This is a genomic window from Micromonospora sp. NPDC047134 (assembly GCF_040643455.1).
In the GTDB taxonomy this organism is placed as follows: Bacteria; Actinomycetota; Actinomycetes; order Mycobacteriales; family Micromonosporaceae; genus Micromonospora.
This window is the reverse complement of sequence record NZ_JBEYUI010000008.1, coordinates 1-111,851: the sequence shown is the minus strand read 5'-3', so window position 1 is coordinate 111,851 and position 111,851 is coordinate 1. Positions and strand designations below refer to the sequence as shown.

At 71.3% G+C, this 111,851-nt stretch carries 108 protein-coding genes, 1 tRNA gene, 3 pseudogenes and 1 riboswitch (1 of these 113 running past the window's edge); of the genes and pseudogenes, 54 read left to right on the top strand and 58 right to left on the bottom strand.

Going from position 1 to position 111,851, the window contains the following annotated elements; genetic code table 11:
* A protein-coding gene (locus ABZ795_RS12920; protein WP_357530423.1) for a RidA family protein crosses the window boundary here: on the top strand, positions 1-102 show its 3' portion. Its footprint begins 309 nt before the window's first position; the window shows 102 of its 411 coding nt (coding positions 310-411); its start codon lies beyond the left edge, outside the window; it ends in the stop codon at positions 100-102.
* A 72-nt stretch (positions 103-174) separates the two neighbouring features.
* Positions 175-1,122, top strand: a complete 948-nt coding sequence (locus ABZ795_RS12915) for a hypothetical protein (protein WP_357530481.1) — start codon at positions 175-177, stop codon at positions 1,120-1,122.
* 205 nt (positions 1,123-1,327) lie between these two features.
* On the opposite strand, the gene ABZ795_RS12910 is transcribed toward ABZ795_RS12915, so the two are convergent.
* Positions 1,328-2,104: an EI24 domain-containing protein gene (locus ABZ795_RS12910; RefSeq protein WP_357530480.1), complete on the bottom strand. Its 777-nt coding sequence runs from the start codon at positions 2,102-2,104 to the stop codon at positions 1,328-1,330.
* A 162-nt stretch (positions 2,105-2,266) separates the two neighbouring features.
* On the opposite strand from ABZ795_RS12910, the gene ABZ795_RS12905 reads away from it, so the two are divergent.
* From ABZ795_RS12905 to ABZ795_RS12885, 5 genes are read left to right on the top strand one after another with little or no spacing between them, the layout of a single operon-like run.
* A complete protein-coding gene (locus tag ABZ795_RS12905) occupies positions 2,267-3,175 on the top strand; it encodes an ABC transporter ATP-binding protein (RefSeq protein WP_357530422.1) in 909 nt (302 codons plus the stop codon).
* Between the two features lie 9 nt (positions 3,176-3,184).
* On the top strand, positions 3,185-3,919 hold the full coding sequence (locus tag ABZ795_RS12900) for an ABC transporter permease (protein ID WP_357530421.1): 735 nt from the start codon (positions 3,185-3,187) through the stop codon (positions 3,917-3,919).
* Between the two features lie 11 nt (positions 3,920-3,930).
* Positions 3,931-5,196 (top strand): sensor histidine kinase, encoded by a 1,266-nt coding sequence (locus tag ABZ795_RS12895; RefSeq protein ID WP_357530420.1) that lies wholly within the window; start codon positions 3,931-3,933, stop codon positions 5,194-5,196.
* Positions 5,193-5,834, top strand: a complete 642-nt coding sequence (locus tag ABZ795_RS12890; RefSeq protein WP_357530419.1) for a response regulator transcription factor — start codon at positions 5,193-5,195, stop codon at positions 5,832-5,834. Before ABZ795_RS12895 ends, ABZ795_RS12890 begins: the two co-directional genes overlap by 4 nt.
* A gap of 2 nt (positions 5,835-5,836) precedes the next feature.
* Entirely contained in the window at positions 5,837-6,817 is a 981-nt protein-coding gene (locus ABZ795_RS12885; protein WP_357530418.1) for a WYL domain-containing protein, read from the top strand.
* Positions 6,818-6,833: 16 nt separating this feature from the next.
* Here ABZ795_RS12885 and ABZ795_RS12880 read toward each other — a convergent pair whose 3' ends face one another.
* On the bottom strand, positions 6,834-7,751 hold the full coding sequence (locus tag ABZ795_RS12880; RefSeq protein ID WP_357530417.1) for an SDR family oxidoreductase: 918 nt from the start codon (positions 7,749-7,751) through the stop codon (positions 6,834-6,836).
* A gap of 78 nt (positions 7,752-7,829) precedes the next feature.
* Between ABZ795_RS12880 and ABZ795_RS12875 the strand changes: the two genes are divergently transcribed.
* Positions 7,830-8,510 carry a nucleotidyltransferase domain-containing protein gene (locus ABZ795_RS12875; protein WP_357530479.1) on the top strand — a complete coding sequence of 227 codons (681 nt, stop codon included), beginning with the start codon at positions 7,830-7,832 and terminating at the stop codon, positions 8,508-8,510.
* Positions 8,511-8,544: 34 nt separating this feature from the next.
* Here ABZ795_RS12875 and ABZ795_RS12870 read toward each other — a convergent pair whose 3' ends face one another.
* From ABZ795_RS12870 to ABZ795_RS12835, 8 genes are all read right to left on the bottom strand, one after another.
* Positions 8,545-9,432: an alpha/beta hydrolase gene (locus tag ABZ795_RS12870; RefSeq protein WP_327023904.1), complete on the bottom strand. Its 888-nt coding sequence runs from the start codon at positions 9,430-9,432 to the stop codon at positions 8,545-8,547.
* Positions 9,429-9,743, bottom strand: coding sequence for a DUF2516 family protein (locus tag ABZ795_RS12865; RefSeq protein WP_327023903.1), 315 nt, complete (start codon positions 9,741-9,743; stop codon positions 9,429-9,431). Before ABZ795_RS12865 ends, ABZ795_RS12870 begins: the two co-directional genes overlap by 4 nt.
* 69 nt (positions 9,744-9,812) lie before the next feature.
* Complete coding sequence (locus tag ABZ795_RS12860) at positions 9,813-10,670, bottom strand: hypothetical protein (RefSeq protein ID WP_357530416.1); 858 nt, start codon at positions 10,668-10,670, stop codon at positions 9,813-9,815.
* Positions 10,667-11,428, bottom strand: a complete 762-nt coding sequence (locus ABZ795_RS12855; protein ID WP_357530415.1) for a helix-turn-helix domain-containing protein — start codon at positions 11,426-11,428, stop codon at positions 10,667-10,669. The genes ABZ795_RS12860 and ABZ795_RS12855 overlap by 4 nt, the downstream gene beginning before the upstream one ends.
* 290 nt (positions 11,429-11,718) lie before the next feature.
* Positions 11,719-12,699, bottom strand: coding sequence for an asparaginase (locus ABZ795_RS12850; RefSeq protein ID WP_357530478.1), 981 nt, complete (start codon positions 12,697-12,699; stop codon positions 11,719-11,721).
* Positions 12,700-12,773: 74 nt separating this feature from the next.
* A complete protein-coding gene (locus ABZ795_RS12845; RefSeq protein WP_357530414.1) occupies positions 12,774-13,601 on the bottom strand; it encodes a 3-keto-5-aminohexanoate cleavage protein in 828 nt (275 codons plus the stop codon).
* An 86-nt stretch (positions 13,602-13,687) separates the two neighbouring features.
* The gene (locus ABZ795_RS12840; protein ID WP_327023899.1) at positions 13,688-14,800 is read right to left on the bottom strand and encodes a folate-binding protein; all 1,113 of its coding nucleotides are present in this window, start codon (positions 14,798-14,800) and stop codon (positions 13,688-13,690) included.
* Positions 14,797-15,225: a Fur family transcriptional regulator gene (locus tag ABZ795_RS12835; protein ID WP_327023898.1), complete on the bottom strand. Its 429-nt coding sequence runs from the start codon at positions 15,223-15,225 to the stop codon at positions 14,797-14,799. The genes ABZ795_RS12840 and ABZ795_RS12835 overlap by 4 nt, the downstream gene beginning before the upstream one ends.
* Positions 15,226-15,294: 69 nt before the next feature.
* On the opposite strand from ABZ795_RS12835, the gene ABZ795_RS12830 reads away from it, so the two are divergent.
* Positions 15,295-16,143, top strand: a complete 849-nt coding sequence (locus ABZ795_RS12830) for an aminotransferase class IV (RefSeq protein ID WP_357530413.1) — start codon at positions 15,295-15,297, stop codon at positions 16,141-16,143.
* A 4-nt stretch (positions 16,144-16,147) separates the two neighbouring features.
* Here the strand turns inward: ABZ795_RS12830 and ABZ795_RS12825 are convergent, their stop codons facing one another.
* Together ABZ795_RS12825 and mtfM are read right to left on the bottom strand one after the other, a co-directional pair.
* The gene (locus ABZ795_RS12825) at positions 16,148-16,741 is read right to left on the bottom strand and encodes an FABP family protein (protein WP_357530412.1); all 594 of its coding nucleotides are present in this window, start codon (positions 16,739-16,741) and stop codon (positions 16,148-16,150) included.
* Positions 16,741-16,842 carry a small membrane protein MtfM gene (gene mtfM / locus ABZ795_RS12820; protein ID WP_013736135.1) on the bottom strand — a complete coding sequence of 34 codons (102 nt, stop codon included), beginning with the start codon at positions 16,840-16,842 and terminating at the stop codon, positions 16,741-16,743. The genes ABZ795_RS12825 and mtfM overlap by 1 nt, the downstream gene beginning before the upstream one ends.
* 23 nt (positions 16,843-16,865) lie before the next feature.
* On the opposite strand from mtfM, the gene ABZ795_RS12815 reads away from it, so the two are divergent.
* The 3 genes from ABZ795_RS12815 to ABZ795_RS12805 all read left to right on the top strand — a co-directional run bounded on the left by ABZ795_RS12815 (position 16,866) and on the right by ABZ795_RS12805 (position 19,748).
* On the top strand, positions 16,866-17,228 hold the full coding sequence (locus ABZ795_RS12815) for a DsrE family protein (protein ID WP_357530411.1): 363 nt from the start codon (positions 16,866-16,868) through the stop codon (positions 17,226-17,228).
* A gap of 100 nt (positions 17,229-17,328) precedes the next feature.
* Entirely contained in the window at positions 17,329-17,709 is a 381-nt protein-coding gene (locus ABZ795_RS12810; protein ID WP_327023894.1) for an SCP2 sterol-binding domain-containing protein, read from the top strand.
* On the top strand, positions 17,706-19,748 hold the full coding sequence (locus tag ABZ795_RS12805) for a glycogen debranching N-terminal domain-containing protein (RefSeq protein WP_357530410.1): 2,043 nt from the start codon (positions 17,706-17,708) through the stop codon (positions 19,746-19,748). Before ABZ795_RS12810 ends, ABZ795_RS12805 begins: the two co-directional genes overlap by 4 nt.
* 13 nt (positions 19,749-19,761) lie before the next feature.
* Here the strand turns inward: ABZ795_RS12805 and ABZ795_RS12800 are convergent, their stop codons facing one another.
* Both ABZ795_RS12800 and ABZ795_RS12795 read right to left on the bottom strand, forming a co-directional pair.
* On the bottom strand, positions 19,762-20,625 hold the full coding sequence (locus ABZ795_RS12800) for a hypothetical protein (protein ID WP_327023892.1): 864 nt from the start codon (positions 20,623-20,625) through the stop codon (positions 19,762-19,764).
* On the bottom strand, positions 20,622-21,137 hold the full coding sequence (locus tag ABZ795_RS12795) for a winged helix-turn-helix domain-containing protein (RefSeq protein ID WP_327027401.1): 516 nt from the start codon (positions 21,135-21,137) through the stop codon (positions 20,622-20,624). The genes ABZ795_RS12800 and ABZ795_RS12795 overlap by 4 nt, the downstream gene beginning before the upstream one ends.
* A gap of 331 nt (positions 21,138-21,468) precedes the next feature.
* On the opposite strand from ABZ795_RS12795, the gene ABZ795_RS12790 reads away from it, so the two are divergent.
* From ABZ795_RS12790 to ABZ795_RS12780, 3 genes are all read left to right on the top strand, one after another.
* Positions 21,469-25,800 (top strand): S8 family serine peptidase, encoded by a 4,332-nt coding sequence (locus ABZ795_RS12790; RefSeq protein WP_357530409.1) that lies wholly within the window; start codon positions 21,469-21,471, stop codon positions 25,798-25,800.
* A 447-nt stretch (positions 25,801-26,247) separates the two neighbouring features.
* Positions 26,248-27,414 carry a glycosyltransferase family 2 protein gene (locus tag ABZ795_RS12785; RefSeq protein WP_357530408.1) on the top strand — a complete coding sequence of 389 codons (1,167 nt, stop codon included), beginning with the start codon at positions 26,248-26,250 and terminating at the stop codon, positions 27,412-27,414.
* Between the two features lie 13 nt (positions 27,415-27,427).
* The gene (locus ABZ795_RS12780) at positions 27,428-27,568 is read left to right on the top strand and encodes a hypothetical protein (protein WP_327023889.1); all 141 of its coding nucleotides are present in this window, start codon (positions 27,428-27,430) and stop codon (positions 27,566-27,568) included.
* A 95-nt stretch (positions 27,569-27,663) separates the two neighbouring features.
* On the opposite strand, the gene ABZ795_RS12775 is transcribed toward ABZ795_RS12780, so the two are convergent.
* A complete protein-coding gene (locus ABZ795_RS12775) occupies positions 27,664-27,903 on the bottom strand; it encodes a winged helix-turn-helix domain-containing protein (protein ID WP_327027400.1) in 240 nt (79 codons plus the stop codon).
* 319 nt (positions 27,904-28,222) lie between these two features.
* On the opposite strand from ABZ795_RS12775, the gene ABZ795_RS12770 reads away from it, so the two are divergent.
* A complete protein-coding gene (locus ABZ795_RS12770; RefSeq protein WP_327023888.1) occupies positions 28,223-28,507 on the top strand; it encodes a hypothetical protein in 285 nt (94 codons plus the stop codon).
* Positions 28,508-28,647: 140 nt separating this feature from the next.
* Here the strand turns inward: ABZ795_RS12770 and ABZ795_RS12765 are convergent, their stop codons facing one another.
* The 5 genes from ABZ795_RS12765 to ABZ795_RS12745 form a co-directional block, all read right to left on the bottom strand.
* Entirely contained in the window at positions 28,648-28,971 is a 324-nt protein-coding gene (locus tag ABZ795_RS12765) for a DUF1416 domain-containing protein (RefSeq protein WP_327023887.1), read from the bottom strand.
* Between the two features lies 1 nt (position 28,972).
* The gene (locus ABZ795_RS12760; protein ID WP_327023886.1) at positions 28,973-29,821 is read right to left on the bottom strand and encodes a sulfurtransferase; all 849 of its coding nucleotides are present in this window, start codon (positions 29,819-29,821) and stop codon (positions 28,973-28,975) included.
* A gap of 215 nt (positions 29,822-30,036) precedes the next feature.
* A complete protein-coding gene (locus ABZ795_RS12755) occupies positions 30,037-30,114 on the bottom strand; it encodes an Ms5788A family Cys-rich leader peptide (RefSeq protein WP_311202345.1) in 78 nt (25 codons plus the stop codon).
* Positions 30,115-30,186: 72 nt separating this feature from the next.
* A complete protein-coding gene (locus tag ABZ795_RS12750; protein WP_327023885.1) occupies positions 30,187-30,972 on the bottom strand; it encodes a DUF2993 domain-containing protein in 786 nt (261 codons plus the stop codon).
* A 108-nt stretch (positions 30,973-31,080) separates the two neighbouring features.
* The gene (locus ABZ795_RS12745; RefSeq protein WP_327023884.1) at positions 31,081-32,115 is read right to left on the bottom strand and encodes a hypothetical protein; all 1,035 of its coding nucleotides are present in this window, start codon (positions 32,113-32,115) and stop codon (positions 31,081-31,083) included.
* Positions 32,116-32,368: 253 nt separating this feature from the next.
* Here ABZ795_RS12745 and ABZ795_RS12740 point away from each other — a divergent pair, with 253 nt between their 5' ends.
* The 3 genes from ABZ795_RS12740 (at position 32,369) to mshD (ending at position 35,034) form a co-directional block, all read left to right on the top strand.
* Entirely contained in the window at positions 32,369-33,109 is a 741-nt protein-coding gene (locus ABZ795_RS12740) for a response regulator transcription factor (protein WP_327023883.1), read from the top strand.
* A 105-nt stretch (positions 33,110-33,214) separates the two neighbouring features.
* Positions 33,215-34,057 carry a polysaccharide deacetylase family protein gene (locus tag ABZ795_RS12735; RefSeq protein WP_327027399.1) on the top strand — a complete coding sequence of 281 codons (843 nt, stop codon included), beginning with the start codon at positions 33,215-33,217 and terminating at the stop codon, positions 34,055-34,057.
* A gap of 44 nt (positions 34,058-34,101) precedes the next feature.
* Positions 34,102-35,034, top strand: coding sequence for a mycothiol synthase (mshD, locus tag ABZ795_RS12730; RefSeq protein WP_327023882.1), 933 nt, complete (start codon positions 34,102-34,104; stop codon positions 35,032-35,034).
* A gap of 7 nt (positions 35,035-35,041) precedes the next feature.
* Here mshD and ABZ795_RS12725 read toward each other — a convergent pair whose 3' ends face one another.
* The gene (locus tag ABZ795_RS12725) at positions 35,042-35,872 is read right to left on the bottom strand and encodes an NUDIX hydrolase (protein ID WP_357530407.1); all 831 of its coding nucleotides are present in this window, start codon (positions 35,870-35,872) and stop codon (positions 35,042-35,044) included.
* An 80-nt stretch (positions 35,873-35,952) separates the two neighbouring features.
* Here ABZ795_RS12725 and ABZ795_RS12720 point away from each other — a divergent pair, with 80 nt between their 5' ends.
* A complete protein-coding gene (locus ABZ795_RS12720; RefSeq protein WP_357530406.1) occupies positions 35,953-36,921 on the top strand; it encodes a Gfo/Idh/MocA family oxidoreductase in 969 nt (322 codons plus the stop codon).
* Between the two features lie 63 nt (positions 36,922-36,984).
* Here the strand turns inward: ABZ795_RS12720 and ABZ795_RS12715 are convergent, their stop codons facing one another.
* From ABZ795_RS12715 to ABZ795_RS12705, 3 genes are all read right to left on the bottom strand, one after another.
* On the bottom strand, positions 36,985-37,995 hold the full coding sequence (locus tag ABZ795_RS12715) for an anion permease (protein WP_327023879.1): 1,011 nt from the start codon (positions 37,993-37,995) through the stop codon (positions 36,985-36,987).
* A gap of 4 nt (positions 37,996-37,999) precedes the next feature.
* Positions 38,000-38,626, bottom strand: coding sequence for a DUF47 family protein (locus tag ABZ795_RS12710; protein ID WP_327023877.1), 627 nt, complete (start codon positions 38,624-38,626; stop codon positions 38,000-38,002).
* 350 nt (positions 38,627-38,976) lie between these two features.
* On the bottom strand, positions 38,977-39,483 hold the full coding sequence (locus tag ABZ795_RS12705) for a DUF402 domain-containing protein (RefSeq protein WP_327023876.1): 507 nt from the start codon (positions 39,481-39,483) through the stop codon (positions 38,977-38,979).
* Between the two features lie 137 nt (positions 39,484-39,620).
* On the opposite strand from ABZ795_RS12705, the gene ABZ795_RS12700 reads away from it, so the two are divergent.
* Entirely contained in the window at positions 39,621-41,765 is a 2,145-nt protein-coding gene (locus ABZ795_RS12700) for an ATP-dependent DNA helicase (RefSeq protein ID WP_357530405.1), read from the top strand.
* Between the two features lie 4 nt (positions 41,766-41,769).
* On the opposite strand, the gene ABZ795_RS12695 is transcribed toward ABZ795_RS12700, so the two are convergent.
* Positions 41,770-43,119 (bottom strand): AI-2E family transporter, encoded by a 1,350-nt coding sequence (locus ABZ795_RS12695; RefSeq protein WP_357530477.1) that lies wholly within the window; start codon positions 43,117-43,119, stop codon positions 41,770-41,772.
* A gap of 114 nt (positions 43,120-43,233) precedes the next feature.
* Here ABZ795_RS12695 and ABZ795_RS12690 point away from each other — a divergent pair, with 114 nt between their 5' ends.
* Both ABZ795_RS12690 and ABZ795_RS12685 read left to right on the top strand, forming a co-directional pair.
* The gene (locus ABZ795_RS12690; RefSeq protein WP_357530404.1) at positions 43,234-43,572 is read left to right on the top strand and encodes a co-chaperone GroES; all 339 of its coding nucleotides are present in this window, start codon (positions 43,234-43,236) and stop codon (positions 43,570-43,572) included.
* Positions 43,573-43,688: 116 nt separating this feature from the next.
* Positions 43,689-43,856, top strand: coding sequence for a hypothetical protein (locus ABZ795_RS12685; protein ID WP_013736159.1), 168 nt, complete (start codon positions 43,689-43,691; stop codon positions 43,854-43,856).
* 26 nt (positions 43,857-43,882) lie between these two features.
* Here the strand turns inward: ABZ795_RS12685 and ABZ795_RS12680 are convergent, their stop codons facing one another.
* Positions 43,883-45,373, bottom strand: a complete 1,491-nt coding sequence (locus ABZ795_RS12680; protein WP_357530403.1) for a PrsW family intramembrane metalloprotease — start codon at positions 45,371-45,373, stop codon at positions 43,883-43,885.
* A 27-nt stretch (positions 45,374-45,400) separates the two neighbouring features.
* The gene (locus ABZ795_RS12675) at positions 45,401-46,615 is read right to left on the bottom strand and encodes an FUSC family protein (protein ID WP_357530476.1); all 1,215 of its coding nucleotides are present in this window, start codon (positions 46,613-46,615) and stop codon (positions 45,401-45,403) included.
* A gap of 133 nt (positions 46,616-46,748) precedes the next feature.
* On the opposite strand from ABZ795_RS12675, the gene ABZ795_RS12670 reads away from it, so the two are divergent.
* Positions 46,749-47,402, top strand: coding sequence for a metal-dependent phosphohydrolase (locus ABZ795_RS12670; protein ID WP_357530402.1), 654 nt, complete (start codon positions 46,749-46,751; stop codon positions 47,400-47,402).
* Here the strand turns inward: ABZ795_RS12670 and ABZ795_RS12665 are convergent.
* Positions 47,296-47,679 carry a DUF4031 domain-containing protein gene (locus tag ABZ795_RS12665; protein WP_357530401.1) on the bottom strand — a complete coding sequence of 128 codons (384 nt, stop codon included), beginning with the start codon at positions 47,677-47,679 and terminating at the stop codon, positions 47,296-47,298. The genes ABZ795_RS12670 and ABZ795_RS12665 overlap by 107 nt on opposite strands.
* Positions 47,680-47,748: 69 nt before the next feature.
* Here ABZ795_RS12665 and ABZ795_RS12660 point away from each other — a divergent pair, with 69 nt between their 5' ends.
* Positions 47,749-49,149: an FAD-linked oxidase C-terminal domain-containing protein gene (locus tag ABZ795_RS12660; RefSeq protein WP_357530400.1), complete on the top strand. Its 1,401-nt coding sequence runs from the start codon at positions 47,749-47,751 to the stop codon at positions 49,147-49,149.
* Positions 49,150-49,152: 3 nt separating this feature from the next.
* On the opposite strand, the gene ABZ795_RS12655 is transcribed toward ABZ795_RS12660, so the two are convergent.
* Both ABZ795_RS12655 and ABZ795_RS12650 read right to left on the bottom strand, forming a co-directional pair.
* Entirely contained in the window at positions 49,153-49,653 is a 501-nt protein-coding gene (locus ABZ795_RS12655; protein ID WP_327027394.1) for a hypothetical protein, read from the bottom strand.
* Between the two features lie 85 nt (positions 49,654-49,738).
* Positions 49,739-51,556 carry a glycerol-3-phosphate dehydrogenase/oxidase gene (locus ABZ795_RS12650; RefSeq protein WP_357530399.1) on the bottom strand — a complete coding sequence of 606 codons (1,818 nt, stop codon included), beginning with the start codon at positions 51,554-51,556 and terminating at the stop codon, positions 49,739-49,741.
* A 120-nt stretch (positions 51,557-51,676) separates the two neighbouring features.
* Here ABZ795_RS12650 and ABZ795_RS12645 point away from each other — a divergent pair, with 120 nt between their 5' ends.
* From ABZ795_RS12645 to ABZ795_RS12635, 3 genes are all read left to right on the top strand, one after another.
* Positions 51,677-54,085 carry a S8 family serine peptidase gene (locus tag ABZ795_RS12645; protein ID WP_357530398.1) on the top strand — a complete coding sequence of 803 codons (2,409 nt, stop codon included), beginning with the start codon at positions 51,677-51,679 and terminating at the stop codon, positions 54,083-54,085.
* Positions 54,086-54,214: 129 nt separating this feature from the next.
* Positions 54,215-54,346 (top strand): hypothetical protein, encoded by a 132-nt coding sequence (locus ABZ795_RS12640; protein WP_327023869.1) that lies wholly within the window; start codon positions 54,215-54,217, stop codon positions 54,344-54,346.
* A 125-nt stretch (positions 54,347-54,471) separates the two neighbouring features.
* A complete protein-coding gene (locus ABZ795_RS12635; RefSeq protein ID WP_357530397.1) occupies positions 54,472-54,711 on the top strand; it encodes a hypothetical protein in 240 nt (79 codons plus the stop codon).
* Between the two features lie 53 nt (positions 54,712-54,764).
* Here ABZ795_RS12635 and groL read toward each other — a convergent pair whose 3' ends face one another.
* Both groL and ABZ795_RS12625 read right to left on the bottom strand, forming a co-directional pair.
* On the bottom strand, positions 54,765-56,387 hold the full coding sequence (gene groL, locus ABZ795_RS12630) for a chaperonin GroEL (protein ID WP_327023867.1): 1,623 nt from the start codon (positions 56,385-56,387) through the stop codon (positions 54,765-54,767).
* A 275-nt stretch (positions 56,388-56,662) separates the two neighbouring features.
* Entirely contained in the window at positions 56,663-57,472 is an 810-nt protein-coding gene (locus tag ABZ795_RS12625) for a hypothetical protein (protein ID WP_357530396.1), read from the bottom strand.
* A 63-nt stretch (positions 57,473-57,535) separates the two neighbouring features.
* Between ABZ795_RS12625 and ABZ795_RS12620 the strand changes: the two genes are divergently transcribed.
* Positions 57,536-57,925 carry a hypothetical protein gene (locus tag ABZ795_RS12620; RefSeq protein ID WP_357530395.1) on the top strand — a complete coding sequence of 130 codons (390 nt, stop codon included), beginning with the start codon at positions 57,536-57,538 and terminating at the stop codon, positions 57,923-57,925.
* Between the two features lie 304 nt (positions 57,926-58,229).
* On the opposite strand, the gene ABZ795_RS12615 is transcribed toward ABZ795_RS12620, so the two are convergent.
* Entirely contained in the window at positions 58,230-58,433 is a 204-nt protein-coding gene (locus tag ABZ795_RS12615) for a cold-shock protein (protein ID WP_013288855.1), read from the bottom strand.
* A gap of 213 nt (positions 58,434-58,646) precedes the next feature.
* On the opposite strand from ABZ795_RS12615, the gene ABZ795_RS12610 reads away from it, so the two are divergent.
* Positions 58,647-59,177 carry a GNAT family N-acetyltransferase gene (locus ABZ795_RS12610; RefSeq protein WP_327023865.1) on the top strand — a complete coding sequence of 177 codons (531 nt, stop codon included), beginning with the start codon at positions 58,647-58,649 and terminating at the stop codon, positions 59,175-59,177.
* A gap of 188 nt (positions 59,178-59,365) precedes the next feature.
* Here ABZ795_RS12610 and paaN read toward each other — a convergent pair whose 3' ends face one another.
* From paaN to ABZ795_RS12585, 5 genes are all read right to left on the bottom strand, one after another.
* Positions 59,366-61,039: a phenylacetic acid degradation protein PaaN gene (gene paaN, locus ABZ795_RS12605; RefSeq protein ID WP_357530394.1), complete on the bottom strand. Its 1,674-nt coding sequence runs from the start codon at positions 61,037-61,039 to the stop codon at positions 59,366-59,368.
* 53 nt (positions 61,040-61,092) lie between these two features.
* A complete protein-coding gene (locus tag ABZ795_RS12600; protein ID WP_357530393.1) occupies positions 61,093-61,650 on the bottom strand; it encodes a hypothetical protein in 558 nt (185 codons plus the stop codon).
* Positions 61,651-61,697: 47 nt separating this feature from the next.
* Positions 61,698-62,711 carry a GNAT family N-acetyltransferase gene (locus tag ABZ795_RS12595; RefSeq protein WP_357530392.1) on the bottom strand — a complete coding sequence of 338 codons (1,014 nt, stop codon included), beginning with the start codon at positions 62,709-62,711 and terminating at the stop codon, positions 61,698-61,700.
* Between the two features lie 304 nt (positions 62,712-63,015).
* Positions 63,016-64,302, bottom strand: coding sequence for a threonine synthase (thrC, locus tag ABZ795_RS12590; RefSeq protein ID WP_357530391.1), 1,287 nt, complete (start codon positions 64,300-64,302; stop codon positions 63,016-63,018).
* Positions 64,303-64,311: 9 nt separating this feature from the next.
* Positions 64,312-64,447, bottom strand: a riboswitch (SAM riboswitch).
* A gap of 180 nt (positions 64,448-64,627) precedes the next feature.
* A complete protein-coding gene (locus ABZ795_RS12585; RefSeq protein ID WP_357530390.1) occupies positions 64,628-65,077 on the bottom strand; it encodes a DoxX family protein in 450 nt (149 codons plus the stop codon).
* A gap of 264 nt (positions 65,078-65,341) precedes the next feature.
* Between ABZ795_RS12585 and ABZ795_RS12580 the strand changes: the two genes are divergently transcribed.
* Complete coding sequence (locus ABZ795_RS12580; protein ID WP_357530389.1) at positions 65,342-66,097, top strand: DUF4232 domain-containing protein; 756 nt, start codon at positions 65,342-65,344, stop codon at positions 66,095-66,097.
* Between the two features lie 32 nt (positions 66,098-66,129).
* On the opposite strand, the gene ABZ795_RS12575 is transcribed toward ABZ795_RS12580, so the two are convergent.
* Positions 66,130-67,053, bottom strand: coding sequence for an ABC transporter permease subunit (locus ABZ795_RS12575; protein ID WP_357530388.1), 924 nt, complete (start codon positions 67,051-67,053; stop codon positions 66,130-66,132).
* Positions 67,053-69,917 carry an alpha/beta fold hydrolase gene (locus tag ABZ795_RS12570; protein WP_357530387.1) on the bottom strand — a complete coding sequence of 955 codons (2,865 nt, stop codon included), beginning with the start codon at positions 69,915-69,917 and terminating at the stop codon, positions 67,053-67,055. Before ABZ795_RS12570 ends, ABZ795_RS12575 begins: the two co-directional genes overlap by 1 nt.
* 370 nt (positions 69,918-70,287) lie before the next feature.
* Here ABZ795_RS12570 and ABZ795_RS12565 point away from each other — a divergent pair, with 370 nt between their 5' ends.
* Genes ABZ795_RS12565 through ABZ795_RS12535 form a run of 7 tightly spaced genes read left to right on the top strand, consistent with a single transcriptional unit; the run spans position 70,288 to position 78,500 of the window.
* Positions 70,288-71,460 carry a hypothetical protein gene (locus tag ABZ795_RS12565; RefSeq protein WP_357530386.1) on the top strand — a complete coding sequence of 391 codons (1,173 nt, stop codon included), beginning with the start codon at positions 70,288-70,290 and terminating at the stop codon, positions 71,458-71,460.
* Positions 71,447-73,966, top strand: a complete 2,520-nt coding sequence (locus tag ABZ795_RS12560; RefSeq protein ID WP_357530385.1) for an ATP-binding protein — start codon at positions 71,447-71,449, stop codon at positions 73,964-73,966. Before ABZ795_RS12565 ends, ABZ795_RS12560 begins: the two co-directional genes overlap by 14 nt.
* On the top strand, positions 73,963-74,433 hold the full coding sequence (locus tag ABZ795_RS12555; protein ID WP_327023854.1) for a roadblock/LC7 domain-containing protein: 471 nt from the start codon (positions 73,963-73,965) through the stop codon (positions 74,431-74,433). The genes ABZ795_RS12560 and ABZ795_RS12555 overlap by 4 nt, the downstream gene beginning before the upstream one ends.
* A complete protein-coding gene (locus tag ABZ795_RS12550) occupies positions 74,430-74,900 on the top strand; it encodes a DUF742 domain-containing protein (protein WP_357530384.1) in 471 nt (156 codons plus the stop codon). The genes ABZ795_RS12555 and ABZ795_RS12550 overlap by 4 nt, the downstream gene beginning before the upstream one ends.
* A complete protein-coding gene (locus ABZ795_RS12545) occupies positions 74,878-75,642 on the top strand; it encodes an ATP/GTP-binding protein (protein ID WP_327023852.1) in 765 nt (254 codons plus the stop codon). Before ABZ795_RS12550 ends, ABZ795_RS12545 begins: the two co-directional genes overlap by 23 nt.
* A 40-nt stretch (positions 75,643-75,682) precedes the next feature.
* A complete protein-coding gene (locus tag ABZ795_RS12540) occupies positions 75,683-76,177 on the top strand; it encodes a hypothetical protein (RefSeq protein WP_327023851.1) in 495 nt (164 codons plus the stop codon).
* A gap of 37 nt (positions 76,178-76,214) precedes the next feature.
* Entirely contained in the window at positions 76,215-78,500 is a 2,286-nt protein-coding gene (locus ABZ795_RS12535; RefSeq protein WP_357530383.1) for an AAA family ATPase, read from the top strand.
* A 3-nt stretch (positions 78,501-78,503) separates the two neighbouring features.
* Here ABZ795_RS12535 and ABZ795_RS12530 read toward each other — a convergent pair whose 3' ends face one another.
* From ABZ795_RS12530 to ABZ795_RS12510, 5 genes are all read right to left on the bottom strand, one after another.
* On the bottom strand, positions 78,504-79,013 hold the full coding sequence (locus tag ABZ795_RS12530; protein ID WP_357530382.1) for a GNAT family N-acetyltransferase: 510 nt from the start codon (positions 79,011-79,013) through the stop codon (positions 78,504-78,506).
* 92 nt (positions 79,014-79,105) lie between these two features.
* Entirely contained in the window at positions 79,106-79,474 is a 369-nt protein-coding gene (locus tag ABZ795_RS12525; protein WP_327027392.1) for a DUF3263 domain-containing protein, read from the bottom strand.
* 238 nt (positions 79,475-79,712) lie between these two features.
* Positions 79,713-80,726 carry an ABC transporter permease subunit gene (locus ABZ795_RS12520; protein ID WP_357530381.1) on the bottom strand — a complete coding sequence of 338 codons (1,014 nt, stop codon included), beginning with the start codon at positions 80,724-80,726 and terminating at the stop codon, positions 79,713-79,715.
* Entirely contained in the window at positions 80,723-81,733 is a 1,011-nt protein-coding gene (locus ABZ795_RS12515) for an ATP-binding cassette domain-containing protein (protein ID WP_357530380.1), read from the bottom strand. Before ABZ795_RS12515 ends, ABZ795_RS12520 begins: the two co-directional genes overlap by 4 nt.
* Positions 81,734-81,915: 182 nt before the next feature.
* Complete coding sequence (locus ABZ795_RS12510; protein ID WP_357530379.1) at positions 81,916-82,701, bottom strand: DeoR/GlpR family DNA-binding transcription regulator; 786 nt, start codon at positions 82,699-82,701, stop codon at positions 81,916-81,918.
* Between the two features lie 189 nt (positions 82,702-82,890).
* Here ABZ795_RS12510 and ABZ795_RS12505 point away from each other — a divergent pair, with 189 nt between their 5' ends.
* Genes ABZ795_RS12505 through nagA form a run of 3 tightly spaced genes read left to right on the top strand, consistent with a single transcriptional unit; the run spans position 82,891 to position 85,861 of the window.
* Positions 82,891-83,820 carry a sugar isomerase gene (locus ABZ795_RS12505; protein ID WP_327023845.1) on the top strand — a complete coding sequence of 310 codons (930 nt, stop codon included), beginning with the start codon at positions 82,891-82,893 and terminating at the stop codon, positions 83,818-83,820.
* Complete coding sequence (locus ABZ795_RS12500) at positions 83,817-84,755, top strand: ROK family protein (protein WP_357530378.1); 939 nt, start codon at positions 83,817-83,819, stop codon at positions 84,753-84,755. The genes ABZ795_RS12505 and ABZ795_RS12500 overlap by 4 nt, the downstream gene beginning before the upstream one ends.
* Positions 84,752-85,861, top strand: a complete 1,110-nt coding sequence (gene nagA / locus ABZ795_RS12495; RefSeq protein WP_357530377.1) for an N-acetylglucosamine-6-phosphate deacetylase — start codon at positions 84,752-84,754, stop codon at positions 85,859-85,861. The genes ABZ795_RS12500 and nagA overlap by 4 nt, the downstream gene beginning before the upstream one ends.
* Before the next feature lie 6 nt (positions 85,862-85,867).
* Here nagA and ABZ795_RS12490 read toward each other — a convergent pair whose 3' ends face one another.
* On the bottom strand, positions 85,868-87,079 hold the full coding sequence (locus tag ABZ795_RS12490) for a DUF4032 domain-containing protein (RefSeq protein ID WP_357530376.1): 1,212 nt from the start codon (positions 87,077-87,079) through the stop codon (positions 85,868-85,870).
* Between the two features lie 152 nt (positions 87,080-87,231).
* On the opposite strand from ABZ795_RS12490, the gene ABZ795_RS12485 reads away from it, so the two are divergent.
* Positions 87,232-87,960 (top strand): phosphatase PAP2 family protein, encoded by a 729-nt coding sequence (locus ABZ795_RS12485; RefSeq protein WP_357530475.1) that lies wholly within the window; start codon positions 87,232-87,234, stop codon positions 87,958-87,960.
* Between the two features lie 10 nt (positions 87,961-87,970).
* A complete protein-coding gene (locus ABZ795_RS12480) occupies positions 87,971-89,203 on the top strand; it encodes an APC family permease (protein WP_357530375.1) in 1,233 nt (410 codons plus the stop codon).
* Positions 89,204-89,350: 147 nt separating this feature from the next.
* Here ABZ795_RS12480 and ABZ795_RS12475 read toward each other — a convergent pair whose 3' ends face one another.
* Positions 89,351-89,611: a hypothetical protein gene (locus ABZ795_RS12475; protein WP_327023840.1), complete on the bottom strand. Its 261-nt coding sequence runs from the start codon at positions 89,609-89,611 to the stop codon at positions 89,351-89,353.
* A gap of 120 nt (positions 89,612-89,731) precedes the next feature.
* Positions 89,732-90,280, bottom strand: coding sequence for a transposase (locus ABZ795_RS12470; RefSeq protein WP_357530374.1), 549 nt, complete (start codon positions 90,278-90,280; stop codon positions 89,732-89,734).
* Positions 90,281-90,431: 151 nt separating this feature from the next.
* Between ABZ795_RS12470 and ABZ795_RS12465 the strand changes: the two genes are divergently transcribed.
* The 4 genes and pseudogenes from ABZ795_RS12465 to ABZ795_RS12450 all read left to right on the top strand — a co-directional run.
* Complete coding sequence (locus ABZ795_RS12465; protein WP_327023838.1) at positions 90,432-90,731, top strand: type II toxin-antitoxin system Phd/YefM family antitoxin; 300 nt, start codon at positions 90,432-90,434, stop codon at positions 90,729-90,731.
* Entirely contained in the window at positions 90,728-90,970 is a 243-nt protein-coding gene (locus tag ABZ795_RS12460) for a type II toxin-antitoxin system RelE/ParE family toxin (RefSeq protein WP_357530373.1), read from the top strand. Before ABZ795_RS12465 ends, ABZ795_RS12460 begins: the two co-directional genes overlap by 4 nt.
* 30 nt (positions 90,971-91,000) lie before the next feature.
* Positions 91,001-91,142 (top strand): annotated as a pseudogene (locus ABZ795_RS12455) (type II toxin-antitoxin system RelE/ParE family toxin); the annotation flags it as partial.
* A 13-nt stretch (positions 91,143-91,155) separates the two neighbouring features.
* Positions 91,156-91,245 (top strand): annotated as a pseudogene (locus tag ABZ795_RS12450) (XRE family transcriptional regulator); the annotation flags it as partial.
* A 1,102-nt stretch (positions 91,246-92,347) separates the two neighbouring features.
* Here the strand turns inward: ABZ795_RS12450 and ABZ795_RS12445 are convergent.
* Positions 92,348-95,500 (bottom strand): annotated as a pseudogene (locus ABZ795_RS12445) (LamG-like jellyroll fold domain-containing protein); the annotation flags it as partial.
* A complete protein-coding gene (locus tag ABZ795_RS12440) occupies positions 95,445-97,244 on the bottom strand; it encodes a TrkA family potassium uptake protein (protein ID WP_357530372.1) in 1,800 nt (599 codons plus the stop codon). The pseudogene ABZ795_RS12445 and the gene ABZ795_RS12440, both read right to left, overlap by 56 nt.
* Positions 97,245-97,347: 103 nt before the next feature.
* Here ABZ795_RS12440 and ABZ795_RS12435 point away from each other — a divergent pair, with 103 nt between their 5' ends.
* The 3 genes from ABZ795_RS12435 (at position 97,348) to ABZ795_RS12425 (ending at position 100,175) form a co-directional block, all read left to right on the top strand.
* A complete protein-coding gene (locus ABZ795_RS12435; RefSeq protein ID WP_357530474.1) occupies positions 97,348-97,827 on the top strand; it encodes an MSMEG_6728 family protein in 480 nt (159 codons plus the stop codon).
* Between the two features lie 108 nt (positions 97,828-97,935).
* Positions 97,936-99,462: an FAD-dependent oxidoreductase gene (locus tag ABZ795_RS12430; protein ID WP_357530371.1), complete on the top strand. Its 1,527-nt coding sequence runs from the start codon at positions 97,936-97,938 to the stop codon at positions 99,460-99,462.
* Between the two features lie 269 nt (positions 99,463-99,731).
* A complete protein-coding gene (locus ABZ795_RS12425) occupies positions 99,732-100,175 on the top strand; it encodes an HNH endonuclease (protein WP_327023830.1) in 444 nt (147 codons plus the stop codon).
* A 71-nt stretch (positions 100,176-100,246) separates the two neighbouring features.
* On the opposite strand, the gene ABZ795_RS12420 is transcribed toward ABZ795_RS12425, so the two are convergent.
* Positions 100,247-101,014, bottom strand: coding sequence for an enoyl-CoA hydratase/isomerase family protein (locus ABZ795_RS12420; RefSeq protein WP_327023829.1), 768 nt, complete (start codon positions 101,012-101,014; stop codon positions 100,247-100,249).
* 165 nt (positions 101,015-101,179) lie between these two features.
* Positions 101,180-101,256, bottom strand: a tRNA-Thr gene (locus ABZ795_RS12415).
* A gap of 317 nt (positions 101,257-101,573) precedes the next feature.
* Between ABZ795_RS12415 and ugpC the strand changes: the two genes are divergently transcribed.
* Entirely contained in the window at positions 101,574-102,665 is a 1,092-nt protein-coding gene (gene ugpC / locus ABZ795_RS12410; protein ID WP_327023828.1) for a sn-glycerol-3-phosphate ABC transporter ATP-binding protein UgpC, read from the top strand.
* Positions 102,666-102,725: 60 nt separating this feature from the next.
* On the opposite strand, the gene rlmB is transcribed toward ugpC, so the two are convergent.
* Positions 102,726-103,847, bottom strand: coding sequence for a 23S rRNA (guanosine(2251)-2'-O)-methyltransferase RlmB (rlmB, locus tag ABZ795_RS12405; RefSeq protein WP_357530370.1), 1,122 nt, complete (start codon positions 103,845-103,847; stop codon positions 102,726-102,728).
* Positions 103,847-105,262, bottom strand: a complete 1,416-nt coding sequence (gene cysS, locus ABZ795_RS12400) for a cysteine--tRNA ligase (RefSeq protein ID WP_357530369.1) — start codon at positions 105,260-105,262, stop codon at positions 103,847-103,849. Before cysS ends, rlmB begins: the two co-directional genes overlap by 1 nt.
* 135 nt (positions 105,263-105,397) lie before the next feature.
* Here cysS and ABZ795_RS12395 point away from each other — a divergent pair, with 135 nt between their 5' ends.
* Both ABZ795_RS12395 and ABZ795_RS12390 read left to right on the top strand, forming a co-directional pair.
* Complete coding sequence (locus tag ABZ795_RS12395) at positions 105,398-106,033, top strand: helix-turn-helix domain-containing protein (protein WP_357530473.1); 636 nt, start codon at positions 105,398-105,400, stop codon at positions 106,031-106,033.
* 776 nt (positions 106,034-106,809) lie between these two features.
* A complete protein-coding gene (locus ABZ795_RS12390; protein ID WP_357530368.1) occupies positions 106,810-107,292 on the top strand; it encodes a DUF559 domain-containing protein in 483 nt (160 codons plus the stop codon).
* 148 nt (positions 107,293-107,440) lie between these two features.
* On the opposite strand, the gene ABZ795_RS12385 is transcribed toward ABZ795_RS12390, so the two are convergent.
* The 3 genes from ABZ795_RS12385 to ABZ795_RS12375 are packed head-to-tail and all read right to left on the bottom strand — an operon-like array spanning position 107,441 to position 110,866.
* Positions 107,441-109,117, bottom strand: a complete 1,677-nt coding sequence (locus ABZ795_RS12385; RefSeq protein ID WP_357530367.1) for a S8 family serine peptidase — start codon at positions 109,115-109,117, stop codon at positions 107,441-107,443.
* 35 nt (positions 109,118-109,152) lie between these two features.
* Positions 109,153-109,893 (bottom strand): HAD family hydrolase, encoded by a 741-nt coding sequence (locus ABZ795_RS12380; protein ID WP_357530366.1) that lies wholly within the window; start codon positions 109,891-109,893, stop codon positions 109,153-109,155.
* Positions 109,894-109,906: 13 nt separating this feature from the next.
* Positions 109,907-110,866 (bottom strand): EamA family transporter, encoded by a 960-nt coding sequence (locus ABZ795_RS12375; RefSeq protein ID WP_357530365.1) that lies wholly within the window; start codon positions 110,864-110,866, stop codon positions 109,907-109,909.
* An 83-nt stretch (positions 110,867-110,949) separates the two neighbouring features.
* Here ABZ795_RS12375 and ABZ795_RS12370 point away from each other — a divergent pair, with 83 nt between their 5' ends.
* Positions 110,950-111,495: a CGNR zinc finger domain-containing protein gene (locus ABZ795_RS12370; protein WP_357530364.1), complete on the top strand. Its 546-nt coding sequence runs from the start codon at positions 110,950-110,952 to the stop codon at positions 111,493-111,495.
* Positions 111,496-111,568: 73 nt separating this feature from the next.
* On the opposite strand, the gene ABZ795_RS12365 is transcribed toward ABZ795_RS12370, so the two are convergent.
* Positions 111,569-111,769, bottom strand: coding sequence for a hypothetical protein (locus ABZ795_RS12365; RefSeq protein ID WP_357530363.1), 201 nt, complete (start codon positions 111,767-111,769; stop codon positions 111,569-111,571).
* Positions 111,770-111,851 lie beyond the last annotated feature (82 nt).

The following is a 111,851-nucleotide window of genomic DNA, read 5'->3' as shown; positions in this document are numbered from 1 at the left end:
GGCGACCACGACGCCCCCAGCACCCTGCTGGGGGTGACCGTGCTCGGCTACTCCGGCCAACTCGTCGAGGTCGAGGCGATCGCCGCCCTCCCCGCCTCCTGACTTCTGGGTGCGTTTGTTGTCGCCCTGACGACAACAAACGCACCCAGACCGCGCTGCAATCGATCGGTGCGGATGCCGAGCGATGACGCGGATGCGGTGCAGTGGTTGCTGTTCGAGCAGTCCGGGATGGTGAGCTGGGCGCAGGCCACCGCCGAACTGACCCCGGCGAAGGTACGCCATCTGTTGGCGACCGGCCGCTGGGGCCGGGTGTGTCGCGGCATCCTGCGCGCGGCGCCGCCCAGTGAGCCGTACCGCCAGGAGCAGCAGTGGTGGGCGGCGGTGCTGGCCGCCGGGCCGGGGGCGGTGGTCGCCGGGCTGGCGGCGGCGACGGCCGGTGGGCTCCGAGGTAAATGGCGCTACCAGACCCTCGACGTGCTGGTCCCCCATCACCGCCGGCAGGCCGACCTGTTGCGCCGCCTCCCGCTAGGCCTACCTGCGGTACGGGTACGACGGGTTCGGCACCTCCCGGACGAGGATCGGCAGCGGGGCCGACCCGACCGCACCGGGATGGCGCGGGCCCTGGTGGACGCGGCGCAATGGGTGCGTACCGACGAGGAGGCGCAGCAGATCCTCGCCGCCGGCTGCCAACAACGGCGGGCGACACCGAGGGAGCTGGCAGCAGTCCTGGATCGGCTGCCCCGGGCCCGGCGACGCAGGCTGATCCGGGAGACGATCAACGACATAGCCGGCGGCGCGGAGGCCCTGTCCGAGATCGACCTGGTCCGGCTGTGTCGGCGGTACGGGTTGCCGGCACCCCAGGCGCAGCAGCAGCGCCGGGACACCCACGGGCGGCTGCGCTACCTGGACGCCTACTGGCCGCAGTGGCGGCTGCATGTCGAGGTCGACGGCGGGCACCACATGGATCCCCGGCACTGGGCCGCCGACCTGCGCCGACAGAACCGGATCTGGATCGAGGGCGACCGCATCCTGCGGTTCACCGCCTTCGATCTCCGGCACCGCCCCGAGGAGGTGGCGACCCAGCTCCGCGCCGCCCTGAAGGCAGCCGGATGGCCAGGGTGATCACCAATGCCGCTCGCTTTGGGTGCATCTCTTGTCGCCCTGGCAACAACAAATGCACCCAGTCGCGCGGTGCAAGCCTGCGAGCGGGCAGGAACGGTCAGGCCAGGCCGACGCGGGCCGAGAAGGAGCGAGCCGCGGCGACTCAGAGGGTGGCCTGGACCCGCTCGGCGGTGATGTCCCCCTCGACCAGGGTGATGTCCACGGGTCAGTCCTCCGTGACGGGTTGGCCGAGGGTGCGGCGGGCGAGCAGGGTGGCACCGGCGATCGCGGCCGGCATGAGCACCACCGCCCCGAGCGGGATCAGGAAGCAGACGAAGACCGCCATCCCGAAGCCCAGGGCGGTGGGGCGGTCGACCTTCAGAGCCGCCCGGCGCTCCCGCAGCCCCTTGCCCCGCCGGTAGAAGGGCGCGCCGACCAGTTCCACGGCGAGCAGCCAACCACCGACGGCGGCACCGATCACCGGTACCACGGTCTGGCCCAGCAGCGGGATGAACCCGGCCGCGAACAGTGGGATGCCGAACAGTGCCGCCAGGGCTACCAGCCGGATCGAGTCGACGAGGCTGCGCCGCAGGGAGGCCCAGAACGGCACCTCGACCGCGTCCGGCGCCCCGCCGTACCGCTGCTCCACCCGCTCGGAGATCTTCTCGTAGAAGGGGTCGCCGATGACCAGGGTGACGGCCGTGAAGGTGAGCACGGCTAGCAGGCCACCCAGACCGAGGATGGCCAGGCCGGCGATCACCCGGACCACCCGGCGGGTCGCCGTCGACCAGTCGTCGGCGAAGGGGGTCACCGCCGTGGCCAGGTCACCGACGAAGAAGACCAGGGCGGCGTACGCGGCCAGGAACAGCACGCCGGAGATCAGCGCCGGCACCACCCCGAGCAGCATCAGACCGGGATTGCGTACGTAGAGACCGATGCCACGCAGCAGGAACCCGGCCCCACCGGCGAACCGCCGTGCGGTGCTCGTGGCGGTGCCGGACATCTCGGAAACGTTCACGCGCTGAGCCTAGTCACCGGTCACCGCATCAACCGACTGACGGATCGTTCGGGTCAACCGGAGCCGGTGGAGATCATCTACGGCTGGTCGATCCCCCGCCGACCCGCTGCCGCGAGGCTGAACGGGTAGCCGAGGAGAGGGGTCGCGATGCCGGTGATCGAGGTGTCCCACCTACACAAGCGGTACGGCGAGACGATGGCGGTGCAGGATGTGTCGTTCGACGTCGCGGCGGGCGAGATCTTCGGAATCCTCGGGCCCAACGGTGCGGGCAAGACCACCACTGTGGAGTGCGTGGCCGGGCTGCGCGTCCCCGACGGGGGCGAGGTGTCCATCCTAGGGCTGGACCCTCGCCGGGACGCCACCCGGCTGCGCCACCTGGTGGGGGTGCAGCTACAGGAGAGCCAACTGCCGGACCGACTCCGGGTTGCCGAGGCCCTGGACCTCTACGCCTCGTTCTACCGCGACCCCGCCGACCCGGCCGCCCTCATCGAGGAGTTGGGGCTGGGCGCCAAGCGCAACACCCCGTACGACAAGCTCTCCGGCGGCCAGAAGCAGCGGCTGTCCATCGCGCTGGCCCTGGTCGGCAACCCGAGGATCGCCATCCTGGACGAGTTGACCACCGGGCTCGATCCGCAGGCCCGCCGGGACACCTGGAGCCTGATCGAACGGATCCGGGATCGGGGGGTCACCATCGTGCTGGTCACCCACTTCATGGAGGAGGCCGAGCGACTCTGCGACCGGCTCGCCGTGATCGACAAGGGACGGGTGGTGGCCCTGGACAGCCCGGCCGGGCTGGTCTCGGCCGTGGCACCGGAACAACGCATCCGGTTCCGCCCGTCCACTCCGCTCGACGATCAACTCCTCAACGAACTGCCGCAGGTGACCTCGGTGACCCGCAGCGGTGCCCAGGTGGTGGTGACCGGCACCGGCGAGGTGCTGCACGCGGTCACCTCCGTGCTGGCCCGTAACCAGATCATCGCCGCCGACCTGCGGCTGGAGCAGGCCACGCTGGACGACGCGTTCGTCGAGCTGACCGGGCACCGACTCACCGACTGAGGGGAACCCATGCACGCCTTCGGCCAGATCCTCAAGACCGAGGCCCGGCTCTATCTGCGGGACACCTCGACGATGGTGCTCACCATCGCACTGCCCACCCTGATCCTGGTGGTCCTCGGACTCATCCCCACCCTCCGCCAGCCCACTGCGGATCTCGGCGGCCAGTCCTTCATCAGCTACTTCACCCCGTCCCTGCTGGTGGTCACCCTGGCGATGGTCGGCGCGAACGTCCTGCCCACCGTGCTGGCCACCTATCGGGAGCGCGGCATTCTGCGCCGGCTGGCCACCACCCCGGCCAGCCCGCTGGCCCTGCTGCTGGCCCAACTGGTGCTGGCGCTGATCGGCATACTGATCAGCGCGGTGCTGCTCGCGGTGGTGGCCCGGCTGGCGTTCGGCGTACCGCTGCCGCAGCATCCGCTCGGCTTCGCCGCAGCCCTGGTCCTCGGCACCGCAGCGCTGCTCGCGCTGGGACTGCTGGTGGCGGCGGTCGCACCCTCCGCCAAGTCGGCTCAGGCGCTGACCGTACCGGTGTTCATGGCGGTGATGTTTCTCGGTGGCGTGTACCTGCCGAGGTTCCTGCTGCCCGACTTCCTGGCCGAGATCGGCGCCTACACCCCGCCGGGCGTGCAGGCCCTGCTGGACGCCTGGACCGGCACCGCCCCGCATCCGCTGCACCTGGCGATAATCGCGGTGGTCGCGGTGGCCGCCGGTGCTCTCGCGACGAAACTGTTCCGCTGGCAGTAGGCGGGGATCCGATGACCAGCAGCGGCGACCGACCCGACGACCGAATGGATGCCTGGCAGGTCCGGGAAGCGAATGTCTGGCGGGTGCTGCCCTTCGGAGGGCTGATCGTTGGCACGCTGCTGGCCGTCTTCGCGCCGACGCCGCGCGGTCTCCCGTTGGCGGCCACCCTGCCCGTCGCCGTGGCGGCTGCCTGTTGGATCGCCTGGTTCATCACCCTGCACCCGCGCTGGCAGAGCCGGCGTGCGCTGATGACGGTCTACTACCTCGGGATGCTCGCGATCGCCGCCGTGCTGGTGGTCGCCAGTCCGTGGTACGGCTTCTTCGCCTGGATCGGCTATGTGCACGCGTTCTTCCTGCCCGGCAGGTGGCGGATCGCCGGGGTCGTCGTCACCGCCGTGCTGCTGGCCACCTCGCAGAGCGGCGGCCTACCGGTCGTGTCGTCACATTGGGCGATCTGGCTGGTGATGGTGTTCTTCAACGTGACGATCGCCGGGGCGGTCAGCTGGTTCGCCTACGTCTCCGAGCACCAGGGCGAGAAACGCAAGCGGCTGGTGGCGGAGTTGGCCGCCGCCAACCGCCGGCTCACCGAGACGGTACGGGAGAACGAGGGTCTGCACGCCCAACTGGTGACCCAGGCCCGGGAGGCCGGGGTGCTGGACGAACGGCAGCGGATGGCCCGGGAGATCCACGACACCCTGGCCCAAGGGCTCACCGGCATCATCACCCAGTTGGAGGCGGCCGAGCAGACCCGGGACCGGTCCGGTGACTGGCGGCGGCATGTGGACAATGCCCTGGCGCTGGCCCGGGAGAGCCTCACCGAGGCCCGTCGCTCGGTCCGCGCCATCCGTCCCGAGCCGCTGGAGGCCGCTAGGCTGCCCGATGCCCTGACCGAGCTGGGTGGACGCTGGTCGGCCCGGCACGGGGTACGGGCCGAGGTCAACACCACCGGCACCCCCCGGCCGCTGCATCCGGAGGTCGAGGTGACCCTGCTGCGAGCCGCCCAGGAGGCGTTGGCCAATGTGGCCCGGCACGCCGCCGCCTCCCGGGTGGGGTTGACACTGTCCTACATGTCGGATGTGGTGACCCTTGATGTCCGGGACGACGGCACCGGCTTCGACCCCGAGGCTGCCGCACCCAGGCCGGACGGCGGCTACGGGCTGACCGCCATGCGGCAACGGGTCACCGAGGTCGGGGGGCGCCTCGATGTAGAGTCCGAGCCGGGGGGCGGCACCGCCATCTCCGCCTCCGTACCGGCGCTACCGGGAGGTGCCGGTTGACCGAGCCGATCCGGCTGTTGATCGTCGACGACCATCCGGTGGTGCGGGACGGGCTGCGCGGCATGTTCACCGGCGATCCCGGGTTCGAGGTGGTCGGTGAGGCGGCCGACGGGGCCGAGGCGTTGGCGTTGGCCGCCCGGCACCATCCCGACGTGGTGCTGATGGACCTGCGGATGCCCGGCATGGACGGGGTGACCGCGATCGGCCGACTGGTCCGCTCGGACAGTACGGCGAAGGTGCTGGTGCTGACCACCTACGACACGGATGCCGACGTGCTGCCCGCGATCGAGGCCGGTGCCACCGGTTACCTGCTCAAGGACGCCCCCCGCGACGAACTGGTCCGGGCGGTACGCGCCGCCGCCCGGGGTGAGTCCGTGCTCTCCCCCGCCGTGGCGGGTCGGCTGATGGGCCGGCTGCGCGCCCCGGCGGAGGAGCCGCTGAGCCACCGGGAACTGGAGGTGCTCACCCTGGTGGCGCGCGGCTCGACCAACCGGGAGGCCGCCGCCCAACTGTTCATCAGCGAGGCCACCGTCAAGACCCACCTGCTGCACGTGTACGCCAAGCTCGGGGTCAACGACCGGGCCGCCGCCGTGGCGGTCGCGTACGACCGGGGTCTGCTGACCCCCGGCGGACGCTGACCGTGCGGGCCGCCCGACTGATCTCCTTGCTGCTGCTGTTGCAGGCCCGGGAGGCGATGACGGCGGCGGAACTGGCCCGGGAGCTGGAGGTCTCCGAACGGACGGTGTACCGGGATGTCCTGGCGCTTTCCGCCGCCGGGGTGCCGGTCTACGCCGACCGGGGTCGGGCCGGGGGTTACCGGCTGCTCGGCGGGTACCGGACCCGGCTGACCGGGATGACCCGGGATGAGGCGGAGGCCCTCTTCCTCACCGGGCTGCCCGGCCCGGCCGGGGACATGGGGTTGGCCGAGGCGGTGGCGGCGGCCGAGTTGAAGGTGCTCGCCGCCCTGCCGCCGAGCCTGCGCGACGCACCCACCCGCACCGGGCAACGGTTCCACCTGGAGGTGCCCGGCTGGTACGCGCCGAGCGAGCCGCCGCCCTGGCTGGCCGAGCTGGCCGGGGCCCTCTGGCGGGACCGGGTGGTGACCCTGCACTACCAACGCGCGGACGGGTCGGTGGTCCGCCGGGTCTGCCCGTACGGTCTGGTCCTCAAGAGCGGCATCTGGTATCTGATCGGCCGGGTCGACAGGGACCTGCGCACCTACCGGGTGGACCGGATCGTCGGGGTGCAGCAGCACGAGGAGACCTTCGACCGGGAGCCGGACTTCGACCTGCCGGGATACTGGCGGACCCAGGCGGAGGCCTTCCTGCGGGGGATGCTGCGGGCCGAGGTGCGGATCCGGCTGAGCCCCGCCGGTCTGCGCCAGCTCAAGCACCGCAGCGACATCCCCTTCGGGTACGCCGAGGCGGTCGCCACCGCCGACGAACCCGACGGGCAGGGCTGGGTGACCACCCGGCTGCCGGTCGAGTCCGTCGAGGTGGCATACACCCAACTGCTCGGGCTGGGTCCGGAGGTGGAGGTGCTGGACCCACCCGAGCTGCGGGCCCGGCTGGCCGAGGCGGCGAGGCGCACCGCCGCCCTCTACACCGCCCCCACCGACTGATGGTGGATCGCTTCCGTCAGCGGTAGCCGGTGACGTCGGCCGGATTGCCGGAGTCGACCACCTCGGTGATGTAGCGGTAGGCGTCCGGTCGGCTGCCGTCCAGGTCGGTGAAGCCGTACACCTTGGACAACTCTCCGGCGGAGACGGACTGCCCGCTCCACCGGGCGTGGTCCGGGTCGGCGGCCAGGGCGGCGACCGCCCGGCCGACGAAGGCCGGGGTTTCCGAGATGAGGAAGTGCGGGTCCTTGGCCGCGCCGTCGCGCCAGTTGGCCTCGGTGACCCCGAAGTGCTCCAGCATCGCCTCGGAACGCAGCCAGCCCGGGGTCAGGGCCACCGCCGTGCCGCCGTACGGCCTGAGTTCGTGCGCCCAACTGAAGGCGAGCCGGTTCACCGAGGTCTTGGCCAGGTCGTAGAAGACCGACAGGCGGTAGTTCTGCTCGTTGTACGCCCGGGTGCCGTCACCGATCTCCACCACCAGGCCACCCGGGCGGCGGATCAGCAGGGGCATCGCGAAGTGGCTGGTGATGATGTGGGTGTCGACCGCCAGCCGCAGGGTACGGAACCCTGCCTCCAGCGGCTGCTCCCAGACCGGCTTCTCCCAGCTGATCAGGGGGTCGGCACCCCACACGTCGTTGACCAGCACATCGAGTCGGCCCTGCTCGGTGTCGATCCGCGCGATGAGGTCGCGTACCTGGTCGGGGACCAGGTGGTCCACCCGGACGGGAATGCCGGTGCCCCCGGCCACGGTCACCAGTTCGGCGGTCTCCTCGATGGTCTCCGGGCGGTCCAGCTCGGAGGGGCCGACCGCCCGGCTGCTGCGGCCGGTCGCGTAGACGGTGGCGCCTGCGGCACCCAGTTGCACGGCTATCTGTCGGCCGGCGCCCCGGGTAGCCCCGGCCACCAGCGCCACCGTTCCGGTAAGCGGTTTCGTCATGGTCGCCACGCTGCCAGCAGAGCCTGACAACCGATGTCAGGTTTTGCGGAGAACCCTTGATCCGGCATGCTCGCCGACATGCACCTGCTGCTCTCCGGCATCGTCGGCTCGGTGGCGTACGGGCTGGCGGGGCCGGGCTCGGACGTCGACCGGATCGGGGTCTTCGCCGCCCCCACGGTCGCCTTCCACGGCCTGCACCCGCCGAAGGAGTCCGTGGTCACCACCGACCCGGACCTCACCCTGCACGAGGCCCGCAAGTGGTGTCGGCTGGCCCTTAGCGGCAATCCGACCGCCAGTGAGCTGGTCTGGCTCCCGGACGACTGCTACGAGACCCGTACGGAGTTCGGCGAGGGCCTGATCGGCATCCGGTCGGCCTTCCTCAGCGCTCCCCGGGTCCGGGAGGCCTACCTGGGCTACGCCGCCCAGCAGTTCCGCAAGCTGGAGTCCCGGGGTGACGGGACCTTCTCCTCGGACACCCGACGGCGCACCGCCAAGCACGCCCGGCACCTGGCCCGGCTGGTGCACCAGGGCCGACTGCTCTACGCCACCGGGGTACTGGAGATCCGACTAGCCGATCCGGGCTGGTTCCGCGACTTCGGGGACCGGGTGGCCGGGGGCGCCCTGGCGGAGGCGCGGGCCCTGCTGGCCGAGGCCGAGAGCGACCTCGACCGGATCCGCACCCCGCTGCCGGACCGGCCGGACGAACAGACCGTGGAACGCTGGCTGCTGGACGTGCGCGCCGCCCACCTGCCCCGCTGACCGGCTTTGAGTCGTCATGGACGGACCGGGCGGTTCACCCGTTGAGGAACTCGGAGATCCGGGCCCGGACGTCGGCGCGTTCCGTCCAGAGCACCCCGGGGCGGGCGTACCGGTGCAGGGTGGCCTGGGGCAGGGCGGCGGCGAGCTGCTCGGCGATCTCCAGGGGGTGCAGGTCGTCCCCTTCGCAGGCGATGACCAGCGCCGGTGCGGTGACCGACGCCAGCGCCCCGGCGTCGTCCAGGGGCGCCTGCCCGGGCAGGTCGGCCAGACCGACGGCCAGACCGTCGCGCAACAGGTGATCGAGCCGCTGCCGCAGGTACGCCCACCCGGCCGGGGTGTTGCGTACGGCCGGTGGGATCTCCGCCGCGACCACCTCGGCCACCGCGGAGGCGTCTCCGCTCTCCACCGCGGACAGCAACTCCAACAGCCGGGTCCGGGCGACCGGCCCTCGTGGCTGGTCGAGCGCCGCCGGCAGGAAGAAGACCAGCCGCTCGAAGCGGTCCGGGCTCTCGGCGAGCAGCCGGCACAGGGCGCCCGCGCCGAGGCTGGCACCGAAGGCCCGGGTGGCACCGGAGAGGTCGGCGACCGCCCGCAGGTCCCGGGCCAGGTCCAGATAGCTCCACACCCCCTCGGGCGCATCCGAACGACCGTGGCCCCGGAACTGGAAGAAGACCTTCCGGCCGGTTACCCCGCTGCCGAAGGGGCGGGTCACCGCTATGCCGTTGCCCAGCCCGTGCGCGAACACCGTGACCGGATCACCGGTGCCGGTTACCAGCCGTTCCAGTCGTACGCCGTGGGGGGTGGCGACCAGTTCCGTGTCCGGCTCGGGTAGCGCCGGGCGTCCGCTGCGTGGTCCACCCGGGCCGGGACCCCAGGTGCGCGGCCCGCCGTCCGGTGGTGGTGGCCAGCGGAAAGCCCTCACCAGGATCCTCTGTTGTCACCCAGTTCGCGTAGGCCGACCCGGACGTCGAGCAGGTAGATCAGGGCCGCCGCGATGCCGATCAGCCCGAAGATGCTGAGGGTGGTCTGGGTGAGCAGAGTCAGCAGCAGAGTGACCGCCAGAATGGCGATCCAGCCGCCCTTCGGCAAGGTGCCGATGGCGGGGAAGGCGTCGGAACGCTGCGTGATGGCGTGCACGAGAGCGACCCCCTGCACGATCAGTGCGAACACGAACAGGATCAGGTCGATCACGGTACGGACATCGAAGGCGAAGATCGGCGCGGCGTAGGCCATGACGGCAAGCTTATGCCGACGACCCCGGATCCGTCCGACAGGACGGTGACCGGGATCGTCGGCAGGTGATCATTCGGCGGCCGGGCGGGTCCGCTTGGTGGTCGCCGGTGCCTTCGCCGACGGCGTAGCCGTCCGCTTGGCGGCCGGCTGCCGGGTGGTCGCCTTGGCGCGGGTGGTCGCCTTGGCGCGGGTGGTCTTCTTGGCCGGCTTGGCCTCGGCGATCTCGGCCACCTCGGCCGGGCTGGGCACCTGCTCCGACTCGCCGGCCGTGGCCTTCTTGGCAGCCGTGGCCCGCTTGGCGACGGTCCGCTGGGCGGTGCCGGTCGGCTCGGTCGTGGCCGGCTCGGTCGTGGCGGTCGACTCGCTCGTGGTGATCGCGGACTGGGTGGCCTCGATGTCGGCGTTCACCGTGTCGGCGGCCTCCAGCACACCCGCACCGACCACCCGCTCACCGCGCGTCACCAGCTTGCCGTACGCGGCCAGCGCCCGCTCCTGCGCGACCTGGGCACCGGCGACGACCACGGCGGCGTTGCGGGTCGCCAGGTCGCGCAGCCGGTCCAGGTCAGCCGCCTCGCGCAGCCGGTTGAACTCGGCGTTCTCCCGCAGGCGGTCCAGATCGGCCACCTCACGCAGCCTGTGCAGGTCGGCAGCCTCCCGCAGCCGGTGCAGGTCGGCGTTGCGGCGCAGCGACTCGGCGGTCAGGTTGGCGTTGCGCAGCTTCTCGTTGGCCTTCTGGCGCAGCTCGAAGCCGGTGACGACGGCCTTGCCGCCCAGTTCGTTGGCCACCCGGCTGCCGTCGTTGACGACCCGGTCGCGCAGCTCGGCGACCACGGTGGGCAGCTTGCGCAGCTGCTCCAGGGCCAGCTCACCGGCACCGGCGGCGGCGTAGATCGGAGCGGGGATGCGGTTGGTCTTCGGCTGGCTCATGACTTCTCCTCTTCGGCCGCGTCGGCGGCCTTGCGGACCACCTTGCGGGCGGCCTTCTTGACGGGGCGGGTCGGCGCCGGGGCGGGACCCGCTTCGGTCACGGCAACCGACTCAAGGACTGCCTCGGTCGGGGTGGGACCGGCTTCGGTCACGGCAACCGACTCGAGAACTGCCTCGGTCGGGGTGCCCTCTGCGGTGGTGGGCCCGGTAGCAGCCAGGTTGGCCACATCGGGCGCGGTGACGGTCGGATTGACGTCGCCACTGGTCTCGATGTCCGTAGCCCGGCCAGGCCCACCCGGGGCGGCCTCGCCCTCAGCTTGACCGGCGCTGCCTGATGCACTGCCAGGTCCACTGGCGGCGGAGTCGGCCTCGGGGCCGGTGGTGGCGGATTCGGCCGCAGCGGTCGCCTCGGCCAGCCGGAGGTTCTCCCGGCGGAAGGTCTCGTATATCTGGGTGAGGGACTGCTTCTGGGCCATCGTCAGGTCCGGATCGACCGCGATGGCGGCAAGCACCCCCTGGCCTTCCTTGTCATCGAGCAGGCCGGCCCGCAGGTACATCGCCGGGGTGGAGACCCGCAGCGCGCTGGCGAGCTGCTGAAGCACCTCGGCGCTGGGTCGACGCAGCCCTCGCTCGATCTGGCTCAGGTAGGGATTGCTGACCCCGGCCTGCTCGGCAAGCTGACGCAACGAGATCTTCGCGTTCCGCCGCAGGTCACGAATGAACCCGCCGACATCGGGAAGGTCCTTGGAAGTGGCCATGACTCAACGCTAGCTCGCCCCGCTAGCACCCTGCAAGCAAAGTGCTAGCCACAGTTAGCAGCGTCTCACCACCCCTCAGCCCTTCCACCCACCCACCCCCCACCCCAGCCCGTCGATCATGCACTTCCTGTCGGCACAAAACCTCCCATAGGGGGTCATATTGGCGACCAAAAGTGCAAGATCGACGGGGAGAGGCCGCCCGGGTCATGGCCCGTCGACCGCCGCAGCGGGCGCGGGCGGGAGGGCGAGGGCGGGAGGGCGAGGGCGGGGCGGGTGAGGGCGGGTGGGGGTTACCAGAGGGGGCGGGTGGCACCTACGGGGAGGCCGCCGCCGAAGAGGGGGGTTTCGGTGAACTCGGTCAGGACCGGGGCTTCGACTCCCAGGCGGCGTAGGGCGGCGGACAGGACGGGCATCCGGGCTCGGCCGGCGCCGTCGTCGATCTTCAGGGCCAGAGCGCCGACGCCGGGCAGAGCTGCGGCGATCACACCCTCCGCGCCCACCTTGGCCAGCAGTCCGGGTACCCCGCGCATCAGCCGGGTGTCGTCCGCCTCGGTGCCACCGACGATCTGCGGGTACGCCCGCATGGCGTCGGCCACCGTGCGCTCCACGGTGCCGGTCTCGGCGCTCACCAGGCGCAGGTACGCCCGAGCCAGCCCGGTCAGGGACAGCGCAAGCACGGGTGCCCCGCACCCGTCCACCCCGACCGCCGCCGCCTGCTCACCGGTCAGTTCCTCGACCGCGTCGCGCAGCCGCTGCTGCAACGGGTGCTCCGGGCGCCAGTAACCCTCCACCGGCCAGCGGGCCGAGCGGCAGGTCAGCAGCATCCCGGCGTGCTTGCCGGAGCAGTTCATCTGGATCCGGGTGGGGCCGCCCCCGGCCCGCAGCACCGCTTCCCGCGCCTGCTCCCCGACCGGCAGGTCCGGCGGGCAGTGCAGGGCCTCCTGGTCCAGCCCGGCGTCGGCCAGCAGCCGGGCCACCCGGGCCAGGTGGAACTCCTCCCCCGCGTGACTGGCCGCCACCAACGCCAGGTCGGCGGGGTCGGTCAGCGGCAGCCCGGCCCGGATCATGCCGACGGCCTGCATGGGCTTGTTGGAGGAGCGCGGAAAGATCGGGGCGCTGACGTCACCGGCCGCGTCGACCACCGCACCGGTGCCGTCCAGCACCACCACCGAGCCCCGGTGCAGGCCCTCCACGAAACCGGACCGGACCACCTCGGCAAGCGGAACCCCACCCGCGTACGTGTCTGCCACGATGTGGACGGTACCGATGATCGATCGGCCGCCGAGGCCGGGGTGAGCAGGTACTCCACCTCCGGGTGTACAGCCACGCCGGGCGGGGTCAGCCCTTACCGGCCGAGCAGTTCGCGGGCCTGGGTGGTGTTCAGCGGGGGACGCTGGGCGAGCTGGGCGAAGCCGACCGCCCGGGCGACCAGCTGCATGTTCGACTCCACCGGGCGGCCCTTGGCGTACGTGACGGTGTCCTCCATGCCGACCCGCAGGTGACCTCCGGCCGACAGCGAGGCCAGCATCACCGGGATGCTGCTGCGCCCGATCCCGGTCGCCGAGAAGGTGGTGCCCTCCGGCAGGTCGCGCAGCATCTGCTGGGCCGCCACCAGGGTGGCCGTGGTGCCGGGCATCCCGCCAGGCACCCCCATCACGAAGTCCACGTGCACGTGGCCGCCGTGCGGCAGGCCGTACTTGTCGAGCAGGCGGCGCAGGGCGGTCAGGTGACCCAGGTCGAAGATCTCGTACTCCGGCACGATGCCGCGTTCCTGCATCCGGGTGTGCAGGTCGACGATGAACTCCCAACGGTTGAGGAAGACGTCGTCACCGAAGTTGACCGTACCCATCGTGCAGGAGGCCATGTCCGGCGCGGCGTCCAGTACGGCCAGCCGGTCGGCCTCCGGGTCGGTGACCGCGCCCCCGGTGGAGAGCTGCACGATCAGGTCGGTGCTCTCCCGCAACGCCGCCACGGTGGCCCGCAGTCGGCCCAGGTCCAGGGTGGGTCGGGCGTCCTCGTCGCGGATGTGGACGTGGATGATCGAGGCGCCGAGCGCCTCGCACTCCTTGGCGGTGAGCAGCAGCTCGTCCAGGGTCACCGGCAGCGCCGGTACCTCCGTCTTGGCCGACTCCGCGCCGGTGGGGGCAACCGTGATCAACGTCCCTGTTGTCATGCCGGCGATCCTAGAACGCCCGCCGCAGGTGCTGGTGTTAACAGGGGGCCCGGCCTCTACCGGAGGCGTTAATAAGGTGCCCTTCCTTACACCCGGTCGATGGCGGCGGTGCTCTCGGCCACCCGCAGCACGGCGTCGTCGGGTACGGAGCGCTTGACCACCGCCAGGGCGATCTGACCCAGCTCGTGGTGATGCACCGCGGTGCCGACGAAGCCGACCGTACGACCGTCCAGCTCGACCGGGGTGCCGGCGGTGGGCAGTTGGTCCGTGGTGATGCCGTCCAGGTGCAGCAGGACCAGCCGACGCGGCGGACGGCCCATATTGTGCACCCGGGCCACCGTCTCCTGCCCCCGGTAGCAGCCCTTGTCCAGGTGTACGGCCGGGGCGATCAGGTTCACCTCGGCGGGGATGGTGCGGTGGTCGGTGTCGACACCCACCCGGGCTCGGCGGGCGGCCACCCGCACCGCCTCGTACGCCCACAGGCCGGCGACCGGCACCCCGCCGTCCCGCAGCCGGGTGACCACCTGGTCCATCGCGGCCCGGGGCACCAGCAGGTCCACCCCCAGGGGCCCGCGCCGGGCCCACCCGCCCAGCGGCAGGGGCTTGACCTCGTAGCGGGCGGTGGGCCGGGTCGGCACCTCACCGGCACGGAACTTGGGGCCGGGTACCCCGGTGAGGTCCGGTTCGGCCAGGGCGGGCAGGTCCAGCAGGGTCAGGGCCTCGGCCGCCCGGGGCCCGACCAGGGAGAGCAGGGCCTGCTCGGCGGTGGCGTCGCGCGGCTCGACCTGGCTGAAGAACCGCATCTTCTCCAGGAAGGTCAGCAGCCCTTCGGCGGCGCCCGGTTCGGTGTCCAGCCAGGTGGTGTCGCCGTCCTCGGCGACCATGGCGTGTTGCTCGATGTGGCCGTGCGGCGAGAGCACCAGCAGTTCGGTGCCCTGCCCGGGGCCCAGGTCGGCCAGGTGCTGGGTGGTGAGGGTGTGCAGCCAGGAGATGCGGTCCGCCCCGGGCACCGCGATCACCCCCCGGTGGGAGCGGTCCACCAGGCCGACCTCGGTGTCGAGCAGTCGTTGCTCGCGCATCGGGTCGCCGTAGTGGGCGGCCACCCCGCGTACCCCGGCCGCCGCGTGGGCCGGCTCCGGCTGGTCGCGGCTGGCCTCGTCGAGGCGTTCCACGGCGACCGCGCCCGCGATGTCGATCATTCCTGACTCCCGTCTCCACACCGTGCGCAGTTGCCGAAGAAGGAGACATGGCCGATGTCCACCCGGAAGCCGCGTTCCCGCGCCAACTGCTCGGCCAGGGGGCGCATCAGCTCCGGATCCACCTCGTCGATCGCCCCGCACTCCCGGCAGACCAGGTGGATGTGCTGATCCTCACCGGCGGCGTGATAGGTCGGCGACCCGTGCGACAGGTGAGTGTGGGTGACCAGGCCGATGCGTTCCAGCAGTTCGAGAGTGCGGTAGATGGTGGTGATGTTGACCCCGGCGGCCACTTCGCGTACGGCCGTGTGCACCTGCTCCGGCGTGGCATGCCCCAGGTCCAGCACCGCCTGCAGAATCAGCTGGCGTTGCGCCGTCAGCCGGAGGCCACGGGAGCGCAGCAGTTCCGCCAGGGAGGTTTCGGACATTCTCCGATCATAGTTCGGCCGTCTCGGAGGCGTCCGATCGAGACCGCCGCCCCTCTATCCTGCCCAGCTATGGAGGCCACACGGATCGGCGTACTGGGTCGGGGACTGCTGTCGATCGACGAGCCGGTGTTGCGCGGCGACGACCTGGGCGTGCTGCGCGGCGACGGGCTGTTCGAGACCATGCATCTGCGGGGTGGGCGGCCCTGGCTGCTCAAGGAGCACCTGGCCCGGCTGCGGGCCGGTGCCGCAGCGGTGGAGCTGACCCTGCCGGACGACGCGGTCCTGGTCGAGCTGCTGGACACCGTGGCCGCCGGGTGGCCCGGCGAGGTCGAGGGCGCCTTGCGGCTGGTCTGCACCCGCGGGCCCGAGGGGGGCGGGGAACCCACGGTGTACGCCACCCTGGCCGCCGTGCCGGCCGCCGCCCGGCAGGCCCGGCGCGAGGGGGTGCGGGTGGCGACCCTGAATCTGGGGGTACCCGCCGAGGCCCGCCCCGAGTTGGACTGGCTGCCCACCGGGATCAAGTCGACCTCGTACGGGGCGAGCACCGCGGCCCGCCGGTGGGCCGCCCGAGCCGGGGTGGACGACGTGCTCTGGGTCTCCTCCGACGGCTATCTGCTGGAGGGGCCGACCGCCAATCTGCTCTGGTCGACCGGGGACACCCTGTGCACCGTGCCGGCGGCCCGCACCGGCATCCTGCCCGGCACCACGGTCGCCTGGCTGCTGGCCCACGCCACCGAGGTCGGCTATGACCCCGCCGAGCGCATGGTCACCCGGGCCGAGCTGCGGGAGGCCGACGCCGTCTGGCTGGCCTCCTCCGTACGCGGCCTGGTGGAGGTGCTGGTCCTCGACGGGGAGCCGCTGCCCCGCAGCCCGCGTATCCACGCGCTGCGGGAGCTGCTCGGCTTCGAGCTGCCCTGACCCCTCAGCCGGCGACCCGGATGAGGCGGGCGGACAGGTGCGGCGACAGCGGCTGACCCACGGCGGCCATGTCCTGGGCGTACAGCAGGGCGCCCTCGACGATGCCGAACAGGCGGTGACCGGCGGTGACCTCCTTGGCGGTGGCGGTACGCACCACCGCGTCGGTGACGAACTCGATCTGGGTGCCCTTGCGCCGCCCGATGTGCAGCTCCATCACCCCGGTCGGGACGGTCAGCAGGGCCTCCAGTTCGTCCGTGACCCGGTCACCGTCGAACACCGGTCGCCACCAGCCGACCTCCCGTCCCGCCGGGCGCACCGGGCGGGACTCTTCGTCGAGCAGCCACGCCCGGGACTCGTACGACAGGAAGGGTCGGCCGTCGTGGCTGATCCGGATCTCCTGGGCGTAGTCGAAGTCCTCGATGGTGGGGAAGCCGCCCCGGCCCCGGCCGCGCCACACCCCGACGTACGGCAGCAGGCCGTCCAGGGCCGGATGCAGCTTGGGCCCCACCCGCAGGTCGTGACTCTCCTCGAAGGGATACGGATCGACCGGCGGGGCGTTCAGCCACGGCGGCGGTGCCAGCGGGTTGTCGTCACTCATCACTTGCCTCTTGAGATGCGCACGGCCAGATAGATCAGGCCACCGGCGAGCGCGCCCAGGCCGGCGACCAGCAAGCTGACGAACCCGATCTCGGTGACCATCGGCCTCATCCTATGCTGGCCCCATGGCCCGCACTCTCGTCGTCAAGGCCACCGCCGGAGCGGACGGCCCGGAGCGGTGCGCCCAGGCCTTCACGGTGGCGGCCACGGCCGCCGCCGCAGGTGTGCCCGTCTCCCTCTGGTTGACCGGGGAATCCACCTGGTTCGCGCTGCCGGGGCGGGCGCAGGATTTCGAGTTGCCGCACTCCGCGCCGCTGGCCGAACTGCTGCACGTGATCCTCACCACTGGGACGGTGACCGCGTGCACCCAGTGTGCGGCCCGCCGGGACATCGGCCCGGACGACGTGATCCCGGGCGTCCGGATCGCCGGGGCGGCCGTGTTCGTGGAGGAGACGATGGCCGAGGGAGCCCAGGCGCTCGTCTACTGACCCGGGGCCGCCGTAAGGCCGGACCGGCTGCTGTGGACATCGACCTCGGCAACACGGGAGAACCTGCCCGACAACTCCGACATATGCCTACGATTCGGGTGTGGACGAGGCGATCGAGCAGTTCTTTGCCAGCTTGCCGGCTCGCGGCCCCCAGGAGATGCGCAGCTCGCTCGCCGGCACCCTGCGGATCGACCTCTCCGACGGCGAACGCACAGAGCACTGGGTGCTCCGGCTGCGACCGGGTGTCATCGAGGTCGAGCGGGGACCGGCCGAGGCCGATTCCATCTGGTACTGCAGCGTGGATCTGTTCGACCGGTTGGTGACCGGACGGGCCGAGCCCCTGGCCGCGCTGTTTCGCAACGAGTGCAGCTTCAGCGGCAGGGTCCCGATGTTCCTGATCCTGCGGCGGTTGTTTCCCTCCGCGCCAGGCGTCCAGGATCCCCGCACGAGGGCCCGCGAGCAGGCCGGGACGGCACAGTGAAGGAACTGGTCAGCATCCTGGACGGCAACACCTTCCTGGTCAGCGACCGGGGTGGGGACATCGAGCCCTCCCTCGACTTTCCGACCGGCCTGTTCGCCTTCGACACCCGGTTCCTCTCCACCTGGCTGCTGCTGCTCGACGGCGAGCGGCTACAGCCCCTGTCCGTCGAAGACGATGAGACCTATCGGACCCGCTACTACCTCGTGCCGGGCGAACCCAGCCACTTCCTGGACACGAAGGTCTCCATCATCCGCAGCCGGGCCATCAGGGACGGCTTCGACGAGGAACTGACCGTGTTGAACCACTCCGGCCAGGAGATGGCCTTCACCGTCCGCATGGAGATCGCCGCCGACTTCGCCGACCTGTTCGAGATCAAGAACGTCCAGCCCAAACAGGGCAGCCAGACTGTCAGGATCGAGGATGATGCGCTACGGCTGAGCTACCGCCGGGAGGCCTTCCACCGCGAGACCCTGGTGCGCAGCAGCACCCCGGTCGCGGTCGACAAGGAAGGCATGACCTTCTCGATCCGGATCGAGCCGCACGGAGAGTGGACCACCCGGCTGAAGACCTCCACGGTGATCTACGGCGCGCGGGGCGAGGATATCCGCAATCGACTGCCGTTGGCCGGCGGCCGCAGCACGGCGGCCATCCAGGCCGAACACGAGGAGATCATCGCCAACGCCCCCAAGCTCAGCGCCAGCAGCAGCCCCCTGGCCGCCGCGTACCGGCGCAGCCTGGAGGATCTGGCCTCGCTACGGTACGAGTCGATCACCCTGAGGGTCCGGTTGATGGCCGCCGGGTTGCCCTGGTTCATGACCCTGTTCGGCAGGGACAGCCTCATCACCTCGCTTCAGGTGCTGCCCTTCCTGCCGGACATCGTTCCGCCCACCCTGATGATGTTGGCCGGGTTGCAGGGGTTCCGGGTCGACGACTTCCGCGACGAGGAGCCGGGCAAGATCCTGCACGAGCTGCGCTACGGCGAGTCCGCCGGATTCGAGGAGCAGCCCCACTCGCCGTACTACGGCTCGGCCGACTCCACCCCCCTGTTCGTGATCCTGCTCGACGAATACGAGCGATGGACCGGCGACAGCGGGCTGATCAAGGAACTGGAGTACCCCACCCGGCTGGCGCTGGACTGGATCGACACGTACGGCGACCTGCTCGGTACCGGCTACCTCTGGTACGAGACCCGCAACGACCGCAACGGGCTGGAGAACCAGTGCTGGAAGGACTCCTGGGACGGCATCTCCTACGCGGACGGGCGGCTACCCGGCTTCCCCCGGGCCACCTGCGAACTCCAGGGCTACGCCTACGACGCCAAGCGGCGCGGCGCCCGGCTGGCCCGGCTGTTCTGGAACGACCCGCAGTACGCCGACCGGTTGGAACGGGAGGCCGCCGCGCTCAAGGAACGGTTCAACCGGGACTTCTGGCTGCCGGACCGGGAGTACTACGCGCTGGCGCTGGACCGCGACGGCACCCCGGTGGACGCCCTCAGCTCCAACATCGGGCACCTGCTGTGGAGCGGCATCGTCGATGAGTCGAAGGCCGGGCGGATCGCCGAGCACCTGCTGGGACCGCGACTGTTCTCCGGGTGGGGGGTCCGCACCCTCGCCGACGACCAGGGTCGGTACAACCCGATCGGATACCACGTCGGCACGGTCTGGCCCTTCGACAACTCCCTGATCGCCTGGGGCCTGTGGAAGTACGGCTTCCGCGATGAGGCCGCCCGGATCTGCGAGTCGATGCTCGCCGCCTCGCACTACTTCAACGGCCGACTGCCGGAGGCCTTCGCCGGCTACGAACGCGACCTGACCGACTTCCCGGTGCAGTACCCGACGGCGTGCAGTCCCCAGGCCTGGTCGGCGGGAACCCCTCTGCTGCTGCTGCGGATCCTGCTGGGGCTGGAACCCGAGGACGAGCACCTGATCATCGACCCGTACCTGCCGCAGGGGATGGGTCGGGTGGAACTGCTGGACATCCCCGGCCGCTGGGGTCGGGTGGACGCCCTGGGTCGCAGCCACCGCCGCGACGACAGGTGAGGGCGGGTACCCCTCAGCCGGCACACCCCACGGTGGCCGAGACGACCGTCCTGTCCGAGTGCAGTTGGACGAGCATGGCCACCCCGTTGCTGCGGTAGGCGTACACCTCGTCGGTGGCCACCACTGGGGTGCCGCCGGCCAGCGGGGCCAGGGCGGCCTGCGGTGACCGGTCGGTCGCCGGGGCGGTGCCGCGCAGGGTACGTGCGGTCTCGCCTCCGGGGCAGGTGGCCTGCACCGCCTCGGTCGGGTCGGTGACCGTGGCGCCGAGGGCGGCCAGCGCCCGGGCCAGCGCGTTCGACTCCGTGCTCGCCGCGGTCCCCGGCAGCAGCGTCCCGGGCAGGGCGTCGACCGGGCGGCAGCCCGTCTCCGCGCTCAGCCGCACCCAACCCTCGGCGGCGGCACGGCCCTGGACGGTGACGAACTCCCCCGCGTCCGCGCGCAGCCGGGGACCCTCCGGGGTGAGCCGGACACCGGCCCGCCAGTCCGAGGGCAGTCCGTCGGCGATCCGTTCCAGCAGGGCCCGTTCCTCACCCGGCGGCACGGCCAGCTCCATGTGACTGCGCAGGATCGCGCCCTCGGCGAACGGGGTTACCCGACAGCCCCGCTCGACCTCCGGTGGCGCCAGCGCGTACACCGTGCCGGAGGCCGCCGCGGCCAGCTCGCCGATCGCGGCCTCGACCCGCGAGGCCGCCTGGGCCAGGGTGCGCTGCTCGCGGACGGTGGGCGGATCGTTGCGGGCCGAGTACCAGGTCAGACCGGCCAGCAGCACCGCCCAGGCCACGGTCGCCACGACCAGCCACCGCGGCCAGCGGCTGCCGGGCTCCGGTGGCGGAGGGCCGGCGGGAGGGGCGTACCCCGTCTGGGCTGCACTGCTCACCGAGCCATGGTGTCACGCGGATCCTCGGGGGGCGTGGCCAGCCGGTAGCCGACCCCGCGGACGGTCTGCACCTGGGGGCCGCCGGTCAGGGCCCGCAGCTTACGCCGCAGTCGCTTGATCGCGGAATGCAGGATCGCGGTGTCGCCGAGGTAGGCCCCACCCCACACGGAGGCGAACAGCCGCTCGTAGCTCCACAGGCTTATCGGTGGGCTGGCCAGCCTGGCCAGCAACTCCCGCTCGGTACGGGTCAACCCCACCGGTACCCCCTGCCAGGTGACCAGGTGCCCGGCGCGGTCGATCACCAGATCGGCCCAGCCGCCCACCGCCCCGGGTCGGATCTCGGCGGCTGCTACCTCCGCCGGGTCGGGCTCCCCCGGCGGCTCGGGGAACATCGCCCGCAGTTGGGCCAGGTCGGCGCAGATCACCACCGGGCCCACCCCGTCGAGTCGTTGCACCACCCGCTGCCGGACAGCGGCATCGCTGCTGACGCAGACCAGGATCGGGATCTCCATTCCGGACACGCTGCCTCCCCGAAAGCCCGCGCTGACCTGCGACTTCCCACTAATCGACAATGACGGCCACCGATGGCTTCGCCCGCTCAGCCTAACGGTCAGGATCGCGCCACGTCACTGACCGAGTACTGACTGACGCCTTCCATTGATCACTGATCGTCGGCGCAGAAGCATGACTCTCAGCGGCCGGGCACCACCAGTCACCCACACGTCCGACCGCTCCGCGGCGTCAGGCTCCGACCCGCGGGTGCCCGTCCCCGATCGGGACGACGAAGTGGGGGAGGAACCTTTGTTCACACGACCATCCGCACGATCAACCTGGTGGCGGGCAGTGGCGGTGTCGACCGCCGCCCTGCTGGCCTGCACCGCCCAACCCGCGGTCGCCGCGGCGGCACCACAGCCGTCGCAGCGGGCCACGGTCGACCAGGCCCTGCTGGACCGCTTCGCCACCACCGACAGCACGGCCTTCCTGGTCTACCTGCGGGAGACCGCACCCCTGGCCGAGGCCGCCAAGGCCCGCGACGCCGACGACCGGGCCCGTACGGTGCACCGGCTGCTCACCAGCACCGCCGATCGCAGTCAGGCCGACCTGCGCGAACTGCTCGACGATCGAAAGGTGCCGCACACCGCGTACTGGATCGCCAACGCGATCCGGGTGGAGGGCGACAAGGCGTTGCTCGACGAGATCGCCGGTCGGCCCGAGGTGTCCCGGATCGCGCCGAGTCGCAGCTACCCCCTGCTGCTGCCGACCTCCAGCGAGGCGACCCGGGCCCGTACCGCCGCCGTCGAATGGGGGCTGACCAACATCGGCGCGCCCCGGGTCTGGGAGGACTTCGGCGGCCGCGGTGAGGGCATCGTGGTGGCCAACATCGACAGCGGGGTGCAGTACGACCACCCGGCCCTGGTCGCCTCCTACCGGGGCAACCTGGGCGGCGGCTTCGACCACGCGTACAACTGGTTCGACCCGGCCGGGGTCTGCACCGGCACCGCGCCCTGCGACAACAACGACCACGGCACCCACACCATGGGCACGATGGTCGGCGACGACGGCGCCGGCAACCAGATCGGGGTGGCACCGGGGGCCAAGTGGATCGCCGCGAAGGGTTGCGAGGCCCGCAGCTGCTCCGACGCCTCCCTGCTCGCCTCCGGCCAGTGGGTGCTCGCCCCGACGGACGCCAACGGCCAGAACCCCCGGCCGGATCTGCGCCCCGACATCGTGAACAACTCCTGGGGCGGTGACGGCGGGGACCTCTGGTACCAGCAGACCATCGCCGCCTGGCGGGCCGCCGGGATGTTCCCGGTCTTCTCCTCCGGCAACGACGGCCCGAGCTGCGGCAGCGCCGGCTCCCCCGGCGACAACTCGAACGCGTACGCGGTCGGGGCCTACGACGTGAACGACAACATCGCCAGCTTCTCCGGTCGGGGCTCCGGCACCGCCCTGATCAAGCCGAACATCGCCGCCCCCGGCAGCGGGGTGCGCTCCAGCGTCCGCAACGGGGGGTACGCCTCGTTCAGCGGCACCTCGATGGCCGCTCCGCACGTCTCCGGCACGGTGGCCCTGATGTGGTCCGCCGCGCCCAGCCTGCGCGGGGACGTCACCGCCACCGAGGAGTTGCTGGACCGCACCGCCCGCGATGTCGACGCCACCACCTGCGGCGGCACCCCGGCCGACAACAACGTCTTCGGCGAGGGCCGGTTGGACGCCTACGCGGCCGTACGCGACGCCCCTAGGGGCCCGATCGGTCGGGTCACCGGCCGGGTGACCGACGCGGCCGACGGGGACCCGATCGTCGGTGCCACCGTGACCGACGGCACCCGCAGCATCACCACCGGCCCGGACGGTCGGTACGCGCTGAGCGTTTCGGCCGGCGAGATCACCCTGACGGTCAGCGCCTACGGCTACACCGGACAGACCGCCACGGTCACCGTCGCCGAGGGCGGCGCGGTCACCCGCGACTTCGCCCTGACCGCCAACCCCACGGTCACCGTGCAGGGCAAGGTCACCGACGGTTCCGGTCACGGCTGGCCGTTGTACGCCCGGATAGAGGTGGCCGGCCGACCCGGCGGGCCGGTCTTCACCGACCCGGTGACCGGGCGCTACTCCTTCACCGTGCCGGGTGGCACCTCGTACCGGCTGACCGTCACCGCGCGCTACCCCGGCTATCAGACCGTCACCCGTGAGGTGGCCGTGGCCGGGCAGAACGTCACCGCCAACGTGGCCGTACCGGTCGAGGCGGGCTGCGTCGCGGCAGGCTACACCGGCAGCTTCAGCACCCCCCTGCTGACGCAGAGCTTCGACGGCACCACCGCGCCCCCGGGCTGGACGGTGACCAACCGCACCGCCTCCGGCGGGTGGGTCTTCACGGACGCCCGCTCACGCGGCAACCTGACCGGCGGCTCGGGCGGGTTCGCCATCATCGACAGCGACGCCCTGGGCAGCGGCAACACCCAGGACACCGACCTGGTCACCCCGCCGCTGGCGTTGTCCGGGGTCAGCGCGCCGGTGCTGCGCTTCCGCAGTGACTGGCGGGCGGTCGGCGTCACCGACACGGCCGACATCGACGTCTCCACGGACGCCGGGGCCACCTGGACCAACGTCTGGCACCAGACCTCCAGCCGTCGCGGCCCCCGGGTGGAGGAGGTGCCGCTGACCCCGGCCGCCAACGCCGAGTCCGCCCTGGTCCGCTTCCGGTTCAAGGGCACCTTCGCCTGGTGGTGGCAGGTGGACGACGTGGAGCTGGTCAACCGGGAGTGCACCCCGGTGCCGGGCGGACTGGTGGTGGGCAACACCACCGACCGCAACACCGGCGAGGCGATCAACGGGGTGAACGTGGCCAGTGTCCACCAGCCCGAGGACCGAGCGGTGTCGGCGGCCACCCCGGAGGACGAGGCCCAGCCGGACGGCTTCTACTGGATCTTCTCGACCCTGACCGGTACCCATCCCTTCACCGCCAGCCGGACCCCGTACCAGCCGGTGACGAAGGATGTCGCCGTGGTCTCCGACGGGGTGAAGCGGGCCAACTTCGCCCTCGGCGCCGGCCGGTTGACGGTCAGCCCGACCACCATCGAGTCGCATCAGCGACACGGGGTGGTGCGGACCACCAAGGTGACCGTCCGCAACACCGGCAGCGCACCGGCAGCGGTCGACCTGCTGGAGCGGTCCGGCGAGTTCGAGCTGCTCAACCAGGGTGGGGCAGCCCTGGTCGAGCAGAAGATGAAGGGCATCAGCAAGGCCCGCACCGGTATCGCGTACGGCGGGGCCGCCCCGGAGTCCGGCACCCGGGCCGCGGACGACGCCTGGAGTGACATCGCCCGACTGCCGGCCGCGGTCTACGACAACTCGGCGGCCTGGCTGGACGGCAAGGTCTACTCCGTCGGTGGCGGTGGCAGCACCGGCACCGAGCGCAAGGCATGGGTGTACGACCAGGGAGCCAACGCCTGGAGCGCCCTGCCCGATCTGCCGGTGGCCCGGTCCAAGCCGGCCACGGCTGCGATCAACGGCAAGCTGTACGCGATCGGTGGCTGGGGTGCCGGTGACGGCACGGTCGCCACGGTCGACGTCTTCGACCCGGCCGCCGGAACCTGGAGCACCGTCCCGGGTGCCACCAACCCGGCCCCGGTCGCCGCGGCCGGCACGGCGGTGCTCGGTGGCAAGGTCTACCTGGTCGGCGGCTGCGCCGATGCCACCTGCACGGACAGCGACCGGTTGGTGATCTTCGACCCCGCTACGAGTTCCTTCCGTACCGGTGCCGCCTATCCCCACCCGGTGTCCTGGCTGTCCTGCGGCGGGATCGGTTCCTCGGTCTACTGCGCCGGTGGTACGGGCAGCACCGAGTACACCGACGCCTACCGGTACGACCCGACGGCCGACTCCTGGAGCCCGCTGCCCAGCCTTCCGCTGGAGCTGTGGGGTTCCCAGTACGCCGCCGCCGGTGGCCTGCTGGTGCTGGCCGGTGGGGTGACCGCCGGGTCGACCACGGTCACCAACCGCACGGTCGGCTTCGATCCGGTCACCGGGGCCTGGCGTGATCTGCCGAACGCCAAGTTCGCCCGGTACCGGGGTGCCGCCGCCTGCGGGGCGTACAAGATCGGTGGTTCGCCCAGTTCCTTCGTGGGCAGCGCGGACAGTGAGCGCCTCGGTGGCCTGGAGCTCTGCGCGACCGCGGCGGATCTGCCCTGGTTGAGCAGTTCACCGAGCACCTTCACGCTGGCCCCGGGGGCCTCGAAGACGGTGACGGTGACCCTGGACGCCACCACGGAGGCGGGGGTGCTCCAACCGGGTCGGTACACCGGTGAGCTGGCGATCACCTCCGACACCCCCTACCCGGTCACCCCGGTCTCGGTGGAGATGAACGTGTCGCCGCCGAACAGCTGGGGCAAGATCCAGGGCACGGTCACGGGCACCACCTGCGGCGGGGTCACCGTGGGGATTCCGGCCATCGTCCGGGTGAACCTGATCTCGGCGGGCACCGGCACCACCCTGACCGCGGACGCCTCCGGCAAGTACGCCTGGTGGCTGCCGCGCGGCCGGTACGAGGTGATCGTCGCCAAGGACGGGTGGGTGCCGCAGGTGCAGCGCCACCAGATCGAGGCCGGCATCGTGGGCACCCTGAACTTCGCCCTCGAACCGACCTCCAACTGCACCAGAGCAACCGGAATCTGATCCGACACATCCTGGTGGCCGCCGGTCGTGCATCGACCGGCGGCCACTGCTTTCGCGGCAGTCGGGCCGGTTCGTGGTAGTCGCTGCCTCGTCGGGCGGTCCAGCCCGTTGGTAACGGTCAAGGCCGCCCGATGGGCCTTTGGGGGACAGGCCCCTTCCGTACCCAGAAGTGATTCATCAGCAGGCCGATCACCTGGTCAGGAAAGTGGCCGGGCGCATCGACCGGCAGCCCACCCATCCAGCTTCGCCCCGATCATTTGCGGACGTGCGGCACCGGCAGGGCATTCCCGGGTGGTCCGATCGGGCGAGAATGATCACCCTCCTTGGCGATCCGCCTAACATCACTTAGCGTTATCAGCAGGCCTCCAACGCGAACCCCCCTCACATCCCCTGCTGCCTGCGAATCGACCCCCAATGCCCGAAGTAATCCTGACCGCGACGATTGCTGTGAGTAGTCTCGTGCTGCTCCTCATAGTCGCTTCCTTCGGGTACGGCTTTCTCCGCCCGGCGGTGGGCTACCAGCCCCGGCACGCGGCCCGCCCGCCCCGCTTCGGGCCGGTACGCCCGGATGAGGTGGCCATCCTGATCGCCTGCCGCAACGGCGCCGCCACGATCGCGGCGACCGTACGCGCCGCCCGGGCCACCGGCAGCGACGTGTACCTGGTCTCGGACGACTCCTCGGACGACACCGCCGAACTCGCCGCCCAGGCCGGCGCCTGGGTGCTGCCGTTGCTGCAGAACGTCGGCAAGCCGGCCGCCCTGCACACCGCGTACGAGACCTTCGAACTCGGCCGCCGCTATCGCGCGGTGGCCATCCTCGACGACGACGTGGTGATCGCGCCGGACTTCGTCACCGAGGCCTTGGACAAGCTGACCGACGAGGTCAGCATCGTGGTGGGACACAACGCCACCTGGTGGCCGCCGGAGCGACGGTGGAACCCGTGGCTGGCCAAGCGGGCCTACAGCTACTGGATGTACCAGGCGGTGATCCGCCGGATCCAGAGCCACTTCAACGTCATGAACTGCATCTCCGGCTCGAACTCCGTCTACCGGACCGAACTGCTGGACGAGGTGCTGCCCACCCAGCCCCCGTACATCGTCGACGACACCTACTGGGTGCTGGAGACCCACCGGCGCAACCTGGGCCGGGTGGTCTACGCGCCCCGCGCCCTGGCCCACCTCCAGGACCCCACCAACCTGCGCGACTGGTACCGGCAGAACCTGCGGTGGATGTGGGGCACCTTCCAGGGGGTCATCGGCCACCGGGTGGGCCGGTACGCCACCCGCTTCGACTACGCGTACGTCCTGCTGATGGCGCACTGGCTGCTGTACGTCGCCGGTGGTCCGCTGACCCTGTGGCTGATCGCCACCGCCGGGCCGGGCCTGCTGCCCGGCCTGCTGTTCCTGCTGATCGGCCAGGGCATCTGGGTGGGCATCGCCGCCTGGCGACTACGCCACTGGCAACTCCCACTCTTCCTGCCCGTGATCATCGTCGCTGACCTGTTGTACCGGGTGATCCTGGTGCACGCCCTGGTGAAGGCGATCCGTCAACCCACGGTCGATCGATGCGTCTGGGACTCCCCGGCGCGCATCGCCGTCGGGGCCAAGGGATGAGGGAGGTGAGAACATGTCCGCGAACCAGGACCTCCCGCTGACCGGCGCGTCTACCGCCGCCGTCGGCCTGGTCGGCAGCATCCTGCTGGGGCTGGGTGCCCTGCTGGTGACCGTCGCCAACTGGGGCGCCAAGGCCCGGCGCAAGGTCAGCTGATCGAGCGAGCGCCAGCCTGAGGTGCAAGAACCACAGACGGTACGGCCGTCGGGACGCCCCCGGCGGCCGTACCCGTTCCCAGCTCCGTCTTCAGCTCACGGCCGACGCAGCCAGGTCCCCGGATCAGTCACGAACACACCCTTGCCCTGCCGCCGTTCGATGACTTCAAGCGCCTCAAGCCGGATGTAGACCTGCTGGATCGTGGATGCGCCAACTCGATGTATCTCGCAGAGCTGCGCAATCGACGGAAGCTTCTCGCCCGGCTTCAATTTGCCGCTCTCGACATCCGACATGATCGCGTTGGCGATCCTCAGGTAATCCGGTGTGGCAGGCATGGCGCTCCTCGCGTGGCTCTTGGATTCGATCACGTCTTCACGCAGTTCGACAAGCCGACGCCCAGGTGCCTTGACTTATGCGTGTTATGCGCATAAGTTGGCTGTCGAGCGCTCCTCGCGTGGCAACGAGCAGAGCTCAGTCCCCCAGTCGGGGTGGACCGCCCTTCCGGTCCACCCCGACACCCCCTCGTTCTCGATGGGCTGTGGAGCTGTGGCAGTCCAGCTGTCGCTACCCCTGGAGAAAGCACAGCTGAGCTGCCACAGCTCCCCCGACACCGACCCAGCCAGCCAGCCAGCCAGCCGGAGAGAGGTGATTTACATGCGGGAGGTCGGCGGTGACGAGCGGGCTCGCTTCGTCGTACACCTGACCATCCGGGCGGCCGACCTGCCGGCCGCTCACCTGCTGGCTCGCGCCCTCACCCGCTCCCTGGGGTTCCTGCCCGAGGTGGTGACCGGCGAGACGACGATCTCGGTGGAGGGCGCGCCGGACGTACAGCATCAGGTGTTCTGTGACCGGTCGATGGGTCGGGACCGGCGCTGTCTGCTGCGGCCCGGCCACGGCGGCGGTTGTTCCCGCCACCTGCTCCGCCCGCTGCCCCGCTGACCGGCGCCGCTCTGGGTGCGTTTCTTGTCGTCGGGGCAGCAACAAGTGCACCCGGCGATCCTCGCCGGGGCCGGGAATGGCGCGTGGCCCGGTCCCCCACGGATCAGGGGAGCCGGGCCACGCGGCCGGTGGTTCGTGGGTCAGTCGGTGACCGTTACGGTCACCTCGTTGACGCCCCGGTTGGCGGTGACGGCGATGTCGCCGTTGCCGTGGCGGGACAGCGCCCGCAGGGTCCAGTTGCCGGGGGCGGCGAAGAACCGGAACTGACCGGCCTGCGAGGTCACCACCTCGGCGGTGAACTCACCGGTCGAGTCGAGCAGACGGACGTACGCACCCGGCACCACCTCGTCCTGCGCGGAGCGGACGACACCGGTGATGACGGTTTCCTTCTCCAGGTCGATGCTGGCGGGCAGGGGTGCCGCCTGATCCGGGGCGGCGCAACCGGCCGCGGTGGGTGCGGTCATCTCAGGCCTCCCCCGGCTCATCGCCGAGCGCGATCGGCACACCGATCAGCGAGCCGTACTCGGTCCACGAGCCGTCGTAGTTCTTCACGTTGGGGTGGCCGAGCAGCTCCTGAAGGACGAACCAGCTGTGCGAGGAGCGCTCGCCGATCCGGCAGTACGCGATGGTCTCCTTGCCGTCGTCCAGCCCCGCCTCGCCGTAGAGCTTGCGCAGCTCGTCATCGGACTTGAAGGTGCCGTCCTCGTTGGCCGCCTTGGACCACGGCACACTGATCGCGGTCGGGATGTGGCCACCCCGCTGCGCCTGCTCCTGGGGCAGGTGGGCGGGGGCCAGCAGGCGACCGGCGTACTCGTCGGGGCTGCGCACGTCGACCAGGTTCTTGGTGCCGATCGCGGCGACGACCTCGTCGCGGAAGGCCCGGATGCTGTTGTCCGGCTCGCTGGCGACGTACTGGGTGGCCGGGCGGGTCACGGTGTCCTTGACCAGGGGCCGGGCGTCCAGCTCCCACTTCTTGCGACCGCCGTCGAGCAGCTTGACGTCACCGTGGCCGTAGAGCTTGAAGTACCAGTACGCGTACGCGGCGAACCAGTTGTTGTTACCGCCGTAGAGGATGACGGTGTCGTCGTTGCTGATCCCCTTCTCGGAGAGCAGCGCCTCGAACTGGGCCTTGTTGACGAAGTCCCGACGGATCGGGTCCTGCAGGTCGGTCTTCCAGTCGAGCTTGATGGCGCCGGCCAGGTGGCCGGTGTCGTAGGCCGAGGTGTCCTCGTCGACCTCGACGAAGACGACGCCCGGGGCGTCGAGGTTCTTCTCGGCCCATTCGGCCGAGACGAGTGCGGTGTCGCGACTCATCAGATCACTCCCTGGTGAGGATGGTGTGGTGAGCCAGCGCGCGGAGGTCTGGGATGTTGAAGTTTGTCGCACCACGCGCGGGACCCAGAGCTAGGAACGGATCACGGGTTTGTGCGACGGCGCCGCTGCCGGGCGTCCGGTGAGGTGCACCGGGATAGAGGTACGCAAACCCCGAGTGCCGATTGGCCGCTATGCGGCCGGAAGCAGCCCCGCCGTCAGATGACGGGGCGACACAGGCAGGTGGCCACGCGGCACAGGTCGACCGCGCGCCGTTTGGTGAGGAGCGTCCCCATGAGCACGGAGCCTACCAGCGATCCCAGTTTTCTCCAGGGGCCCGACCAGCATCCGGGATGCTGAGCCCGAGGTCAGCCCACGGAATTGATCGGCACGTCTCGCGCGTCCGCGGTCACCGTCAGGCCCTGGGGCTGCGGGACCACCTCCCGGACGGTGAGCTGGAAGGGCAACTCCGGCAGGGGTACCTCGATCGAGATGCTGCGGGCGAAGTTGTTCAGCAGGGTACGGGCCAACGGGGCGGTGGGCAGCCCTTCGGCGTCCAGGTCGGCGAATCGCAGGGCGATCTTGCCCTCCTCGCTGACCACGATGTCGGCGACCCCGGTGACGGTGAGCTGTTGGCCGAGGACCTCCAGGGGGGCGGTGACGGCGAGCTGCCCGTTGCGTTCGCCGAGCACCAGTCCTTCCCGGTTCAGCAGGGCGGCCAGGCTCTGGTAGCTGATGGTGGCCGTGCCGTTGACCGTCTCGGCCACCACGTCGCCCTGACCGGTACGCAGGGTCTGCAGCGAGGCCCGGACGTTGTGGGCGTCCACGTCGAGGCTGGGCAGGGAGACCGCGTCGCCCTGCACCGCGCCCTGCACGTCGCGCATCCGGATGGTGATGCGCTCGTACCGCCCGTCCAGGACCTGGGTGAGGAAGGGGAAACCACCCACCTCCACCTCCGGCGGCGAAGACTGGGCGTTCTGCCGGGCGACCTGTTCGCGGACCTCGTCGGCGATGGTGCGCTCGGCCACCCCGGCCGCCACCCGGTCGGCGATGAAGATCAGCCCGGCCAGGACCAGCAGCAGGACGACGAACCCGATCAGTAGCTTGCGGCCGCGTCGCCGCGGTCGCCGTCCGGACGTCTGCTCGTGGTCCACGCCGCCTCCTTGGCTTCCCGTACGCCGTCTCGTCTTTCCGTACGCCGTTGCCCGCGCACGGTGGTACCCGAAGCCCGTTTCACTCAATCACGCCCTCGGCGCGACCGGTCACAGCAGCAGCCGACACATCAGGTAGGCCGCCGGTGCCGCCATAGCCAGGGCGGCCAGGGGCCCCTGCACGTGCTGGGCCGCCCAGGCGGTGGGGGGTTCCCCCGCCATCAGCCGACCGGCCTCGGCGTAGCTGACCGCCAGGTCGGCCAGTACGGCGACGACCGCCGCGACCAGCCCGAGGATCGCGGCCCGGGTGGGGGTGAAGGGGGTGACCAGGTAGCTGCCGAGCACCGCGCCGAACAGGGTGCCCACCATCGCACCACCGACCACCCCGGCGGCTCCCCGGGGCACCTGGGGTGCCAGCCGGGGCCAGGCGGCGAAGGCGTCCGTCGCGCGGGCAATCGCCACCGCTACCGCGCCCGCGGTCAGGCAGACGACGATGGCCTGGGTGCCGGCGGGAATCCGGCTGAGCACGATCAGGGTGGCGAAGGCCACCGCCCCGAACATGATGGTGGCCGTGGTCCGCAGGGAGTCCATGACCCGCACCCGGTCCACCCGGCGCACCAACTGCCCCAGCACGGCTACCAGCACCGCGCCGATGGCGATGAGGAACAGTGGCCCGATCCGGGGGGTGGCACTGCGTACCGCGATCACGTCGGCGGTCAGGGCGGTCAGGGCGCCGACCCCGAGCACCACCGCCACCGCCGGTGGCCGGGTGACCATCGTCCAGCCCAGCACGAACAGCAGTTGCACCGTGAGCACCACGATGGTGAAGGGCAGCCGGTGGTCGGGCCCGGCGGTGTACGCGCCGAGGACCAGGCCCAGCCCGAGCAGGAGGGCGAACCCGGCGATGGCGAGGGAGAGTTGCCGGCTAACCTCGACCGGCGGCTCGGTCTCCTCCTCGTCCTCATCGTCGAGGGCCTCGTCTGAGCGGCGTGCCGAGCCGCCACGGCGCAGGCGTCGGGGGCCGCCGGAGCGACGACGGTCGTCGTTGGCCACGGCCGGGCCGGCCGACGGTGCCGCACCACCGCCTGGGGGCAGGTCGTCCGCCCAGGGCTCGCGGCCGGTCTCGGGTGAGCTGGAGGGAACCACCCACCGATCGTGCCAGACCGGGCCGTCAACGCGGGTGTCCCGGTTTCCGCCAGGTTAAAACCTGGGCCGCAACCGGGGGCAGATAGGGCGAACAGGAAATCACGCCCCAGCTCCGCGCAGCCGATCAGTTACGCTCTTGCCGAAACCCGCCCGTCAGCGACGCCGGGACCCACGGATGTTCCCAGCGCCATATCCGTCAAGGAGTGCCGCTGGTCGCGCGCGGCCGCACGGGGCCGCCGGGACGGAGGTGATCGTGGAGATCCTGCTGCTGGTTACCGCACGCGCAGGCGAACCATCCGCAGTACTGCCGGCACTGGACCTGCTGCCGCACTCGGTGCGCACCGCACCTCGCGACGTCCGTACCCTCGTTGCCGGCCCGAGCCCGGACGCTGTCCTGGTCGACGCCCGGTCCGAGTTGAGCGAGGCGCGGGCCACCTGTCGGATGCTGCACGCGACCGGGCTCGGCGTACCGCTGGTGGCGGTGGTGACCGAGGCCGGGTTGATCGCGTTGAACGCCGACTGGGGGGTCGACGACGTCATCCTCGCCTCCGCCGGTCCCGCCGAGGTCGAGGCCCGGCTGCGGCTGGCGGTCGGCCGACTCAGCAACGCGACCGCCGGGGTGGGCGGTTCCATCCGGGCCGGCGAGCTGATGATCGACCCGGACACCTACGCCGCGAAGCTCAAGGGTCGCCCGCTGGACCTGACCTACAAGGAGTTCGAGCTGCTCAAGTTCCTCGCCCAGCACCCGGGCCGGGTCTTCACCCGGGACCAGTTGCTGCGCGAGGTCTGGGGGTACGACTACTTCGGCGGCACCCGGACGGTCGACGTGCACGTCCGGCGGCTGCGGGCCAAGCTCGGCTCGGAGTACGAGTCGATGATCGGCACGGTGCGCCAGGTGGGCTACAAGTTCGTCGTGCCGTCCTCGCGTGGCTCGCTGTCCGAGGCCACCGACCCGACCTCGCTCGTCGCCCGCCCGGTCACCGTAGAGGGCTAATTCCCTGTACGCCCCTTTTGGGCAACTCGGTAGTCATATCGTGACTGCCGAGTTGGCCAGTGGGAGGGGGCAGCGGTGCGCGGTTACCAGGGCAGCACGGCCCGGATGCTCGGGATCATCACGGTCGTCGTGGCGGCGGTGCTCGGTTCGGCGTACCTGCTGGGTCGGAGCCTGGTCCCCGATCCACCGCGCCGCGGCTCGGGGGTCACCGTCACCGGCGCGGACCATCCCCAGCACGCCGACCAGTCCGCGACCGCCGAGCCCGACCCCGGCCGCGACCAACTGTCGGAGAGCCCTACGGCCGGGGTTCCCGAGGGGTCGGGACAGGACCCGGACTTCGGTCCGATGGGTACCCGGCTGAGCACCGGCACCAACGAGATCGCGCTGACCTTCGACGACGGCCCGCACCCGGACTACACCCCGCAGGTGCTGGCCATCCTGCGCGAGTACCAGATCACGGCCACCTTCTGCGTGGTCGGACAGAACGCCCAGAGCTACCCGTGGCTGGTCCAGCAGATCGTCGCCGAGGGCCACACCCTGTGCAACCACAGTTGGAACCATGACGTGAGCCTGGGCGCCCGGTCACCGGAGTGGATCCGGGACGACCTGCTGCGTACCAATGCCGCGATCCACGCCGCCGTGCCGGAGGAACCGGTCACCTGGTACCGGCAACCCGGTGGGGCCTGGACCTACCCGGTCATCTCCGCCAGCCGGGAACTGGGGATGACCCCCCTGCACTGGACCCTGGACCCCTCGGACTGGCGGGCCCCCGGCGCGGCCACCATCGCCGGGGTGGTGCTGGCGGAGGCCCGACCCGGATCGATCGTGCTGTTGCACGACGCGGGCGGCGACCGGCAGGGCACCGTCGACGCGCTCTACCGGATCCTGCCCGAGTTGACCGCCCGGTTCGACCTCCAGGCCCTGCCGAAGCACGGCCACGGCACCTGAGGGACCTCCCGGGTCTCCCGCCCTCGGCGGATACCGTTTCGATGATGAGTGAGCAGACACAGACCGGCCAACCCGGAACCCAGGTGAGTCGGCTGGACCGGCTCGATGCCACGCAGATCGCCGAGGTCCTGGCCCTGGCCGGGGCCGCCGGCGACACCGACGGCGCCGACCCGCTGGACGAGCAGATTCTGCTCCGGCTCCGCGACGAGCGGGCCCCGGCGATCCACCTGACCGCCCGCGACGCCGACGGGACCTTGACCGGGTACGTCCACCTGGACACCACCGACCCCGGCTCCGGGATCGGGGTGGGGCTGGTCGTGCATCCGGCGTACCGGCGGCAGGGCACCGGGCGGGCCCTGGCCCGGCAGGCGCTGGCCACCGAGGCCCGGCCACTGCGGGTCTGGGCGCACGGCGACCACCCCTCGGCCGCCGCCCTCGCGGTCGACCTCGACTTCCGTCGGGCCCGGGTGCTCTGGCAACTGCGTAGGCCACTGACCGCAGCCCAGCCCGAACCCCGCCTGCCCGAGGGGGTCACCCTGCGCGCCTTCCGCCCTGGCGCGGACGACGAGGCCTGGCTGGCGCTCAACGCCCTGGCCTTCGCCGACCACCCCGAGCAGGGCCGGTGGAGCGCCGAGGACCTGCGGGTACGCCTGGCCGAGCCGTGGTTCGACCCGGCCGGATTCCTGCTGGCGGTGGAGTCGGCGACCGGCCGGCTACGCGGCTTCCACTGGACGAAGGTGCACGAGCGCCCCGGCTCGGCCCGCCTCGGTGAGGTGTACGTGCTGGGGGTGGATCCCTCGGCGCACGGCGGCGGGCTGGGCCGGGCCCTGACCACGGCCGGACTGAACCACCTGCGGGAGCGCGGCCTGGACCGGGTGATGCTCTACGTCGACGAGTCGAACACCGCGGCCATGGCCCTCTACGAGCGGACCGGGTTCGCCCGCTGGTCCGCCCACGTCAACTACCAGCTCGACTGAGCTGGTCTCAGGTCAGGTAGAACCGGGGTCGGTCCGGGTCGGACAGGTCCAACCGGGGCATGATCGCGGTGGCCGCGTCCCGGGCTGAGGCGGCGCGCGCCACCGCCGCCAGGTCCGGGCAGGCGGCCACCTCACTCAGGGTGACCAGGGTGGGCGGCAGCATGGTCAGCTCACCGGCCCTGGCGCGTTCGCAGGCCTCGCCGGGCCGCATCCAGAGGGTGCGGTCGGCCTCCCGGGAGATGTCCCGGGTCCGTTGTCCCTCCGGCAGCAGAGCCACGAAGAAGTACGTGTCGAACCGGCGCGGCTCGAACTCCGGGGTCACCCAGCGGCTCCACGGCAACAGCAGGTCCGACCGGAGGGTCAGCCCACGGCGGGCCAGCAGTTCGGCGAAGCCGGTACGGCGCTGCTCCAGATCGTCGCGGGCGGCTTCCCAGCCCTCGTCGCTGACATCACCGACCACCCGGCTCGGGTCCGGCCCGGCGAGCAGCACCCCGGCCTCCTCGAAGACCTCCCGGGCCGCCGCGCAGACGACCGCCTGGGCGGCGGCCGGGGTCAGGGCCAGGGTTTCCCCCCAACTCGCCGGCTCCGGGCCCGCCCAGTCCACATGAACGGTGGAGTCCGAGGGGTCCACCCCGCCGCCGGGGAAGGCGTACATGCCGCCGAAGGCCATCGCGGCCACCCGACGGATCAGGTACCCCTCGAAGCCCTCCCGGGCCGGGCGCAGCAACAGCACGGTGGCCGCCACCCGGGGTATCGCCGGCCGGTCGCCACTGGTCGAGAAACGGCGAGCATGTTCCACCACCGCGGGCGGGGCCGGGTAGCCACGGTCTTTCGTCATCGCCAGCAGCCTAGCCGGGGCCGGTCTCGACGGATGGATCAGCCGTACGACCCAGTGGTGATCTTCGGTAGCGTCGATCCATGACTCGTTGGGGCATCCTGGCCACCGGCCACATCGCCGCCCGTTTCGCCGAGGACCTCCGGCTGGTGCCGGGGGCCGAACTGGCGGCGGTCGGCTCACGTACCGCCGAGAGCGCGCAGCGCTTCGCCGACCGGCACGGCGCGGCGCGGGCGTACGCCTCCTGGGAGGAGTTGGCCGCCGACACCGACCTGGACGTGATCTACGTGGCCACCCCGCATGTGGCGCACTACGACGCGGCCCGCACCTGCCTGGCCGCCGGGCGTGCGGTGTTGCTGGAGAAGCCGTTCACCCTGGACCTGCCCACCAGCACCGAGCTGGTCGAGACCGCTCGGGCGGCCGGAGTCTTCCTGATGGAAGCGATGTGGATGCGCTGCAACCCCCTCATCCTGCGGGTCTGTGAGCTGATCGCGGAGGGGGCGATCGGGCGGGTGACCAGCGTACGGGCCGACTTCGGCCTGGCCGGGCCCTTCCCGCCGGAGCACCGGATGCGGGCCCGTGCACTGGGCGGTGGCGCCCTGCTGGATCTCGGCATCTATCCGGTGAGCCTGGCCCACCTGCTGCTCGGGGCACCCCAGCAGGTGCGTTCCTGGGCAAAGCTGGGCCCGGAGGGCACCGACGAGAACACCGCCATGATCCTCGGGTACGACTCGGGTGCCGTGGCCACCCTGAGCTGCGGCATCGTCGGTCCCACCGGGGCCGCCGCCTCGATCACCGGCACCGCCGGACGGATCGACCTGCCCGACCCCTTCTTCCGGCCGGCGGCCGTCCAGCTGCACCGGGAGGGTGCCGAGCCGGAGACCCTGGCCGCCGACCTGGTCGGCTCCGGCTACCAGTACGAGGCCATCGAGGTGCAGCGCTGCCTGGCCGAGGGGTTGACCGAGAGCCCGCTGGTGCCGCACTCCGCCACCCTGGAGATCATGGGGCTGCTGGACGAGGTACGGGCCCAGATCGGGGTCTCGTACCTCTGAGTGGGTGTTAAGAAGGGCCCCCTGTACTACGCGAGGCGTTAACAGGGGGCCCTTCCTTACCGCTCAGCTGAACAGGGGGCGGACCAGGAAGTACATCAGGGCGCCGATCGAACCGGCGGCCGGGAAGGTCAGGATCCAGGCACCGACGATGTTGCCGGCCACCCCCCACCGGACGGCGGAGAGCCGCTTGGTGGCGCCGACACCCATGATCGCCGAGGTGATCGTGTGGGTGGTGGAGATGGGGGCGCCGAGGACCAGGGCGTTGAAGTAGAGCACCCCACTGGCCACCGTCTCAGCCGCGAAGCCCTCCGGAGGCCGCAGGTCGATGATCTTCCGACCCAGGGTACGGATGATCCGCCAACCACCGGCGTAGGTACCGGCCGCCAGCACGGCGGCCGAGGTCCAGAAGGCCCACTCCGGAATGTGGGTGGGATCGCTCTGGTAGCCACCGACGAAGAGGGCGAGCACCACGATGCCGATGGTCTTGGCCGCGTCCTGCATGCCGTGACCGACCGACATGGCCGCCGCCGAGGCGGTCTGGGCCCACCGGAAGCCCCGGTTGAGCTTGCCCGGGTGGCCGTTGCGGAACAGCCACTGCACACCGATCATCACGATGTAGCCGAGGATGAAGCCGACCATCGGCGACAGGATCATCGGGATAATCACGCTCTCGCCGATGCCCTTCCAGAGCACCGTGCCACTGGCCGCGACGGTCGAGCCGACCAGACCACCGATCAGGGCGTGCGAGGAGGAGGAGGGCAGGCCGAAGTACCAGGTGATGAGGTTCCAGACGATCGCGCCGATCACCCCGGCGAAGACGATGCCGAGGCTGGACACCCCGGTCGGCAACTCGACCAGGCCGCTACCGACGGTCTTGGCCACCTCGGCGCCGAAGTGGGCGCCGATGAAGTTGCCGATCGCCGCCATGCCCAGGGCTACCCGGGGGGTCAGGGCCCGGGTGGAGATGCTGGTCGCGATGGCGTTGGCGGCGTCGTGGAAGCCGTTGGTGTAGTCGAACACCAGGGCTACCCCGATCACCGCCAGCACCGCGATGAGCTCCGGAGTAACAGTCACCGGATCAGGACTCCTTGACCGCGATGGTCTCGACGGTGTTGGCCACGTGCTCGAAGGCGTCGCAGGCGGCCTCCAGCTCGTCGGCGACCTCCTTCATCTTCAGCACGGTCAGCGCGTCGTACTCACCGGAGAAGAGGCGGACCAGCAGCATCCGGTACGCCTGGTCACCGTCGTTCTCCAGCCGGTTGATCTCGATCCAGTAGTCCTCGAGATCCTTCATCGACTTCAGCCGGGGCATCGCCTCGGCGGTCAGCTTGGCCTGCTGGTCGAGCACGTTCACCAGCTCGTGCATCTCCCGGGGCAGCGACGGCAGCTTGGTCAGCCCGTAGAGGTAGAGCAGGTTGCCCACCGCCTCCAGGTGGTCCATCACGTCGTCGAGCAGGGAGCCGAGTCGGTAGATGTCCTCCCGGTCGAACGGGGTGACGAAGGTCGAGTTGATCTTCTTGTACAGCTCGTGGGTGATCTTGTCGCTGTCGTGCTCGACCTCGGTCAGCCGCTCACTGACCGACTGCACCTCGACATCAGGCAGGGCAAGCTCGTTGAGCAGCTCGGTACCCCGGACCAGGTTCTGCGCGGCCCTGGTGAAGAGCTCGTAGAAGGCGCCCTCGTTGGGGCGGAAGGAAAACCTCACAGCACGGACCTCGTCGTGTCGGCGGAAGGGGTGTCAGCGCGCTGTCCGGCGCCCTGCTGAGGGAATGCTAGGGAACGCCCGGACCCGCGATTCGGCGGCCCACCCCTGGTCAGGTGTCATTCACCGGCCGTTCAACTTCCGTTCACCTTCATCGTTTCCCGCCGTCCCCACCGGTGGGCCTCCAGGTGCCGCCGGAGGCCGAAAGTGAGCGGTGGATACCCGGGAGGAAGGGTGTCGAACGTCTCACGCCGTCGTGCGCCATCGCTGCATCATCACCCGTGGCCGACTGATCCGCTCGGCGTCGGCGAATTTCCCGCCAGGCAAGCCCCGGCCAGGTGCCTTCGCCGAGGTCAGAGCACCAGGGCAAGCCACTTACGATACGAGGTGGCGAAGGGCTCCGTGCCATCGCCCAGAGCGGTGAGCAGCCAACGGGCCGCCGCCTCGGCCTCGACCACGAGATCGTCCGGGTAGCCGAACCGGGCCCGGTGCTCGGCGAACTCGTCCTCGTCGCGCAACTCCACCAGGCCGGTCTCCCGCCGCCGCACCACGTCGAGGTCCAGGTCGACCAGGTGCACGGTGTCCTCCCCCTCCCAGCGGGCCGGGGTGGCGATGTCGCAGTAGACCTCGCTGGTGCGCGGTGGCGGGTTGAACATCGTCGTCCACCAGGCCTGGTGCGGCACCAGCAGGACGAAGGGGATCTGCTCCACCGAGGGGCGACCGTGATAGACCGAACTCGTGCCGGCCGGCACCCCCAACCAGATGCCGAGATCGTCCTCGGTCAGGCGACGGGCCGGATAGTCCCGGTGAGCGCTGCCGTCGTACTTGCGGTAGATCACTCGGACCACGTCGCTCGGCATGATTCGCACCCTAACCGATTACGCCCACGCGGTGCCGTCGGGAAGTTACCGGACGCAAGGGCGATCTCCTGCTCAAGGCGGCGCAACACCACCCGATCGATACGGCCGGCGTCGGTCCCGGCGGGTACCGTGCCACGGTGACCCCGCCCCGCACCTCCTCCGGCTCCGCCTCGACCCGCAGCAGATCCCGTCGATCCGGTGACCGCCCGGGTGGCGCCGAGTTGTTGGCCGCCGCGGTCGGCGCGGTGCCCGGTGGCAGCGCCCGGCCGGGCCAGCAGCAGATGGCCGCGGCGATCGAGGAGTGTGTGGCCTCCGGTGAGCACCTGCTGGTGCAGGCCGGCACCGGCACCGGCAAGTCGCTGGCGTACCTCGCTCCCGCCCTAACGGTCGACGGCCCGGTGGTGATCTCCACCGCCACCCTGGCCCTGCAGTCCCAACTGGTCGAGCACGACCTGCCCCGGCTGGCCGACGCGGTCGAGCCCCTGCTGAAGCGCCGCCCGACCTACGCCGTGCTCAAGGGCCGACACCACTACCTCTGCCTGGCCCGGCTGGAGAACTCGACCGAGGACGAGCCGGCGGACACCCTCTTCGACGCACCGGCCGAGCGGCCGGGCGGGGGCACCCGGTGGCTGGGTGAGGCGGGGCGACTCGGCAAGCAGATCCAACGCCTGCGGGACTGGGCCCTGGAGACCGACACCGGCGACCGGGACGAACTGGATCCGGGCGTCGACGACCAGGCCTGGCGGCTGGTCTCCATGCCGGCCCGGGAGTGTGTGGGGGCCGGCCGCTGCCCATACGGTGCGGAATGCTTCGCGGAGGCTTCCCGGGCCCGGGCCCGGGAAGCCGACGTCGTGGTGACCAACCACAGCCTGCTAGCGGTCGACATGCTCGCCGGGCGGCACATCGTCCCCCCGCACCGGCTGCTGGTCGTCGACGAGGCCCACGAGTTGGCCGACCGGGTCTCCTCGGCCGCCCAGGCGGAGCTGACCCCGGAACTGATCGACCGGTCCGCCCGCCGGGCCCGTCCGTTGCTGCGTCCGGAGACGGCCGAGGCGCTGACCGAGGCCGGTGACGCCTTGGCGGTCGGGCTGGCCGAGGCTCCGGTGGGCCGGCTCACCGGCGGCCTGCCGAGCCCGTTGCAGCAGGCGTGCACCCTGCTGGACTCCGCTACCCGGGCCGCCCTGGACGCCATCGGCGAGATCAAGGCGGACGACCCAGACCCGGTACGCAAGCAGCAGGCCAAGGCCGTCCTGGACGAGTTGTCCACCACCGCCCAGCGGCTGCTGGAGGAGGCCGACCACGACGTCGCCTGGGTGGAACGCAACGACAACACCGGCCGGCGGGCCCTGGTGGTAGCCCCCCTCTCGGTCGCCGGCACCCTGGCCACCCACCTCTACGACGAACGGACCGTGGTGGCCACCTCGGCCACCCTGGCGTTGGGGGGTCGCTTCGACACGGTGGCCCGGGCCCTGGGCCTTGAGGCGCCGACCCCCAGCCCGCCCTCACCGGCCGCGGAGGCGCTGGCCGCCGCCACCGTCCGGCCGGGCGGCACCGCACCGACCCCGGGCGGCAGCGGCGTCCAGGCCCCGCGCCAGTACGCCGACTCGGGGCCGGGTTGGCGTTCCCTGGATGTCGGTTCCCCGTTCGACTACCCCCGGCAGGGGATCCTCTACGTGGCCGCGCACCTGCCTCGCCCCAGCGTCTCCGGGCTACCGGACGCCGCCGGGGAGGAGTTGCTGGAACTGGTCACCGCCCTGGGTGGTCGTACCCTCGGGTTGTTCTCCTCCCGGCGGGCCGCCACCCAGGCCGCGGAGCTGGTGCGGGCCCGCACCGACCTGCCGGTGCTGTTGCAGGGCGAGGAGGCCCTGCCGCTGCTGGTCCGCCGGTTCCGTCAGGAGCAGGCGAGCTGCCTGTTCGGGGTGATGTCCCTGTGGCAGGGGGTGGACGTGCCCGGTGACTCCTGTCAACTGGTGGTGATCGACCGGCTGCCCTTCCCCCGGCCCGACGAGCCGCTGGCCGCCGCTCGGGCGGCGGCCGTGGACGCTCAGGGCGGGTCGGGTTTCGCCGCGGTCAGCGTGCCGATCGCCGCGGTCCGGCTGGCCCAGGGGGTCGGGCGGCTGATCCGGGCCTCCGGCGACCGGGGGGTGGTGGCCGTGCTGGACTCGCGGTTGGAGACCGCTCGCGGTTACGGCCCCTTCCTGCGCCGGTCGCTGCCCCCCTTCTGGTACACCACCCGCCGCGAGGTGGTCCGTGGCGCCCTGGCCCGGTTGGCCGACAGCTGACGGGTCAGGGGGCGCGGGCGGCGACGACGACCGCGTCCGGCGGGGTGTCCGGCACGGTACGGGCGGCGAGGCGACGTACCGCGGTGTTGAGCACCGCGATCAGCGGGACCGCGACCAGGGCGCCGGTGATCCCGGCGAGCACGACACCGGCGGCCAACCCGATGATCACCGCCAGGGGGTGGATGGCCACCGCCCGGCCCATGATCAACGGCTGGAGGATGTGCCCCTCGACCTGCTGCACCCCGATCACCACACCCAGGATGATCAACGCGGTGACCGGGCCGCTGTCGACGAGGGCCACCAGCACGGCCACCCCGCCGGAGAGGGTCGCACCGATGATCGGGATGAAGGCACCCAGAAAGACCAGGGCGGCCAGCGGGAAGGCGAACGGGATGTCGAAGATGACCAGGAAGATGCCGATGCCCACGGCGTCGATGAAGGCGACCAGCACGGTGGCCCGCACGTAGGCGACCAGGGTGGCCCAGGCGGCCCGCCCGGCGTCGTCGACCTTCCAGCGGGCGGCCACCGGCAGCAGCCGGACCACGAAACGCCAGATCATGTTGCCGTCACGCAGAAAGAAGAAGGCCGCGAACAGCACCAGCACCGTACCGGTCAGCACCTCGGCCAGGGTGCTGGCGGTGGAGAGGGCGCCGCTGGTGAACTGCTCGGTGTTGTTGTTGACCCACTGCTGGGCCTCTTCCAGATAGCGGTCGAGGTCGTTGTCCGACAGGTGCAGCGGCCCGGTCTTCAACCAGTCCTGGATCTGTTGCAGGCCCTGGCTCGACTTGGCGGCCAGCTCCGGCACGCCCTTGATGAACTCGTTCACCACCAGGGTCAGGGTGCCGATCACCGCGCCGAGCCCGGCGACCAGCACCACGGCGGTGGCCAGCGACTTCGGCAATCGGGCCCGCAGCAGCCAGCCCACCGCCGGGGCCAGCAAGGCCGACAGCAGCATCGCCACCGCCAGCGGAATGATCACGATGCTGATGGTGCTGACCAGCTTCACCAGCGCCCAGAACACCACCCCGACGACGATCAGCCGCCACGACCAGGCGGCGGCGATGCGCAGGGCGTGCGGCACGTCCGCGTCGTCCCGGCTGGAGGTGGAGTGGTGCAGGGCCGGGCCGGGTTCCGCCCCGACCACGGTGGCCGCCGGCGGCGCCACCGGGCCCGGTTCCTCCGGGGAGGCCGTCCGGGCCGGTTCGGGCACGTAGGGCGGGGTGTTGCGCGCGGCACGGACCGAGTCCCGGCCCGACTCGTAGGCGCGGCGCAGCCGCCCGCGTAACCGCTCGAATCGGCTCAAGCGCACCTCCCGGCATGATTCGGCCCGCAACGGCGCCAGGGCGGACAGGATACGCCCGAAGACGCGACGGTAGGCCAGGTTTCCACCCCACATTGCCCCGCCGACGGTCCGGTGAATCGCAGACCACCGGCGGCTTGCCGGAAAGGACACGGTAGCGTCTGCGGCGTGACAGCCGACCAGAACATCGACTCCGGCCTGCCCATCCGGCTGCTGCATGACCGCGTCCTGGTGCGGGTGGAGGGAAGCGAGGGTGAGCGGCGCTCGACCGCCGGCATCGTGATCCCGGCCACCGCGGCCGTCGGCAAGCGCCTGGCCTGGGCCACCGCGGTGGGAGTCGGGCCGAACGTACGCTCCATCGTCTCCGGCGACCGGGTGCTCTTCGACCCCGACGACCGTTCCGAGGTCGAGTTGCACGGGCGCGGATACGTGCTGCTGCGCGAGCGTGACGTGCACGCGGTGGCCGCCGAACGGATCGAGGAGAACGGCACCGGGCTCTACCTCTGAGCCAGGGCCCGTCCCGGCCGGTGGCTTGCGCCCCGGCATCGCAGTGAGACCCCCAGTGCCGTTTGCCGCGCTCCCCGGCGGGAAGCCAGCCGCACCACCGGCCCTGGGGAGGGACGATGCCGGTATTTGTCAAGAAGGTGCTGGCCTGGGGAAGCCTGGCGTTCCTGATCTACTTCATGGCCTTCCGGCCCGAGGGTGCGGCGCAGATGTTCAAGGCGATCGGCGGTGCCCTGGTGATGATGGCCCAGGGGTTCGGCGACTTCCTGACCAGCCTGATGACCTGACCGCCCCGCAGGCCCTGACGAACCGCTCAGTACCGCGGTGGCCAGGGTGCCGGCGGGCGGGGCCCGTACCAGCCCGGCGGGGGATGGTGCGGGTAGGGCGGCGGGGGCGGGGGTGCGGCCAGCACTACCGGGATCGGGACCACCGGATCCTCCGGGGCCGGCACCACCCGCTGTGACCCGTCCGGGAACCGCAGGTGGTAGCGGTGGCCGTCCCAGACGCCGACCGGTGCCTGCGGGTCCCGCCCCACGAAGAACGACCGGTACGCGCTGATCGAGTCCAGCAGCTCCCGTTCCTCCCGCGCCGTCCGCTCCCGATCGGCGGGTTTGCGATCCAGCCCGCGCAGGGCACCGTCGCGCAGCAGGGCCAGCCGGGTGGCCGCGAACTGGTAGCCCCGCATGGCGCGCAACCCGGCGTCACCGGCCACCCGGCGGGCCCAGGCCCGGGCCGCGTGTCGCCGACCTAGGCTGCTCAACGCCGCCACCTCCGGCGGAGTCAGCCAGCCGGCGCGGACGTAGTCCGGCAGGATCCGCTCGGTCAGGCGGCCCTCCCAGGCCCGCAGCCACACCGCCAGGCCGACCATGCCGAAGAAGATCGGCACCATCACCCCGACGAACCCGAACAGGGAGATCAGCACCTGGCCGGTGGCCTGGGTGAGGGTCGGGATCAGGTTCCAGGCCCCGTGCAGCATCATCGCCAGCAGCAGACCGGCGATCGGGGCCAGCACCCGGACCCGCCGGTCCGCGGTACGCGCGGCGATGCCCAGCCCGATACCGGTCATCGCGGTGAACAGGGGATGGGCGAAGCCGAACAGCAGGATCCGGACGATGAAGATGGCGATCACCTGCTGCGCCCCGGTGGCCGGGCCGTACTGTTCCGCGCCGGAGGCGTACCCGTGCCCGCCCAGGTAGAGGATGTTCTCCACCATCGCGAACCCGAGCGCGGACAACCCGCAGTAGACCAGGCCGTCGGTGATCCCGGACCACTCCCGACGCCGGAACACCAGCAGCAGGATCGGGGCGATCGCCTTGGTCAACTCCTCGATGAAGGGGGCGACCAGCACGGCGGTGAGCGCCACCGGCAGGCCCTGATCCTCGAACCACCCGGCGGCGGTCTCGTTGACCAGCAGGGATGCCGCGGTGGAGACGAAGGCACCCCAGCCGAAGCAGAAGATCAGGTATTTCAGCGGCTCCGGTTCGTACCGGTCCAGCCAGAGGAAGCAGGCCACCAGCACCGGAACCGGCAGAATCGCGGCGGCGGTGCCGATCAGCAACGCCTCCGGGCCCAGGTTGGTGCCGAGGGTGAAGAGCATGAAGATCGCGCAGGCCGCGATCAGCAGGATCGCCCCGCTCAGCACCAGGGCACGCCGCCAACCCAGCCGGCGGCGCGGCATTCCGGTCGCCCCGAAGCCGCCGGGCGGTGCGACGGGCACGGGCGGCGACGGCGGCAGGGGCCCGCCGGACGGGGTGTCGGCCATGCGGTCAGCGTAGTCATCCCCGGCTCGCCCCACCGGGCGCATCGGCGGCAACGAGGGCCACCAGCGTGCTCACCCGACCGGCGGGGCGGTGGAGGGGTTCGTCGTGGGCCGAGGGCCGGGCGGTGCGCCGGGCCGGTCGATCTCGCCGAAGGACTGCCGGACCAGCTGGTTCGCCTCCTCCTGGCTGATCCCGGAGGTCACCATCAGGTCACTGGCGGTGGTACGGACCTGGGCCACCACCACGCTGCCGGAGAAGCCGACCCCCGCGGCGTACGCCTGACCGGCCTCGCTGACCGCGCGCAGGGACCACTCCCGGGCGTACTGGGGCTCATGGCCCTGGGCGAACTCGCGCTTGAGCAGGCGAACCGCCTCCGCTAGACGGGTGATCGCCTGAGGCAACGGCTCCGGAACGGGTTCGTCGTCCTCCAGCAGGGTGACCGCGCGCCGGATCAGGGTGCCGCTGTTGCGCATCGTCCGGTCGATCGGGTCACCCGACTCGGCATAGTGGGTGAGTTCACCCCGCCGGTGCCAACGCGCCGGGGAGAGGGTGGCGGTCTCCTTGGCCCCCTGGATCGCCTCGTTGAGGGTGGCCAACTCGTCCTTGTTGTTGCGCAGCCGCTCCATCGCCGCCTGGATCTTCTCCCGGTCCCGCTCGCGCAGCCCCTCGGCGGTGGCATCGAGTTGGTCGGCCAGCAGGTCCAGGGCGGGCCGGGCGGCCCGGTTGAGCACCCGCAACGGATTGAGTGGCAGCAGAATCGCGGTGACCAGCAAGGCGACCCCGCCGCCGACGAAGGCGTCGACGAATCGGGGCACCTCCAGGGCTTCGACCGTCGGGCTGAGGGTCACGATCAGCACTGCGGTGGCCGCCGCCTGGATGACGATGCCGACGCTGCCCCCGGCGAAGATGGTCAGCAGGATGGCCACGGTGACGACCAGGCTGAGCTGCCAGGGGCCGGTGCCGAGAAAGTGGACCAGCACATCACCGATCGCCACCCCGGCCGCCACCCCGGTGATCAGCTCCAGGGTCCGCCGGAACCGCTGCCCGACGGACGCGGCCAGGGTGCCCACCGCGGCGATCGGGGCGAAGACCGGCTGCGGGTGGCCCAGCACCTCATGCGCGGCGATCCAGCTAAGCCCGGCCGCCAGACCCGCCTGGACGGCCAGGCCGAGCGCCATCCGGACTCGGTGCACCCGGTCGCTGAGGGTCGCCCTGCCCCGTTGGCGCACCTGGGCCACGGCCTCGGACACCCGCGCCGAGTCCCCGTCGAGCAGCCTCTTGCGCATCCGGTCGCGGCGCACCAGCCGAAATCGTCGCTCCCGGGCCACCACCATGGCCGCGTCTACCCGCGCTGGGTGGGGACAATCCTCGGCGTTACCGCCGGCCCCGGCCCCGGCCCCGGTACGGCAGACTGGCCCGGTGGTCGAGTTGATCGAACGGTGGCGGAGGGCCACCCGGGGCGCCGGGGCCACCGACCCGGCCGCGATCGAGGCGACCGGTGCCGAACTGCTGCAACGGTGGCGGGAGCCGCACCGGCACTACCACACGGTCAGCCACCTGACCGCTGTGCTCGATGTCGTCGACCGGTACGCCTCCGAGGGGTCGCGGCCGGACCTGGTCCGGCTGGCCGCCTGGGGTCATGACGCGGTGTACGACCCAAGGGCGGCCGGTGACCGCAACGAACGCGACAGCGCCGATCTGGCCGGGGTGCTGCTGGCCCGCACCGGACTGCCCGAACCCGAGGTGGCCGAGGTGCGCCGGCTGATCATGCGCACCGCCGGGCACCAGGTGGACCCGGCGGACCCCGACGGGGTGCTGCTCTGCGACGCCGACCTGGCCGTGTTGGCCGCACCCGCACCGGAGTACGACCGGTACGCGGCCGCCATCCGCCGGGAGTACGCCCACGTGCCCCGGGAGGCGTACCGGATCGGTCGGGCCCAGTTGCTCGGCAACCTGCTGGCCCTGCCTACCCTCTTCCGTCTCCCTGCGCCGGCCGCCCGGTGGGAACCGCAGGCCCGGGCCAACCTGACCCGAGAGCTGACCGCGCTGAGGGAGCGGGTACGCCTCGCCTGACCGGCTGGGCGGGCACCCGGTGCAGGTGTTTGGGGCGGCGGAGGTTCGCGGCGTACAGCAGGCGGACCAGATCCCGGCTGGGCCGCACCTGCGCCCCCAGCCAGACCGCCATGTCGAATCGCTCGGCGGGGATGTCGTAGTGATCGCGGTCGAAGCCGCGCCGGGGTGCGCCCAGCGCCTCGGCGAACGCGTGCAGCTCGGCCAGGGAGAGGTCACTGATCAGGTGGGACCAGAGCCGACCGCGTGCCGGCCAGGCGGGCCGGTCCAGGTAGATCACGCCCGCCACCGTACCGGGTGCGGGACGGCCGGTTGATGATCACCGACGACCGGTCGTAGCCTCGGCGACATGGCCACCTCCCCCCTCCTGGAAGACCTGCGTACCGCCCTGGGGCCGGACGCGGTGCTCACCGACCCCGACCTGCTGCGTGGGTACGAACGGGACGAGGCCGACCTGTGCGTCGCCGGCACCCCCCTGGTGGTCACCCGCCCCCGCAGCACCGAGCAGGTGGCCGCCGTGGTCCGGGCGGCCGGGCGGTACGGCGTACCGGTGGTGCCGCAGGGGGCACGGACCGGGCTGGCCGGGGCGGCCAACGCGGTCGACGGCGCGGTCGTGCTCAGCACCACCGCGATGAACGCCATCCTGGAGATCGACCCGGTGAGCCGGATCGCGGTGGTCCAGCCCGGGGTGGTCAACGCGGCCCTCAGCGCGGCCGTGGCCGAGCAGGGGTTGTGGTATCCGCCGGATCCGGGCTCCTGGGAGTCCTCCACCATCGGCGGCAATGTGGCCACCAACGCGGGCGGGATGTGCTGCGTCAAGTACGGCGTCACCACGGAGTACGTGCTCGGCCTGGAGGTGGTGCTGGCCTCCGGCGAGGTGCTGCGCACCGGGCGGCGTACCGCCAAGGGGGTGGCCGGGTACGACCTGACCCGGCTGTTCGTGGGCTCCGAGGGCACCCTGGGCGTGATCACCGAGGTGACCCTGGCTCTGCGGCCCGCCCCGGCGGCCTCGCTGACCCTGGTGGCTGTCTTCGGCTCGACCGGCGCGGCCGGTGAGGCGGTGGCCCGGATCGCCGCCCAGGGCCTCTCCCCCAGCCTGCTGGAACTGCTCGACCGCACCCATCTGGTGGCGATCGAGGCGTACCGGCCGATGGGGTTGCGCACCGACGCCGAGGCGCTGCTGCTGGCCGCCGCGGACACCGGCCCCCGGGCCGCCGAGGACCTGGCCGAACTGGCCGCGGTCTGCACGGCGGCCGGTGCCGAGCAGGTGTACGCGGCCACCGACGCGACCGAGGCCGCCGCCCTGTTGCAGGCCCGCCGGCTGGCCCATCCGGCGATGGAGAAGTACGCCGCCGAGGTCTACCCGGGCGGCAACGGCGGACTGATCATCGACGACGTGGCAGTGCCCCGGGCTGCCCTGGCCGCCCTCCTCGACGGGGTGTCCCGGATCGCGGCCGAGTGCGCGGTGCCGATCGGGGTGGTCGGCCACGCCGGGGACGGCAACATGCACCCCAACATCGTGGTGGACCGGGCCGACCCGGCCAGCCTGGAACGCGGCCGGCGGGCCTTCGACGAGATCATGCGCCTGGGCCTGGACCTCGGCGGCACCTGCACCGGGGAGCACGGGGTCGGCCTGCTCAAGCGGGACTGGCTGGCCCGCGAGATCGGGCCGGTGGGGGTACGGGTGCACCAGGCGATCAAGTCTGCCCTGGACCCGGCCGGTCTGCTCAACCCCGGCAAGGTGCTCTGAGCCTCAGGGCGAGGTGAGCTGGGCGGGGGTGTTCTGGGTGAGCAGCAGCAGGATCTCCTCCGCCACCGGGGGGCGCTCCTCCCCGGGGCAGTCCTGAGAGGTGATCAACCCGGAGGTGGTCAGCAGGCTGGAGGTCAGGGCCCCGATGCAGGTGACCTTGTAGCCGCGCGCCTCGTCGGTCTCCATCACCAGCGCCGGATCGGCCAGCAGGAGTTGCAGCCGCTCCGAATGCTCCTGACTCAGGATGCCCGTGGAGGTCACCCCGTCGCCCGCGCAGTCGACACACTCCCAGCGCCCGTCCGGCTCCACGTTCAGGGTGCGCAGTGGGCCGTCCGTGCCCTCGTTCTGCAACAGGCTGACCCGCTGCTTGCCGCTGGTGGCGGAGCCCGCCCCGCCGGCCGCCGCCGATTGGCGTTGGTCGCCGAACGGGGCACACCCGACGAGGGCGACCGCCAACAGGGCGGAGGCGGAGCCGGTAGCCAACCGTGACCAGGAAAGCGCCATCACGCGCGGAACTTACCCCACCGTAGGTAGCGCGCGTAACCCGTCAGGTGGACATCCGCCGTGAACACTGCCCTAAATGGACTCCTCAGCGGGCCAGCCCGGCATCGTCGACACCTCGGTCTGCGGCGTAGCCTCGCACGTCCGGGGCACCCAGCAGAGCCGCGTCGGCAGTCGCGTCGTCCGGCATCAACTGCGACTGCCGCTCCGCCATCACCCGGGCCCGGTAATGCGCCACCTCCCGGGCCCGCCGGTCGGCGTCCCACCCCAGCACGGCGCCCATCAACTCGGCCGCGTGCTCGGCCGACTCCAGCCCCCGGTGGGTGGTCTCGAAGGAGATCCGGGTACGCCGGGTCAGCACGTCCTCCAGGTGCAACGCACCCTCGGCCCGGGCCGCGTAGGTCACCTCGGCCGCCAGATACTCCGGTGCCCCCGCCAACGGGGAGGCCAGCAGGGGATCGGCGTCGATCAGGGCCAGCAGGTCCAGGGTCAGGCTGCCGTAGCGTTCCAGCAGGTGCTCCACCACACCGACCGGCAGCCCGTGCCGGCGGGCCAGGTCGGCCCGGTCCCGCCACATGGCCGCGTACCCGTCGGCACCTAGCAACGGCAGATCAGCCGTACGCGAGGGCCGCTGCCAACCGAGCCGGCGGACCGCCCGGTCGACCACGTCGGCGGCCATCACCCGGTAGGTCGTGTACTTGCCCCCGGCGACCAGCAGCAGGCCGAGCATCGGTTCGATGACGGCGTGCTCCCGGGAGAGCTTGGAGGTGGAGTCCGCCTCGCCGGCCAGCAGCGGACGCAGCCCGGCGTAGACCCCCTCGATGTCGGCCGTGGTCAGCGGCCGGTCCAGCACGGTGTTGACCTGCCGCAGCAGGTATTCGATGTCGCTGGCGGAGGCCGCCGGATGGGAACGGTCCAGCCGCCAGTCGGTGTCCGTGGTCCCGATGATCCAGTGCCCACCCCAGGGGATGACGAACAGCACGCTGGTCGCCGTGCGCAGGATCAACCCGGTGTCTCCGGTGATCGCCGAGCGGGGCACCACCAGGTGCACCCCCTTGGAGGCCCGTACCCGGATGCCCGGCCGCAGCCCGACGTCGTTGAGCATCCGGGACATGTCGTCGGTCCACACCCCGGTGGCGGCGATCACCGACCGGGCCTGCACCTCGAACTCCGCCTCCGGGGAACCCTCCGGTGCCTCCAGGTCACGCACCCGGACCCCGGTGACCTCCCGGGCCTGCCGGATCAGCCCGACCGCCCGGGCACTGCTCACCACGGTCGCGCCCATGCTGGCGGCCGTACGGGCCAGGGTGACCACCAACCGGGCGTCGTCCACCTGCCCGTCGTAGTAGCGGATCGCCCCGGCCAGCCCCTCGGCCCGCAGACTGGGGAAGACCCGGCGGGCCCCCTCCCGGCTCAGATGCCGGTGCAGGGGCATCCCCCGGCCACCACCGAACAGACCCGCGAAGGCGTCGTACGCGGCCACCCCGGCGCCGTAGTAGGCCCGTCGGATGATCCGGGCGGGCAGACCGCGTACGCCCTCGGCGGCGGGCAGCGGCACCAGGAAGGGCACCGGGCGGACCAGGTGCGGCGCCAACCGGGTGGCCAGCAGTCCCCGCTCGGTCAACGCCTCGTGCACCAGGTGGAGCTCCAACTGCTCCAGGTAGCGCAGGCCACCGTGGATCAGTTTGCTGGACCGGCTGGAGGTGCCGGCCGCGAAGTCCCGTGCCTCCACCAGGGCGACCTTCAGCCCTCGGGAGGCGGCGTCGACGGCCGCCCCCGCCCCGGTCACACCCCCGCCGATTACCAGCACATCGAAGCGTTCACCCCGCAGCCGACGCAGGTCATCAGCCCGGCGGGAGGAGGAGAGTTGCCCGGCGACGGATCGCGGAAGGTGTGGATCGCGCATCGCTCCACGGTAGCCCTCCGGTCGCAGCAGCGACCTTGACCGCCGGGGCGGGGCGGTTACTCCGCCCGCTCTGGTGCCGAGGCCAGGGCCGGGGTGCGACCCACGTCGTAGGGTGTGCGGATGCGGGCGGACTACTCATCCGACGCCCCGGGCAGCCCCTGGGCGGTCGTCGCCGCCGTCCTGGTCGGGTGCGGCACGGTCGCCGTCACCGTCGCGTCCCAGGCCGGCGGATGGGCCGTCGACCAGATCATGCTGATCGCCGCCCTGGACCGGCTGGCCCTGCTCTGGCCCCTGGCCAGCCTGATCACCGCGCTGGCAATCGGTACGGCCACCCTGCCACTGGCCCTGGTGCCCCGCTCGGCGGCGATCCGGGCAACCGGGCGGGCCTGGCTGGCCGGAGCCCTTGCCCTGGGGGCGCTCGGGCTGCTGCGCGCGATCCCCCCGGTGCACCACGAGGCGTACCTGGCCGCGCTGGCGGTCACGGCCACCCTGCTGACCCTGGCGGCCAGGTGGGTGTCGCGGCGGCTGGGGCGTACCGGGCAGGGGAGCGCACCGGCGCAGTCGGCCGTGCCGCGGCGGTCCGTGACCACCCGGCTGGCGGTGGCCGCCGGGCTGACCCTGCTGCTGCCCTGGGTCTGGATCGGCGCCCTCGGTGGCCTGCTGGAGACCCTCCTCGCCGGGTTGGCCGCAGCGGCGGTCGGGGCGCTGGCGGCGGCCCTGCTCGACGCCCGGTTCTGGGGCCACTTCACCGGCGAGCGGTCCCCCCGGCCGATGCGGCTGGTTCTGCTGGGCGGGCTGGTCGCCGGGGTGGTGCTGCTGCTGGTCGGGGCCGGTACCGGCCAGTCCGGCGCCCAGTTGCCGCTGCTGGTGACGCTGCCCCCGGTGGGTTTCGCGCTGGGGGCCCTGCACGCACTGGCCCAGCGGGCCCCCGAGACCGCAGGCCGTACCTCGACCTCCTGGCTGGTCGGACTGGCCGTGTTCGGTCCGCTGGCCTTCACCGACCCGGAGGAGATCAGTCTGCTGCTGGTCACCTCCCGGGACCTGCCCTTCTGGGTGGCGGTGGCCGCCGGTGCCGGGCTGGTCATCGCGCTGGTGCTGGCTGTCGGGTACGGCCTGCTGCTGGCCCGACCGGCGACCCGCCCGCCGCGTTCGGCGGTGGCCGGGCTGACCGCCCTGGCCGTGTTGATCGCGGTCGTCGGGGTCGGTGCCGCCGCCGGCCAACCCGGCCTGCACGGCGAGCGACTCTTCGTGGTGCTGCGCGAGCAGGCCGATCTCACCGGCCTGCCGGCCGGCACCGGCAAGGCGGGCCGTGACCTGCGTGCCGAGGAGGTCTACCGGCGCCTGGTGGCCACCGCCGAGCGCACCCAGGCCGACCTGCGCCGCGACCTGCGCCGACTGCGGCTGGACCACACCCCCTACTACCTGGTCAACGCGGTCGAGGTGGACGGCGGGCCGGGGGTACGGGCCTGGCTGGCCGGCCGACCCGAAGTGGCCAGGGTGCTGGTCAGCCAGCGGCTGCGGCCGTTGCCCTCCCCCGCGCAGTCCGCCTCCGGTCAGGCCCCCGCGCCCACCGGACCGCCCTGGAACATCACCATGATCGGCGCCGACCGGGTCTGGTCCGAGCTGGGGACCACCGGAGCCGGGGTGACGGTCGGCAGTTCCGACTCCGGGGTCGACGGGGGGCACCCGGCTCTCGCCGGGAACTTCCGGGGCGGGGAGGATTCCTGGTTCGATCCCTGGAACGGCACCCGTACCCCGACCGACCGCAATGGACACGGCACCCACACCACCGGCAGCGCGGTCGGGCAGGGCGGCATCGGGGTGGCCCCCGGGGCGGACTGGGTGGGTTGCGTCAACCTGGACCGCAACCTCGGCAATCCGGCCGCCTACCTGGACTGTATCCAGTTCATGCTGGCCCCCTTCCCCGCCGGGGGTGACCCCTTCACGGCGGGTCGCCCGGCCCGGGCCCCGGAGATCCTGACCAACTCGTGGGGTTGCCCGCCGATCGAGGGCTGCGACCCGGCAACCCTACGGCCGGCCACGGACGCCCTGGAGGCGGCCGGGATACTGGTCGTGGCGGCGGCCGGCAACAGTGGCCCGTTCTGCCGCTCGGTGCAGGACCCGCCCGCGCCGTACCCGGATGTGCTCACCATCGGTGCGGTGGACCAGCAGCGCCGGGTGGCCGCCTTCTCCTCCCGTGGCCCGACCTCCACCGGGGCCGCCAAGCCGGACCTGATGGCCCCCGGCGCGGAGGTGCTCTCCGCGATGCCCGGCGGCGGGTACGCCAGGCTGGACGGCACCTCCATGGCCACTCCCCAGGTGGCGGGGGTGGTCGCGCTGATGTGGTCGGCCAATCCGGAGCTGGTAGGGGATCTGGATCGGACCCGGCAACTGCTGCGGGCCACGGCCACCGAGGTGCAGGGCGGTACCGACTCGGGAGAGCGGACCGACGCCTGCGGTGGCAGGCAGAACGTGATCGGCGCCGGCCTGGTGGACGCCTACGCGGCCGTGCGGGCCGCCCGCAGCTGACCTCACCCAACGTGAGCGCCCTTCGTCAAGGGGTCACAAGATGTTCGCCAGCTGCTATCTTGCAAGCTCATGCACGGTCATTCGTCCGGGGCGGCTCCCCTGATGCCATCGACTGCCCGGTGGCGCGGCATGGCGCTACTGGTCCTGTTGGGGGTGCCGGCGCTCGTCGTGGCCCTGTGCTGCGGAGTGATCCAGTCGGTCACCAAATCCTCCGGCGAGGATCCGTTGAGCTTCCGGGTGGGCATCAGCACCTCACCATGAGCGGGTCTGCGCGTCGTCGCACCTCGGATCAGACATGGCAGGCGAACCGCGCATAAGCTCTGATAGCACCGTTCACCCACCCAGGTCATCGACGCCCCCTACCGTTTCGGATAGAGGAGGCAGCCATGACCACGGACGACGATCAGGCCCACGAGGCGTCGCCGGTCAGCTGGGTCCCGGTTGAACTACCGGGCACACTGCCGATCGACCGGCTGGACTACGGCGACGCCGAGCAACTGGCGGAGATGACCGGGACGGCCGAACCACCCGAGGAGCCACTGATCCTGGTGGACGAGCCGGTGCCGCACCGCCCGCCGTACGACCGGGCGCAGAAGCGGCGTAACCAACGCCCCTTGCCGAGATGACGAGAAGGGCGGACCGCTGACGCGGCCCGCCCTTCTCGGCGTTGGAGCTGGACTCAGAAGTCCATGTCCCCGCCGCCCGGGGCAGCCGGGGCGGCCGGGGTCTTCTCCGGCTTGTCCGCCACCACGGCCTCCGTGGTGAGGAACAGCGCGGCGATCGACGCGGCGTTCTGCAGCGCCGAACGGGTCACCTTGGCCGGGTCGATGATGCCGGCGGCCAGCAGGTCGACGTACTCGCCGGTCGCGGCGTTGAGGCCGTGACCCGCGTCGAGGTTGCGAACCCGCTCGACCACGACGCCGCCCTCAAGGCCGGCGTTGACGGCGATCTGCCGCAGCGGGGCGTCCAGCGCGATCTTGACGATCTGCGCACCGGTCGCCTCGTCGCCGGCCAGGTCCAGCTTGTCGAAGGCGGTCTTGCCGGCCTGCACCAGCGCGACGCCACCACCCGGGACGATGCCCTCCTCGACGGCGGCCTTGGCGTTGCGCACCGCGTCCTCGATGCGGTGCTTGCGCTCCTTGAGCTCGACCTCGGTGGCCGCGCCGACCTTGATCACCGCAACACCGCCGGCCAGCTTGGCCAGCCGCTCCTGCAGCTTCTCCCGGTCGTAGTCGGAGTCGCTCTTGTCGATCTCGGCCCGGATCTGGTTAACCCGGCCCTGGATCTGCTCGGCGTCGCCGGCACCGTCGACGATGGTGGTCTCGTCCTTGGTCACCACGACCTTGCGGGCGCGGCCCAGCATGTCGAGACCGGCGGCGTCCAGCTTGAGGCCGACCTCCTCGCTGATGACCTGGCCACCGGTGAGGATGGCGATGTCGGTCAGCATGGCCTTGCGGCGGTCACCGAAGCCCGGCGCCTTGACGGCGACCGACTTGAAGGTGCCCCGGACCTTGTTGACCACCAGGGTGGCCAGGGCCTCGCCCTCCAGGTCCTCGGCGATGATCAGCAGCGGCTTGCCCGACTGCATGACCTTCTCCAGGATCGGGAGCAGGTCCTTGACCGAGGAGATCTTGCTGTTCGCGATCAGGATGTACGGGTCGTCGAAGACGGCCTCCATACGCTCCGGGTCGGTCATGAAGTAGGCCGAGATGTAGCCCTTGTCGAAGCGCATGCCCTCGGTGAGCTCCAGCTCCAGCCCGAAGGTGTTGCTCTCCTCGACGGTGATGACGCCTTCCTTGCCGACCTTGTCCATCGCCTCGGCGATGATCTCACCGACGGTGTTGTCACCGGCGGAGATGGAGGCGGTGGAGGCGATCTGCTCCTTGGTCTCGACGTCCTTGGCGAGCTTGAGCAGCTCCTCCGAGACGCTCGTGACCGCAGCCTCGATGCCCCGCTTCAGGGCCATCGGGTTGGCACCGGCGGCCACGTTGCGCAGACCCTCGCGAACGAGAGCCTGGGCCAGGACGGTCGCCGTCGTCGTGCCGTCACCGGCCACGTCGTCGGTCTTCTTGGCGACCTCCTTGACCAGCTCAGCGCCGATCTTCTCGTACGGGTCCTCGAGCTCGATCTCCTTGGCGATGCTCACACCATCGTTGGTGATGGTGGGGGCACCCCACTTCTTCTCGAGCACCACGTTGCGGCCCTTGGGGCCGAGGGTCACCTTCACGGCGTCGGCGAGCTGGTTCATGCCCCGCTCGAGGCCGCGGCGCGCCTCTTCGTCGAACGCGATCATCTTGGCCATACGGCGTTGTCCTCCTGGACACTCACGGGCCACCCGAGTGTGTGGCCCGGATGAACCGTCTGGTGTACGCACCTTGGGACGTCGCCACCTGGCGACGACGACGTCTCCTCGGCCGGGCCGGATAGCCCGCGACGACCGGCCACGTGCCTCACCCGCAGTTATGCCACGAGTGCGACCGCAGCCCCACCGTCCCGACCAGTTGGCACTCACGCCATGCGAGTGCCAATGACTTGTTTAGCACTCTCACCTGCCGAGTGCAAGCACGATGGCCCGGCTCAGCCGAGTTCGGCAGCCAGTTGCCCGCTGTTCACCGGCCCCTCGTGCGCCCGCTGCTCGGCGTACGTGACCAGCAGCCCGACCAGTTGAGCCAGGTAGGCCGGCAGCCCCAACAGGGCCGCCCCGCCGATCGCCAGAACCGCACCGACGGCGGTGTCCATGGCGGCGAGGGGCTCGGTGCCGAACGGGGTCAGTACCGCCCCCTCCACCATGCCGACGACGATCCCGAGGGCGATCACCGCCCCGCCGGTCAGTGCCACCCGGCCGAGCAGCAGCCCCAGCCGGTCACGCAGCATCCGGTGGGAGCGACCGATCGGGTCACGGCGCTCGAACAGGTAGACCGGGCCGGCCATGGCCAGCGCGAAGGCCGCGTAGACACCGGGCAGGAAACAGAGACAGAAGCCGAGGGTCATGATCAGGGTGAAGATCAAGCTCCAGCCCCAGAGGCCGAGCGCCCGACGCAGGCCATAGCCGAAGGCGCCGCCGAGGGTGACCTGCTCGCCGGCCGCCTGTCGGGTGACCACCCAGGCGCCGGCGGCCCAGCCGACACACTGCACCAAGCCGAAGATCAGACTTCCGCCGAGCAGCACTGACAGCCAGATGGCCAGGTCGACCCCGAAGTTGGCGGGCAGGGCCGTGGAGTCGGCGGTGAGTTCGGCATCCCACCTGGCCGAGGGATCGAAGACCAGCGCGAGCACCGACAGCGCCACCGCCGGCAGCACCTGGGTCACCAGGAGGATCGGCAGCAGCAGCTGCCAACCCCGGCGCACCGCACCCAGGCAGCGGGCGAACCACGCACCCAGCCCCACCCCGGGTGGGGTGACCAGGGGGTCGGCCGGGTCGAACCCGTGCGCCGCCGGGTCGTACCAGCCATGGAAGGGCTGCCCCGGATACCCGGCCTGGCCGGGATAGACCGGTTGCCCCGGATAGAGTGCCGGCCCCGGCTGACCCGGATACCCGGCCTGACCCGGGTACCCCGGCTGACCGGGATAGGCCGCCTGACCCGGGGACCCCGGCTGGCCCGGATACCCAGGCTGACCCGGGTAGGCCTGCTGGCCCGGATACCCCGGTTGGCCGGGGTAGGGCGACTGGCCTGGATATCCCGGGTGGACCGGCGGGTACGGCTGGTCGGCCGGCGGGGTCGGCTGGCCGGGATAGCCGGGATGGGGTGGCGGGTTGCCCGGTGGCGGTACCCCGGGCTGACCGGACCCACCAGGGGGCGGAACCTCGGGCTGACCGAATCCGCTCGGAGGTGGGACTGACGGCGGGCCGGACTCACCAGAGGGCGGTGGCGACAGCGGGCCGCTTCCGGCCGGATCCGCCGACGGCGAGGCTGGCGTGGTCGGGTCGGTGGGCTGCCAACCGGAGGCGCCGACAGACGGCGCCGGTTCCTCAGGCGACGAATGCGGCGGACCTGCCGGGGGTGGCTGGTCGGACATGAACCCTCCTCAGCGACAGCTGGATCCGGTCCATGATCTTCCCTTGTGAGGTATCCGTCCCGCAGCCCCCCTCCGGCCGCGACCACGCACCCGTGCCGGCGGTCTGCCAGCTTGGGTGGGGATGCACTCAGGCGATGACGCGTACCCGCTCGGCCTGGGGCCCCTTCTGGCCCTGGGCGATCTCGAACTCCACCCGCTGGCCGTCGTCCAGCGCCTTGTAGCCGTCCATCTCGATCGCGGAGAAGTGGACGAATACGTCCTGCCCGCCGTCGACGGCGATGAAGCCGTAGCCCTTTTCGGCGTTGAACCACTTCACGGTGCCCTGTGCCACGGTGTTGTCCTCACTCTGCGCGGCGTTCCACTACCCGGGGCCGGCGGCACGCCGGATCACCCGGAAACTCACCCACTCGGCGGTCATCGACGACCACGGAATAGGGTGACCGAAATCGCACGGTACACGAAGCGTGACGACGGCGCACGACCGCAAATCGGGCATAATCCAAGTAGCCACATCGTCGCCTGTCATTGTGATAGGTATGCGGACATGATCAGCGCTTCGGGCGGGGTGGCCCGCCTGCGGACCGAGGTGCGGCGGGTCCGACCCACCGATGCCGGCCGGATGCGTGCGCTGCGTCTGGAGATGCTCGCCGACTCGCCGCTGGCCTTCCTGGAGACCCTCGCCGAGGCAGCCGCCCGCCCGCACGCCGAGTACGCGGCCCGGATCCGGCAGACCTCCACGGGCCCCACCAACGCCCAGTTCATCGCCGATCCGGGCGATCGTCTGGTCGGGCAGGCCGGCGGCATAGCCCACCCCGCAGAGCCCCGGGTCACCCTGCTCTACGCCATCTACGTCACCCCGGCCTGGCGCGGCACCGGTCTGCTGGCGGATCTGGTCGCGGCCGTGGCTACCTGGTCACGCGCCGAACGACGCGACGAACTGATGCTCGAAGTGGTGGTCGGCAACGACCGCGCCTATCGGGCCTACCAGCGACTGGGCTTCGTGGACACCGGCGTACGCGTCCCGCACCCCACCATCCCCACCCTAAGAGAACTCCAAATGCGCCGCCCCGCCTGAAAAGAACCCGACACCACCAACCGCCCCACAATCCGAGAGCGGTTCCGCAAAAACCCGACACCGCCGGACGCAGCCCGACCAGGCAGGGGTTCCGGGGCAGCCCGACCCGCGCAGGGATCAAGCCTGACCGCCCGGAGCGGGTCGGGCTGCCCCGGAACCCCCCACCGCAACCACTAGGCCGCAACTACTCAAACATGCCGACGACTCTGCACAATCCGGAACCGATTCGCCACGTAAGCCCCATCGGTCAACGCCGCATTCGCCGCCGCGTTCGCTCCGCTGCCGTGGAAGTCGGAGAAGGCCGCCGACTGGTTGACGAAGACCCCGCCGGTGAGGTTGGCCGACAGGTGCACCCCGACCTCGATCGCGGCGTTCTCGGCTGCGGCCAGCACGGCCTCGTCGGTGGAGTACACCGCCGCCGTCAGGGCACCCTTCTCCCCCACGGTCGAGCGCAGGATCTCCAGGCTGTGGGCGGTGGAGTCGGTGGCGATGGCGAAGGAGATCGGCCCGAACCACTCCCGCGAGTAGGTCGCGGTGTCACCGGCGTCCAGCTTGACGATCGTCGGCGTACGCACTACCGCGCCCGGGTAGGCGGGGTGCTCGACGGTGCGCGACTCCAGCACCGCCTCGCCGACCTTGGTGACCTCCTCCAGCCGCTCCAGTACGCCGTCGTTGACGATCGCACCGGTCAGCTCGACACCCCGGGCGGGGTCGGCGGTCAACTTTCCGACAGCGGCGGCGATGCCGGCGGCCACCTCGTCGAAGCTCTTGTGCCCCTGGTCGGTCTCGATCCCGTCCCGGGGGATGAGGATGTTCTGCGAGGTGGTGCACATCTGGCCGCTGTAGAGGACGAGGGTGAAGCCGAGGTTGCGGCACAGGCCGACGAAGTCGTCCGTGGAGTCGATGACGACCGTGTTCAGGCCGGCCTTCTCGGTGTAGACGGCGGCCTGCCGGGCGTTGGCTTCCAGCCAGTCGCCGTACTCGGTGGAGCCGGTGAAGTCGACGATCTTCACGGCCGGGTGCAGGGCCAGGGTGGTGGCCAGCTTCTCGTCGGCGGCCTCGGGCGCCAGCAGCACCAGGTTCGGGTCGAAGCCGGCCTCGGCGAGCACCTCGCGGGCGTACCGGACGGTAATGGCCAGCGGCAGCACGGCCCGCGGGTGCGGCTTGACGATCACCGGGTTGCCGGTGGCCAGGGAGGCGAACAGACCCGGGTAGGAGTTCCAGGTCGGGAAGGTGTTGCAGCCGATGACCAGGGCGACGCCCCGGGGCACCACGTGGAAGGTCTTGGTCATCCGCAGGGGGTCGCCCTTGCCGGCGGCCTTCTCCCAGCCGGCGGTACCCGGGTGCCGGGTCATCTCGGCGTAGGAGTAGGCGACCGCCTCCAGGGCCCGGTCCAGGGCGTGGGCGCCACCGGCCTGGAAGGCCATCACGAAGGCCTGGCCGCTGGTGAACTGCACCGAGTTGGCCAGCTCGAAGACGTGCTGGTGCAGCCGGGCGAGGATCTCCAGGCAGACCCCGACCCGGGTCTGCGGTCCGGCGTCGCGCCAGGCGGGCAGCGCGGCCGAGGCGGCGGCGACCAACTGGTCGGCGGTGGCGTGCGGGTAGGCCACGTTCAGCTCGACCCCGTAGGGGCTGGTCTCGGTGGCGATCCACTGCCCGTCGGTGGGCTGGTCCAGCGGGAAGTTCCCGCCCAGGTACGCCTCGAAGGCGGCCTTGCCGTCGGCCGCCGCAGTCTCGCCGTACACCCGGGGGCTGGGGGATTCCGGGTAGGCGGACCAGTACCCCCGCTCGGTGATCGCGGTCAGCGCGCGGTTGAGGGTTTCGGCGTGCCTGTCGTAGTGGGGGTGCGGGGTGTCCGTCATGCCCGCCATCATGCAACAGGAAGCCCCGCGATCAGTAGAGGGCTGTCACAAACTCAGAGGGTCAACTGCCAGTCCGCAGCGCTCTCGGCCACCCGGTAGCCGAGCTGTTCGTTGATGCTGACCATGTGGTCGTTGACCGCCGCGTTCCAGGTGTCGATCACCCGTAGCTCCGGCTCCCGGGCCAGCACCTGACGCAGGTTCTCGATCTTCACCAGCAGACCCAGGCGGCGCCCACGGTGCGCCGGGTCGACGATGGTGATCTCCTGCGAGCCGTGCCAGTTCCTGAACGGGCCGGTCTGGACCATCGTCCAGGCGACCAGCCGCCCGGTCTGCTCGTGCACCGCCCCCAGGTGGTAGCGCCGCCGACCGCGCAGCGCCTGGAACCGCTCGATCTGGCGGGCCTGATATCCGACGGCCGCCCCGCCCCGCCGGGCCAGCGCGCGATGGATCAGGTTGCCGTACGGCGGGTGGGCCGCCACCAGGCCGAACTCGGCCCGGTCACCGGCCGGGACATCCGGGGTGTCGACCGCCTGGGCCGCCGCGCGGATCCGGTACGCGTCGTCCAGCGCCGCCTCGTCGGGGGGGTCGAACGGGGCTACGGCGATGTCCATGGCCGCGAGCCTGCCCGTCACCGCCCGGCCCCCGCCACCGGTTTTCCTCACACCGACAGCTGCCAGTTGCTCCACCTGTCGCACACCCGGAAGCCGAGCTGCTCGTTGATCGCGATCATGTGCTCGTTGCTGTCCGCGTTGAAGGTGTCGATGACCCCAAGGTCCGGCTCGTGGGCCAGCAGGTGCCGCAAGTTCTCGATCTTGGCTAGCAGTCCCAGCCGGTGCCCGCGATGATCGGGATCCACGATGGTGATCTGCTGGAAGGCGTGCCAGGGTGCGGAGGCGGTCACCTCCAGCAGGGTCCAGGCGATCAGCCGCCCGGTCGCGCGGTGGCGGACACCGGCGTGGTAGCGCCGTCGACCCCGGGCCGCTATCGCCCGGTCGGTGGCGCGCACCCGCTCGGCGTCGACCTGCTCCGGTTCCCAGGCCAGGTCGCCCATCGGGGCGTCGGACAACAGCCGACCATCCAGGTACGCCACCTCGGCCAGGTACTCCTGGGGCGTATCCCCCTGCCAGAACACCAGTTCGTACCCGGCCGCCCGGGTCCGGGCCTCGACCAGCAGCGAGTCGAGCCGGCCCTGGTCGAGTCGGCGCACCTCCAGTCGCCGCCGGATGTCGACCAGGGCGTCCGTCGCCCCGACGGTGGCCGCGAAGGCCGCAGCGGGCGAGGGCTGCTCCGGCTGGCCGGGCGGGTGCGCCCGGCTCATCGCGCTCACCCGCACCCGGCCCCGCTCGCGGAGCAGGTCGAGGCCCCGGTCCAGCAGCGCGCGACCCACCCCCCGACGGCGGTACGCCGGGTGCACGACCAGGTTGGCGGAGGCGTTCTCGGTGTTGTCCAACTGCGGCAGGTCCAGCAGCAGATAGCCGGCGGGGGCACCGTCTAGGTGGGCCAGCAGGCGCACCGACCGGTTGCCCGGCATCGGGTGTCGGATCATGGCGAAGAACCGTTGCCGGCAGCAGGGCAGGTCCGGCAGGTCGACCGCGGCGGCGGCGTCGATCGCGTACGCCTGCTCGGTGGCCGGGGTGTCGTCGGCACCGAAGGGCGCGATGGCGAGGGTCATGTCGGCAGCCTGCGTTAAAGCAAGAGAAACGGGCCAGCGAATTTTTCTCGCTGGCCCGTTCGGAAGCTTGGTCGGGAGGGTCGATCGCACAACGCCTCCGGCGTTGGGTCGTACAGACTAAAAGTCTACGGCGAAACGCCCTCCCGCACGGAGCATCTTCCGCCGCCGGGTTCCCGCCGTCAAGTCCTCGGCAGGGTGTTTCCCGCATTTTCGAAGAAACGCGATTCTAATTCGATCTTCGGCGATACCGCTTGATCATTTCCGGACGGCAGCGCCATATCCCCTGATCATTGCGGGGATCCGCTCAGCCGAGCAGCCCGGCGTCGCGGGCGGCCCGCAGGGAGGGCTTGATTCGATGGGTCGGGCCCACCTCACCGGCCACCGCGTCGAGGGTCTTCAGCCCTTCCCCGGTGTTGAACACCACCGTCTCGGCGGTCGGGTCCAGCCGGCCGGACTCGACGAGCTTGCGCAGCACGGCGACCGTCACCCCGCCGGCCGTCTCCGCGAAGACCCCGGTGGTACGCGCCAACAGCCGCACCCCGGCCCGGATCTCCTCGTCGTCGGCGTACTCCATCCAGCCACCGGTACGGCGGACCGCCTCCAGGGCGTACAGGCCGGCGGCCGGGTCGCCGATGTTCAGGGACTTGGCGATGCCGGTCGGCTTGACCGGGGTGATGACATCGCTGTCGGCGTGCAGGGCGGTGGCGATCGGGTTGCACCCGGCCGACTGGGCGCCGAACACCTTCCAGCCGTCGGCGGGCGCCTCGACCAGCCCGATCTCGACCAGTTCGGTGAAGGCCTTGTCAATCTTGGTGAGCAGTTCACCGGAGGCCATCGGGATGACCACCTGGGCGGGAATCCGCCAGCCGAGTTGTTCGGCAACCTCGTAGCCGAGGGTCTTCGAGCCCTCCGCGTAGTACGGCCGGACATTGACGTTGACGAAGGCGGTGTCCTCGAACTCGTCGGTCTCCACCAGCTCACCGCAGAGGCGGTTGACATCGTCGTACGACCCGTCGATGGCGACCAGGTCGCCGCCGTAGACGGCCGTGGTCACCACCTTGCCCTGCTCCAGGTCGCTGGGGATGAAGACCACCGAGGGGGCCCCGACCCGGGCCGCGTGCGCGGCGACGGAGTTGGCCAGGTTTCCGGTGGAGGCGCAGGCGAAGCGGGAGAAGCCGAGGGCCCGGGCGGCGGTCAGGGCCACCGACACCACCCGGTCCTTGAAGGAGTGGGTGGGGTTCGCGCTGTCGTCCTTGACCCACAGCGGGGCGGTGATCCCCAGCTCGGCGGCGAGCCGCTCGGCGGCCACCAGGGGGGTGAACCCGGGGTCCAGGGTCACCCGGGTGGCGGGGTCCTGGCCGGCGGGGAGCAGGGCGGCGTACCGCCAGATGTTGCGCGGACCGGCCTCGATCTGCTCGCGGGTGACGGTGGCGAGGGCCGCCGAGTCGTAGTCGACCTCCAACGGGCCGAAACACTCGTAACAGGCGTGCTGGGCGGCCAGGGGGTACCGGGCCGAACAGGCGCGGCAGACCAGGGCCCGGGCCGGGCTGGTGGCGGCGCTTAGGCCGGAGGGGGCGAGCGTCGACGTCATGTCGAAGTCCTCTCATCTTTCCCCGCATCGCACCCTGCGGCGGGGACGGAATTGGCACCTGCCCCGCCGGACGCTCAACGGTGAGCGCGGGGGGTGGTTGCCGGGGCGTCGTCGGGCCGTATCCCTCAGCCCCTCTGGATGAGGTATGCAGTTGTGCTGCCGATTCTAGGCAGGAGCAGCGCCTCCGTCGCTCGCCAATCCCAGCTTGTGAGCGACATCGCGGACTGATCCGCAGGTCACACCCGTTCCTGGATCGGGCGACATCAGCGCCGCCGGATGCCGCCCGATCCAGGTTTGAGCATGATCGCGACTGTCGCGCGGTGGGTCAGGCCGGCACCGAGCTGCGTTCCTTGGCGTCCAGGCCGACCGCCCGGGTGCCGCGTTGGGGCAGCAGGTTGTCCAGGGCCCAGGTGCCCGGGCCGAGCACCGCGACCAGCAGGAACGACCAGCAGAACAGCACTGACAACTCGCCGTGGTTGCGCAGCGGCAGCAGCGCATCGGGCTGGTGGACGACGAAGTACGCGTACGCCATCGAGCCCGACGCCAGCAGCGCGGCCGGGCGAGTGAAGAGGCCGACCAGCACCAGGGCACCGCAGAGCGCCTGGATCAGGGCGGCCCACCAGCCGGGCCACTGGCCCAGCGGCACAGGTTCACCGGTGCCCCGACTGCCGCCGAAAATGCCGAATAACGAGGCCAGGCCGTGGCAGAGAAACAGCAGGCCGACAACCATGCGGAACAGGGACAGTGCCGGCCCGCCGAACCGGTCGATACGCATTCCGATACCTCCGTTGTAGATCGGTTGATGGCATCCAGAATGCGGAACCCATAAATAGTTGTCGATGCAATCTCTGACTGTGGGAACGCTCCCATGCCATCCTAGCGACCGAAACTTCCGGCCGCTGCCTCATCACTCAGCGTCTTCGCCATCGACGGAAGAGCGCCTCGACGGGAATCCCCTTACCGGGCGCGGTGTACTTCGCGATGGCTACGACGGGAGGTCGGGACCACGGCCGCCATCTCTCGGTGCAACGATGTCCCGATGTGCGGGATACGGGGGACATCTCCAGGGACGACCATCCGACACCCGGGCGGACGGCGGGCGCTGCCCTGGCGTCGTACGGCTGGAGCGCTCGCCACGCTCGTCCTGCTCGCGGGGTGCGCCCCGGCCCCCGGCTCCGGTGGCATCGAGGCGCAAGCCACGACCGACGCCCCACCATCGGCCCCGGTCACCACCTCCGACGCCCCGCCGACGCGTACCGAGCCGAGCGCCGGAGCCGGCTCGCCGGGCCCCTGTCCCGCCGACGGCGTCCGGATCAGCTACCTCGAGGTGAGTGCGGCGATGGGCCTGCGGGCGATGGCCCTGGAACTGGTCAACTGCGGCAGCCGCCCGTACCGCCTGCACGGCTACCCGGAACTGCGGCTACTGGACAACGACGGAAACCTGATCAGGGTCCGGGTGATCCCCGGGGCCAGAGAGATCACTTCCGGCTTCGACTTCCCGCCCCGGCCACTGACGCTGGCACCCGGAGAAGCCGCGGGCGCGACGGTGCTCTGGCGCAACCTGGTCGACGACCCGACCGTGGTCGCCACCAACGCGGAGCGGCTGGAGGTAGCCCCGGCGGAGGGGCAGCCGACGCGGGAGGTCGCCATCGAGGGGCCGATCGACCTGGGCAACACCAACCGCGTCGGCGTGAGCGCCTGGAAGAAGCGCCCCCTGACCACATCCCAGTCCGGGGTCCCCACCACGACGGCGAGTCCTCTGCCGATCACCCCGACCGCGGTGCCGCTGCCCTGACCCGCTATCGGGCGCCGGAGCCGGCGGCGTCGCTACGAGACGACGTCCTTGCGGGTGAAGCGCCAGAAGGCCAGCCCCCAGAAGGCGGTGGCGTAGCAGATAGCGGAGACCGCACCCCGGACGATGTCGTCGGTCTGCACCGGGGTGGAGAGCAGCCCCAGCCAGGCGGTGCTGTAGTGGGTGGGCAGGAAGGAGCGGATCGCCCCTAGGGCGGTGATCTGGTCCAGGATGCTGGACAGGATCCACAGCAGCACCGCGCCGCCCACCGCGCCCAGGGCCGCGTCCGTGATCACCGACAGCAGGAACGCCAGGCCGGCGACGACCAGCAGGACCACCGCCAGGTAGCCCAGGACGGCTAGCAGCCGCAGCAGCCCCTCGCCCGGCTCCAACTGGGCGGCTACCGTGCTGCGCAGCGGGGACCACCCGTACCGGAGGGTGCCGATCAGCAGAGCTGTGCCGGCCAGCAGCACCAACGCCAACCCCGAGTAGGTCAGGGCGACCAGCAGCTTGATGGTCAGCAGCCGGGCCCGGGGCACCGGAATCGCCAGCAGGTAGCGCAGACTGCCCCAGCTCGCCTCGCTGGCCACCGTGTCACCGCAGAACAGCGCCACCACCACGACCAACAGGAAGGAGGCGGACACGAAGATGGTGAACAGGGTGAAGTTCAGTCCGCCGGAGGTGGCGAAGGAGACCAGGCTGCCGAACTCGCCCCGACCGTTGTCGTCGTCCCCGGTGTCGAACTGGAAGGCGATCAGGATGATCAGCGGCAGCAGCACCATGAAGCCCAGGGCCAACTGGGTACGCCGCCGCGACGCCTGCCGCCGGAACTCCGCCGCGAACGGCAGGGTCCGCGAGGGCCGGTAACCGGCCCCGGCCCCCGAGGGGGCCACCGGCCGGCCGGCGGCCGGAGCGGGCTCGCCCCCGCCGTGCGTGGGTTCGACAGTCGATCCCGCCATCACCGGTCCCCGCTTCCCCGAGAGTTCTCCCCCACCAGAGCTAGGAAGGCGTCCTCCAGGCGGCGCCGAGGCACCACCCGGTCCACTCCGATCCCGGCCCGGACCAACTCGGCCACCACCTCGCTGCGGGCGGTGCCGAACGTGTCGACCACCAACTGCCCGTCGGCGTCGTCGAGCACCCGTACCCCGCCGAGATCGGCCAGCACCTCCCGGGCCGCCGCCGGATCACTCACCTCGAACAGCACGCTGGGCGAGTCACCGACGATCTCCTCGACCGGCCCGGAGGCCACGATCCGGCCCTTGTTGACCACCACGGCGTGGGTGCAGGTCTGCTCCACCTCGGCCAGCAGGTGACTGGAGACCAGCACCGCCCGCCCGTCCGTGGCGTAGCGCTGCAGCACCCGGCGCATCTCGGCGATCTGGGGCGGGTCCAGCCCGTCGGTGGGCTCGTCCAGCACCAGCAACTCCGGCAGGCCCAGCATGGCCTGGGCGATGGCCAACCGCTGGCGCATACCGTGGCTGTACTTGCGTACCTTGCGGTGCACCGAGGAGCCAAGCCCGGCGATCTCCAGCGCCTGGTCGAAGTGGGCGTCCGCCTCCGGTCGCCCGGTCGCCCGCCAGTACGCCTTGAGGTTCTCCAAGCCGGACAGGTGGGGCAGGAAGCCCGGCCCCTCCACCAGGGCCCCGATGCGCGACAGCACCGGGGAGCCGGGGACCAGCCGGTGCCCGAAGACGTAGATCTCCCCGGCGGTCGGCTGGGTCAGCCCCATCAGCACCCGCAGGGTGGTGGTCTTGCCGGCACCGTTGGGCCCCAGCAGGCCGACCACCTGACCGGGGTGCACCTCGAAGTCCACCTCGGAGACGGCGACGAAGCCGTCGGCGTACTCCTTGCGCAGATGGCGCACGACCAGCGGGGTGTCCGCGTACTCCGGGTGCACGGAGGTGTCCTGGCGGCGGTGCCGCAGGCGCAGCAGCAGCACGAGCACGACGAGCCCCAGCACGATCGCGGCGAGCAGCCCGACCAGGATCCAGCGCCAGAGCACCGCCTCGGTCGGGATCGGTTCGGCGTCGACCGTGGGCAGGCTCACCGGGCCGGTGGCGACCACCTGGTAGACGGTCGGCTCGACCGGGGTGGTGTACGCCTGGTCCGAGGTGGCCAGGACCAACCGGAGGCGGTGCCCGGCCTCCACCCGGTGCACGATCGCCGGCAGGGTGACCGTCACCGGTGCGGCCTCGGCTACCTGGGTCGGCAGACCGGTCAACCGGATCGGGGCGATCAGCCCGCTGGGCAGGGTGGCCGCCCTCTCCGGGTTGACGTCGTAGAGCTTGGCGAAGAGCACGGCCTCGCCGGTGGGGGACGCCGCGCGGATCTGCACGGTGGGTGACCCGACCACGTCGACGGCCTCGGTCAGCGGCTCAGAGTCGAACCGGGCGTGCTGCCCGGGTATGTCGGCGGCCACCCCGCTGAGCAGCGAACTCAACGACCCGGCGAAGGGCACCGAGGAGATCGCCGCCGGGTTGCCGGCCGGCGGGTTGGCGACCGCCTGGGGCGGCCCGGCCAGGGCCACCTCCTGCCGGGACTCCCCGTTCAGGCCGGGGTAGTCGGCGGTGCGGTAGCCGGTGGCCACCAGTCCCCGGTCCATCGCGTCGAAGCCGGCGATCCGGGAGAAGGTGAAGCTGTCGCCCGGGGTGGCCGCCGTCCCCGCGACGTAGTGGTCCAGCCACTGGGCGGTCAGGAACTTCACCCGGTCGGAGTCGGTACGCGGGCCGGCCCCGCCGTCGTGGCCTCCGGTGAACCAGGCGACCCGGACCGGGGTGCCGTTGGCCGCGATGCCCCGGGCGTTGGCGTCCGCCTCACCGAGCGGGAAGAGGGTGTCCGCCGCCCCCTGCACCAGCAGGGTGGGGGCCTTGATCCGGTCCAGCACCCCGGCCGGGCTGGACCGGCGCAGCAGGTCGACCGCAGCCTGGTCGGCCTGACCGGTGACCGCGATGCTCAGGTACGCGGCGCACACCTCCGGGGCGAAGCGGCCACAGGCCGGGTCCGGGATGGTGCCGGTGGTCGGGGCCCCCGGTGCGGTGCCGGGGCCCTGCCCGGGTGCCGGGCTGGGCGGGCCGGGCGAGGGTGCCCCCTCGGGGGCCTCCGCGGTGTTGCCGGAGATCCCCGCCGGGCCGGAGCCCACGTTCCCGCCGCCGCCGAAGAAGATGCCGGCCCAGCCGGACTTGAACACCCCCTGGGTCGGTTCCCCGCCGGTGCTCTCCGGCAGGAAGGACCGGGACAGGTCGTTCCAGGTGATCATCGGGACGATGGCGTCCACCCGCTGGTCCTGGGCGGCCAGCAGCAGCGCCAGGCCGCCGCCGTAGGAGCCGCCGACCACCCCCACCCGGGGGTCGTCGGCGCCGTCGGTACGGATCTCCGGCCGGGCGGCCAGCCAGTCCAGCAGGCGTTGGGCGTCGCGTACCTCGTAGTCGGGGTTGTCCAGATGGATCTGGCCCCCGCTGCGGCCGAAGCCCCGGGCGGTCCAGGTCAGCACCGCGTACCCCCGGTCGGCCAACTCCTCGGCGTCCGTGCGCACGGAGTTCTTGGTGCCGCCGAAGCCGTGGGCCAGCAGCACCGCCGGCACCTTCCGGTCCGCGCCGGCGTCCTTCGGCAGGTACAGGGTGGTGTCCAGGTCCACCGGCTCGTCGCCGCTCGGTCCGGAGGCGACCGTGAGCATCGCGGACTCGGTGCGGAATCCCGGGCGATCCGGCCAGGCGGCCCAGACCACGACGGCGGCCAGCAGGACCACGGCGATCGACGCCGCGACGGCCCGCCGGCCGCTGGGCAGGGCACTGCGCAACCGCGCGGCCGAGATCGGCGATTTCATTCGCCACACGGTACGGCGCGGAACCTGTGTATTAGCTGAGTTCCGCCGTACGTCCGTTCTGTTCAGCCGAACGTCACCCGAGAGGGGTCGACCGCACACTGTCCATCGGGCCAACCTTTGGGACGACTTCCCATTGTGGAAATTCCTACCTACCACCGGAATCCCGATCGAAGTACGTCTTATCCACCAGCAAAGCAGTACCCACGGTGATCGATTCAGTGAGCCTGAGTCACCTCACCCGAAGTGACGCAAAGCCGACCCGAGAGGCCGGTACTACACCAACGTTGTTCGATTAGTTTCCGGTCCGGCGCACGGGACCGGCTCGTCGACGCCGCTGGCCGAACCTGCGTCCCCGCCCGAGGAGATCACCATGACCGTTCCCGCTCCGCGGGTCCGTCGCCGACCCCGGACCCGGGGTCGGCTGTTGCCACTGCTGCTCACGGTCGCGTTGCTGCTGCCGGTGGCGCTGCTCACCGGGCAGGCCCACCGGCTCATCGACGCCGACCGGGAGGTCGCCGAGCGGGAACGGCTGGGGGTGACCTACCTGCGGACCCTGGGGCCACTCACCGTGGCGCTGGTCGACGCGCAGAGCGCCGCGGTGGCCCGCCGGCCGACCACCAGGCTGGCCCTGGACCAGGCGGTGGAGCAGGTGGCGGCCGTGGATGCCGAGATCGGCGGCGAGTTGCGCACCGGAGAACGGTGGGCCGGTCTGCGGGCCAAACTGGAGGCCCTTCCGGAGCGACCGCTCAGCGACCCGGAGGCCGCCTTCAGCGCCTACCGGGAGGTCACCGACCTGCTGCTGGCCCTGCACACCAAGGTGCGGGAGACATCCGGCCTGGTCCAGGACCCCGGTGCCGACTCGTACTTCCTCCAGGACGGTGTCGGAGAGGAGATGCCGGAGGCCCTGGTCGCCGCCGGTCGACTCACCGACCTGGCCGCCCTCGTCCAACGGCGGCCCGACAGCGAACGGCTGCGCTCCCTCAGTGAACTGGCCGCCTACCGGGTGGCCGCCCTCGGGCCCGCCAACGACCTGGTCAACAACCTTCGGGCGGTGATGGACAGTTCGGAGAGCGCCGACCTCGGCGGGCACGTGCTCACCCCCTTCGACGCCTACCAGCGGGGCGTCGAGGCGATGGCGCTGACCTCCCAACCGGACCGGACCGGTGCGATCGACCTGGTACGGCTCACCGGGGCCCGCCTGGAGGCGCACGAGGCCGCCAAGCAGCTACAGCCGGTTCTGCTGGACGAGGTCGACCGGCTGCTGGTCGAGCGGATCGATGAACTCAACCGGGACGACCTGCTGGTCCTCGGCGCGGGTGGGGTGGCCGTACTGCTCCTGGTCGCCCTGGCGGTGACCGGTTGGTCAGCCCGCCGGAAGGACGACCCGGTAGCCCTGGACCCGGCCGGTGGCGCCCCGACGGGTGTCGACCCGACCGTGCCGACCACCACCCGGTGGGAGCAGATGCCGGCGCAACGGTCCCCGGTGGCCGTGGGCAACAGCCCCGATCCGGATCGCTGGAGGCCCTTCGATGCTGCTCGATAGGCTTCGGATCCGGGGCAAGCTGGCCCTGTTGGTGCTGATCCCGGTGCTCTGCATGCTCGGGCTGACCCTGCCGGTGGTCACGGAACGGGCCGGGGTGGCCCGGCGGGCCGGTGACATCGCCAGCACCGTGCAGGTCGCCAACCGGGTCGGCACCATCCTGCAACACCTGCAACGGGAACGGATGCTCGCGGTCGGTCTGCTGCTGCGACAGATCGACCGCAGGGACCTGGTCCAGCAGATCGCGGAGGTGGACGACCTGGTCTTCGACCTCCGGGCGGAACTGGGCGAGGAGCTGTCCCCCGGGGTGACCGCGGCGCTGGAGGGGGTCCGGCAACTGACTCCGGTACGCACGGCCACCCTCGCCAACCGCGCCACCGCCGACCAGATCATCGGCACCTACGCCCCGGTGCACCTGGCCCTGATCGACTCGCTGCGACTGCCGTACGACGTGGACACCCGGACCCCGGTCGGTCGGCAGGTGCTGGCCCTGGACCGCATCCTGCGCAAGAGCGAGGGCATCAGCGCCGGGTCCGCCCTCATCGTGCTGATCGCCGCCGACCCCCGTCCGGAGCTGGCCACCGCCTTCGTGGCCAACATGGCCACCCTCCGGGCGGACAGCAACCAGATGATCGGCCTGCTCAGCCCCGACCAGTTGGGGTTGCTGGACATCGAGCAGGCCGCGGTGGACTCCCGCGCCGGGGAGGACTTCCTCGACCAGAGCGCCCTGGACCCGGTCACCGCGGCGTCCCGGATTCCCCTGGAGGCCCTCTACCCGACCACCTCCTCCCTGATCACCCTGGGTCAGTTCGTGGAGAAGAAGCTGGTCACCGACGTCACCGCGGCGGTACGCGCCGAGCGGCAGTCCGCGCTGATCGCCGCGTACTGGGTGACCGCCCTGGTACTGCTGATCATGCTGGTGGTCGTGCTGCTGGCCCTGGTCATCGGCCGGTCGGTGGCTCGGCCGCTGACCCGACTCACCCGGTCCGCCGACCGGGTAGCCCGGGTCGCCGAGTCCGAGCTGCTGCGGGTGGCCGACGACGAGTCCGACCAGCCTCAGTCGATCCGCCTGGACCGGGTGGAGATCCGGGGCCAGGACGAGATCGGTGACCTGGCCCGGGCCTTCGAACGGGTCCAGAGCACCGCCGCGCAGTTGGTGGAGCGGCAGGTGGCGGGTCGGCGCAACGTGGCCCAGATGTTCGGGCACGTCGGTCGGCGTACCCAGAATCTCGTCGGTCGGCAGATCGCCCTGATCGACCGGTTGGAGCAGCAGGAGACCGACCCGGGACGGTTGGAGAACCTGTACCGCCTCGACCACATCTCCAGCCGACTGCGGCGCAACGCCGGCAACCTGGTGGTGCTCTCCGGGGCGGCCGGGGACGTGGTGCACGCCGCACCGGTTCCGCTGGCCGACGTGGTCCGCCTGGCCCTCGGTGAGATCGAGGACTACACCCGGGTCGACGTGCAGGCCCCCATCGATGTGGCCGCGGCCCCGGCGGTCGTCGGTGACCTGGTGCTGGCCCTGGCCGAGCTGATGGAGAACGCGACCGTCTTCTCCCCGCCGCACACCCGGGTGGTGGTCAGCGGCGACCTGACCGACGAGGGTGCCCGGCTGACCGTGGTGGACCACGGGATCGGCATGACGGCGGCACGACTGGCCGAGGAGAACGCCCGGCTGACCCGACGCGAGCGGCTGGACCTGGTCCCGACCGAGGTGCTCGGGTTGTTCGTGGTGGGCCGGTTGGCCCGGCGGCACGGCTGGGCGGTCGCCCTGTCCACCACCCTCAGCGGCGGGGTCACCGCCACCCTGTCGATCCCCCGGGCGGACCTGGTCCTCGGCACGATCGAGCCGCCCCGGGCCACCCCGATCACCGTCCGGCCGGCCCTGCCGGGCCGCCCCCAGCCGATGCCGGTGGGCCCGGCCCGACCCGGGGAGGCGCTGGCACCCGTCGGTGCCGGCGGGCCGGGCGGGTTCGATCAGCGGCTGCTGAGCCGGGCGACCGAGAGCCTCGAGTTGGCCGAGTCATGGAACGCCTTCGCCACCGGTGGCCGCGAGGTGACCGTCGGCCCGACCGGCGGACCGGTCCCGGCGCCGACGGCACCGGCCGGAGCGACCACCCCGCCGCCGGGAATCCGGCAACGGGTGCCCGGGGCCAGCCTGCCCAGGATCGCACCCGGGGTCGGCCCGGTGGACGCCACCGGCGCCGACCCGATCGCCGCCCGCAGCCTGGTCGAACAGTTCGAATCCGGGGTACGCCGGGCCGAACAGCAGCGGGGGAAGGTCCTCCCCGAGCCGATCGCCCCCGCACCGTCGGGCGCGCCGACCCATCTGACCCGGCGGGTCCCCGGTGCGAACCTGGTCACCACCCCGGCCCGGCCGCCGATCACCGACCACCCCGGCGACCCGGCCGAGGTACGCGATCTCCTCAACGCGTTCGAGACCGGGGTCGCCCGGGCTCTGCGCGATGTCCGCCCCGACCACAGCGACGACGAAGGAACGCCACATTGACCAGCCCGCACGTACACGAGAACCTCGACCACTCAGGCCACCCGGTCGGGGACCTCAGCCCCGAGGCCCGCACCTTCAACTGGCTGCTGGACACCTTCACCTCCAGCACGGCGGGCGTGGTGGAGGCGATCGCCGTCTCGTCGGACGGGCTGCTGATGGCCATGTCCGCGATCAAGGACCGGTCCAACGCGGAACGGCTGGCCGCGGTGGTCTCCGGCATGACCAGCCTGGCCGGTGGCGCCGCCAGCTGGTACGCCCTCGGCGGGCTGAACCGGGTGGTGGTGGACATGGCCGAGGGGTATCTGCTGATCAGTGCGATCAGCAGCGGCTCGGTGCTGGGGGTGGTGGCCGACCGGTCGGCCAATCTCGGCACGGTGGCCTACGAGATGACCCTCTTCGCCGGTCGGGCCGGTAGTGCGCTGACACCGCGTCTGATCGCCGAACTCAAGAATTCCGTACAGCAGTGAACCCCGACGCCGCCGGTGCGGATCCGGGGCCGGTCCCCCGGATCCGGCCCTATCTGCGCGAGTCCCGTCCGGTCGGTGCCCCCGACCCGACGGAGACACCGGCGGCGGTCGGGACGGAACCTGGGACACCGCCCGGCCTGCGCCCGTTCGTGCTCACCTCCGGTCGGGTGGCCGGAGCCGACCCGACGATCGGCCTGGAGACCCAGGTGACGGCCCGGTCGACCGCCGAGGCGCGGCACCTGACAGCCGCCCGGCTGACCCCGGAACTCCAGGCGATCGTGGCACTCTGTGACGAGCCGATCTCGGTCGCCGAGATCTCCGCCAAGACCCGGCTGCACTTCGGTGTGACCCGGGTGCTGGTGGGTGACCTGCGGGCGGCCGGTCATCTCGATGTGCACGTCACCGACGAGGCTCTCGACCCCGACATCATCCTGCGAGTGATTGATGGACTCCGTGCAATCTCCTGACTGGCCGGTCGCCCCACAGGGCGCGCTCACCGCCAACAGCGCCACGGCACGCTACGGCGGCCCCCCTCCGGTGCCCCCGCCGGTGGTGGGTCGGGCCACTGCGCCCCCGCCCCGGCCGGCCGGGGCGCCGTACCCTCCCTCGGCCCCCGCGCCGGCCGGGATGGGCCCGGCCCCGCGCCCCGCGCCACCGATCCCGGTCAAGATTCTGATCGCGGGCGGTTTCGGGGTGGGCAAGACGACCACGGTGGCCTCCATCTCGGAGATCCAACCGCTGACCACCGAGGCGGAGATGACCATCGCCGGGCTGGGGGTGGACGATCCGGGACAACGCTTCGACAAGACCACCACCACGGTGGCGATGGACTTCGGCTGCGTCACCATCGACCGCAGCCTCAAGCTCTACCTGTTCGGTACGCCCGGTCAGGCCCGCTTCGGCTTCATGTGGGACGACCTGGCGCGGGGGGCACTCGGGGCGCTGGTGGTGGTCGACAGCGCCCGGCTGGACGACAGTTACCCGGCGATCGACTTCTTCGAGCGGGCCCGGTTGCCCTTCGTGGTCGGGGTGAACGCCTTCGACGGGCGGCTGGCCCACGATCTCGGTGCGATCCGATGGGCCCTGGCGATCGGGGACCATGTACCTCTGGTGCAGTTCGACGCCCGTGACCGACTCTCGGTACGGGACGCCCTGCTGGTCGTCCTGGATCGGGCGCTGGTGCGGGCCACCCGGGACAAGCGGGCCTGAGCCGAACGGCTCAAGCCCCTGGTGGGAAGGGGTGAGGCGAATGCGAGGCGGGCTGGACGAGACCCTGGCTCGGATGCGGCGGCGCGAGGAGGCCCTGCGCCGCCGGTCCACCGGGGCCACCGACAGAGCCGACGAGGCAGCCGGGGCGGGGGATCCGGAGGGCTCCTCCGGCGGCCGCAACGCCGGGCCCGGCTGGACCACCCCCCGGGCACCGGCCGGGTCCCCGCCACGCGGTGTGCTCGACGATGTCGTCGAGGCGCTGCGGGCCGCCGTCGCGGTCCATCCGGGCGCGGCGGTCACCGCCCGGATCGACCAGGACGGGCAGGCGTACGACCTGCGGGTGGCCTGGACCGGTGCGGAGGTGACCGTGACCGGGCAGCCGGTGGTGGCACCCCCGGCCTGGCCGCTGTCGGAGCACACCGTCGCCGACTGGCCGGCCAGCCAGGAGACCCTGCCCGGCGCTCCGGCGGCCCGGCTGGCCGAGCTGATCCGCCGCAACCCCGCCCTGCTGGCCGGGGAGGAGCCGCCAGGCTGACCGGACGCGGGATGATCGCGCCGTTTAAGGTCAGGCGATGGGCGAACCCGAGTTGACCTTGACCGCGAGCCTGCGTCCGGCCGCGCTGGATGCCCGGCGCGGCGTCGTCCGGCTGCACCCCGAGGTGCTCACCGCCCTGGCCCTGCGGCCGGGGGACCCGGTCCAGTTGACCGGCCAGCGGGTGACCGCCGGCATCGTCGCCCCGGCCGAGTCGACCGCCAGCACCGCCCTGCTGTACGCCGATGACCTGATCCTGGGCAACCTAGGTCTCCGCGACGGCGGGCAGGTGCGGGTGAGCGCCACCCCGGTCGTCGCGGCCACCCGGGTGCTGCTCGCCGGGCCGGCGCAGATAGTCGCCGTGGTCTCCCCGGAGATGCTCCGGTTGGCCCTGCTGGGCAAGGTGGTCACCACCGGGGACGACGTCTCCCTGCTGCCCCAGGACATCCTGCCGGACGCCGCCACCCGCAACCTGGTCGAGGCGGCCCGGCGCAGCCTCTCCAACCGGGTCGGCTACGCCTGGACCAGCACCCTGTTGCGGGTCGTCGCGGTCGAACCCGAGGTGGGTGCCCTGGTAACCATGGACACCATGGTCGGTTGGCAGCACGGGGCCGCCACCGGAGGTGTCGCCGACCCGATCGCCACCCGCACGGCCTCCCTTGCCGGTCCCGGTGGGGCGGTCAGGGTCCAGGCCGGTGGGGCCACCACCGCCGGTACGTCTCAGGCCGACTGGACGGGCACCAGGGGCGCGGCCGAGGAGGAGCACGTCCCCTCGGTGGATGAGCTGCCCGGCCTGCGGGCCCAGGCCGAGGAGCTGAACGAACTGCTGGACCTCGGCTTCCACCACCGCGAGGTGCTGGCCCGGCTGGGCACCGCGGTGGCGCTGGGGGTGCTGGTCAGCGGTCCGGCCGGCTCCGGCAAGTCGGCCCTGGTCCGGGCGGTAGCCGCTCAGGTCGGGGCCCGGGTCCATCCACTCTGGGCACCCGAGATCGCCGCGCTGACCAACTCCTCGGCGGCGGACCGACTGCGGGCGACCACCGCCGAGGTGCTGACCGACGGCCCGGCCGTGCTGCTGGTCTCCGACGTGGAGGCGTTGGCCCCGGCGGACACCCCGGGACCGGTGGCCACGGTGTTCCGCCAGTGCCTGGCCCAGATCGTCCGGGCCGGCGCCGCCGTGGTCTGCACCACCAGCCGCCCGGAGGCCATGGACCCGGCGCTGCGGTCCCCGGATCTGCTCTCGGTACGGATCGATGTGCCCCTGCCGGACGCCGCCCTGCGCCGGGAACAGTTGACCGTGTTGACCCGTCCGGTCCCGCTGGCCGAGGACGTACGGCTGGAGGAGGTGGCCGGGCGTACCCCCGGTTTCGTCGCCGCCGACCTGGCCGCGCTGGTCCGGGAGGCCGGGGTCCGCGCGGCGCGGCGGCAGAAGTCGGCCGAGAACCCGACCGTACGGATGGCCGACTTCACGGCCGCCCTGGAGGTGGTCCGGCCGACGACCATGGCCGCCTCCACCCTGGAACTGGCCCGGGTCACCCTGGACGATGTCGGTGACCTGGTAGAGGTCAAGCAGCAGTTGACCGAGTCCGTGCTCTGGCCCCTGACCTACCCGGACACCTTCGCCCGACTGGGGGTGCAGCCACCTCGCGGGGTGCTGCTCTACGGCCCGCCGGGCTGCGGCAAGACCTACCTGGTGACCGCCCTGGCCGGCTCCGGACGGGCCAATGTGCTCTCCGTCAAGGGCGCGGAACTGCTGTCGAAGTGGGTCGGCGAGAGCGAACGGGCCGTCCGCGAACTGTTCCGCCGGGCCCGGGAGGCCGCCCCGACCCTCGTCTTCCTGGACGAGGTGGACGCCCTGGCCCCGGTACGCGGCCAGGCCACCGACGGTGGCACCACCGACCGGGTGGTGGCCGCCCTGCTCACCGAGCTGGACGGGGTGGAGGCCCTGCGCAATGTCGTCGTGGTCGGCGCTACCAACCGGCCCGACCTGATCGACCCGGCGCTGCTGCGCCCGGGTCGGCTGGAACGGCTGGTCTACGTGCCGCCACCGGACGCCGAGGCACGCGCGGCGATCCTGCGCGCCGCCGCCCGCAACGTGCCGCTGGCCGAGGACGTCGATCTCGACGAGCTCGGCGGAGACCTGGACGGCTTCTCGGCCGCCGACTGCGCCGCGCTGGTCCGGGAGTCGGCCCTGGCGGCGATGCGCGAGTCACTGACCGCCGCCACGGTCACGGCCGCACACGTGCAGACCGCCCGCAGTCGGGTCCGCCCCTCCCTGGATCCGGCCCAGGTGGCCTGGCTGGCCGCGTACGCCGAGCAGCGGAGCTGAGCCCTAGAGCGCCGGTGGGGTCGAGTCGAGGTGAATCTCGGCGTACACCTTCTCGCCGTCCTCGCGTAGCTTCGCGCCGCACTTCTCCAGCACGGACAGCGCCCCGCGATTCTCCGGTGTGGTGTCGGCGACCACCACCCGCATCCCGGCCGCGGCGGCCAGGTTCAACAACTCGCGTAGGGCCGCCGCGCCGATGCCCTGACCCCGGGCGGAGCGACCCAGCCACATGCCCGCCTCGACGGTGTCCGGGGCGTCCCGGCGGGTCATCCGGATCATCCCGACCACCTCACCCCCGGCCATGATCGCGTACATGGCGGTGCGGGGGGCCGAGTGCAGACCACCGAAGTTGGCCCGGTGGAACTCCCGGAAGGCCTCCCTGCGGGCGTGGGACCAGCCGGCCGGGGCATCCACTGGCGGCATCACGTCGTCCGGCTCCGCCTCAGCGGCTGCCACGGACAGCAACGGTTCAAGATTCTGCTCGTCCACCGGCTCCAACCGGACCGCACCCGTCACCTGCCGGAGTCTTCCGCGCTCGGCCGGGGAAGTCCACCGGGTTGCCGAGGAGGTGCCCCTCCGGTCCGCAGGAATCGACCAGTCGGGTCGGTTCAGCGGCGGCGGCTCCGGGCCCGGGAGGCGCGCAGTCGGCGCAGTCGGCCGACCAGCACCGGGTCGGCGGCCAGCGCCGCCGGATTGTCCAGCAGGGCGTTGAGCAACTGGTAGTAGCGGGTGGCGGAGAGCCCGAAACGATCCCGGATCGCCTGTTCCTTGGCGCCGGCGTGCCGCCACCACTGCCGTTCGAAGGCGAGGATCTCCTGCTCCCGCTCGCCGAGGGCACCAACCGACTCCGGGCCCGCAGCGACGGTCGGTGCTCCGGCTTCCGTGGTCGAGGCTTCGGCAGCGGCGGTCGGTGCGGACTCGGCTTCGGGTGCGGAACGCGGCAGCGGCACCGCCCCGGAGTCCGGGCCGGTCGGCACCCGGGCCTCGAAGCTCTGGGCGGTCGGGGTGGCGTCGGCGGGCGGCAATGGGGCTCCTCACGGGGGCGGCCGACACGGGCGACGCCAGCCGGGTTCCCAGCCTAACCACAGGTCACGGCCGACGCACCAGGAGCGCGCCGAGGCCGTTGCCACACCGGAACAGGTGCCGAAAGAGGTGCCCGCCCGTGGGCGCGATCCGGGGAGAGATCGTGCCCACGGGCGGCCTGGGTGCGGGTCCTCAGGTGATGTCGCGCCGACGCAGCGTCCAGAGGGCCCCGCCGAGGAACACCACCACCGCGACCGTGAACAGGATCGACGAGTGCTGCATGGTGATGTCCATGGTGGCCGGCTGGCACTCACCGGTGTAGGAGGCGTCACAGGATCGCCAGTCGGTGAGGGTCGTGCTCTTGGCCATCCAGGCGTACAGGTAGGTGGGCCACAGCCAGGCGTCGGCGAACCGGACCTGGGCCAGTTCCAGCATGATGGTCAGCCCGGTCTGGCCGACCACCATGACCGCCACCGCCCCGCCCAGTGCCATCGCGGTGTGCCGGCCCAGTGAGGCCAGGGCGAAGCCCACGGTCGCCGCGACCAGCACCAACACGATCCCGCGCAACCCGGTGAGCAGGAAGGACTGCCAGACCCCGGAGGTCACCCCCTCGGTGGTCCCGCGCCAGTTGGCGATCAGCCAGAGCAGGCCGAACCACACCGCGGTGGCCGGCACCGCCAGGGCCAGCATGCCGGTGAGCAACGCGCCCAGCTTGGTCAACAGAACGGTCAGCCGTTTCGGTCGCCACAGCAGCAGGTTCATCATTCCGCCGCTGTTCCACTCGGCGCCGATGAAGGAGGCCCCCACCACGTAACCGACCATGCCCAGAATCGCCGCGAGGGTGACCAGCATGTCCGGCACGTTGGTCTTGAAGATGAAGGTCGACGGGAGGTACCACTCCTCCTGGTAGCTCTCCCGTTCCGGCGGGGCGATCGTCGCGCAGTCGGCCGGGTAGTCGTCGACGTTCTCGCCGGCCGCCTTCGCGCGCTCACAGTTCGCGCGCTCCTGATCGGCCCACCGCACCTGCTCCTGGTGCTGCTGGTCGGCGGCCCGGCGGGCTTCGGCCCACTGTTCGGGACCGATTTTCTCGTTGGTCAGGAGCAGGCCCACCACGATCAGGCCCAGCACCAGCAGGCCACCCACGGTCGTCCAGCGGGCGAAGCGCCGCTTGGCCAGCCGGCGCAGCTCGGTACGGAAGAGACTCACGCGCCCCAACCTCCCCCGGTGGGTGCGGACGGTGCCGCCCCATCGACTTGTACGGACTGGTCGACCTGCCGATGCTGGCCGGGGACCGGCGCGGTGTTGGTCAGCTCCAGGAAGACGCTCTCCAGGTCCACCGTGACCGGGGCGAGTTCGCTGACGTAGAGGCCGTGTTCGGCCAGCAGCCGGGTGACGGCGGCCGGCTTGTCCACCCCGGAGACCATCAGATGGTCCTGGTTCGCGGTGACCCGGTAACCGTTGCCGTGCAGGGCGTTGGCGGCCAGCGGCAGGTCCATCACGGCTTCCAGCCGGACCCGGATTCCGCCGGAGGAGTGCTGGGCCAGCACCTCGTCGACCGGGCCGAAGGCCACCCGGCGACCCAGCGAGATGATGGTGACGGAGTCACAGATCAGCTGGATCTCGCCGAGGATGTGGCTGGAGAGCAGCACGGTCATCCCCGACTCGGCCAGGTTGCGCACCAAGGTACGCATCTCCCGGATGCCGCCCGGGTCCAGGCCGTTGGCCGGCTCGTCCAGGATCAGCAGCCGGGGGTTCTTCAGCAGGGCCGAGGCGACCGCCAGGCGCTGCTTCATGCCGAGCGAGTACGTCTTGACCCGCTCGCCGGCCCGATCGCGCAGGCCGACCAGTTCCAGCACCTCGTCGACCCGCTGGGCGGGCACCTCGCCGGCGCCGGCCAGCAGGGACAGGGTGTCGCGGGCGGTGAAGTTCGGGAAGAACTGCGGGCTCTCCACGATCGCGCCGACCTGCCGGGCTACCTGGGGCAGCGCCGCCGGCACCTCCTGGCCGAGGATGGACATCCGGCCACCGTCGGAGCGGATGAGACCGAGCAGGGTTCGCAGAGTGGTGGTCTTTCCGGACCCGTTGGGGCCCAGGAAGCCGTGCACCTCGCCGGCTTCGACCCGCATGTCAAAGCCGTCCAGGGCGTTGCGGGTGCCACGTCGTCGGCTCCGGTACGTCTTTCGTAGACCTTCGATTTCCAGGACAGCTGGCATGCTGCACCTCCCCCGTTGTGTGTGGGTGTCCACGTCACCATACGCGGTATGCAGCCGATGGCAATACCCGGTATGCATCAGCGTTTCGGGCGGCAGTCAGCCCTACCCTCCCGGCGGCACCCCTCACCCGCCGTACGCAGGTACGCAGGGCGCCGGCATCGACGGCGGGTGGTGTCGCGCCCTCAGGCGCAGATGACGTGGACCCCGGCGGCGCGGAAGGCCTCGACCACCTCGGATGCGGCACCCGAGTCGGTGACCAGGGTTTCCACCCGGTCGATCGGACAGATCCGGGCGAAGGCGTGACCCCCCAGTTTGGAGGAGTCAGCGATTATCACCACTCGTTTGGCCCGGGCCACCATCAGGTTGTTCATCGCCGCCTCCCCCTCGTGATGGGCGGCGGCACCCAGGTGGGGGTCGATGGCGTCCACCCCGAGCAGGGCCACGTCCAGGGTCACCTCGCGCAGCAGGGCCCCACCCAGGGGGCCCACCAGCTCGAAGGACTTGGGTCGCACCACCCCGCCGGCCACCACCACCTTCATCCGGGAGCGGACCAGCAACTCGTTGGCGATGTTGAGGGCGTTGGTGACCACGGTCAACTGGGCGCCCTCGGCACTGGTGTTGAGATCCGGACGTACGGCCAGGGCCCGCGCCACCTCGGTGCTGGTGGTGCCGCCGTTGAGGCCGACCACCGTGCCCGGAGTGACCAGGGCCGCGGCGGCCGCGCCGATGCGCTGCTTCTCCGCGGAGTGCTTGGCGGTCTTGTAGCGCAACGGCAGGTCGTAGGAGACCCCGTTGGCGACCGCGCCACCCCGGGTACGGGTGATCATCTGCTGCTGGGCGAGCTGATCGAAGTCCCGCCGGATGGTCGCCTGCGACACCGCCAGCCGCTCGGCGGCCTCCTCCACGGTGACCCGACCGGTGTCGGTCAGCATTTCGAGCAGGGCGTTCCATCTCGCGTAACGGTCCACCCCGGGACCTCCGTGTCTGCACGAACGGTGATTGGTTGCGTGCACACTAGTGCGCGAAACTACGATGAGGCAAAACCCTGCATTGCTCGATCATCCCAGCGGTTGCTATTTCCATCGGATTTCGCGCAGAATAACGCTCGAAAGACGGGCCAAACGAGCCGTAATGCGCAGCCGCTGCGAGGAGTTCTCATGGCGTTCGTTCCCGCGGAGATCGCAAGCCAGCCGGACTGTTGGCGCCAGGCCGCCGACCTGGCCCCCCGGGTCCTCGACCGGCTACCCCGCCGCGGTGAACGGGTCGCCGTCGTCGGCTGCGGCACCTCGTGGTTCATGGGGATGTCGTACGCGGCCCGCCGGGAGGCCGCCGGGCACGGCGAGACGGACGCCTTCCAAGCCAGCGAGTTCCCCACCGGCCGCCGCTACGACCGGCTGCTGGCGATCACCCGCTCCGGCACCACCACCGAGGTCCTCGACCTGCTGGCCGCCCTGCGCGGGCGGATGCCGACCACCGTGCTGGTCGGTGACCCCACCTCCCCGGCGGTGAGCCTGGCCGACGCCGCCGTCACCATGCCCTTCGCGGACGAACGGGCGGTAGTGCAGACCCGCTTCGCCACCACCGCGCTCGCCCTGTTGCGTACCCAGCTCGGCGACAACATCGACGCTCTGGTCGCGGACGCGGAGGTGGCCGTACGTGCCCCGCTGCCGATCGACCCGAACCTGATCGAGCAGGTCACCTTCCTGGGCCGGGGCTGGACCATCGGCCTGGCCCTGGAGGCCGCCCTTAAGTGCCGGGAGGCGGCCACCTTCTGGGCCGAGGCGTACCCGGCCATGGACTACCGACACGGCCCGATCTCGGTGGCCGCCCCCGGCCGGCTGGTCTGGGCCTTCGGTGACCTGCCCGAGGGCCTCCCCGAGGATGTCGCCGCCACCGGCGCGGCCTTCGCCCACAGCCGCACCCACGGGGTGCGTACCGTGCTGGGCCGCTGGGCCGCCGGACGTACCCCGGTGGACCCGATGGCCGACCTGATCCTGGCGCAACGGTTCGCCGTGGCCCTGGCGACGAGTCGCGGGCTGGACCCGGACGCGCCCCGGCACCTGAGCCGGTCCGTGGTGCTCGCGTGAGGCTGCGCGACGGCACTGTCGTCGTCGCGCTGGACGTCGGCGGCACCGGGATCAAATGCGCCCTGATCCGTCCGGACGGGGCCGTCGTGCACAGCGAACGGCATCCCACCGGCGCACACCGTGGGGCCGAGGCCGTGGTCGACACCATCCTGACCGTCGCCGAGGGACTGACCACCACCGCACGGTCCGCCGGGCTGACCCCGGCCGCGCTCGGCATCGTGGTGCCCGGCATCGTGGACCAGGCCCGGGGGATGGTCCTCTGGGGGGCGAACGTCGGCTTCCGGGACGTACCGCTGCGGAAGCTGGCCGCCGACCGGCTCGGCCTGCCCACCGCGCTGGGCCACGACGTACGCGCCGGGGGCCTGGCGGAGGCGCGGCTGGGTGCCGGCCGGGACACCGAGCACCTGCTGTTCGTGGCGATCGGCACCGGCATCGCCGCCGCGCACGTGGTCGCCGGTACGGCGGCCACCGGGGCACACGGCGCCGCCGGGGAGTTCGGCCACATCCTGATCCGTCCCGGGGGCCCGCCCTGTGGCTGCGGCCGATCCGGCTGCCTGGAGGCCATCGCCTCCGCCTCGGCGGTGGCCCGCCGCTACACCGACCTGGCCGCCGCCGGACCGGCCGTGATCACCGCCGCCGAGGTGGCCCAGCGGGCAGCCGCCGGTGAGGAACTGGCCACCCGGGTCTGGCGGGAGGCCGTCGAGGCCCTGGCCGACGGACTGGCCACCGGACAGGCCCTGTTCGATGTGGAGACGGTCGTGCTGGGCGGGGGCCTGGCCCAGGCCGGTCCGGGGCTGTTCGACCCCCTGAGTAGCGCGCTGCGTGATCGACTGACCTTCCACCGGGAACCGCGACTGGTCCCGGCCGCTCTCGGTGACCAAGCCGGCTGCCTCGGCGCCGCCCTGCTCGCCCTCGACCAGTTGGAGATGTCATGACCGTACGGGTGAACGGCCGGGTGGTGACCCCGAGCGGGGTGGTCCGACAGGGCTGTGTCGAGGTCAAGGGCGACCGGATCAGCGCGGTGGCCGAGTACCCGTCGGTGCGGGACGGGCACTGGATCGTCCCCGGCTTCGTGGACATCCACAACCACGGCGGGGGCGGGCACACCTTCACCACCGGCGACGCGGACTCCGCCCGGGCCGCCGCCGCCTTCCACCTGAACCGCGGCACCACCAGCCTGCTGGCCGGCCTGGTCAGCGCCCCCATCGAGCTGATGCGGTCGGCCACCACCGCCTTCGCCCCGCTGGTCAAGCAGGGGGTGCTTGCCGGCATCCACTTCGAGGGGCCGTACCTGTCCGCCGCCCGCTGCGGGGCCCAGAACCCGCAGTTTCTCCGCGACCCCTCACTCGACGAACTGACCGAGTTGGTCGAGCTGGGCGAGGGGACGGTACGGATGGTCACCCTGGCCCCGGAACGGGACGGGGCCCTGGCCGCCATCGAGATGCTCACCGGACGCGGGGTGGTGGCCGCGGTCGGGCACACCGACGCGACGTACGAGCAGACCCGCGCCGCCATCGCGGCGGGCGCCAGCGTCGGCACCCACGTGTTCAACGGCATGGGCCCGGTGCACCACCGCGAGCCGGGCCCGGCCGTGGCGTTGTTGAGCTCCCCGAACGTGTTCTGTGAGCTGATCGCCGACGGGGTGCACCTGCACGACGGCACCCTGACCTTCGCCATCTCCACGGCCGGGCCGGAACGCTGCGCCCTGATCACCGACGCGATGGCCGCCGCCGGTATGCCGGACGGCGAGTACGAACTCGGTGGTCAGGCGGTGACCGTCACCGAGGGGGTGGCCCGGCTGTCAGGCGACGGCGCGATCGCCGGCAGCACCCTGACCATGGACGCGGCGCTGCGGCACGCGGTGGCCGCCGGGCTCTCGGTGCCCGAGGCGGTACGCATGGTCTCCACCACCCCGGCGCTCGCCATCGGCCTCGGCAACGAGGTCGGCACCCTGCAGGCCGGTCTCCGCGCCGACCTGGTGGAACTCGACGAGGACCTGAATGTCGTCCGGGTGATGCGGGCGGGTGCCTGGGTGCAGTGACCGGCCTCAGCGCGGCGCCGGGATCTCCACCCCCAGGACGGCCTGCTCGTCGGGGCGGTGCACCAACTCCTCGGTCAGGAAGGACTGCACCGCGTGGCGCATCCCGACGTCCCGCCCGGCCCGCTCGGAGAGCAGCCACTTGTGCTCGATGATCTGGGCGAACAGCTCCTGCGGCTCCAGCTTGCGTCGCAGGTGCGCAGGGACGGCCCGGACCACCGGCTCGAACACCTCGGTCAGCCAGCGGTGGGCGGCCTGCTGCTCGTCGGTCAGGTCGCTCTCCGCCCGGTAGGCGTCCAGGTCGTTTAGCAGCTTGCGGGCCTGGTTCTCCTCGGCGTCCAGGCCGGTCAACCGGAGTAGTCGCCGGTGGTGGTAGCCGGCGTCGACCACCTTGGGTCGGATCAGGTAGCGCCCGTTGCCGATCGTCGACATGGCCACCTCGGCCACGTCGAAGCCCAGCTCGTTGAGGCGCCGGATCCGCCCCTCGATGTCGTGTCGGGCGTCCCGCTCCACCTGCTGCTCGTAGCTGATCTCGTGCCAGAGCCGTTCGTAGCGCTGCACCACCTCCTCGCAGACCACCTCCGGGTCGATCGAGTCGTGCAGCAGGCCGGCGGCCTGAAGGTCCAGGGCCTCGCCGAAGATGTTCACCCGGGCGATCTCCAGGTCCTCACCACGTTGACCGTTGGAGAGGGCGCTGCGCAGGGCCCCGGTCTCGGCGTCCACCAGGTACGCGGCGAAGGCGCCCGCGTCCCGCCGGAACAGGGTGTTCGACAGTGAGCAGTCACCCCAGAAGAAGCCGGTCAGGTGCATCCGGACCAGCAGGGCGGCCAGGGCGTCCAGCAGCCGCCCCATGGTTCCCGGTCGCAGGGTGTGCGAGAACAGCGCCCGGTACGGCAGGGAGAACTGGAGATGCCGAGTGATCAGCACCGGGTCGAGGGGCTCACCGGCCTCGGACTCCCGGTCGGCGACGATCGCCACCGCCTGCACGGAGGGGAAGTCGATCCGCTCCAGGGCGCGGAGCAGGTCGTACTCCCGCTCGGCGACCCGTTCCCCGGTCTCCTTGACCGCGTAGACGTACCCGCCCAGTCGCACGAACCGCACCACATGACGGGAGATGCCCTGCGGCAGGGCGACCAGATGCTCGGCCGGCCACTGCTCCAGCGGTGTCGACCAGGGCAGGTCGAGCAGGGCCGGGTCCACTAGGGCCGAAGTGATCCGCACGGCGTCAAGTCTGACGGCTGGGCCGCCGGAACGCTCCCCGGCGTGGCTGGGCACACAGTCACCCCGATCACCGCCTGAACCCGGCCGCCGTGCCGGGCCGGTAGCGTGATCGGGTGCGAGAAACCCCGACGGTACGGCGCAAGGTGCGGCTGATGCCGGTCCGACCGGCCGGCTGGTGGTTCGACGCGCTGCTGCTGGTCGCCCTCGTCGGACTGACCGGGGCCCTGGCCGTCGGCTGGTTCTTCGGCATCGACCGGTGGGTCGCCGACTGGGCCGAGGCGAATCGGCCGACCGCCGCCTGGTGGGTCGCGGTCATCCTGAACTACCTGGGCCAGGGCACCCCGCTGACCCTGATCGCGGTCGGCCTGTCGGTGCTACTGGCCCGCCGACTGCGCTCGGTACGCCCACTGCTGGTTCCGGTGGCGGCCTTCGCGCTGACCTACCTCACCATCGGACCGTTGAAGGTGTGGACGGCCCGACCGGCACCGAGCGCCAGCATCAAGGAACCCTTCCTGCCACCGGAGCAGACCCTCCCGCTGTTCCAGGAGGACCTGCCGGTCCGGTTCGCCCAGTCGTACCCCTCCGGACATGTGGCCAACGCGATCGTCTGGTACGGCGTCATCGCGCTGCTGCTAGCCCCCCTGCTGGCGGACCTCGGCCGGAGGCTGCCGCACCGGGTGGTGCTGGCGATCCGGATCGTTCCGCCGACCGTGGTGCTGTGCACGACCACCTACCTGGGCTGGCACTGGCTGAGCGACTCGGTGGCCGGGCTGATGCTGGGGCTGCTGCTGGACCGGATTCTGCACCGGGTGCCCTGGGACGACCTGCCGCTACCCGCCCGGTTCCGGCGTTGGGACCAGCCGTTCACCAAGCCTGTCTAGGCTGCGGCAGGTGGACCAGTTGGCGCGCCGGTTGGGCGTACCCGATGCCGTGGTCATCGGTCTGGGGTCGATGCTCGGCGCGGGGGTCTTCGTGGTCTTCGCCCCGGCCGCGGCGGCGGCCGGTGGCCTAGGCCTGCTGGTGGCACTGGCCCTGGCCGGATTCGTCGCCTACTGCAACGCGACAAGTTCGGCCCGGCTGGCCGCCCGCTACCCCGAATCCGGCGGCACCTATGTGTACGGCCGGGAACGGCTCGGCCCGTTCGCCGGTTTCCTAGCGGGCTGGGGGTTCGTGGTCGGCAAGACGGCCAGCTGCGCGGCGATGGCACTGACCATCGGGGCGTACCTCTGGCCGGGGCAAGCCCGGCTCGTCGCCGTCGCCGCCGTCCTCGCGGTGACCGGGGTGAACCTGCGCGGCATCGCCAAGACCGCCACCGCCACCCGCATCCTGGTGCTGGTCGTGCTGGGAGTGCTCGCCCTGGTCGCGGTGGCCGGGGCGACCGAGGTCTCCATCGCCCGGATCGACGCGCCCGGCGGCTCCACTCGGGGCGTCCTAGCCGCCGCCGGCCTGCTCTTCTTCGCCTTCGCCGGGTACGCGCGCATCGCCACCCTCGGCGAGGAGGTACGCGACCCCGAACGCACCATCCCCCGCGCGGTGCCGCTGGCCCTCGGCCTGGTGCTGGTCATCTACCTGGTACTGGCCGTGATCGCCCTCGGGGTGCTCGGTCCGGATCGGCTCGCCGCCTCGGCCGCCCCGCTGGCCGAGGTGGTGACCGCCGCCGGGCTGCCCGGTCTGGACTGGGTGGTCCGCGCCGGGGCCACGGTCGCGGTGACCGGGGTGCTGCTGTCCCTGGTGGCCGGGGTCGGCCGCACCACCCTGGCGATGGCCCGCCGCCGCGACCTACCCGCCGCCCTGGCCACCGTGCACCCCGTACGCCGGGTGCCGCACCGCGCCGAACTGGCCGTAGCAGCCGTGGTGATCCTGGTGGTCATGCTCGCCGACGTACGGGGCGCGATCGGCTTCTCCAGCGTCACCGTGCTCGTCTACTACGCAATCACCAACGCGGCGGCGTTGACCCTCGGCCGGGACCGCGACCGGCGCCTGCCGGTGCAGGCCCTGGCCGGGGCCGGTCTGGTCGGCTGCATCCTGCTCGCAGTCAACCTGCCGCTGGGCAGCGTGCTCGCCGGTTTCGGCGTCCTCGCCCTCGGCTCAGCCTGGTACGCCCTACGCGCAGCACGCCGCTGAACCAGCCCGGTCACTCCGTCTCACGCGGATGGCCGGTGCCGACATACGTGAGCCAGACCGTACGGCGCTCGTCGTCGACGAGGCACCAGATCCGACCTCCGCCGGTCACCTCGTACTGCTGTTCCCAAGTCCCGCTACCTATTCGCCTCAGGCATCTTCAACCAACTGAAAATCACTCCGAATGACGCCATATTCCGCAGGTTCCACCCAGCAACTGAAGCGGCATCCGAGCAGGCTCGACTGCTCTACCCCCAATTGATACGCCAGAACTTCGGCGTCCGTCTTCCGGATTCTGGAGTCGCCCACCTCACGGAATTCCGCGATCCCGCCACGTTTACCAACCACGACATACTCGACCCTCCCTCCAACCCCACTTCTATCCACATGCTCGCCATGGTCGTCAGCCATCGGCTGACCACAAATGCCACATGCAGGTAGACTGGCGGTTGTATCCGGAGACATTTCAGCATCCTCTCAGGAATTTGGCGGTCGTGAGGTTCAACGTGAAGCACACGCGATGAGAATTAACTAGTCATCCGAACTCCAGCTTCTTATGCCATCCTGACGATCCGGCCAATACGGGTAATCCGGGTGGCGGATCTTGGAGCCGGCGGCAAATCCGGATTTCGGTCGGGCTCGCTGGTTGCGCCAGCGGATGTAGCCGCCGATGGCGGCGTCCTGCTCCGTGTGGCTGCGGTGGTCGATTCCGTTGAGAGCGAAGTAGCGCACTGCGGCGAACTCGGCTTCGATCCAGTGCGGGGAGAAGTTGTCGCAGATCAGAGAGAGCTTCTGGTCGGGCCAGCGGCGGCGCAGGGTCTTGAAGAAACGGAGGAACTCGCGCCAGCGTTTGCGATCGCGGATGCGGTAGTGCAGGCGGCCGGTGGCCAGGTCGAGGGCGGCGATCATGTGCCGAACGCCCTGGTCGCGGGTGTAGGTGGCGCGCAGCCGTGCCGGCTGTCCCTGGAATCGCCAGGCCCGGCCGGGGCGTGGTTGCAGGTTCAGCGGCCCGAATTCGTCGACGCAAATCACCCTGCCGCCGACGGGTGGGTGGTCGTAGAGGTCCAGGATCCGGCGCATCTTGGTCGTGAAGTCGGGATCGGTGCTGGCCTTCCAGTTGGCGAGACAGGCCCGGGATCCCTGTCGGTGGCGGGCTGCTGGGTTACGTCTGGGGAGCTGTGCTGCTTTCCGTGACGAAGGCGAAGCGGTACCGTGTGGTACAGTGCGGTACATGATGAGGATTACGCTGCGGGAGTTCCGTGATGGCGCGGGTCGTGTGTTGGACGGGGTTGAGCGCACCGGTGAGCCGGTCATCATCACGAAGTACGAACGGCCTGTCGCCGTGCTGGTCGGCATCGACGAGTGGGAGGAGATCGAGGCGTTCCGGGACCATAGGGACGCTGCGGTGATCGCTCGTTCCCGTGCCGAGGGACAGTTCGTGCCGCTGTCGGCGGCTTTGGAGTCGCTCGGGGTTGATCCTCGTGAGGTGGAGGCGCTGCTGGCTGACCGGGCCAATGGTGAGGCGGCGTGAAGGTTCAAATCGACCGGGACGTGCTGGTCTGGCTGCACAAGCAGCCACGCAACGTGTTCCTGACCGTCCTGAGCGCAATCCTCGGCTTGGTCTCCGACCCTGTGCCACAGAACTCGACCGAGATGCGCGACGGATCCGGGCGTCGGCTGCGCGTCGGTGACTACCGGATCCTCTACCGCCTCGACCGCGACGAGTTGACCATCCACGCCGTCGGGCACCGCAAGGACGTCTACACCTAAGCCACACGGTTCCCGTGGCCTTGTCTGGCCCTGTTCGCCTTCGACCCCTGGCGCTCCAGCATCCTGCTCGTCGCTGGAGACAAGGCCGGACGCTGGTAGCAGTGGGTACACCGAAGCGATCCCCCTGGCCGAGCAACGCTACGAGATCTACCTGAAGGAACGCGCCAAGGAGGGGGCCGACAGCCATGAGCAGCTACACACGCTGGAGCGACATCCGCACCGCTCACGTCGAGCGCGCCGGCGGCGAGCAGTCCGTCGAAGAAGGCAAGCGGGAACCGGATCAGTGGCCATCACCTTGTCACCGACGTTGACATCCTCGATCGGCCGACTACTGCCATCAGCCATCAACACCGGCGTCTTCGGATCAAAACTGTGCCGACGACCCGACGTCGAACACGACGCACCAACACCACCGACCGAAATACCAAACCCGCCACCACCGGAGCCGCCGGCGACCGCACCACCACTACGCGCGCCACCACCGCTCTTACGGTTCAACGCACCCAGACCCGGCACCATGTTCTCCGCCGTCGCACGCGGGTTGTAACTCCCCGTCATCGCCAGCTGCGACATCGCGTCCTCGGCACCAGCCTCGGCCGACTCGGTCGCCAACCGACCCAACAGACCAGTGCCGGCCTTCTTCGCCACCGCCGTACCGACCTTGGCCGCGATCGCACCACCAGCACCACCGACCAGACCGGTGACCGCACCGGTGCCCAGCGAACCCAACGCGTCACCAATACTGTGGATATCGCCCTGCGCCGCATCCTTCGCCAGGTTGATCAACGCCCCGGCACCCACCATGCAGGCCACCGCACCCGCACCCGCAGTCACTGCCGTGCAGGCGATACCGGCGAGGATCGCACCACTGATCGCGGCGACCTCCAGCAGGACGTCCTTGTGGTCCTTGACCCACTTCTTGGCCGCGTTCGTGGCGTCACGTACCTGGCTGACGGCCTTCTTGACGGTTCGCTGCGCCTTGGCCGCGACCTTCTTGCCAGCCTGTTTCGCCTTCGCGACCGCCTGCTTGGCCTTCTTCTTGACCTGGGCGACCTTCTTGGTGACGTGTTTCTTGGCCGCCTCGTACTTCTTCTTGACGGTGCGTTTGACCTGGTTGTACTTCTTCTTGACCTGCTGTTTGACCTGGGTGTATTTGCGTTTTGCCTGTTGGACCTTCTTCTTGACGGTGGTCTTCGCCTTCGTCACCGTCTTGGTCACCGTCGACTTGGCCGACCGATACGCCGACGAGGCGTACGAGTAGGCGCTGGAGGCGTACGACGAGGTGTACGAGTACGCCGAACGCACCGTCGAGGAGACCGAACTGACCGCCCGGGAGAAGGACTTCTTGAGGCTTCCCAGGCCCCAGTGCCCGGTGGGGTCGGTGACGATCAGCGGGTTCGCGTCGCCGTACTGGTAGCGGTTGGCGTTGATCGAGTCCGGGACCGGGCTGTTGTTGGCCGTGTCCCGGGTGTCGAACTGCCCGGTGTCGGTGTTGTACCAGCGGGCGTGCATGTTCACCCGGTTGGTCAGCGCGTCGGTCCACTCCGACTGGTAGCCGAGCTGCCCCAGCAGACCGACGGTGGCCAGCACCTTGCCGAGCGGGTCGTAGGTGACCGAGCCGGTCAGTGCCGTGCCGGTCGGGCTGAACTGGCCGACCACGTCGCTGTGCAGGTCGGTCCAGACCAGCCGCTTGTCACCGCCGGAGGCGGCACCGACCACCTCACCGGACGGCCCGCGCACGTAACTCGCGGAGGCGTCGGCGGCCAGGTCGTTGCCGAGACCGGTGTACGAGTGGCCGGGCCGCATCGCCCGACCGAGACCGTCGTACGTGTAGGTCTGCGTGCCGCCCGCGGACTGCTGCTCGATCACCTGCCCGAACGCGTCGGTACGGGTGATGTTGCCGCCGGCCTGGGCCAGGGTGCCGCGTGCGGTGTAGGTGTATCCGACGCCGTCGGCGTTGATCAGCCGGTTGCGCTGGTCGTAGTTGAACAGCTTGCTGCCGTTCTGCACCCGGTTACCGGACTTGTCGTACGCGTACACCGTGATCGCGCTGCCGTTGTTCCACGAGGTCAGCCGGTCAGCGAGGTCGTAGGTGTAGGTGTTCGCCGCCGAACCGGCGAAGCCGGTCGTGGTCTTGGCGATGATGTTGCCGTTGAGGTCCCAGTCGTACGAGATCTTCGCCAGCGACGTCCCGGACGGCGACTTCAGTTCGTCGCCGGTGAGCCGGCGCAGCGGGTCGAAGGTGAAGTTGCGGGTGTTGCCGTTCGTTCCGTACGTGATCTTCGTGACCTGGGACAGCGTGTTGTAGGTGTAGGCCATCTGCACGCCGGCCGTCGGGTTGGCCAGCGTCGAGAGCCGTCCCGCGACGTCGTACCCGTAGGAGGTGGTGCCGGCCGCGTCCTGCCGCGAGGCGAGGCGCCCGTCGGCGTCGTAACCGAAGGCCGAGTTCCCGGAGGGACCGGTCACCGACACCGGCAGATCTCGGTCGTCGTAGCTGATCGTGTTGGTGCCGCCGGAACCGGACAGCGAGGTCATCCGGCCGGCCAGGTCATAGCCGAACTCCCGGTCCTCGGTTTGCACCTCGGCACCGGCGCCGGACTGCCGGATCAGCTGGCCCGAGTCGTCGTACGAGTTGGTGACCGTGACCCCGCCGGGCAGGATCTGCCGCACCGGCAGGCCGCTGTGGTCGTACTCGATGGTGAAGGTGCGGTCGGCCGGGTTCGGGTGGGCGCTGGTGGCCGGTTCGATCTGCGACTCGGGAAGCCCCCACGAGTTGTACGTCGTATAGAAGGCGTTGCCCCGCCCGTCGGTGAACCGGGTGCGGTTGCCTTCCAGGTCGTAGCCGAACGTGGTGACGATCGAATCCGATCCGGAGATCGGCTGGATCTGCTTGGTCAGCACGCCCGTCGCGTCGTACTCGAAGGTGGTGGTGGTGCCGCGCGCGTCCGTGCTGGACACCATGTTGCCGGCCCGGTCGTAGCGGGCCACCTGCTCGGAGAGCAGAGCACCGCCCGCGGCGCGCTCGGTCGTGCGGATCGCCCGCCCGGCCAGGTCGTACTCGACGGTGGAGTACGAGCCGTCCGGCCGGATGCTCCTGGTCGTCCGGCCCTCCGCGTCGTACTCGTAGCGGGTCCGGTTGTTGGCGCCGTCGAGCACCGAGGTCGGCTCACCGAGCACGTTGTACTCGGTGCTGCTGGTCACGCCGGTCGCGCTGGTGACCACCGAGGGCCAACCCTGCGCGTTGTAGGCGTAGTGGGTGGTGTGGTTCGTGCCCTGCTGCCGCACCACCTCAGTCGTGGTGACCGTCCGACCGAGGTAGTCGTACGTCGCAGTGGTGACCGCTCCGGTCGGGTCGGTGGACGACAGCATGTTGCCCAGGTCGTCGTAGGTGTAGGTGCTCGCACCGTCGTTCGGCGCGATCGTCTTGGACACCCGCCCGAGCTGGTCGTACTCGTAGCGGGTCACCCGGCCCGCCGGGTCCGTGACGGAGACGAGCTGGCCGCCCGCGTCGTACTCCTGGGTGGTCTGCGGGACGATCGGGGTCGACGAGCCCGGCGGGGTGTACGCCGGGGCCTGCTCGGTCACCACCCGGCCGACCGCGTCGTACTCCACCACCGACCAGTTGCCGTTGGCGTCGCGGGTGTCGGTCGGCTCGTCGAACGTGTTGTAGCCGACCCAGCTGACCGCGTTGGCCATCGTCGAAAGCTGCCCGGCCTGCTCGACCAGGGCCGCCGGGGAGGTGGTCTTCACCGCCCGGCCTTCCTCGTCGTACCCGTAGTAGGTGGTGTTGCCGTTCGGGTCGGTGACGGAGGTCGGCAGGCCGTCGAAGTCCAGGGTCTGCGAGGTCCGGATGACCTGCGCGTCCGCCGCCGGCACCGCGCCGGTCCTGACCTGCCCGATCTCGGTGGCGGAGAGCGCCTTCTGGTACGCCTGCACATCACTGATCGAGCCGGGAAACCAACCGAAGCCGTCGGCGCCACCGATGGTGAAGGCGGTCGACACGTTGTTGAGGCTCTCGGTGATGTTCACCGTGGTTTGCAGCACACCGTCGGCGTAGAGCCGCATCGTCTTGTCGACGGAATCCACCGCGAGGGTCAGGTGCGTCCAGGTACCCATCACCGCGGACCCGTGCGGACCGCCGCCGCCGAACCAGGTGGTGGTGCCGTCGGCCTTGCGGACCGACATGGCGGCATACCAACGGTCGCTGACCGGCGAGTAGAAGACCTTGAGTGCGGAGTTGCCGATCGCGCCCGGCGCGGAGAAGACGAGTTGTTCGTCCCCCAGGGCGGCGTTCTTCGAGGCGAGCTTCACCCAGGCGGTGACCGAATACGCCCGGGTGGTGTCCACGACCGGGCCGGACTTGAGGTATCCGGTGGTGCCGTCGAACACGGCCGAGCCACCACGGTCGGTGGACCAGGTGACGCCACCGAGCGCGGTAGCGGGGCTGTTGCCGACGCTCGCCGAGCGGCTGGCCTCATTCCACCGCCTCCCTCGGCAGCGGCGGTGTCCCGCCCAGCGACGTGTCCTCATCATCGGGCGGGGTGGCCTCGCGGAGCAGGGCGTTCAGGCCGGAGCGCCGGGCCACCACGGTCAGCCGGTCCCCGGCCACGATCACCAGCCGGTGATCGGGCGACCAGTCGTAGCGCTGGCCGGGGCGGGCGTGGGCGAGCAGCCGTACGCTGCCGGCCTTGCCGACGGCGGCCAGTGGGCGGCCGTCGAGGGCCGAACCGGCCGCCACCGCGACCTCGGTGACCAGCAGGGCGTGCCGACCGACCGGAATGGTGGCGATCACCGCCCGGTCCAGCAGGGCGGCGGCGAACGAGGGGGCGGCCAGGTAGGAGACGCTGCGGGAGGTGCCGATGCCGAAGGCCCGCTGCACCCGCTCGGCGAAGTGGCCGTCGAACAGCCGCAGCACCACCCGGAGTTGATCGTTGAGAGTGCGGCCGTTGAGCGCGGCCCGCAGGTTGGCCCCGTCGTCCGTGGAGACCACCACCAGGGCCTGGCAGGTGGCCACCGAGGCGGCCCGCAGGGTCTCCTCCTCGGCGGCGTCCCCCACCACCAGGGGTACGCCCAGCCGGCGGGCCAGCCCGGCGCCCCGGGCGTCCGGGTTCTTGTCGATCGCCACCACCTCCACGCCGAAGTCGTTGAGCTGGGCCATCACCCGGGTGCCGATGTTGCCCAGGCCCACCACCACGACATGCCCGGACCGTTCGGGCAGGATCCGCCCGGTGTGCAGGGCCAGCCGGGCGTTGACCACCCCGTCGACGACCACCGCCGTGATCAACGGGATCAGGGCCAGCCCGGCGAGGTTGAGGATCACCTGGACCACCTGCTCGGCGGCGCCCTTGGCGGTGTCCGGGTCCTGCCCGGTGAGGGTGGTGACCAGGGTCAGGTAGAACGCGTCGGCCAGGCTGACGTGCGCCGCGTTGGCGTACAACCCGCCGAGTAGCCCGACCACCGCGAGCAGCAGGATGACCGTGATGCCGATCTTGCGGGTGGCGAAGCTGCGGATCGCCCGCAGCACGGTGGTCACCGGCCGACGCCGTCGACGTTGTCGGCGCGCCCGGGCCAGCCGGCGGGCGGCCAACTCCGTGCCGACCGGCCGACCGGCGGCCTCGGCGAGCACCAGATCGGCGGCCCGGTCGTCGGCGGGCAGCACCAGGTCCTGCTGCGGGTCGCGGGTGTCGGCCACCGGGCAGACCACCTCGCTGGGGCGTACGTCCTGGCGGCGGGCCAGGTAGAGGGTGTGACCGCCGTGCCGGAAGTGGGTGGGTGCGACCTCACCGAGGGCGGCGGCCACGAAGGCCGGGGCGGCTATCGAGGCGTCCGACAGCACCGCCGAGTCGGGGAAGATCTGCCGCACCCCGTTGGCCAGGCCGGTGTTGAACATCCGCACCACCAGGCGCAACCCGGGCTCGACTTCCTGGGCGCAGAGGGCGGCGTGCATGTTGCCCACGTCGTCCTGGTGCAGCAAAGCCAGCCCGGCCGCCCCGGCCAGGTTGGCCCGGCGGAAGGTGTGCTCGTCCAACCGGTCGGCCCGGATCACCTCGACGCCGGGCAGGTCCCGGCCGTCGGGAGCGGGGGTACGCTGCCGGGTCGGCACGATCAGGGTGATCCGCAGCCGCCCGGCCTGCGGTTCACTGCCCCGCAAGGCGAGCACCACCCAGTAGGCGAGGGGATCCTGACCGCAGATCACGTAGTGGGCCCGGGGCTCCCCGTTGACCCGCAACCGGCGGCTGGCCCGCAGGGCCCGATCGAGCAGCGGCTCCGCCATGACCGGCATGGTAGTAAGCCGGTCGCAATCCGCGCAGCCCCGCGACGATCATGATCGTCGACCGGTCGGCATGGGCCGGGCCGTGGCGGGTAGGCCCTGCGACATGCAGACCTTCCTGCCGTATCCGGACTTCCTGGCCAGCGCTCGGGCCTTGGACCAGCGTCGGCTGGGCAAGCAGCGGGTCGAGGCGATCCAGGTGCTGCGCGGGCTGACCCGGCCCGGTTACGGCTGGCGCAACCACCCCGCGGTGAAGATGTGGGCCGGGTACGAGGAGGCCCTGACCCGCTACGGGCTGGACATCTGCGAGGTCTGGTGTGCCGCCGGTCGGGCGGACACCTGCGCCGTCACCCTGGCCGCCGACCTGGCCACCGCCTGCGGCATCGAGCAGGTCCGCTCCCAGCAGGAGTTGGCCGTGGCCGGGGAACTGCCACCCTGGCTGGGCCGCGACGATCTGCATCTGAGCCACCGATCCTCGCTGATCCGCAAGGACCCCGACCACTACCGCCCGATCTTCGGCGACCAGGTACCCCTGGACCTCGAATACGTCTGGCCCCCCTCCGACCGCCCCCGCCGCTGCCTTTGAGGTGCAAGGAAGGGCCCCCTGTTAACGCCTGGCGAGGTGAAAGGGCCCCTTGTTAACACGCGACTGTTTCCGACATCTCCGGCACACTGTGGAGTCAGGGGGTGTCCGGTGGCGCTGTCGCAGGTGGTGGGTCGGCTTCTCGGCGTACGTCCGTACCAGGTCCAGCCCGGCGGGGGTGGTGCGTCCCGGGTGCCGCAGCCGGTGACCGCCCTGGTCGTCGGTGGCGGAATCGCCGGTGTGTCCGCCGCGGTGGTGCTCGCCGAGCGGGGTGTCGAGGTGACCGTACTGGAGGCCGCCCCGACCCTGGGGGGTCGGCTGGGGGCCTGGCCACAGACCCTGGCCGACGGCACCCGACAGGTCAACGAGCACGGCTTCCACGCCTTCTTCCGGCAGTACTACAACTGGCGGAACATCCTGCGTCGGATCGACCCGAAACTGCGGTTCCTGCGGCCGGTACCCAGCTATCCGGTGCTCAGCGCCCAGTGGCCGACCGAGGAGTTCGGCCGGCTACCACCCGCCCCACCGGCGAACCTGCTCACCCTGCTGGTACGCAGCCCCAGCCTGCGGCTGCGGGACCTGCGCGGGATGGACCGGGACGCCGCCCTGCCCCTGCTCACCTACGACCCGGTACGCACCTACGCCGAGTTCGACGAGCGCACCGCCGACGATCTGCTCACCTCGTTGCGCCTGCCGGACCGGGCCCGCGCGATGCTGTTCGAGGTCTTCTCGCACTCGTTCTTCAACCACGAGGCGCAGATGTCGGCCGCCGAGATGATCGCCCAGTTCCACTTCTACCTGCTCGGCAACCCGGAGGGGCTGGCCTTCGACTGCCCGGAGGACGACTACGCCACCACCATCTGGGGCCCGCTGACCCGACATGTCGAGCGCCACGGGGGTCAGGTGATGGCCGGAGTCGCGGCGACCGGGCTGCACCGGACGGACACCGGCTGGCAGGTGACGACCACCGAGGGGGCGTACCAGGCCGGGCACGTGGTGCTCGCCGTCGACCCGGCTGCCCTCGCCGCGCTGGTCGCGGCCTCCCCCGGCCTGGCCGACACCGCGCCGCAACTGGTGGCGGCGATGCCCGGGTACGGGCAGCCCGGTCCGCCGTACGCGGTGGCCCGGTACTGGTGCCAGGGGGAGGTCGCCGCCGAACGGGCGATCTTCAGCGGGGTCACCCGCCAGTCCACCCTGGACTCGGTGACCCTCTACCACCGGCTGGAGCAGGGCAGCCGACGCTGGGCCGAGGAGACCGACGGCTCGGTGCTGGAACTGCACGCGTACGCCTGCGAACCGGACGTGCCCGCGACGGAGCTGGCCGGGCGGATGTGGGCCGAGTTGACCACCCTCTGGCCGGAGGTGGGGCGGCTGCGGGTACGGGAGCTGCACGCCCGGGTGGAGGCCAAGGCGCCCGCCTTCGCGCCGGGCAGCCATGCCCGACGGCCCGGGGTACGCACCGACGCCCCCGGGCTCTACCTGGCCGGCGACGGCATCCACACCGACTTCCCCAGCGCCCTGATGGAACGGGCCGCGGCGACCGGCATCCTCGCGGCCAACCACATCCTGCGCGCGGCCGGCGCGGCCACCGAACCCCTGCGGTCGGTCCGCCCCCGGGGCCTGCTAGCCCGGCGCTGACCGACCGCATCGAAATGCGTTGCCGTCGCCCTCGGGCCACCCCTACCGTGAACGCGCAAGGTCAACCGCCGTTCACGGGAGCACTCATGTCGATGCCGCATTTGGTGCCGTCGTGGCTGCTCGGTACGGCTGGCCTGGCGGAACACCCCCGGGGTGGCCGACCCGGCTGACGCGTACCCGTACCCGTCGAGCCGCCCACCCGCCCTGGGACCGGGCGGCTCGTCGCTGTCCGGCCCGTACGTCCGTCACCGCCGTGGAGGGAGAAGCCGGTGTACGCCGTCCTCGTTGTCAACGCCGATCTCGGCCCGCTGCACCGGGTCACCGTTCCCCATGCGATCCGGATGCTCTGCCGTCGGGTCGCCGAGATCCACGAGGCCGTACCGGACCAGGTCATCGGGGTTTTCCCGGTGCCCAGGGTGGTCCGGCTGGTGCGGTACGTGGTGACCCGCTGGCGGTTCACCTCCGGCCCGGCCTGGTCCCGGGCCGGGGTGCTGGCCCGCGACGCCCGCTGCTGCGCCTACTGCGCCGGGCCGGCCAGCACCATCGATCACATCCTGCCCCGCTCACGCGGTGGCCGGAACACCTGGAAGAACACGACGGCCGCCTGCTACGCCTGCAACCAGCGCAAGGGCGACCGTACGCCGACCGAGGCGGGGATGCCGCTGCGGCGGGTGCCGGTCGTGCCGACCTGGGCGGCCCTGGCCGGGGGGTGAGGGACCGGGCCGGCGGGAACGGGGGGCGGCGTCGGATTCCCGGCGTGGCACCCGCCGGCCCTCCCGATCGGTCAGCCTGCGGGCGGAGGGCTCCAGGTGAACCGGGGCGGGCGGCGTTCGTGGAAGGCGGTGATGCCCTCGCGGGCCTCACCGCTGGCCCGTACCTGCCCGTACCACCAGTCCACCCGGGCCTCGTCGGCCCGGTCGTCGACGATCTCCTTGGCGGCCACGACGCTGAGCTGGGAGCGTTCCACGATCGTGGCGGTCAGCCGGTCGATGCGGGTGGCCAGGCGGTCCCCGGGCAGCACCTCGTCGACCAGGCCGATCCGCAGCGCCCGGTCGGTGTCGATCAGCTCGCTGGTGAACAGCAGATGCTTGGCCGCCGCCGGGCCGACCAACCGGGCCAGCCGGCGGGTGGTGGGCGCCGGGTAGACCAGGCCCAGTCGGGCCGGGGGCACCCCGAATCGGGCGTCGGCGGCGGCGATCCGCAGGTCACAGGCGACCGCCAGCTGACACCCACCCCCGACGCAAGCACCCCGGACGGCCGCCACGGTGGGCTTGGCGAAGGCGGCCAGACGCTCCTCGGCGGCGACGGCCACAGCGGCGTCGCCGGTGGAAAGCTGCTCATCCAGGTCAGCCAGGTCGGCACCGGCGCAGAAGGTGCCGTCCGCCCCGGTGAGCACCAGAGCGCGTACGGCCGGGTCCGCCTCCAGGTGATCCAGCAGTACGGGCAGTTGCCGCCACATGGCCAGGGTCATCGCGTTGCGCCTGCCCGGATTGCGGATCACCACCGTGGCCACCTGATCCGACACCGTCACGGTCAGCTCCGCGTCCGCCACTGCCCACCACCCCTCCGGCCGGGTCCAGGTCCTGCCACAAGGGCTGCTGCCCGGGTACGGCGACGATAGCGGTGCCGCCCGGCCGCCCGGCCGCCCGGCCGGGCAGGGAGCGTCACGGCCGGGCCACCGAGGTGTCAGCTCGGTGGGCCGCGCACGTGGTACGGATGGAGCCCCCGGCCGGGATCGAACCGGCGACATCCCGCTTACAAGGCGGGTGCTCTGGCCAGCTGAGCTACAGGGGCAGTGTCCGTGGTCAGCATAGCGACCGACGTCCGGTTTTCCTCCCCGGCAGGGGTCCCGAGCACGGGAAACGTCAACATCTTGACCTGCGAACGTCGATTCGTGTCCGACCGTGCCCGACTGACCGGTATGCGTATGCCGTCCGTCCCATCCAGGGTTCGACACCTTGGCAGCGCGGCAAAAGCCGTTTACCGTGCAGTGACACGGACGACATGGGAGTCATCTCATGGCGGCCGTGGCGCCGGTGCTCCCTAGCACCGGTCGCTCCTTCACTCGGATCGTCCGGCACGTTCCTGCCGGTGAAAGGATGCACCCCCTCATGGCTACGGTCACCTACGCGAAGGCGTCCCGGATCTACCCGGGCACCGAACGCCCCGCGGTCAACCAGCTCGACCTCCAGATCGGCGACGGCGAGTTCCTCGTCCTGGTCGGTCCCTCCGGCTGTGGTAAGTCCACCAGCCTGCGGATGCTGGCCGGTCTGGAGGACGTCGACGACGGCGCGATCTACATCGACGACCGGGACGTCACCCACCTGCCGCCGAAGGCCCGCGACATCGCGATGGTCTTCCAGAACTACGCCCTCTACCCGCACATGACGGTGTACGAGAACATGGCGTTCGCCCTCAAGCTGCGCAAGACCTCCAAGGCGGAGATCGACCGGCGGGTCAAGGAGGCGGCGGCGCTGCTCCAGCTGGAGGAGTACCTCAGCCGTAAGCCCAAGGCCCTCTCCGGTGGTCAGCGCCAGCGGGTCGCGATGGGCCGGGCCATCGTCCGGGAGCCCCAGGTCTTCCTCATGGACGAGCCGCTGTCGAACCTCGACGCCAAGCTGCGGGTGCAGACCCGTACCCAGATCGCCTCGTTGCAGGCCAAGCTCGGCATCACCACGGTCTACGTGACCCACGACCAGGTCGAGGCCATGACCATGGGTCACCGGGTGGCGGTCATGCTCGACGGTGTGCTCCAGCAGGTCGACACCCCGCGGGCCCTGTACGACACCCCGGCCAACGTCTTCGTCGCCGGCTTCATCGGCTCCCCGGCCATGAACATCAAGACGGTCCCGCTGACCGAGCAGGGTGCGGCCTTCGCCGAGATGTTCATCCCGCTGACCCGCGAGCAGGTCGAGGCGGCCAACGCCGAGGGCGGTGCCGGCAAGGTGACGGTCGGTTTCCGGCCGGAGGACTGCGACATCGTCAGCCCGACCGAGGGCGGCATGCCGGTCGTGGTCGAGCTGGTCGAGGACCTCGGCTCGGACGCCAACGTCTACGGCCACGCCGCGCTGGACGGTGCCTCCGAGCGGTTCGTGGTGCGGACCGACCGGCGGACCATGCCGAGCATGGGCGAGACGATCTTCGTCAAGCCGCGTGCCGGCCAGAACCACGCCTTCCACGCCACCACCGGCAAGCGCATCTGAAGTAGCAACTGACAAAGGGGCGGCCCGGCGGGCTGCCCCTTTGTCATCCTGCGCTTGGCGTCAGCCCTCGGCGGCTCGGCGGCGGGCGACCTCGGCGAGAGTGACCGCAGCGGCCACGCTCGCGTTCAGCGACTCCACCTCGGAGATCATTGGGATGCTGACGGTCAGGTCGCAGGTCTGCCCGACCAGCCGGGACAGGCCCCGACCCTCCGAGCCGACCACCACGACCAGCGGGCCGACCGCAGCCTCCAGGTCGTACAGGTCGGTTTCGCCGTCGGCGTCCAGGCCGACCACCATGAAGCCGGCGTCCCGGCACGCCTTCAACGACCGGGTCAGGTTGGTGACCTGGGCCACCGGCACCCGAGCCGCCGCACCGGCGCTGGTCCGCCAGGCGGTCGCGGTGATCCCGGCCGCCCGCCGCTCCGGTACGAAGACACCCTGGGCGCCGAAGGCGGCGGCCGACCGGATCACCGCGCCGAGATTGCGCGGATCGGTCACCCCGTCCAGGGCCACCAGCAGCGGTGCCGGCTGCTCCAGCGCGGCGGCGACCAGATCCTCGAAGGGCTCGTACGCGAACGGCGGCACCTGGAGGCCGACCCCCTGGTGCAGCACCCCCCCGGTCATCCGGTCCAGTTCGGTGCGGCTGACCTCGAGGATGGCGATGCCCCGGTCGGCCGCCGTACGGATGATCTCGTTGATCCGGTCGTCGGGGTCGATGCCCTGGGCGGTGTAGAGCGCGGTGGCCGGCACCTGGGCGCGCAGCGCCTCCAGCACCGGGTTACGGCCGACCAGCAGCTCCGGGGTGTCCTTGGACGGGTTCGACTTGCGCCCCGGCGCGACCCGGGGACCACCACGTCCGGCCGGCTGCTTACCGCGTACCGGCTTCGGGGTGGGGGTACCCCGACCGCCGCCCCGGCCCCAGGTGGTGTCCTTGGTGCCCGGCTTGCCGATCTTCGGGGCCCGGCCCTCCTCGGCCGCCGCCCGGCGCTCCTTCTCCTGCTTCCAGGCGGTGCGCTGGGGCACCTTCTCCGTACCGGAGTAGGCCTTGTGCCATGGCCGCTCGTCGGCGGGCAGGGTACGGCCCCGACCGGCGAGGGCGTCCTTGTTCTTACCGCCGGAGCCCTTGGGTGCGCTCGACTTCGAGGCCACCCGTCGGCCACGGCGTTGCGAATTGCCGGCCATCAGTCATGCTCTCCAATTGTCCAACGCGGGCCCTGTGGGGTGTCCTCGACCGCCACTCCGGCCCGCTTGAGTTGGTCCCGCAGCGCGTCGGCGGCAGCCCAGTCCTTACGGACCCGGGCCTGCGCACGCTGTTCCAGAGCCAGGGCGACCAGGGAGTCGACCACCCCACGGAGGTCGCTCGCCCGAGCGCCGCCGGTCCACGCCGGGTCGAGGGGGTCGACCCCGAGGATATCCAGCATCGCGCGGATGCTGCCGAGCGCCGTGCGTACGGTCACATCGTCCCCGTCGGCCACCGCGCTGTTGGCGTCGCGCAGCAGGTCGTGCAGGACGGCCAACGCGGCCGAGGTGTTCAGGTCGTCGTCCATCGCGGCGGCGAAGGCGGCCGGCAGTTCCCCGAGTTCACCGGGGCCCACCCGTTCGACGGCCCGCTGCACGAAGCCCTCGATCCGCCGGTACGCGACGGCCGCCTCGCGCAGCGCCTCCTCGGAGTAGTCGATCCGGGAGCGGTAGTGCGCGGCCACGTAGTAGTAGCGCAACTCGACCGGGCGCACCCCAAGATCGGCGACGTACGCCAGATCGAGGGCGTTGCCCAGCGACTTGCCCATCTTGGTGCCACCGATGCCGAGCAGCCCGTGATGCACCCAGTAGCGGGCGAAGGGCAGGTCGGCGGCCTGGGACTGGGCCAACTCGTTCTCGTGGTGCGGGAAGATCAGATCCAGCCCGCCCCCGTGGATGTCGAACTCCGCCCCCAGGTACCGCCGGCACATCGCCGAGCACTCGATGTGCCAACCCGGCCGGCCCCGCCCCCACGGCGAGGGCCAGTAGGCGTCCGCCGGCTCGTTCGGCTTGACACCCTTCCAGAGCGCGAAGTCGCGGGGGTCCCGCTTACCGCGCTCGGGGGCCTCGCAGTCGGACTGCATCTCGTCCGGCGACTGGTTGGACAGGGCACCGTACGCCGGCCAGGAACCCACGTCGAAGTACACGTCCCCGGAGTCGTCGGCGGCCGGGTAGGCGTGCCCCCGCTCGATCAACTCGGCGATCAGTTGATGCATCTCCGGAATGTGGCCGGTGGCCCGAGGCTCGTAGGTCGGCGGCAACACGTTCAACGCCCGGTACGCCTCGGCCAGCTTCAACTCGTTGGCGTACGCGATGGACCAGAACGGTCGTTCCTGCTCCTGCGCCTTGACCAGGATCTTGTCGTCGATGTCGGTCACGTTCCGGATGAAGGTGACCTCGAAACCGGCGGCCAGCAGCCAGCGACGCAGCACGTCGTAGTTGACCCCGGAACGAAGATGGCCGATGTGTGGCGGCGCCTGGAGGGTGAGCCCACACAGGTAGACCCCCACCTTGCCGGCTTCCCGCGGAACGAAGTCCCGCACCGATCGGGTGGCGGTGTCATACAAGCGAAGCGTCACCGTACAAGGGTAGCCGTCCGTCGTTCTCCCGGTCGGCCGGAGCCGGGTCGTACGCTGCTGATCGTGACTTCCCCCGCGCCTTTCGGCACCGACCCGCCCACTCCCGTCGCCCCCGGCGCCGAGGGTGGGGCGACGATCGCCGGTGGAGAGACCTCGCAGACCCTGGACCGGGGCCTGCGCCTGCTGCACCTGGTAGCGGACGCCCCCGGCGGACTCACCATCACCGAAGCGGCCAACCGCCTGGGTATCGGGCGGGCGGCGGTCTACCGACTGGTGGCCCCGTTGACCCGGCACGGAATGCTGCGCCGGGACGCCGACAATCGACTCCGTCTGGGAGCCGGGGTGCTGCACCTGGCCCGCCGAGCCCAACCCCTGCTCGCCGAAGGCGCCCTGCCGGCCCTGCGACGCCTGGCCGAGCAGGCCGGGGCGACCGCCCACCTGACCGTGGTAGAGGGCGGCGAAGGAGTGGCCCTGGCCGTGGTAGAGCCAAGCTGGACCTCGTTCCATGTGGCGTACCGCACCGGGGCCCGGCACCCCCTGGAACGCGGTGCCGCCGGGCAGGCCATCCTCGCCGGCCGGGCCGGCGCCGCCGGCCCGGTGAGCACCGTCGGCGAGTTGCAACCCGGGGCGTACGGGGTGGCAGCCCCGGTGCTCGGAGTACCCGGCCTGGAGGCGAGTGTCGGAGTGGTAGCCCTCGCCCCCCTGGACACCGAGGCGGTAGGCGCCCAGGTCCTGGCCGCCGCCACCGCAATCGCCACCGCCCTCCGCTGACCCCTCACCCACCCAGGTCTCGGGCCGGGCGGGCCGGGGCGCGACGGGCGGGCTGGCGCGAGTCTCCCTCGGTCAGGCCGTGGTGGGGTCGGTGGCAGGGGTTCGCGTGGGGCCTATACCACGGCGGGGCGGTGGCGCGCGGGTTGTCCACAGGGGCTGTCGATCATGGAGGCCATGGTTGTCCACAGGGGTCCCGTAGAGCCGATCGCAGGCCGCACGGTAGAGACATGCCACCTTCCCCGTACCGGCCAGCCGCCCTAGCGTGGCAGGTGTTTCGCGGTTCCGAGGCGATCCGCGACCGCCTACTGACCCGGCACCAGCTTCGCGGTGGGGCCTGGGTCCGCCTGATGCACGACGTGTACGCCGACGCACGCCTCGACCGCAATCACGAGTTGCTCTGCCGAGCGGCCTCGCTGCGCCTGCCAGCCGGGGTGCTGATGGCGGGCCCCTCAGCGGCCTACCTGCACGGTATCGAACACGCCGCGACCTTCACCGACGAGGTTCACGTCCTGGCCCCGATGCACCTGCGACTCGGCTCGCAACACGGCATCCGAGTCCACACCCTCGGCCCACGCCACCCGCAGCGCGGCATCCCGGCCCACGCAGCAGTTTCGCGTCCGTCACCGAGCCAAAGCCCAGGCCAACCGCAGCTGCCCGGTCGACCAGCCACCGCCACTACCGAACAGCACAGCCATCAACCAGGCACAGGAACCAGGCCGACGAGTGCGCAGCCCTTGCTGCGGTCGGATGCCGTTTGTGCCGCCTGGGAGTGCGCGGTGTGGCTGGAACCCATGCAGGCGATCGGCATCATCGACGCCATGCTCCGGCAGGAACTGGTCGACTCCGCCGGGCTTGCCGCTGTGGCCAGGGCGAACACGGGCCGCCCCGGAGGTCGGCGGGCCGAGTGGGTGTTCGGTCTGACCGATGCGGGTGCCCAGTCGCCGCCGGAGTCACAGCTGCGGGTCCGGCTGATCCTGGCCGGGCTGCCCCGACCGGTCACTCAGCATCCGGTGCGATCGATCAGCGGGCGGATTCTGCATCCGGACCTGTCCTGGCCGGAATACCGGGTGGCCGTCGAGTACGACGGGCACCGGCACAGCGATCCCGAGCAGCTGCACCTCGACCGCCAGCGGATCAACCAGTTGGTGGCCGCCGGCTGGCAGGTGCTGCACGTGACCAGCCGACGCCTGCACCGCGACTTCCCGGGACTGGTACGGGAGGTCCGTACCGCCCTCGTCGCCGCCGGCTGGCGCCGCTGACCAACCCAGGCGCCACCCGTGGACGCAACCCCAGCCGCCTAGCCCTCCAGCAGGGGGGTGATCCACTCCGTTACGGCGAAGTGGCGGTCACCCAGCACCCGGGTAACCGCCACTTCGGCGAAACGGTGAATCAGACCTTCCCGCGAGGCTAGCGGCGCAGCGGGGTGGTCACGGCGGCGTAGGCGTCGATGATGCCGTGGCCGTAGAAGCCGTTGAAGGAGGGTGAGCCGGCGCAGTAGGCGTCGAACTCGGGCGAGCGGCCCTCGTTGGTGTAGGTCTGCAACCTGGGCTCGGGGCAGGCCCGCTCGGCGGCCGTGCGGTACAGGTGCCGCTCGACCACGTCGGGCGCGAGGCCGAAGCCACCCCGGCCCTGCGGCTTGCCGTACCGGCTGACGATGAGCGCGGCCACCCCGGAGGCGTGCGGTGCGGCCATCGAGGTGCCCTGGAGGTACGTGTAGTAGGCGCACTGCCGGTTGGCCTTGCACTCCTTGAACACGAAGGTCTCCGCGCCCGGCACGATGTTGCCGTCCTCGTCGACCGTGCCCTCCTCCTGGAGGACCTTCAAGGGGTACGTGGACAGGATCATGTTGGCGTCGGTACGGAAGGTGTCCGTGCCGAAGCCGTCCCGGAACCATCCGCCCGGGGCGGCGATGGCGGTCTGCTCGGTGCCGTAGTTGGAGTAGTCCGCCTTCTTACCGGAGGGCCCGACCGACGCGACGCTGATGACGTGCGCCCCTTCGGTGGGCAGGTTCCAGCAGCTGTTGTTGTCGATCTCGCGGGGGTACGGCGCCACGTCCCCGTAGTTCGGGCTGGAGATGTCCGTACGCGGGTCGCCCAGGTCCTCGTGGTTGTTGCCGAGGGCCCCGATCAGGGTGACACCCCGGTCGTGGGCGTAGGTCAGGGCCCGCTTCATGGCCCGGATGGTGGCCTGCTGGGCGGCCTGCGCCTCCGGCGAGTCGGCCGGGTTGGCGGTGCAGTTGTACAGCCACGGGTCCACGTAGAAGGACATGTTGACCACGTCCAGGCCGGACCTGCCGGCGTGCAGCAGGGCGTTGACGACCGGGTTCAGGAAGAAGTAGCCGGCGTCCTGGCCGCCCTTGAGGTTGACCAGGGAGACCTTGGGAGCCACCCCGGAGAGGCCGAAGCCGTTGGCGGCAGCGCCGATGGTGCCGGCGACATGCGTACCGTGTCCGCCGTCGTCCGTGCCGACCGGGTCGAGGCAGCTGGGCACCTCGCAGGGCCCGTCGATCTCGGGGATGTCGGGGGCGAAGTTGCGCGACAGAGCCCAGTTGAAGTTCGGGGCGATGTCCGGGTGGCTGGCGTCGACGCCGGTGTCCAGGACCCCGACGGTGACCCGACCGTCACCCGGCTCGATCTTGCGCGCCTTGTCGGCCCGGATCATCTCCAGGCCCCAGAGCTTGTCGTCCAGCGGGTCCAGCTTCTTGCCCCGCTGCTTGCCGGCCCCCTTGGCGGCGGCTGCCAGCAGGTGCTCCTGCTCGACCCGGTCCAGCTTGGGCTTGCGGCCGATGGCCTTCTCCTCGGCGGCGCCGATCAGGGCGGCCGCAGCGGTCGCCTTCGTCGCGAAGTCGGCCCGGTCGCTGGTCACCTGGAACACACCGACCTCGTCGGTACGGGACACCACGGTCCCGCCGGCCGACCGGATCGCGGCGATGGCGGCGTCGGCGGAGACCCCGTCCTCCGCCACCACGGTGAAGGTCCGGACTACGCCGGACGGCTCGGCACCAGCGGGCACGCCCAGGCCGGTCACCGTGAGTGCCAGTGCCGCCGCGGTCGCGACGACACCGACGGTGAAGCGCTTGCTCACCACATCGAATCCTCTCGTTGAGGGACGTGGCGTCATCAGACATCAACGCATGATGTTTCGCCAGACCGGTATCCGCTAGGAATTGAAAAGTCTGCTTCGCCGGAAAGGCCGACCAGGACAGCGGGCAGCTCGGCAAGGGAGCAAACTGCCGCATCCGGCAGCACCTCAGGGGGAAGCGACTCACCCCGCCGGTTCAGCCAGACCGCCCGCAACCCGGCCCGCTGGGCGGCGACCACGTCGAAGGCAAGGTTGTCGCCGACGTGCACCACCTGCGAAGGTGTCACCCCGGCCGCCTCGCACACCCGGGCGTAGAACTCCGGTGCGGGTTTCTTCGGCAGGCCGTTCTCGTGTGCGTACACCTCGAAGGTGAACTCGCTGGCGAGCCCGCAGCGTTCGGCGCGGCTGTTGCCGTTGGTGGCGTAGCCGAGCATCCACCGTTGCCGCAGGGTGGCCAGGGCGGGCAGCACGTCGGGATAGGGCCGGGTGAGCGCGAACCGGCGGGCGAAGAAGACCTCGGCCAGCTCGTCCAAGTGGCCGTCGAGGCCCGCCCGGGCCAAGGAACGGGCCAGTGCCGTTCGACGGATCTCCCGCACCGGAGCCGAGGCCAATTCGCCGAAGACGGCGTCCCAGTCGGATTCCAGGTCGGCGAGCGACACCTCGGCCGCCGCCGGGGTGCGGCGCCGCATCTCGTCGAGTACGGCCACCAACCCGCCGGTGACGGCCGGGCGCAGGTCGAGCAGGGTCTCGTCGGCGTCGAACACCACCGCGCTCAGCATGTCGACCAGGGTGTCAGGTGAGGGCCGGCTCCGCCGCCTTCGGCTGCTCGGGGAGGGCGGGTGCGCGTAGTTCGTCGATGCGGACCAGGGCCACCCCGGCGACGATCAACGCCCCGCCGAACAGTTGCACCACCGTGGGCAGTTCACCCAGTACCAGCCAGGCGATCAGCACCGCGAACATCACCTCGGTCAGCCCGACGAAGGATGCCATCCGGGCACCCAGGACCCGGGTGGCGGCGATCCCGGCCAGGTAGGAGATCACCGCGGCCACCAGGACCAGGCCGGCGATCGGCACCAGCCAACTCATCTCCTGCCCGCCGAACTGCACCGTGCCGAAGTCGGCCCGCAGCGGCAGGACGCCGACCAGGCCGAGCAGCAGCAGCACCCCGGCACCGACCGCCATGCCGCCACTGGCCATGACCACCGAGGGCAGGGCGGAGTCGACCCGTCCGGCGAGTACGAAGTAGCCGGCCAGGCCGACCGCCGCGCCCAGTCCCCAGAGCACCCCGATCGGGTCGAGTCGGCCCGCACCGGCCATGTCGAGCACGAAGAACAGGCCGGCCAACGCCGCCACCGAACCGGCCACGGTCAGTCGACGCGGGCGCTGCCCCTGCACCAGCCAGGTCCACCCGACGACCAGGATGATGCCGAGATATTCCAGCAGCAGCGCCACCCCGACCGGCAGATAGCGCACCGCGTTGAAGAAGCAGACCTGGGCGACCGACACCCCCAGCACCCCGAAGACCCCGATCGAGGCCAGGTTGCGGCGCAGCACCGGCCACCGGCCCCGCATGATCAGCAACGCGGGGGTGGCCAGCACCAGGGCGGCCAGGCCGACCCGGGCGATGACGACCGACTCGGCGGACCAACCGGCGTTGATCAGGGACCGGGCGAAGGTGCCCGAGGTGGCGAAGGTGACCGCGGAGAGCAGGGCCAGCGCGAGGCCGGCACCGGCAACGGGTGATTGACGCATGACTCTCCTTGGCACGGCACCGCGACATCGGCAAACTAGGGTTACACCGATGACGCTAGAGTCGGGCCACGACAGGAGTCAAGTTGCTCTTCGCTCATGACACCGAGTGTTCCCTGATCGCCGCCGCCGCGCTGGTCAACACCGCCGGCCAGGGCGGGGAGGGACTGCCCGACGTGGAGGCCCTGAGCGCCTTCTTCACGGCCCACGCCTACACCGGAAGACACGAACACACCGAAACCGAACTGCGGGCGGTACGCGCCCTGCGCCCCCGGCTGCGCCGGATCTGGTACGCCGACATCGACGAGATCGTCACGATCGTCAACGGGCTGCTCCGCGAACACCGCGCCCTGCCCCAGCTCATCACCCACGACGACGAGCCGTACCACCTGCACGCCGTGCCCCGCGACGCCCCGCTGGCCACCAGAATGGCGGTCGAGGCGGCCATGGCCATCGCAGATGTGGTGCGCGGCGGCGAACTGCGCCGGTTACGCACCTGCGAGTACCCGGACTGCGACAACGTGCTGGTGGACCTGTCGAAGAACCGGTCCCGCCGATTCTGCGAGGCCGGCTGCGGCAACCGGGCCGCGGTCAACGCCTACCGCGCCCGCAAGGCCGCCGCCCGCCCCTGACCCCGGCGACTTTGGGTACGTTTCTTGTCGCCGGAGCAACAACAAACGCACCCAGATCCGCCCGGCGGGGCGGTCAGTGGGCGCGCCCGGCCATCAGCCAGCGGGTCACCGCGATCCGCAGCAGCACATAGGGACCGTGCGGGCCGTCCACACTGACATCCCATTCGTCGTACCGCCGGCGCAGGCCCGCCACCACGGCGGCCGGAAAGGGTCGGCGGAGGATGCTCGCGGTCCCTTCCGCTACGACCGGCGCGTCCCCGTCGGAACCTGTCAAGTCAAGTGAGACGTTTTCGTGGTCAGGTGTTCTGTAGTTCGGTGGGTTGAGCTGCGGGTTTGTTGATCCATACGGTGGTCGG

What these genes read in the sequence shown, in the direction of transcription:
- ABZ795_RS12915 (WP_357530481.1), top strand. Translation starts at nt 175, where the DNA reads ATGCCGAGCGATGACGCGGATGCGGTGCAGTGGTTGCTGTTCGAGCAG.
- ABZ795_RS12910 (WP_357530480.1), bottom strand. Translation starts at nt 2,104, where the DNA reads ATGTCCGGCACCGCCACGAGCACCGCACGGCGGTTCGCCGGTGGGGCC.
- ABZ795_RS12905 (WP_357530422.1), top strand. Translation starts at nt 2,267, where the DNA reads ATGCCGGTGATCGAGGTGTCCCACCTACACAAGCGGTACGGCGAGACG.
- ABZ795_RS12900 (WP_357530421.1), top strand. Translation starts at nt 3,185, where the DNA reads ATGCACGCCTTCGGCCAGATCCTCAAGACCGAGGCCCGGCTCTATCTG.
- ABZ795_RS12895 (WP_357530420.1), top strand. Translation starts at nt 3,931, where the DNA reads ATGACCAGCAGCGGCGACCGACCCGACGACCGAATGGATGCCTGGCAG.
- ABZ795_RS12880 (WP_357530417.1), bottom strand. Translation starts at nt 7,751, where the DNA reads ATGACGAAACCGCTTACCGGAACGGTGGCGCTGGTGGCCGGGGCTACC.
- ABZ795_RS12875 (WP_357530479.1), top strand. Translation starts at nt 7,830, where the DNA reads ATGCACCTGCTGCTCTCCGGCATCGTCGGCTCGGTGGCGTACGGGCTG.
- ABZ795_RS12865 (WP_327023903.1), bottom strand. Translation starts at nt 9,743, where the DNA reads ATGGCCTACGCCGCGCCGATCTTCGCCTTCGATGTCCGTACCGTGATC.
- ABZ795_RS12860 (WP_357530416.1), bottom strand. Translation starts at nt 10,670, where the DNA reads ATGAGCCAGCCGAAGACCAACCGCATCCCCGCTCCGATCTACGCCGCC.
- ABZ795_RS12855 (WP_357530415.1), bottom strand. Translation starts at nt 11,428, where the DNA reads ATGGCCACTTCCAAGGACCTTCCCGATGTCGGCGGGTTCATTCGTGAC.
- ABZ795_RS12845 (WP_357530414.1), bottom strand. Translation starts at nt 13,601, where the DNA reads ATGACAACAGGGACGTTGATCACGGTTGCCCCCACCGGCGCGGAGTCG.
- ABZ795_RS12840 (WP_327023899.1), bottom strand. Translation starts at nt 14,800, where the DNA reads ATGATCGACATCGCGGGCGCGGTCGCCGTGGAACGCCTCGACGAGGCC.
- ABZ795_RS12835 (WP_327023898.1), bottom strand. Translation starts at nt 15,225, where the DNA reads ATGTCCGAAACCTCCCTGGCGGAACTGCTGCGCTCCCGTGGCCTCCGG.
- ABZ795_RS12830 (WP_357530413.1), top strand. Translation starts at nt 15,295, where the DNA reads ATGGAGGCCACACGGATCGGCGTACTGGGTCGGGGACTGCTGTCGATC.
- ABZ795_RS12825 (WP_357530412.1), bottom strand. Translation starts at nt 16,741, where the DNA reads ATGAGTGACGACAACCCGCTGGCACCGCCGCCGTGGCTGAACGCCCCG.
- mtfM (WP_013736135.1), bottom strand. Translation starts at nt 16,842, where the DNA reads ATGGTCACCGAGATCGGGTTCGTCAGCTTGCTGGTCGCCGGCCTGGGC.
- ABZ795_RS12815 (WP_357530411.1), top strand. Translation starts at nt 16,866, where the DNA reads ATGGCCCGCACTCTCGTCGTCAAGGCCACCGCCGGAGCGGACGGCCCG.
- ABZ795_RS12795 (WP_327027401.1), bottom strand. Translation starts at nt 21,137, where the DNA reads ATGGAGATCCCGATCCTGGTCTGCGTCAGCAGCGATGCCGCTGTCCGG.
- ABZ795_RS12780 (WP_327023889.1), top strand. Translation starts at nt 27,428, where the DNA reads ATGTCCGCGAACCAGGACCTCCCGCTGACCGGCGCGTCTACCGCCGCC.
- ABZ795_RS12775 (WP_327027400.1), bottom strand. Translation starts at nt 27,903, where the DNA reads ATGCCTGCCACACCGGATTACCTGAGGATCGCCAACGCGATCATGTCG.
- ABZ795_RS12770 (WP_327023888.1), top strand. Translation starts at nt 28,223, where the DNA reads ATGCGGGAGGTCGGCGGTGACGAGCGGGCTCGCTTCGTCGTACACCTG.
- ABZ795_RS12765 (WP_327023887.1), bottom strand. Translation starts at nt 28,971, where the DNA reads ATGACCGCACCCACCGCGGCCGGTTGCGCCGCCCCGGATCAGGCGGCA.
- ABZ795_RS12760 (WP_327023886.1), bottom strand. Translation starts at nt 29,821, where the DNA reads ATGAGTCGCGACACCGCACTCGTCTCGGCCGAATGGGCCGAGAAGAAC.
- ABZ795_RS12755 (WP_311202345.1), bottom strand. Translation starts at nt 30,114, where the DNA reads ATGGGGACGCTCCTCACCAAACGGCGCGCGGTCGACCTGTGCCGCGTG.
- ABZ795_RS12735 (WP_327027399.1), top strand. Translation starts at nt 33,215, where the DNA reads ATGCTCGGGATCATCACGGTCGTCGTGGCGGCGGTGCTCGGTTCGGCG.
- mshD (WP_327023882.1), top strand. Translation starts at nt 34,102, where the DNA reads ATGAGTGAGCAGACACAGACCGGCCAACCCGGAACCCAGGTGAGTCGG.
- ABZ795_RS12725 (WP_357530407.1), bottom strand. Translation starts at nt 35,872, where the DNA reads ATGACGAAAGACCGTGGCTACCCGGCCCCGCCCGCGGTGGTGGAACAT.
- ABZ795_RS12720 (WP_357530406.1), top strand. Translation starts at nt 35,953, where the DNA reads ATGACTCGTTGGGGCATCCTGGCCACCGGCCACATCGCCGCCCGTTTC.
- ABZ795_RS12705 (WP_327023876.1), bottom strand. Translation starts at nt 39,483, where the DNA reads ATGCCGAGCGACGTGGTCCGAGTGATCTACCGCAAGTACGACGGCAGC.
- ABZ795_RS12685 (WP_013736159.1), top strand. Translation starts at nt 43,689, where the DNA reads ATGCCGGTATTTGTCAAGAAGGTGCTGGCCTGGGGAAGCCTGGCGTTC.
- ABZ795_RS12680 (WP_357530403.1), bottom strand. Translation starts at nt 45,373, where the DNA reads ATGCGCCCGGTGGGGCGAGCCGGGGATGACTACGCTGACCGCATGGCC.
- ABZ795_RS12675 (WP_357530476.1), bottom strand. Translation starts at nt 46,615, where the DNA reads ATGCGCAAGAGGCTGCTCGACGGGGACTCGGCGCGGGTGTCCGAGGCC.
- ABZ795_RS12660 (WP_357530400.1), top strand. Translation starts at nt 47,749, where the DNA reads ATGGCCACCTCCCCCCTCCTGGAAGACCTGCGTACCGCCCTGGGGCCG.
- ABZ795_RS12655 (WP_327027394.1), bottom strand. Translation starts at nt 49,653, where the DNA reads ATGGCGCTTTCCTGGTCACGGTTGGCTACCGGCTCCGCCTCCGCCCTG.
- ABZ795_RS12650 (WP_357530399.1), bottom strand. Translation starts at nt 51,556, where the DNA reads ATGCGCGATCCACACCTTCCGCGATCCGTCGCCGGGCAACTCTCCTCC.
- ABZ795_RS12645 (WP_357530398.1), top strand. Translation starts at nt 51,677, where the DNA reads ATGCGGGCGGACTACTCATCCGACGCCCCGGGCAGCCCCTGGGCGGTC.
- ABZ795_RS12640 (WP_327023869.1), top strand. Translation starts at nt 54,215, where the DNA reads ATGGCGCTACTGGTCCTGTTGGGGGTGCCGGCGCTCGTCGTGGCCCTG.
- ABZ795_RS12635 (WP_357530397.1), top strand. Translation starts at nt 54,472, where the DNA reads ATGACCACGGACGACGATCAGGCCCACGAGGCGTCGCCGGTCAGCTGG.
- groL (WP_327023867.1), bottom strand. Translation starts at nt 56,387, where the DNA reads ATGGCCAAGATGATCGCGTTCGACGAAGAGGCGCGCCGCGGCCTCGAG.
- ABZ795_RS12620 (WP_357530395.1), top strand. Translation starts at nt 57,536, where the DNA reads ATGGAAGGGCTGCCCCGGATACCCGGCCTGGCCGGGATAGACCGGTTG.
- ABZ795_RS12610 (WP_327023865.1), top strand. Translation starts at nt 58,647, where the DNA reads ATGATCAGCGCTTCGGGCGGGGTGGCCCGCCTGCGGACCGAGGTGCGG.
- paaN (WP_357530394.1), bottom strand. Translation starts at nt 61,039, where the DNA reads ATGACGGACACCCCGCACCCCCACTACGACAGGCACGCCGAAACCCTC.
- ABZ795_RS12600 (WP_357530393.1), bottom strand. Translation starts at nt 61,650, where the DNA reads ATGGACATCGCCGTAGCCCCGTTCGACCCCCCCGACGAGGCGGCGCTG.
- ABZ795_RS12595 (WP_357530392.1), bottom strand. Translation starts at nt 62,711, where the DNA reads ATGACCCTCGCCATCGCGCCCTTCGGTGCCGACGACACCCCGGCCACC.
- thrC (WP_357530391.1), bottom strand. Translation starts at nt 64,302, where the DNA reads ATGACGTCGACGCTCGCCCCCTCCGGCCTAAGCGCCGCCACCAGCCCG.
- ABZ795_RS12585 (WP_357530390.1), bottom strand. Translation starts at nt 65,077, where the DNA reads ATGCGTATCGACCGGTTCGGCGGGCCGGCACTGTCCCTGTTCCGCATG.
- ABZ795_RS12580 (WP_357530389.1), top strand. Translation starts at nt 65,342, where the DNA reads ATGTGCGGGATACGGGGGACATCTCCAGGGACGACCATCCGACACCCG.
- ABZ795_RS12575 (WP_357530388.1), bottom strand. Translation starts at nt 67,053, where the DNA reads ATGGCGGGATCGACTGTCGAACCCACGCACGGCGGGGGCGAGCCCGCT.
- ABZ795_RS12570 (WP_357530387.1), bottom strand. Translation starts at nt 69,917, where the DNA reads ATGAAATCGCCGATCTCGGCCGCGCGGTTGCGCAGTGCCCTGCCCAGC.
- ABZ795_RS12565 (WP_357530386.1), top strand. Translation starts at nt 70,288, where the DNA reads ATGACCGTTCCCGCTCCGCGGGTCCGTCGCCGACCCCGGACCCGGGGT.
- ABZ795_RS12560 (WP_357530385.1), top strand. Translation starts at nt 71,447, where the DNA reads ATGCTGCTCGATAGGCTTCGGATCCGGGGCAAGCTGGCCCTGTTGGTG.
- ABZ795_RS12545 (WP_327023852.1), top strand. Translation starts at nt 74,878, where the DNA reads ATGGACTCCGTGCAATCTCCTGACTGGCCGGTCGCCCCACAGGGCGCG.
- ABZ795_RS12540 (WP_327023851.1), top strand. Translation starts at nt 75,683, where the DNA reads ATGCGAGGCGGGCTGGACGAGACCCTGGCTCGGATGCGGCGGCGCGAG.
- ABZ795_RS12535 (WP_357530383.1), top strand. Translation starts at nt 76,215, where the DNA reads ATGGGCGAACCCGAGTTGACCTTGACCGCGAGCCTGCGTCCGGCCGCG.
- ABZ795_RS12515 (WP_357530380.1), bottom strand. Translation starts at nt 81,733, where the DNA reads ATGCCAGCTGTCCTGGAAATCGAAGGTCTACGAAAGACGTACCGGAGC.
- ABZ795_RS12505 (WP_327023845.1), top strand. Translation starts at nt 82,891, where the DNA reads ATGGCGTTCGTTCCCGCGGAGATCGCAAGCCAGCCGGACTGTTGGCGC.
- nagA (WP_357530377.1), top strand. Translation starts at nt 84,752, where the DNA reads ATGACCGTACGGGTGAACGGCCGGGTGGTGACCCCGAGCGGGGTGGTC.
- ABZ795_RS12485 (WP_357530475.1), top strand. Translation starts at nt 87,232, where the DNA reads ATGCCGGTCCGACCGGCCGGCTGGTGGTTCGACGCGCTGCTGCTGGTC.
- ABZ795_RS12475 (WP_327023840.1), bottom strand. Translation starts at nt 89,611, where the DNA reads ATGGCTGACGACCATGGCGAGCATGTGGATAGAAGTGGGGTTGGAGGG.
- ABZ795_RS12470 (WP_357530374.1), bottom strand. Translation starts at nt 90,280, where the DNA reads ATGCGCCGGATCCTGGACCTCTACGACCACCCACCCGTCGGCGGCAGG.
- ABZ795_RS12465 (WP_327023838.1), top strand. Translation starts at nt 90,432, where the DNA reads ATGATGAGGATTACGCTGCGGGAGTTCCGTGATGGCGCGGGTCGTGTG.
- ABZ795_RS12440 (WP_357530372.1), bottom strand. Translation starts at nt 97,244, where the DNA reads ATGGCGGAGCCGCTGCTCGATCGGGCCCTGCGGGCCAGCCGCCGGTTG.
- ABZ795_RS12435 (WP_357530474.1), top strand. Translation starts at nt 97,348, where the DNA reads ATGCAGACCTTCCTGCCGTATCCGGACTTCCTGGCCAGCGCTCGGGCC.
- ugpC (WP_327023828.1), top strand. Translation starts at nt 101,574, where the DNA reads ATGGCTACGGTCACCTACGCGAAGGCGTCCCGGATCTACCCGGGCACC.
- rlmB (WP_357530370.1), bottom strand. Translation starts at nt 103,847, where the DNA reads ATGGCCGGCAATTCGCAACGCCGTGGCCGACGGGTGGCCTCGAAGTCG.
- ABZ795_RS12380 (WP_357530366.1), bottom strand. Translation starts at nt 109,893, where the DNA reads ATGCTGAGCGCGGTGGTGTTCGACGCCGACGAGACCCTGCTCGACCTG.
- ABZ795_RS12375 (WP_357530365.1), bottom strand. Translation starts at nt 110,866, where the DNA reads ATGCGTCAATCACCCGTTGCCGGTGCCGGCCTCGCGCTGGCCCTGCTC.